Origin of the sequence: Catenovulum sp. 2E275, assembly GCF_025515275.1 — a bacterium.
In the GTDB taxonomy this organism is placed as follows: Bacteria; Pseudomonadota; Gammaproteobacteria; order Enterobacterales; family Alteromonadaceae; genus Catenovulum.
The window spans coordinates 173015-260344 of sequence record NZ_JAOPFU010000003.1 but is presented as its reverse complement, the minus strand read 5'-3'; the positions used below and the strand labels follow the sequence as shown (position 1 = coordinate 260344).

The window sequence follows — 87330 nt, the reverse complement described above, 5'->3', positions numbered from 1 at the left end:
GTTGAACTTGTTTTTCTGTATTTAAGTTTAGTCGGCTAACTGGCTTTAGCTGACGTAAATATCCTAGAGCTCAACTTCCGCTTCTGGCACAGAGCCGCTGGTCGGCTCTGACTCATTTCTGTCCAAAAATGTGTTTGAGCGAGTTTTCGCTTCTCGAACAATGGTTAAGTCTAATCCTGTCGAAAAAGGTAAGTATGTATCGCCAAATGCGTATTATATCGGGTATGTGTAGGTGACTTGTCCGGTTTCGAGTGGAATGCCTCGGTGCCAACCTAAGTGCTGATAAAAGTGTTCAGCTTTGCTATTAACTGCGGTTGATAAATATATTTTTTGAATGCCGTTTTCGTTCAGCCAGTTGGTGGCGGTTTTTAACAGTGCTTTACCAATCCCTTTGCCTTGATATTCAGGTGCTATAAATAAAGCCCAGATGGTGCTTTCTTTTTTTGAACCAATTACATAACCACATATTCCATTATTGTCGGTATAAACCCAGCCTTTGCCATATTTAGTTAAATACTGTTGATAGCACAATAGGGGAATGGGTTTGGATGGATTAAGTGGATTATCTGATGGTTGTTGCCGAATACGAATAAAATCTGGAATATCAGATAGCTGGGCTTCACGGATCATAGCTATAAATCAATATTTTGATATGGGCTTAGTTTAATCGGCTTTTAGTTTGTTAGACAAGTAAATTTAAATGAATATTTAATGATGATAGAAAAAAGGGCAGGAATCATAAAGAGCCAAGCTAGCTCGTCAAGAAGTAGCTTGGCTCTTTATGATTGTATTTTAATTTTTATTCTAAAATAACTTCGTCATCGTTAATCTCTGACGACTCTTCAATTGCATTGGCTTCTTCTGCATCTTCTTGTTGATCCTCACTGGTGCGGCTAGCACCCTTGGTATTATCATCGTCAGTGAGATCTGCGTTTTCAGAAGTGCTTTTTGATGCTGGATTTTCACTGGTATCCGCTTTTGCTGATTGCTCGGCTGACTCTATGGTTTCAGCCAGTTCGGTATCCAAGGCTGGGCTGTGGTTAGGCCCAAAAAACCAAACTAAAGAATCATAATAACGGCGGATATTTTCAACATAAGTCACGGCTTCGTTACCGCGCGCATATCCGTAGCGGGTATTTTTGTAGTATTTTTTCTTTTGTAATAAAGGTAAATAGACTTTTACCTGATGCCATTTATCCGGATTTGCGCCGTTACCTTGGGCAATTTTTCGGGCATCTTCTAAATGGCCTAAACCAATATTATAAGCTGCTAATGCAAACCAAGTTCTATCTGGTTCGGTTATTCTGTCAGGTATTCGGTTATGTAAAGAAGAAAAATACCGAGCGCCGCCTTTAATATTATCTTCTGCATGTAAACGGCTTTTTACCCCCATTTGTTTGGCGGTGGGTAATGTCAGCATCATTATCCCGCGCACACCCGTGGGCGATTTAGCTTTAGGATCCCAATGGCTTTCCTGATAACTTTGAGCAGCTAATAACCGCCAGTCCAGTTCATATTGTTTAGCATAGGTTTCAAACCAGTTTTGATATTTTGGCAGGGTATTTTCAATGGCTTCAATAAAGGTTCTGGTATCAACATAATCAAAGGTTTTAACATGGCCAAAATATTTATCTTCAATGCGTGCAAACTCGCCGCTTTGATGCAAGCTGCCAAAAAAGTCGATTAACAATGCGTACAAACTGTCGTCTTTCTGTTTGGCAAATGCCCAGCCTAGTTCAAGCTCGTCGGAAACCGTAAAACCAATACTCAAATTAGGATAAATCCGGCGGTTGACTGCCAGTACATTTGAGTCAACTATGGTGTAGTCTATTTCACCGTTTAAAACAGCTTGAATTAGCTCTTCTGCATCTTGTTCATTGGTTGTTTGCCATTCCAAATTTTCAAGGTTTAACTTTTCAAGCGTTTCTTGGTGGCTGCTTTTGGCTGTGATTCTGAGTTTGCCGGTAATATCCTGCCAATCTCTTGGTCGTTCGTTACCTTGTTTAAATACTAATTTTTCACTGATGTATTGATAGGTTGGGGCAAAGCGATATTTTTCTTTACGGGCTTGAGTGGCTGTTAAACTGGCAGCCAGTACATCAACTTGATTATTTTCTAATAAATTAAAAAGTTCGGCTAAGTCATAAACCGGAATAATCTCCAGCTCGACATTAAGATAATGAGCGAATTCCTGAGCCAGCTCATATTCAAAGCCTGCGGGGCCGTCTGAAGTTAAATAATAGCTAGTTGGGCCATAAATGGTGCCGACTCGAATTATATTCTTTTCGCCAATCATTTCAGCTTGTGTTTTATTTTGCTCGATCTGACAGGCAGATAATAAAGTGGCAAGAACTAAACTGCTGAATAATTTTAGAAAAATAGCATATTTTATAATTTTTTTGGCGAACATCAACAATAAATAAAAAGGAATATTAACCGCTAGATTAGCTGAATTTACCCTGACAGGTCAATTATTAGCAAGCGCTGAAACTGCATTTGGCGATATTCAGCTAATTTCAGTCTACGGATGGTAAATTTGTTAAAATTCTCTATAATATGCGGCTTTAATCCTATCTTCTTAGTTTTTCAGGTGAATCTGCTTATGGAAATCTTGCGTGGCGCTCCCGCACTTTCTGATTTTCGCGTAAATAAACTGCTTGCCAGTTGCGCAAAAATGAATCTAGCTGTTAGTGGTATATATGCTGAATATATGCATTTTGTTGATCTAACGGCTGAGTTATCAGACGATGAACACACTAAATTAGCTAAATTGCTAAAATATGGCCCAACAATTGAAGAACATGAGCCAGCAGGCAAACTGATTTTAGTGACGCCACGACCAGGTACGATTTCTCCTTGGTCTTCAAAAGCAACTGATATTGCCCGTAACTGTGGTTTAACTCAGGTTAAACGCATTGAACGTGGTATTGCTTATTATGTTGAAACCACTGCTGAATTATCTCAAGGTCAGTTAACTGATTTACAAGCGGTTTTACATGATCGCATGATGGAAACTATCTTCGCAGAATTTGAGCAAGCCAGTGCATTATTTGCCAAATCAGAACCTAAGCCATTCACAACCATTGACGTATTAGGTGGCGGTCGTGAAGCTTTAGCAACGGCTAACGTTAAATTAGGTTTGGCTCTGGCTGAAGATGAAATTGACTATTTAGTTGAAAACTTTATTAAGTTAGGTCGTAATCCTAACGATATTGAGCTTTATATGTTTGCTCAGGCCAACTCTGAACATTGTCGCCATAAAATCTTTAATGCCGATTGGGTCATTGATGGTGTTGCTCAGCCTAAATCATTGTTTAAAATGATTAAAAACACTTTTGAAATTACGCCTGATTATGTTCAGTCTGCTTATAAAGATAACGCCGCAGTAATGGACGGTAGCTTCGCAGGCCGTTATTTTGCCGATGCCGATACAGGTATTTATAACTATCATCAGGAAAATATCGAAATTCTGATGAAAGTGGAAACGCATAACCACCCAACAGCCATTTCTCCATTCCCGGGCGCAGCAACCGGGTCGGGCGGTGAAATCCGTGACGAAGGTGCAACAGGCCGTGGTTCTAAACCAAAAGCGGGTTTAGCAGGTTTTACTGTTTCTAACTTAAATATTCCTGATTTTACGCAACCTTGGGAAATTAATTACGGTAAACCTGAGCGTATTGTAAATGCTTTAGACATTATGATTGATGGCCCGTTAGGCGGCGCTGCATTTAACAACGAATTTGGTCGTCCGGCTTTATTAGGTTATTTCCGTACATTTGAAGCTGAAGTGACCAGCTTTAATGGTAAAGAAGTTCGTGGTTATCATAAACCGATTATGTTAGCGGGCGGTTTAGGTAATATCCGTACCGATCATGTTCAAAAAGGTGAGATTCCGGTTGGCGCTAAATTAGTGGTATTAGGCGGTCCAGCGATGAATATCGGTTTGGGCGGCGGCGCGGCATCGTCAATGGCGTCTGGTCAATCTAGTGCAGATTTAGATTTTGCGTCTGTTCAGCGTGAAAACCCTGAAATGGAACGTCGTTGTCAGGAAGTTATCGACAAATGCTGGCAAATGGGTGATGACAACCCAATCGCATTTATTCACGATGTGGGCGCGGGCGGTTTATCAAACGCAATGCCTGAGCTAGTTAATGACGGCGAGCGCGGTGGTATTTTCAACTTACGTGATGTGCCAAATGATGAACCGGGCATGTCGCCATTAGAGATTTGGTGTAACGAATCTCAGGAACGTTATGTACTCGCAATTCCAGCAGATAAAATTGATGTATTTGCAAAAATCTGTGAGCGTGAGCGCGCATTATATGCAGTGATTGGTGAGGCAACGGAAGAGCGTCATTTAAGATTAGATGATCCGCATTTTGGTAATCAACCAATTGATTTACCACTGAGTGTTTTATTAGGTAAAACGCCTAAAATTCAAAAAGATGTCGTTTCTGCTCAATTAAATCCAGTTGCGTTTGATACCAGCAAAATTGATTTAAATGATGCGGCAGAACGCGTTTTACGCTTACCAACTATTGCTGAAAAAACTTTCTTAATCACTATTGGTGATCGCTCGGTGACCGGTATGGTTGCGCGTGATCAAATGGTTGGACCTTGGCAGGTTCCGGTAGCTGACGTTGCAGTGACTACAGCATCATTAGATACTTATCATGGTGAAGCCATGGCAATGGGTGAGCGTACACCGCTTGCTTTATTAAACTTTGGCGCGTCTGCACGTATGGCGGTTGCTGAAAGTATTACTAACATTGCAGCTGCTGATATTGGCGATTTAAAACGCATTAAATTATCTGCAAACTGGATGAGTGCAGCGGGTCACCCGGGTGAAGATGCTGGCCTTTATGAAGCGGTTAAAGCAGTTGGTGAAGAATTATGTCCGGCATTAGGTATTACCATTCCAGTTGGTAAAGATTCCATGTCAATGAAAACAGCGTGGAATGAAAATGGCGAAGATAAAGCCGTTACTGCGCCTATGTCATTAATTATTACTTCGTTTGCGCGTGTTGAAGATGTTCGTAAAACATTAACGCCTCAACTTCGCACTGATAAAGGCGATACTCAGTTAGTTTTAATTGATTTAGGTAACAAACAAAACCGTTTAGGCGCATCTTGTTTGGCTCAGGTTTATAACGAACTTGGCGAGCAAGGTCCTGATTTAGATTCACCTGAATTATTAAAAGGCTTCTTTAACTCAGTACAGGCATTATTAGCTGAGCAAAAATTATTAGCTTATCACGACAGATCAGACGGTGGTTTATTCTCAACCGTGACCGAAATGGCATTTGCGGGTAAAACCGGTATCGATTTAGATATTTCTGGTTTAGGTCAAGATGCACTTTCAGTCTTATTTGCAGAAGAGTTAGGTGCGGTTATTCAGGTTAAAGCCGATGATTTAGCGGCTGTGCAAGCTGTATTAGCCGACAATGGATTAGCAGATAACAGCCATGTGATTGGTACGCTAAACCATTCTGATGCCATTAACATTGTATTTAACGGTGAAACCGTAATTGCTCAAAGCCGAGTTAAATATCGCCAGATCTGGGCTGAAACGACTCGTCACATGCAAGCATTACGTGATAATCCTGAGTGTGCAGAACAAGAATACAATGCAAAAGCGGATGCTAATGATCCGGGGATGCAACCTGTATTAACTTTTGACATTAATCAGGATGTTGCCGCGCCTTATATCAGTAAAGGTGCTGCGCCAAAAATGGCAATTTTACGTGAGCAGGGTGTTAACTCGCACGTTGAAATGGCCGCTGCATTCGACAGAGCCGGTTTTGAAGCACACGATGTACACATGAGCGACATTTTAGCGGGTCGTATTACCCTTGAGCAATTCCAAGGTTTAGTGGCTTGTGGTGGTTTCTCTTATGGTGACGTATTAGGTGCGGGTGAAGGCTGGGCTAAGTCAATTTTATTTAACGACAGAGCACGTGATCAATTCCAAAGCTTCTTTGAGCGCAATGCAACATTTGCACTTGGTGTGTGTAACGGTTGCCAGATGTTAAGTACCTTAAAAGAATTAATTCCGGGTTCAGAGCACTGGCCAAGATTTGTGCGTAATAACTCAGAGCGGTTTGAAGCGCGCTTCAGCATGGTTGAAGTTCAAAAGTCTAACTCAATCTTTTTTGCTGGAATGGAAGGTTCTCGCATGGGTATTGCGGTTTCTCACGGTGAAGGTCGTGCAGAATTTGCAAACTCAGCAGCATTACAAACGGCTGAAAACAGCGGTACAGTTGCCTTGCGTTTTGTAAATAACTACGGTGATGTGGCTAGCCAATATCCGGCTAACCCGAATGGTTCACCAAACGGTATTACCTCGTTAACAACAACCGATGGCCGTGTTACTGTGATGATGCCACACCCTGAACGTGTATTCAGAACGGTTGCTAACTCATGGCATCCAGATGACTGGAAAGAAGATAGCCCTTGGGTTCGTATGTTCCGTAACGCAAGAGTATTTGCTGGTTAATTGCTAAATTAATTAGGTAGATCAAAAATTTAAAAGGCGAACAGATTATTTGTTCGCCTTTTTTGTATATACTCATAACTATTATTACAAAAACGCCACGGAGAAAATTATGTTAGATATTTTAGTTCGTTACGCTCACTTTATCGGTATTATCGTGTTTAGCTCAGCTTTAGTTGCGCAGCATGTTTTACTGAAACCTGAAATATCAGTTGCTCAATTTAAGCAGCTTAAGATTATTGACAGAGTATATGGAATTAGTGCACTAGTGGTATTAATTGCAGGTTTAGCACTGTTATTATGGGTTGGAAAACCTGCTGAGTTTTATTCTAAAAATCCGGTCTTTCATATCAAGATGACCTTATTTGTGATTATGGCGGTGTTATCAATTGCACCTACCATCTTTTTTATAAAGCACAAAATCACAGGGCAGGAGAGTGTGATAAAAGTGCCTAAATACCTAATCCATATTGTTAGATTTGAATCTTTATTATTAATATTAATTCCTTTGGCTGCGGTATTTATGGCTGCCGGATATGGTTTAGCGTAAGTTAATTAATTTAAATAAACCATGGATTGTGGATAATTTAGGCATTTCATGGTTTGTTTTATTTAACACAATATAAAAAGTATAAAACTATCATAAGCCTTTTTAAAATTAAGCTGTTGATTTTATCAACACAACTAAAATCAAACCAAGATAATAAAAATAAAGTTTCTTGAACAATATTTAAGTATTATTCAATTTAAATCGTTTTTTATTATTCCTCCGTCCTGTGGATAAAATTCAACCATCCAATCAGTTTTAAAATAAACTGCATAATTATTCAATTTATCTGTTATAACCATTTTTATTGGTTGAGCCGTTATTGCGAATCAGTCTAAAAAATTATTAAAAAATATTAGTTTAGTGGGTAGTTTGAACTAATATTAAAGGTAAGAATAAACATCAGCGGAAACTGGAGAGCACTAATGAAATCATTACTCGTTGAAGATTTTATGACAAGAAGACCGATTACATTTTCTGTTGATATGTGTATCGCAGAAGCGGTTGAATTAATTTTAGAAGCGGATCAATCTGGTGGTCCGGTATTGGATTCAAATGGCAGATTAGTTGGTTTTTTATCTGAACAAGATTGCATGACACAAATGATTGAATCAACTTACTACCGCGAGCAAGTGGCAAAAGTCAGTGATATCATGAGCCGTGAAGTGTTAACCGTCAAACCAACAACCAGTGTGTTAGAAGTAGCACAGCAAATGGCACTTAAACGACCGCGGATTTACCCCGTGATTGATGACGAAAATAAACTGGTTGGGACAATTCATCGTCACCAAATATTAAAAGCGATAGATACCCATTTAAATCAGGAATATAACATGGCTGTTTAGCTAACAATTCGCTGTTTTACTCGCCATAAACTCTCTGTTTTGATAGCATTAGCCCCCGTTGTATATACGGGGGTTTTTATTTTTGTCTCAGCTAAATCGTCAATCGTTAGAATTACTAAAACAGGTTTATCAGGCCGATTATTTTCGTTTAAAAAAGCGTTTTTTCAATATTGAAAAACTAAACGATCCGCAAAAAAAACAAACACAGTTTGAACAATGGCTAAGTCAGGTTGAAACCTCTATTCAATTTAAACAGCAAAGAGCTGTTAATTTACCCCAGCCTGAATATCCTGATTTACCGGTTTCGGCTAAACGTGAAGACATTATTGCCGCAATTAAAAATAATCAGGTCGTTATTGTTGCTGGTGAAACTGGCTCAGGTAAAACCACTCAATTACCCAAAATGTGTTTAGAAGCCGGTTGTGGCTTAAATGGTTTTATTGGTCATACCCAACCAAGACGATTAGCTGCGCGCAGTGTTGCTAACCGAATCGCTGAAGAACTAAAAACCCCAATGGGCGAGCAGGTTGGTTATAAAGTTAGGTTTAACGACCATACCAAAGCACAAACCTATATTAAGTTGATGACGGACGGTATTTTACTGGCCGAAATTCAACAGGACAGATTTTTAAACCAATACGATACTATTATTATCGATGAAGCGCATGAGCGCAGCCTTAACATTGATTTTATTCTAGGTTATTTAAAACAGCTTTTACCCAAACGCCCTGACTTAAAAGTCATAATTACCTCAGCAACAATTGATGTTGAGCGTTTTTCTAAACATTTTAATAATGCGCCTGTTTTTGAAGTATCTGGACGGACTTATCCGGTTGAAATTCGTTATCAGCCGTTAACGAATGATAATTCGGATAATGACAACGAAGATGATCAAATGGACGCGATAGCTAAAGCGGTAAAATCGTTAACCAAAGAAGGTTTAGGCGATATTCTGATTTTTATGAATGGCGAGCGTGAAATCCGAGATACCGCAGACAGCTTAAACGCACTTAATTTGCGTGATACCGAAGTGTTACCGCTTTATGCCAGATTATCAAACGCAGAACAAAACCGGATTTTTCAGTCGCATACCGGACGGCGAATTGTATTAGCAACCAATGTAGCTGAAACATCATTAACCGTACCAGGCATTCGATATGTGATTGATCCGGGCACTGCCAGAATTTCTCGTTATAGTGCGCGAACTAAAGTTCAGCGGTTACCGATTGAAGCGATTTCTCAAGCGAGTGCGAATCAAAGAGCTGGGCGTTGCGGACGGGTTGCGGCAGGTATTTGTATCCGACTCTACAGCGAAGAAGATTATTTAGGTCGACCAGAATTTACTGATCCAGAAATTTTGCGGACTAACTTAGCATCCGTTATTTTACAAATGCATGCTTTAGGGTTAGGTGACATTGCCGCATTTCCATTTGTGCAGCCACCAGATAATCGAAATATTAATGATGGTATTTTATTACTCCAGGAAATAGGCGCACTAGAACAAACCAAGAAAAAATCACATGCGAAATTAACTCAGGTTGGACGTAGTGTATCACGTTTACCGGTTGATCCTCGCTTAGGTAAAATGGTGTTTACTGCTAATGAGTTATCATGTCTAGCAGAATTGATTGTGATTGTTGCCGGCTTAAGTATTCAAGATCCACGCGAGCGTCCTAATGATAAAAAACAAGCTGCTGATGAAAAACATAAAAGATTTGATGATGAGGCCTCAGACTTTTTAGGCTATTTAAAACTCTGGCAGTATATTGAAGAAATTCAGCAGAGCGAATCACAAAATCAGCTCAGAAAACGCTGCAAAAAAGAATTTTTAAATTATTTACGAATTCGAGAATGGCAGGATGTCGTTTATCAATTAACAGAATCGATTAAAGAATTAGGCTGGAAAATTAATCAGCAGCAAGCTGATTTTAAAACTATACATCAGGCATTAATTTCTGGTTTATTGAGTCATATTGGTAACAAAGATAATAAACAAGGTTATAACGGTGCGCGCAATACTAAGTTTGTGGTATTTCCGGGATCGGCACTGAGTAAAACTAAAGCTAAGTGGATTATGGCTGCCGAACTGGTTGAAACCAGTCGCTTATTTGCCCGCACGGTAGCCAAAATTGAAGCGGATTGGATTGAACCGTTTGCCACTCATTTGGTTAATAAAAATTATACCGAGCCGCATTGGGAAAAAAAGCGTGGCAGCGTAGTTGCGTACGAAAGTCAGGTTTTATATGGCTTAACCATAGTCCACAAACGTAAAGTTCAGTATGGCAAAATTGATCCGGTTATCAGCCGTGAAATTTTTATCCGTGAAGCTTTAGTGAATGGCGATGTTATACTTAATGAAAAGTTTTTAAAGCATAATCAATCGCTTATTGAAGAAATTGAAAAACTGGAAGCCAAAGCCAGACGCCGCGATATTCTAGCTGATGAAGAAGAGTTATTTGCGTTTTACGATAAGAAACTGCCGGCTAACATTATTGATTTAGCCAGTTTTAAATATTGGTGGAAACAACAAAAACAACAGCAAGGCGATTATTTAACGTTAAAACAAAGTGATTTAATGCAGCATGACGCTGAGCAAATTACTCAAATGCAATTTCCGGATACTTGGCGACAAGGTAATTTAACCTTACCGCTGGAATATGTATTTGAGCCGAGTCAGGCGGTTGATGGTATTAATGTGGTTGTGCCTTTAGCATTATTAAATCAGGTTGAAGCTACGGGGTTTGACTGGTCTGTCCCTGGTTACCGCCACGAACTAGCTGTTGCATTAATTAAATCTTTACCTAAAAACATTCGTAAAAACTTTGTACCTGCGCCGGATTATGCCAGCGCGGCATTACAGGCAATTGGTAATAATGACGGTGATTTTATTGCCCGTTTGAGTCATCAGCTAAAACGTATGTCTGGCGTGATTATTGATGATGATGCATGGGACTTAGCTCAAGTGCCATCACATTTAAAAATTAATTACAAAGTGGTTGATGTTAATGGCAAGGTGCTCGCCAATGGTAAAGATTTAGAGCAAATAAAACAAAAGCTACAAAATAAAGTCGCTGAAACATTAACCGAAGTTGCAGAAGATGGCATAGAAAGAGTAGGGTTAACCGACTGGGATTTTGACGAACTGGCTAAGGAGTATTCTACTCACCAGAGTCAATATGAAATTAAAGCCTATCCGGCTTTAGCGGATGATAAAGACTCAGTTTCAATTAAATTATTTGATACTCAGGCTCAGGCTGATTGGTCTATGCTGCGAGGATTAACCCGTTTAATTTATTTAAATGTGCCATCACCACGGAGTTATTTACAGGAAAAACTACCAAATAAAGCCAAATTAGGCTTATATTTTAATGCTTTTGGACAAGTTAAAGAGCTAATTGAAGATTGTATAGAAGCTGCAATTCAGGATTATTTATTAGCTTTAGATGAACTGCCCAGAAACAAATCCGGCTATCTAGCAGCTAAAGATGCTTTACGGGCTGATGTGGCGGAACGAGTGCTGGCAATAGCAAAACAAGTTGAAAGAATTTTAACTTTATCTAACCAGATTAATAAAAAACTTAAAGGCAAATCCAGTTTTGAGTTAATTCAGGCACAAAGCGATATTAAAAATCAAATGAATGAGTTGATTTTTAAAGGATTTGTTTCACGGTTTGGGGTTAAAAAACTCGCTGATATTGAGCGTTATATGCAAGGCATTGAACGCAGATTAGAGAAATTAGCGGTCGATCCTGTACGTGACAGATTAAACCGGGATCAAATTCAAAAATTAACTGAATCTGTGAGTGGTGAACTAGAAAAACTTAAACATGCCGGTCCGCATAATCCGATAGCCGAACAAATTCGCTGGATGATCGAAGAGCTAAGAATGAGTTTATTTGCCCAAAACTTAGGCACTGCTTATCCTATCTCTACCAAACGGATTAGCCAGTTTATTGAACAAAGTAAAAAAGAAGGCAGTATTAGCTAAAAACAACCAAATTAAGTTTAAAAAAGTGTTGAACTTAACTGATTTGGTTTACATAATGCAAACAATGTCTAATAGTAAAGGCATTATTCCGGCTTGCCTTACAAACTCAGGAGATATGTAGATGATTGGACGTGATGAGCAACGCTCGTACTACAGAATGATGATAAATGCAGATTGTTCAATACTAATTGATACTCTGGAAGCGCCACAAGAAATTAACGCAATCTGTCGTGATTTAAGCTCCAATGGCATGGCACTAGAAATCGATCAAGCTTTAGATATTGGCCAAAATATTAGCTTTGTTGTGCATTCTGCCAGCGAACAAATTCCATCATTAACCGGTAAAGGCAAAGTTTTACGTTGCCATCCAGAAGGTTCATCTGGCTTTTTATGCGGTGTCGAGATAATCGAACTTATCTGATTAAAATCAGCAAGCTAAAGCAATATTGAATCATTTCTGTTTTAGCTTATTGCTGATAAACAGCCCGAACATAGGAGTATGTTATGGGAGCGATTAGACTAAAATCCTGCCTTTTATTTGCGCTTTGGTTTAGCCATTCAACAGCATTTGCTGACAGCTTTAAATGTAAAACCGGCCAATATATAAAAACCGGAATGAGCACAAGCCAAGTTACAAAGCTTTGTGGTGCACCTGACAGCAAATTAAAAACATTACCAGATAATTTAATTCATCAACTGACCAACCAAAAATCAGCCAAAGTTTGGTTATATTTACCAGCCAGAAATAAATTTCAGCAGTATTTGATAATTCGACATAATCAAGTTGAACAAATTATTAGAGGCAACAGAATTAAATAATCCTATTTTGTGTGTATTATCAGTCTCAAATTGACACTGATAATAATCAGCGATGAATTATTTAATATAAAATTAATCCTATAGTTTTCAATTAATAAGTATAAATTAAAAGCCCATAATATTGATTATGTTAAATTAAAGGTGAGATTAATTATAAGTGATAAAAGCAAATAACCTCTGCTTTTTATAAAGCTTTGATTTTAACTATTAGCTATCATCTAGCACTTATCTTTTATTTAATTGTTTGCAGTTGGTTGAATTAAAATACGGATAATTTATTTACCCATATTTTAGTTTTAGAAGTCTTTGTATACTTTAGCTTATTTACTCCGTTGCTATTTGCATTAAGCTTTGAACAAAACTTTGTTTAGGCTGACCGCCGCTAATAGCATATTTTTGGTTGATGATAAAAGTTGGAACCGAGCTTATGCCCATTTGTTTTAGCTGGTTTTGTTCTTGTTTTACCCTGTCTGAAAACTGATCTGATTCCAGAATTTTCTGTGCATCTTGCCGGTTCAAACCAACATTCTGAGTAATATCTAACAGAGTTTCAGTTTGATTTAAATAGAGTCCGTCTTGGAAATGAGCTTTGAATAAAGCGAGTTTTAATTCAGTTTGTTTGCCAAATTGTTTGGCCCAGCTTAGTAGCCTGTGGCAATCAAAAGTATTTACCATAATGCGCTTGCCACTTAAGTTAAATTTAAAACCTGATTGTAATCCCATTTGTTCAATTCGGTCTCGGTTGGCAGCGCCCTGTTCTGGTGTTAATCCATATTTTTCCATTAAATGTTGTTCTAAATCTTGTCCTGCTAGTGGCATATTCGGGTTTAACTCAAAAGGTAGCCAGCTTATTTCGACTTCTAGCGGTGTTGTTGTAGATTCAGCCAGTTCATCTATAGCTGCTTTTAAGTTGTTATAACCAATAATGCACCATGGGCACATTACATCGGATACAATTTGAATTGACAGCTTTTTCATATTTTTATAAACCTCCGAAAGCCTTATTAAAATAAAATCGAAAAACAGGCTAAGTTAATTAAATATCCGCCGCTTAATAAGAATAGAAATAAGTATCCGGCTAAAATTAAGGGTTTTACCCCTGCTTGTTTAATCGCGCTTACTTGAGTTGTTAAACCCAGAGCAAACATAGCAGATGTTAATAAAATATCATCCAATAAAATTAAATTTTGCTTTATCGTATCCGGCAAGGTCATGCTTGAATTTAATACAATAACCAAGATAAACATTACGGCAAACCAAGGAATTTGAATGTTTTTAAAAGCAACCGCTTCGCCGGTTTGTTTTAGTTTTAAGTAACTAATAAACACCAAAAATGGTGCTAACATAATGACTCTTATCATTTTTTCGATAACTGCTATATCACTTACCTGCGCGCCAGCTAAATCTCCGGTCGCAACGACTTGTGCAACTTCATGAATTGTAGCACCTACAAAAATGCCATATTGGTATTCATCCAGATTTAAATAAGGATATAAGGCCGGATATAGCAGCATTGCTAAACTTCCAAATACGACAACAGTTGAAACAGCAACCGAGACTTTATGTGATTGTGCTTTTACAACCGGATTAGTCGCTAAAATGGCCGCCGCGCCACAAATAGAACTGCCTGCACCAATTAAAATCGTGGTTTGTTGGTCCAATTTAAAATAACGGGTACCTAATATATAAGCCAGTGTAAAAGTGCTTAGCAGCATAGTAGCTGCAATAACTACCCCGCTTAATCCGACTTGAGTTAATGAGATCAATGAAACTTTAACTCCATACAAAATAATGCCAGCTCGTAAAAAGCGAGTTTTCACAAATTCAATGCCGCTAGATAAGTGTTTTTGGCCAAACTTAAATAAGTTACCACAACAAAACCCCAAAAAAATAGCTAATGACAAAACGCTCACAGAATAAGTTTTTAACACTGTATATTCGATTAAAATCAGGCAAAATAGCGCAGATAAAATACATAATGCACTGCCTTTAATTAAATTTGTTATTTTATCTGCATTATCTTTCATTTTAGTGCTCACATTTGCTGTCAATAATTGCTAGTTTAGTGAGTTCAGTTCTATAATAAAAATGCATTTATTTTATTGTAGGATAACTTTAAGTTATGACTTTAAATCTACACTTACTTCGAATTTTTTATACCGTGGTTGAAAAACAAAGTTTTTCACTGGCGGCCAAAACTTTATTTATTAGCCAGCCTGCTGTTTCTAAAGCAGTTAAAGAGCTTGAACATTTATTAAGCTTTAATTTAATTGAGCGTGGCCAAAGCCGAAACCAAATTATTTTAACCCAACTTGGTCAGCGTTTATTTGAGCATGCGCGTGGTATTTTTGCGTTAGAAAAAGCCGCTCTTGAAGAAATAGATGCGATTTGTGCGGTTAATACCGGTAAATTAACCATAGGTGCTAGCACCACGGTGGCTGCTTATTGTTTGGCCGAATTAATTAAGCAATTTAACCAGATAAGCCCTAGCGTTCAGATTTGTTTAAAGGTGGGTAATACTCAACAAGTGACCAACTGGTTGATTGACTGCGAGCTAGATATTGCGTTTGTTGAAGGGGAAGTAAATGATCCGCGTTTAAAATTAGAGCCGTGGCAAACCGATGAATTAATTATTGTTGCCCCTATAAACTTTAACCAGCATGCAGAGCAATCCTTTGAGCAACTTAAACAAGCAAACTGGATTATGCGTGAAAAAGGCTCAGGTACTCGTGAATGGAATACGCAAATTTTGGCTCAGCTTAACCTATTGCCACAACACATTATTGAAATGGGGAGTAGTGAAAGTATTATTCAGGCCGTTCGTTCTGGTTTAGGCGTGGCTATATTACCAAAAGTAGTCGCTAAAGACGGCTTAACCTTAGGGGAAATTGTACAAATTGAATTATCGCCCAGCGAGCATTTTTATCGCCCTCTTTATCAATTAAAACACCTTGATCGCCCACTTTCTCCAGCCGCAACTGCATTTGAGGAACTCGCGCAAAAAACCACGCTTTAGCAAAAGACAAAAGAACAAAATCAATTTGAATTGCGTGTGTCAGAGCCATCACAGACCTAATTAACGCTATTTATGTTGATTGAGCTCTATGCTAATGTAAATTTAAACCTGAGTGCAAAAATAACAATTGGATAAAATGGATATATGACTTACCAAAAACTCATTGAAGAAGCTGAAAAAACGCTGATTAGCTGGATGGAATCTGCTGGCTCACTGCTGCCAAACTTGGTTTTATCTTTAACCGTCATGTTATTGTTTTTAATTACCTCAACATGGGTTATTAAAGGTTTTCGCCAAATTTTACGCCGCTCGCTTGACTCGGTTGAAATTATCAATTTATTGCTGGCTCTTATAAAAATATTTTATTTACTGCTCGGCGCATTTATCGCGCTGGATATTATTGGCTTAAAAGGAACGGTTACTTCGTTATTAGCTGGTGCTGGTATTGTTGGTTTGGCATTGGGTTTTGCATTTCAAGATATGGCGGAAAACCTGATTGCCGGTATTTTTATGGGGATTAGAAAACCGTTTAAAGTGGGTCATATTATTGAGTGCGATAGCATTTTTGGTACAGTTAAAGAGATTAATTTACGAAACACCTTGGTTGAAAATTTTTATGGTCAGGTTTTAATTGTGCCGAATAAAACTTTATTCAGAAACACAATTAAAAATTATTTTTTAACCGCCACCAGAAGAATAGAAGTTCAAGTTGGTATTTCGTATGCGGATGATCCGGAGCAAGCTGAACAATTATTAACTGACGCAATTAATGCATTAGATTTTGTGATTAATAAAGATGACACCATAGTATTTGCCGAATCTTTTGGTCCCAGCAGTGTTAATTTAAAAGTTTGGTTTTGGATAGAGTATCCGGGCACTAACTTTTTAGTGGCCAGACACAAAGCCGTTTGTGTGGTCAAAAAGACACTAGAAGAAAACGATATTCTTATCCCCTTCCCGATTACTACTTTGGATTTTAATGCCAAAGGCGGCACTAAATTGGCTGATGTAAATCAATTAAAACGAGATGCTGAAAATGATCAAAAAATCACTCAGGATGACACTATTGATAGCAGCGAAGGAGAAACGGCAGAGTCTTGATGCCGTATTTTGCTAATTACTTTTTTATATAACACTATCCGGTTTACGCCCCTACGGGGCTAAACCGGACTACCCGTTACACACTTGCCATTTAGTCTTCAATATCTGAGATTGGAAACCCAAAAATAGGGGTTGTAAATTTATCGGTTTTAACTCTGGCATTTACTTTACCGGTTTTTACAATTCGGTTGGTCGCTAAATCTTCTAAATAATACGTACATTCTGCAATGCCGTGGTACATATCAATTGCTAAAATACTAATCGAAGTGCTTCTTTCTGGTTCAGCTAAGTTAATGATTGGAAAAGAAAAACCGGCCTGATCTCTGTCTGTACCTAAAGAGGTAAAAAACAGTTTTAATTTATATTTAGGCTGGCTCATCGGTGGGCTTAATTGTGTTTGTGATTGAGGATTAGTTTCAGCCTCATCGCTTTGATTTAGGTTTGAGCTAATTTGTGTTTGCTGATTATCACTTTGATACTGTGATAAAAATGCTACATTAAATTTGTCCTGCAACACGGTTTTAATCTGCTCTTCGGCGTAATGTTGCACCTGATTATGGATCACAAAATGGCTTTCAAAAATAACAGTTTGGTCCTGCAATTCTGACAATGGTTGATTCGCCACATCCTGCGCCATTTTTTGAATACTATAAGTCACAAGGCGCTGTTCGGTCGAGCCAGTAAAACGCTCGCCTGCTTGTCGGGTTGAACAGGCATTTAATAATAAGCAGCCCGCAGCAACGGATAAAAAAAGAAATTTATTATTTTTCAACATAGTTAAGCTAGAAATAAGAAAGTGCATGAATATTTAAACATGCTAAAACAAAAAAGCCGGGATTGAAATATCCCGGCTTTTGATTTGCTAACTATTTAACTGTTAGACAGATTTTTACTGTTACTTTTTAAGAATAGCAGCAACTGCGTCAGCAATGTAATCCACGTTTGAATTTGAAATACCAGCAATGTTAATACGGCTGCTGCCAGCCATATAAATTGCATATTCATCACGAATAGCCTGTACTTGCTCTGGGGTAATACCTAAGAAAGTAAACATACCATTTTGACGGTTAATAAAGTCAAAGCTTTGATCAACACCGCGTGCATGTAACTTATCAACTAATAAGGCACGTAAAGTACGCATACGAGCACACATATCGGCTAACTCAGTTTTCCATTCAGTAGTTAATGCTTCGTCTGCTAATAAAATACCAACAGTCGCACCGCCGTATGAAGGTGGCATTGAATAAATTTCACGCGCAATATTTAATACATGAGATAAAGCTGCACCAGCTAATACTGGTGTTTCGCTAATCGTAGTTAATAAACCTGTACGCTCACGATATAAACCAAAGTTTTTAGAACATGAAGTAGCAATTAATGCCTCTGGTACACGGCTTAATAAATGACGAACGCCTTGCACGTCAGTTTCAAGATCAACCCCAAAACCTTGGTATGCAATATCAATAAATGGAGTAAAGCCTTTTTCTACAGCTAAATCAGCAATTTTTGGCCATAAATCAGCAGGAATATCTTCACCTGTTGGGTTATGACAACAACCGTGTAAAAGCACTACGTCGTCTTTGCCTAATTTGGCAAATGCTTCTAGCATTTCGTCTGCTTTTAATTGGTTATTCGCTTTATCATAATAAGGATATTCAGCGCTTTCTAAACCGGATGCTTTAATTAACGCTAAGTGGTTTGCCCAAGTAGGACCACTTACCCAAACTTTTGCATTTGGGTTACCACGTTTAATTAACTCAAAACCTAATCTTAACGAACCCGTACCGCCCGGTGCTTGAACAGACTCGACACGATTTGAGCTTAATAATGGATTATCAGCACCTAACACTAACTTTTCCATACCGTCTAAGAAAGCCTGATTACCACGAGCCTGAATATACGACTTAGAATCTTCGCTATCTAATAAAATTTGAAGTGATTTTTTAACGCTGGTTAAAATTGGCGTAGCGCCTTCTTCTGTTTTATAAACACCAACACCTAAATCTACTTTTTTTGGATTAGTGTCTTGACGATATGCTACGGCAATCCCTAATAAAGGATCCGCAGGTAAAGCAGTTAATTGCTGAAACATTGTATTGAGCTTCCTAGATTATGAAGGTAAAAAGAAACGCCAATATCATACACCAGCAAAAGCAAAGTTAACAGAATTTAACGAGACAAATTTACAGATTAAACTAAATAAATATTCACTTTTACATTATATTTATTCTTTAGGCGTAGGCTTTTTCTCGACATTGTTTTACTTGAAATTGATATTCAATTTGACCTGATAGCGCTTTTTGATTAAAGTTCGCGCCAATTGTTTATAGGTGCCAAAGTCTTATTTTGGTTAAACGGGAAGCTGGTTAAAGTCCAGCGCTGCCCCCGCAACGGTCATCAACGATAAAGTTTGCAAGCGGTATAGCTTAAGGTCCACTGTTTTTTACAAATGGGAAGGATGCAAATTTTGGATAAAACCACGTTGAAAGCCCGGATACCGGCCTATTACATCATACAACTAAATTGCGGTGGGCGGTTTAATGTTGGCTAAAATAATCCAGCTATATGGCTTGTTTTTGTCCGCCATTTTCTCCCCCCTTTTGTCTGTGTTTATATCTGTATAAAGTGTATTAAAGGGTTTTTCATGAATATCAACCAAGCATTATCGTGTCCGGCAAATTGTTTATTGCTAGCAGGCAGTTTGCTTATCTCAAGCAATTTTGTTTTTGCCGATAATCAAATTGATGATGTGATTGAAATTAAAGGGGAAAAAACCACATTTAAAACCAACTACACACTTTTACAGCGCCAAGATTTTTTAAACCAAGGTGTAAATTTATCCGATATTTTGCAAAAACAAGCTGGTATTCAAATTCGTCAGGTTGGTGGTTTAGGTAATCAGGTTTCGGTTTCTATTCGGGGTAGCACAGATAAACAAGTCCAGTTTTATATTGATGGTCAACTCATTAATTCTGGTCAATTTGGTAGTTTCGATTTAAACCAGTTGCCGTTGGATCAAATTCAAAGCATTGAGATCAGCAAAAATCAGGCGGTTGGAACCGGCTCAACGCCAATTGGCGGCGTAATTAAAATTAATACCTTTGATCCTAATAAACCACAAACCCGATTAAGCGGTGCAGTAGGTTCATTTGATTTAGCTGAATTTAGCGCGTTAAAAAGCATACAGTTAGGCAACCACCAGATGAGTATCAACTTATCTTATCTAACGACTGCTAATAATTATCCGTATAAAGTACCAGCGCCTTTATATAATCCACAAACGGCAGCGACTGAAAATTTACGCAACAATGACTATCAAAAATTGAATGCATATTTTAATGATAGCTTTGTGCTGGATGATCATAAAATAAAGGCTTCGTTTCAGTTTATTGAACAAAATAAAAATTTGCCAAGTTACCGAAATAACTCAGATAAAAACCAAGCTTCGTTGGATACTTATACCCGCAGAGTAAATGTATCAGACGATTGGCTAATTGGATTTGACCTGCTTGAACAAGTATCACTAGAAGCTTATTTAGAATCTAAAGGTGAAGTGTATCAGGATAAATTTATTTCGACTCGGCAAGAACGCCATGATTATCAAACTGATACACAAGCTATAAATTTAAGCGCTTTATTTAATTTAGATGAAGTAACGGCAGTCCCCTATTTTAAAGTTTTTTATAGCGAATATGAGTCTCAATCATTTTTGGGTAAACAAGGTTTGGGTTGCTCAGGGTTAGGTAGCTGTGACATTATTTCTGAGCAGACTCAATATCATTTAGGCAGCCGATTTGAGTATCAAAATAGTGATTGGTCTGCTCATTTACTACTAAACCAGTTATGGGATGAAAACAGTAACCGCATTAACCAACAAACCGATTATGCGTTTGAGCCAAAACTGAATAGCGAAAATTATTTTACTTTTGATTCAAGTTTAAATTATCAGATTCATCCTGCTCAACAGTTAAGCTTTAGCCTTGCTCGTGGTGTACGAATTCCTGCTTTATTTGAGCGCTATGGTGATCGTGGAATGTTAAAAGGCAATGATGATTTACAACCCGAAAAATCTAGCACCCTATCATTCAACTATTTATTTAAAGCGCAAAACTGGCAACTTAACTCAAGTATTTATCAAACTGATCAAGAAAATGCGATTGTTGCTATTTTTAATAGCAGCGGTGTTGGCTCATATCAAAATATTTCAGCATCAAAAATACTAGGATTTGAGCTAATGGCTCAGTATGCATTATCTAATAAATTAGATTTAGATTTTAATATGACATTGCTCGATTCTAACACCGAGTCAAACATCAGTAGTTTTAATAAAAAAATGTTACCCGGTATTTATCACCAGCAATACCAAACTAGGCTTAATTATCAATTAAACCAAAATATTAAACTCTCTTTAGATGTTTCTCATGACAAAGATTTATATTTTTCCAGAGCCAATATAGACAAGCAGCGAGCCAAACGCACTGTGGTGGATTTAAACGCGCATTACCAGCTCAGGCAGTGGAAAATCTCGCTGCAAGCTCTTAACTTATTTGATCAAAACTATCAGGATTTGGCTAATCGACCGGCGATGGGCCGAGCATTTAAACTTAGCTTTACATTAGAGGAAATAAACTTATGACACATATCACATTTAAAACTAGCCTGATTGCAGCGGCCATACTGTTAGCTGGTTGCTCATCTGATGATAACAATAGTAACTCGGAACAAACTATACAGCCTGTCTCTGCTGTTGCAATCCATACTGTTGCGTCGGATTATACCAGTGGTCAGCAAGTTCTTATTTTAGATTCTGATACTTATCAAATCACCAATACAAAGATTGCATTAACAGATATAAAAACTGACTATACTATCAAAACTTATCAAGATGATTTATATCACATTGGTCGCTATACCATAGATACAATAGAAAAGTTTACAGCCGAAGATATGGAAAATTCAGCATATAGTTTTTCTACTCAACAAGCGGGTGAAGAAGCATCTGGTAACCCTTATGATATTGTGTTTGTAAACGAAGAAAAAGCTTTTGTGATCCGTTATGGTTCAGATAAAGTTTTAATTATTAACCCAAGTGCAACAGACGAGTCCGACTTTATTACTGGTAGTATTGATATCTCTGCTTATAATGCTGGTACAGCTACAAATCCAACTGCTGCAGATGGCTTAATTAATGATGGCAAGCTTTATATTGTTATGCAGCGCATGGAAAATTGGGTACCTCAAACAGCTTATGTAGCTGTATTTGATGTACAAACAGGTGAAGAAATTGAAACTAATGCTAATTCAGAAGATAACTTAAAAGGGATTCCATTAAATGGCATCAACCCACAGCAAGATAGCTTAACGGCTTACGCTGATAATTTATATATAACAAGTAATGCTGCTTATTCAACAACTGATATTTCAACGAGTAAAATAGAAAAAATCAGTTTAGATAACTATGCATTAACAGAAGTATTAAATGCATCAGATATTGAAAATAATACTGCTAACGTGTTGAGTGAAACAATTATTGTTAATGATGAACAAGGTTATTTTTATGCATCTAGTGGTTGGCCTGCGGTTTCCAACTTATACCAATTTAATCCGTCAACCGGATTAATTACTCAAGCGGACGTAGCTGCAACGGTAATGAATGCCGAAGGCATTGCAGATATTGCATTAGATACAGAGAATCGGTTGTGGGTTTCCGTTTCATCAGATGCAGCACCAGGTGTTGATGTTTATTCGGTTGAAGATAACAGCTTACTTGAAAATCGTATTACAACAGAGTTACCACCAGTCAGAGTTGAGTTTTTCTACTAAGTTTGGCTACAAAATAATTCAATCTTAATTTTCCCATCAACTGAGTTGTTGGTGGGAAAACTTCAAAAATGCCTTAAACATCGAGCTACTAAATTAACTTTAAATAAGATAAGTATGTAGCTATTTACTAATAATAAAATGCCCTCGCCTGGTTCAATTTGTCACACATCACTTCCAACTCATCTAAACTACGTGGTGTCATGCGGTGTAGTTTGTCTGAATTAACCAGTTTAATTTGTTCGTTTTTAACCGCTGGAATTTGCGGATATTTTTGCCAAAATCCTTTCATTTCATTGGGTTCAGCTAGTGAGCTTGGAATAATAATAACCTGCGGTTGCTGAACTAAAACATGCTCAATGCTGATTTGTGGATAATCGCCCTGTAAGTCAACAAATGGGTTGGTTACATTGCAAACATTCAATAAATGTTGAGGCCATGCTTGATTTGCGATAGTGGTTAGCGGAGCCGCCCAAAGTTGATAAAACACAGTTAGGGTTTGCGTATTTTGGTATTTTTTACGCAATACAGCGAGTTTATCTAAATAAGCTTGAGCGGCTTGTTCTGCTTGCGCTGTTTTATGAGTGATTTTCCCCAACATTTTCAGCTCTTGTGCCACACTTTCAAGCCCGTTTGGTTCAGAATAGATAATCGGAATGCCCAGTTTTTCTAAACGGGCAAGATCCTGCGGAGGATTACCGGTTTTCCACGCCACAATATAATCCGGCTTTAACGCTAATATTTTTTCAATTTGCAAACCAGCATAATTACCAATTCTTGGGATTTTTTGTGCGGCCTGCGGATAATCAGAATGTTCTGTTGTTCCAACAATATTATCGCCCGCCTCTATTGCATATAACATTTCAACAATATGTGGCGCTGTCGCTATCACTCGAACGGTTTTGTTTTCTGCGCTATTTGTATCATCCGCGTTGGCGACAAAACTGATGGCGATACTGGCACTTAACCCGCAGCAAACTAACCAAAAACGGCAAAGTTGCTTAAATTTGAGATTAAAAGCCATTACCAGTCGATTCCTTTTTGTGCTTTAATTCCGGCTTCAAACGCATGTTTAACTGACTGCACCTCACTCACTGTATCGGCAATTTCAATTAAACTTTTGTGAGCGCCGCGACCGGTAATCACCACATGCTGATTAACCGGACGGTTTACAATTGCATCCAGCACTTCATCTAAATCAAGATAATCGTAACTGAGCATATAAGTAAGCTCATCAAATAATACTAAATCTACACTTTCATCGTTCAGTAATTTTTTGCCGGCTTGCCAAACTTTTTCGGCAGCGGCAATATCCGCCGCTTTATTTTGTGTTTCCCATGTAAAGCCAGTCGCCATAACATGAAATTCTGTCCCGTTTTTTTCTAACAGTTCTCGCTCGCCACAGGCCCAAGTTCCTTTAATAAACTGCACTACGGCTGTTTTTAAACCATGTCCAACGGCTCGTGCAACTGTGCCAAAACCCGAGGTACTTTTTCCTTTACCGTTACCGGTTATAACAATAATAATGCCGCGCTCTTCTGTCGCAGCATTAATTTTTGCATCTACTTTTTCTTTTAAACGTTGCATTCTTGCCTGATGACGTTCGGCTTTACGGTTTTCATCTACCATGAGTTTTCCCTGTTTAAAATTGTTTGATTGCCGCTTCTATTGCGGCAAAATCTAAATATTGTGCACAAGCGTCGGCTAGTTTGTCTAATGCATCTAATTGTTGTTTGCGGTAATCGAAAGCATCAGCTTGGTGCTGATTTAAATTAATTCCGCACCAGTTTGCCAGTTGGTTGATTACCTCTGGTGAATCCAACACCCCATGCAAATAACAACCAGCAATTTGATTAGTTTGTAAATCAATCAGCCCATCTTGGCTATCGCTTAATTCAAGTAACGGCCGATGTTCTGCGCTATTCGTCAATGGTGTCATAACTTGAGTTTGCCCGCAGTGAATTTCATAACCACTCACTTTGATGTTCTCGCCAGTTAAATTAAAAACGCCTGAATTTTGTTTAAGCTTTTTCTCTGTTTGTAATTCGGTAATCAGTGGTAAATAACCCAAACCTTGGCTGTTACCGGCTTTATCTTCAATTCCTAATGGATCGTTAATGCTTTGCCCTAACATTTGGTAACCGCCACAAATACCAAATAATTTGCCACCAAATCTTAAATGTTTGGCGATTTGCCGATCCCAACCTTGTTGTTTTATATAGGCTAAATCTGCACGGGTATTTTTACTTCCCGGTAAAATAATTAAATCACCGGCAGGCAAAGGTTTATTCGGTGGCGCATGAATCAGATTGATATTAGGATGCAATCTCAGCGCATCAAAATCTGTATGATTACTAATTCGTGGAACAACAGGAACAACTATCGTTAGCTCTGTTTTTTCAAGTTGCTGTTCGGTATGAATTGCATCTTCGGCGGCAATATCCAGCCCATGCAAATAAGGTAACACACCTAAAACCGGTTTATTGGTTTTTGCTTCTAACCAATCAAGGCCGGGTTTTAACAGAGCAATATCGCCTCTAAATTTATTGATCACAAAACCAATTACCCGATTTTGTTCTGACTCAGATAACAGGGCTAAAGTACCAACAATTTGCGCAAACACACCACCGCGGTCAATATCGGCCACTAAAATAACCGGACAATTCACTTTTTCGGCAAACCCCATATTGGCAATATCGCCTTCACGTAAATTAATTTCAGCCGGACTACCCGCGCCTTCTACCACGATCACATCAAAATTTTGTTCAAGCCTTTGATGTGATTCAATAACCGCATCCATCGCCACTTTTTTATAGTCATGGTAAGCTTTGGCCTGCATATTTGAGATAGCTTTGCCATGAATAATAACTTGAGCACCGGTGTCTGAACTGGGTTTTAATAATATCGGATTAAAATCGATTTGAGATTCAACCCCAGCAGCTAAAGCTTGTACCGCTTGTGCCCGACCAATCTCGCCGCCATCAGCTGTGACTGCACTATTTAATGCCATATTTTGAGGTTTAAACGGTGCAATTTTTAACTGTTTTTTTGCCAGCACCCGACAAATTCCAGCGACTAACATGCTTTTACCGGCGTCTGAGCTTGTGCCCTGCACCATAATTGTTTTATTTATCAAAACACATTCTAATCTGTTAACAAGCCAGCCGGTTTAGCGCCAATGCATTTAATAATTGGAGTAGACTTTTTATGTGAGCCAATTTCAATTTGGCTGATTGAGGCATAATCTACTTTTAACCGGCTAAACCAGTGTGCGTTTTTCCAGTCAATATCTAAAATACTGGCCAGAATAATTCGGATCACACCACCGTGGCAGACCAATAAATAGTGTTGCCCTTGGTTTTCTTGTTGAAGCTCATTCCAGATTGATTTTACCCGAATGCCAAACTGTTTTAAGCGCTCACCCTCTGGTGGCGTATTTTTGTATGGGTTGGCCCAAAATGCTTCGAGTTTATCCCAATGCTGGCGTAATCTGTCGTACGGAATTCCATCAAAACGGCCAAAATCCATTTCAGATAATCTGTGATCTAAATAAATGTCGTGATTATGCGATTCGCCATAAGCTTCGGCAAACATAGCGCAGCGCAATAAAGGCGAAGAATAAATTTTATCAATTGGCTCTGCTTTATCTAAAATTTCAACTGCGCTATACATATCTTTTAAGCCTTGATCGCTCAAAGCAACGTTAGTTTGACCATATAACGCAGGTCGTCCGGCTACTGAGCCGTGACGTAATAAGGTAAATCGAGACGGTTTTATTTGATTTGTCATTGTGGCTTTCCTTTTAATTGGAGTGGCAAGCCAGCTGCCATAAATACAACATCATGCGCAATTTGTGCCATGAGTTGGTTTAACCTGCCTGCTTCATCTACAAATTTTCGGCTAATTTCACCACTGGGAATAACCCCCAAGCCGACTTCGTTTGCGACTAATATTACATCACAGCTTAATGACAATAAAATGTGACTTAGCTGTTTAAAACAGGTTTCAAAATTCTGTGCTGGTTTTTCAAATAGCTGATTATTCAACCATAAAGTCAAACAGTCAATTAGTATTACTTTTTTATTTTGCGACACTTTTGTTAAATATTCAGTCAGTTCCAGCGGTACTTCGGCTAATTGCCAATGTGCTGGCCTGTCCTGCTGATGCTTTTTAATACGATCACTCATTTCATCATCAAATGCTTGCGCAGTCGCGATATTTAATACTTCGGCGGTTTGTTGTTTAGCCAAAGTAGCGGCTAATTTTGCCGCATAACCTGATTTTCCTGAACGCGCCCCGCCAATCACAAAATAAATCAAATTCAGATTTCCCTAAAACGAATCAATAGCAGGTTTATTGGCTAAGATTCAAACTCGCCAATAAAACCAAATAAATTAATAACTCAGCAATTTGCTGCGCAGCGCCTAAACAATCTCCGGTATAACCTTGTATTTGTCGCTGTAAATAGGCTTTAAAGCACCATCTAAACAGAATCATACAAATGATCACAGCAAATAATGGCTCAGTAGCCAACCAAAATATGGCCGGTAAAATGCTAACAATTAATATCATCAGCTCTGTTAAACTTTGTTGATTAGCAAGCGGCTTTGATTTGCTGGTTAAATCTTCACTTTGATATTGCATATCAAAAATCAAGCTGGCCGCAACTGTGCGTGAAAGTGCATAAGCAAAAGGTAAATAAAGCCAAATTGCATTGAGTTGGTAGTTTAATAATTCAGCCAACAATAAAAACTTTCCGGCTAATGCAAATATTAAAATGCTCGCACCGTAAGTCCCTAAACGGCTGTCTTTCATTATGTTAAGCTTTTTCTCTAGGGTATAACCGCCGCCAAACCCGTCAGCCATATCGGCTAAGCCATCCTCGTGAAAACAGCCGGTTAACAATAAGCTCGCAGCCATCGCCAACCAAAGACTAATTGCATCGCTAAAAACTAAATTTGCAATGCTAAAAACCAGCGCAACCAAACCACCTAAAATCCAGCCAACTAACGCAAAATATCGATTTGCCCGGCTTAAATTTTGTGCTGAAAAATCAATTGTAACAGGGCTTGGAATGCGGCTGAAAAAAGTGAGCGCAATCGCAAATAAGTTGATTTCCTGTTTAATTAATTTGAGCATAATGATTTTACTTAACTGAGTTTTGCTCAACCGGACTAATGCTGGCGCTGGCAAACGTGGCCATTTGGTTGTAAAACTCAGCCGCACTTTTTATTAAAGGCATAGCAAGCGCAGCGCCCGTACCTTCACCTAAACGTAAACCCAGTTGCAATAAAGGTTGTGCTGAAAAATAATCTAAAACTATCTGGTGCGCTTTTTCATCACTTTGATGCGCAAAAACAAAATATGCATTAATTGCCGGTTCGATTTGGCTGGCAATTAATGCCGCCACCGAGACAATAAAACCATCAACGACTATAGCTCGCCCACATTCAGCACTTTGCAACATAGCACCAACCATTTGCGCTATTTCAAATCCACCTAATTCAGCCAATATTTGTATTGGAGACAGTGATTGTTTGATTTGAGCTAATTCACTTAACTGATATTGATTTAAAACTCGGGTTAAAGCCTGTTCAATTAAAGCTTGTTTGTGCTTAAAGGTTAAATCACTAATACCTGTACCGCGCCCAACGGTTTGCTCAACCGGTAAAGCTAATATGGCCGATAATAAAGCGGATGCGGCGCTGGTATTGGCAATGCCCATTTCGCCAAATCCCAAAATATCAGCGCCTTCATTAATTTGTTGATTGGCTATTTCCGCGCCTTTTTTTAGCGCTTTCTGCACTTGAGTTTCACTCATTGCAGCTTGTTCCACAATATTTAGCGTACCAGCGGCAATCCATTGATTTATCAGTTGTTCTGATTGCAAATTAGGCGGAAATTTAACGCCGGCATCAATCACTTTTAAATCAATTTGATTGGCTCGACAAAAGCAATTAATGGCTGCGCCCCCATTGACAAAATTTGCAACCATTTGGCCGGTCACTTCTGCCGGAGCAATGCTTACGCCCTGCTCGGCAATGCCATGGTCAGCCGCAAAAATTAAAATCCGGCAATCCTGTGCTTTTATTGTATTTTGTTGGGCACAGGTATTGGTAATTAACGCCAGTTGCTTGGCGAGTATTTCCAATTGGCCTAATGAACCTAATGGTTTGGTTTTTTGATCAATGTGTTGCTGAATTGGTTCAGCATAAGTTTGATCGATTGGTTTTATTTGCCAATTCATAATCGACTCCGGTTTTTTATTATTCTTTTTAGTGCTTTTTAAGCATTAAAGTTAAAAAGAATATACTGCCCAAAATAGAAGTAATAATGCCTATTGGTAACTCTTGCCCGTTAACTAAAGTACGGGCAAGTACATCAACCCAAATTAAAAATATGCCACCCAATAAGCAACAGCCTATTATTAACCAAGCACTGGTTGATGAAAACCACTGTCGCACAATATGCGGGATCATTAAGCCAACAAAGCCAATGCCGCCACAATACGCCACTAAAGTTGCGGTTAACGCGGCACAAATTGCCAACATTAATAACCTTAATTTGTTAACTTGAATACCCATGCTTTGAGCGTTTTCATCGCCTAATAACAAAGCGTCTAAATGGCGGTGAAATAATAAAACCAAGCTAATACAAACAAAAATAACTGGGGTAATAATGGATAAATCTTGCATTTCAACACGAGCAAGTGATCCCATTAACCAAAACATCACTCGATTAGTTGCAAATGGATCGCCCATATAAAGTAAAAACTGGCTTAGCGCGCTGAGCATAAAAGACACAGCAACCCCAGCTAAAATTAACGACTCCACTCTGCGCGCTTTACTGCTAATACCAAATAACATCACAATAGAAATAGCCAATACCGCACCTAAAAATGCAGCCACGGGCAATGCAATAGCAATGTAATTAACAAACCAAATACTGGCGATACTTGCCCCCAAGCCAGCGCCCGCAACGACCCCAAATAAATAAGGTTCAGCCAATGGATTACGAGTTGTATTTTGTAAAATAGCCCCCGCAACGGCTAACCCTGCACCACATAAAATGGCGGCTAAAATTCTGGGTAAACGAATCTGCCAAACCAGAGTTTGCTCTAAATTATCGGTACATTGATTAAATATACAGGCAATAACCTGCTCAGCCGGTAACTGAGCTGCGCCAAATGTGAGTGAACTGAATAAGCTGACTACAAGCAGTACAAAACTAATCGCTAAAAACAGCCACTTTTGTTGATTTGACCAAATTTTCATTTAGCAGCCAGCCTTATTAATTTCAGCTTGTGTTACTGCCGCTGGCGTAAATTGCTTTGCTATATCAGACGCTGCAAAATAAACATGCTGCTTTTGATTTAACGGGTTTAGCCCTAACTCAACTGGTAGTTTAAAGACATCAGCAATTAATTTGGGCGTTAATACGGCTTGGGCTGTGCCACTTGCGATTAATTGGCCTTGATTCATCAATAAAATATGATCGGCATAATAACTGGCTAAATTTAAATCGTGCACTGTCATTAAAATGCAGACATTTAAACTACAAATAAAATTTAAAATTTGATGCTGGAAATGAATATCTAAATGATTGGTTGGTTCATCTAAAATCAATAATTTAGGTTTTTGCGCTAATGCTCTGGCAATTAATACCCTTTGCTGCTCACCACCAGATAACTGATTAAAGTGACGATCTCGTAAATGTTGAATTTCTAGCTGATTTAAAATTTGCTCTATAAATGTTTGCTGGCTGGGACTAATTTGACTAAATAAACTTAAATGCGGAATAAGCCCTAAACATACAATTTCATAGACACTTAACGCGAAATTAATCGGTAAATGCTGATTTACCACCGCAATTTGTTGGGCAAGCTGTTTGGCTGAATAACTTTTTATCGGCTTATTTAAAAACTCAACCTGACCAGAATATTGATTAATTTGCCCGTATAAACAACGTAACAAACTGGTTTTACCTGCTCCGTTAGGCCCAACAATTGCGTTAACTGATTGATCTTTTAATTCAAAACTAATTGAGTTTAAAATTGTTTTTTGCTCAGTTTGCCATGTTAGATTAGAAACAGATAACAAAGGGTTCATCCGGTATATTTAGTTGAGGTTAATAAAATTAAAGCCGGAAAATAAAAATAAACACACCGCCATTTATCATTCGATAAAACAGAATAGTAAATATAAAAGATGTATTCATTTTAAGTGTTTTCCCGCACTTAATGAATGTTTGGAATTAACGCCGGTATCTGACTTGCTAATTGTTAGCTTACAGTTGCGGGTACAGTTATGGATTTACACCATATTCCCGGAGATTTACCGGCGGCATTTTAACAGAATAGTGTTAAAAGCCAAGCAACACACCGGATTTATTAAAACCGTTGACTGACTTTTAAATAATGTTCGATAGGTTATTTAGGTACTTTGATACACTTTTGCTCTATGCGCTATTTTTACCACATTAATCACCAAAATTAAGCGTTTTAGCTTGCTGATGGCTTTGGTTAGCCAGTTCAATAATTTTAATAACATTAACGATATCTTGTGGGTTAACTGGTACTTCACCTTGCCCTTTAATTGCGCCAGCCATTAGATGGTAAAATGTTGGATATTGCCCGTCTAAAGTCACGACACTTTTTTGTGCATCGGCGCTAAATAATGAGCCAAAATCACCTTGAGCTTCTTTAGCATAAGCTTCATCTAGTGGTGACATACCTGCTTTTAATTGGTTTTCCTGCACATCCAAACCATATTTGATATAACTGGCTTTACTACCATCTAATCTGAATCTTTGATTTGGCGCAGCCGATAAAGCACTGGCGTGCAAAACAACTTCTAAATTGGGATAATGTAAAATAACGTGAGCAAAATCAGCAGTTTTAGCATTTTCACGCATCTCTAAAATACGCCCGGTCACCGCAGTTGGTAAACCAAATAAATGAAGCGCCTGATCAACTAAATGCGGTCCTAAGTCAAACCAAATGCCATTACCTAAGCCTCTTTCTTCACGCCAACGGGTTTCCACTACCGGACGAAAACGATCAAAATGAGATTCAAAATACGTTAAATCCCCCAGTTTTTTATCGGCTAGTAATTTTTTAACCGTTAAAAAATCACCATCCCAACGGCGGTTTTGGTAAATTGTTAATAACTTATTATGTTGATTAGCAATATCGACCAATTGCTGAGCTTCATCACTGGTATTCGCCATTGGTTTTTCAAGCACCACGTGCTTATTATGTTCAAGTGCCAGTTTGGTTAAACTAAAATGAACATGGTTAGGCGCGGTAATAATCACTAGCTCAATATTTGGGTCAAAAATTAAATCTTCGGCATTAGCATAACAAGTGACTCCGGCAAAAGCGGCTTGCACTTCATCCTGCTTTGAGCTGCTAATGGCAACTAACTGATAATCTGCCTGAGTGGTTATAAAAGGTAAATGAAACGCTTTTGCTGAATTACCAAAACCAATCACACCTACTTTAATTTTTGAGTTACTCATTGTTTTATCCTATTTAGGGTTAACTAATGTTGTTACTTAAATACTTTTAATACTTTAACTTAGATGCGTGTTTAAAACTGCCACGCTAAAATCCGGCTAACTTTTTGCCCTTGTCCCATTTCAATTACTTTGAGCTGACGAGCATTTAGCTGTTTCAATCTTTGCTTTAATTGAGGCAAACTATTTTTGTTTGAGACTAAAGTTGTAAACCACTTTACTTGAGAGGCAAATTCTACACTTTCGTTCACCATTTGAGTTAAAAACTGAGCTTCGCCACCGTCACACCATAGCTCAGCATCTTGCCCTGCAAAGTTACGTTTAGCCGTTAATTTGGTTGGCTGCTGGCCTTTTTTAAGTTTATTTTTATTCAGTTTTTGCTGTTTTAAACGGTTAACCGCACTAGCCTGCTGCGCCGAGGTATAAAAAGGTGGATTACACATGGTTGCAAAATAGGGTTTGCTGCCAATTACGCCATTGAATATAGACTGTTTATTCGGTTGTAAAATTAACTCTGTCTGTAAGTTATTTTGTTTGATATTTTGCTGAGCTTGCTCAAGTGCCGCGCGATTAATATCACTAGCGGTAAATTGCCAGCCATAAATGGCCTCTCCCAAAATTGGATATATACAATTAGCGCCAGTTCCTATATCCAGTATTTGCACATGCTTGCCGGTTGGCACTGTTTGCTCAGGTTCAGTTAAAGCCAATAAATCGGCCAGATAATGAATATAATCGGCACGCCCCGGAATCGGCGGACATAAATAGCCTTCATTGATTTGCCAAAAATGGATTTTATAAAAGTAGCTGAGCAAAGCTTTATTTAAATAAAACACCGCTTTGGCTCGCTGAAAATCAATGGTTAACTCCCCTTTGGGATTGGTTTTAACAAATTCAGCTAACGCAGGACAGCTTTCGATTAAAGCTTTAATCGGATACCTTGCATGATGGGCATTCCGAGGATGCAAAGTCTGTTTGTTTGCAGGTTTTACACTTGATAATTTTGATTTTTTCACAGATAACAGGACTTGATAAATTAAATTCAATCAGCTTAATTGACAAATATGGGTTATTGAAGCATTAGCTGCTTCAAATTAGTGTAACCTACTTGTAATTTGTTGTTTTTTCAATAAGAATGAAGACAAATCAGATATTAAAAAAACAAATTGGATTTTAGCTGATTTAATCAGCAACTCTAACATCTAAAGGGGCAGAAAATGTCAATTATTCGTAAAAGAAGCGCTCAGCACAAGCTTTATATTCCGGCTAATACCCGTGAAAACCAATACTTATTAGCTAAATTTGAATTAACCGACGAATTAGTCAAAGCATTTGCCGGTAGTGAAAATCCAGAAAACTACAAAGCCTGTTATGAAGGCATGGCAAAAGTATTTTTTGAAATTTGTGCCGAGTTTGGTTTAGAAAGCAGTCAATTTGTTGCTAACGATAAATTTATTCGCGTGCGTTATAGCCCTGAGCGATTAACCTCACAAACCGATCAACAAATTCTGTTTTTATACAGCCCTTGTTATCATTTTAATTCAAGCAGCTATTTTGACGAAACCAAACGTGCTAAAAAAATTAAATTGTTATTTTTAGCTAATGGTCGTGATATTCGTTCAAACTCCGCTCATTTCCACAAAAAGGTGGAAGATGCGATTTTAAAATTTGCGGCTCAAGCAAAAGTGAATGAAGGCTCAATCCGTATTTGTGATCATCAGCATTTAACATTTGACTTATTCGCTAAAGAAAAAGGCCATGATGGAACACAAGCACATAAGCTGCGCTCTATTCGTAACCGTTTTAAAGCAGATAATGTTGAAGTGCCAGAGATTATTGATGCACAAAACTATGCGGTTATTACTATGCCTATTACCCGCCGTATTAGAGAAATGGCTGATATTGACTCTACAGCCGAGGATTTATATAACCCATTATATACCATGATCTCTGAAGCCTTTATTAATAGCGCAAAAGAGCATAACCTAAGCAATGGATATATGTTAGCTAATGATTTAGTGCCTGTTGTTCGTAGCCAAGATGAAGAAAGTTTAAGTAAAGACGGAGAATTATTCCGTATAGGCTATAATCCCAAACAAGAAATTTGTGGTTATAACTGTAAATGGTCAGCTAAAAAATTAGTTGATAGTGTGCAGTTTGTTTTTGTTGCTGCAGAGGCAGATATGACTAATTACGGTTATGGTAAACATTTTAATCAAATTTTATCAGCCATGCGTGCAATGGCCGCTAAATTAGATTATGTCTATGATACTGAAGCAATGTCTGTGCGTTTACATCAACATATCGGTTTTTATAAATAATTACTTTCTTATTTATGATTATCCAGTTAAAAAAACCGCTTAAAAGCGGTTTTTTTAACTATAAATTTATTTAACTTGACGTATTTTATTTAAATAAAATTCAATATCTACTTTATCAATTTGGTTATCACTTAAATATTGTTTGGCATATTCTAGGTAAATACCGGAAGTTAAAAATAGTTCGAAAATATCCTTATCTACATGTTCGTCTAATACCATTTTATACAATATATCAATCGAGACACTTAAAGGCTTCGCTTTTTTATATGGGCGATCTGCGGCTGTTAATGCTTCAAATATGTCGGCTAAAACCAAAACCCGTTCAGGAATTGATAAATCATCTGCAGATAGCCTTCTAGGATACCCTGTACCTTTTAAAGTTTCATGATGGGTAGACGCATATCGCGGCACTTTTGCCAGCTCAGGAGGAAATGGCACTTGCTCTAACATTTTAATGGTACTGATAATATGCTCGTTTATTTTAAATCTGTCTTCGGCTGTTAATGTACCTCGTGTAATTGATAAATTATGTAGTTCACCTAAATTATATTTATATTCTGGCGGTAATAATTTAATACCAAGCTTTGGATCATACTCAATCTTTTTATCATGCTCGATTAAATGTTCTGGTTTATCCGCTAATAAAAACTCTATAACGGGTAATCTTTCAGTATCTTTCGCTGCCATCCTCAATTCTTCAACAGGTGAAATACCTATTTTGTCATCAAAGTGTCTTAGCCATGCTATTTGAGATAAAGTTTTTAAACGGCTAGTACTTTCTTGATCTAAAAATTCCCCACCTACATTGGTCTCAGCAATAAATGAAAAATCTTGGATAAGTTTAGTCTGCTGCTGTTTTAGTCTTTGTTGCAATTGGGATTGATTATTAGGGTGCTGCTGGAGAGCTTTATAATATTCAATTTCAGCATCTCGCCATAATACTTCAAATCTCATTCGAATTTCATGAATTCGATTATAAATAGTTTCAAGCTTAGTACCTTTATCTACTATATGTTCTGGTGTTGTGATTTTTCCGCAATCATGTAGCCATGCTGCGATACTAAACTCTCTAAGTTCATCTGGAGAATTAAACTTAAAATTTTTAAATGCAGTTAAATTTGAATCTGAAGCTGCTTTTGCCAACGAAATACCAAGTTTAGGCACTCTGTCGCAATGGCCTGCAGTATAGGGAGACTTATCATCAATAGCCTGTGCAATTAGTTGAATAAAAGATTCAATTAAAGCTTTTTGATCTTGTTCATGTTTCTCTACTGCTTTCCCCATTTTCCAAATAGATTTAGCTAAAGTTTCAATTTCTATAATACGGCTGCTTAGGGTAGTAATTTTATCAAAATGACGATTTTTAACTTTTTCTGTTTCTTCGGTGAGTCGTTTAATTGGCATTACGATTGGAGAAGCAAAATACCAAGAGACAGGTAAAAGGAAAAATAAGCAAAGAGCAGTTAATAAAATAGAATACAATATTTGTTGTCGACTTTGTTTGGTTACAGCATGTTTGGGTATCAAAAAAGCTAAATAGTCAGACTGTTGTTGATTTAAATCACCGTGAGTTAATTTAGCTAAATAAACATACGTAGCAACTTGATTTAATTCAACTAATATCATTTTTCCTAAGTTTTCCTCGTTTTTGGCTAATTCGAGTAGTTCAGGATGTGCAATTGTGCCAATTGTATTAGCTTGGGTCGATTCGGCTAACCATTTATCTATTAGCCATTGTTTGAATTCATCCGATAAACTCGCTAATCCTAAGTTTATAATATCAAGAACAGCTTGTTTTTCTGGTTGAACTAACAAGTGTAACGTTTGTGGAAATAAATCTTGAGGTAATTTATCTAATACATAATAATCAACCCCATTCAAATAATATTGTTTTGCTGTATAAATAAGAACTGCATAATTATCTAACCCTGCATCAACTTGGCGTAATGCAACGGCTTCTAGAACAGATTTAGTATCTTTAACTTCTACTATATTTATCCGTGGGTAGTGTTGTTTTATTAGAGGAATAACAGACCAACCTGCTGGGATAGCTAAAGTCTTATTGGTTAAATCTTTTAATTCCGTTGTATCTTTGCGACCTGCTGCTGTAACTATTGCAAATGGTAATTGCAATAAACTTTCGCTTAACCGGCCTTTTTGGTTATTTTGATAGGTCGGAAAAATAGGTTGAAGTATATCTAGCTCTTTATTGTCAAATTGAACTAAAAATTCACTCCAGTTATATCCATTAACAAATTTAAATTCTAGCCCAGTTATTAAAGCAATATGTTTTAATAAATCAACCGTATAACCTTTTGGTTCACCAGCGACACTAAAATCAATTGGAGCCCAATTAGTTTCATTTGAAATAGTTAATATCGGAAATTTTTTAATAGTCGCTTTTTGACTATCACTTAAGTTTATCATTGGGCTTTGAGGATAAGGCTGCGTTTTTTTTAACAAGGTTTTAGAGGCTATGAGTTCCCCACTTTCTTGAAACATAAAAAACTGAGTATCTGCACCTTGATGTATATTATTATTTTGAGCAACTAAAGCTTCTGAAATCGAAGATAAAACAATATCCAATCCAATGACCAAATTTGAGTTTTCTATTTTAAAAGAATATGTTTGCCCAGGTATTTGCTGGTTACTAAATAAATACGGGTTAGTTTTACTCACCCTGTCTGTTTGAGCATGTTTATACCAGCTTCTGGATTCCGGTTGATATTGACTTGGTTCAGATAAGCTCAACCTCAAATTAAAATATTTATCGTAATAATTACTCTGCTTAGTTCTGATACCATCTTTATCTGTAATTTTCACTATCAACCATTTATCCCTGTCGCTTAACTCTAATTCTGAATGTGCTGATAAGTTACTTTTTAAATTTACAATTTGATAAAAGTTACCTTGAGAATCTGCAAAGTATAAGGCGTAAAATAGTGATTCATTATCAAGAACCTGAGCGAATTGATGGCTTAAAATATAATCTATATCTAAATTTTGAGTTGTTTGTAAACTTTTATTCTGACTAACTAACTTAACAGAGTTTATTGCATTTTGATTTAATCTATTTAAATACTGGTTAGCATGGTAAGTCGTTAAATCATATTGATTTACTTGAGAGCTGACAGCCATCTTCTGACTGAAATAATATTGCAACCCAATTGCGATAAAAGCTGTTATCGAAGTTGCAATGATAAATACACTGACAAGAGTTAATCGAATGGAGAATTGGAGTTTAGATTTTACTTTCCTGAGCGAACTATTTAGCATTGCTTTCCTTGCTTCAAATATAGTTATTCTGTTTTCAAGTATAAATTAATTTATTTTTTATATCTAATAACTAATTATATTTTAAAACTTTTTCTCTTTCTTGTTGGTACTCTTCATAAGTCATATCGAACTGTGCAAAACATTTTTCTCGCTCAATATGATCGGTAATCAACTCACATTTGACCATACTTTTACCGGATTCTTGCATGCTTTGATAAGCCATTTTCTGAGAACAGGCACTTAATAAACTGGCTATAAATGCGATTAATATATTTGAATATAATTTCATTTGCTTTGCTTTGCTTTGCTTTCCATTCTTTTAAATTGATTTGATTTGGCGATGATTTTTCATGCTAAACTAATGCCCTGATTTTATATTTTAAGACAATTTTTATGCTTTGCCCTTGTCAATCTCAACTGACTTTTGAAACTTGCTGTGCGCCACTTATTCAACAACAGAAACATGCAGAAACTGCTGAGCAATTAATGCGCTCTCGTTATAGCGCTTACGCAACCCAAGCGGTTGATTATATTTATCAAACCCAGTTACCCGATAGCCGAAGCGATAATTTAAAAGCAGAAATTGCCGAATTCGCTAATAGTGTAAAATTTGTTGGTTTAACCGTATTAAACAGCCAACAAATGACAGAAAGTCAGGCGCAGGTAGAGTTTATTGCAAAATATATTGATACAGATAAATTAGTCTGTATGCAGGAAGTCTCAAATTTTTTAAAGCAGGATAACAGCTGGTTTTATGTTGATGGCAAGTTAAAAGTTGAACAACACAAAATCAATCGTAATCAGTTATGTGTATGCGGCTCTGGCAAAAAATTTAAGCGCTGCTGCGGATAAGTTTGAGAAGAGTGCGTGATTGAAGTTTTATTCAATCACGCATTTTTAAATATTAAGCGTTACGTAAAGCCTGAATGCGTTTGTCTAACGGTGGATGGCTGGCGAATAAACTAGCCAATTTACCGCCATTAATACCAAATGCCATCATAGAGCCTTCTAAACGGCTTTCTTGACTCATTTTTAAACGCTCAAGTGCTGCGATCATAGCTTGTTTATTTGTTAAATAAGCACCGCCGGCATCGGCTCTAAATTCACGTTTACGTGAGAACCAAGCTACGACCATGCTGGCTAAAATACCAAATAACATTTCAAGTACAAATACAATCGCAAAATAAGCAAAACCACCTAAGCCACTGCTTTGTTGATCATTACTGCGAGTTGCATTAGCAATAATGCCTGCCACGACACGCGCCAAGAAAATAACAAAAGTATTTACCACACCTTGAATTAAAGTTAGGGTGACCATGTCACCGTTGGCGATATGGCTAATCTCATGCCCAATAACCGCTTCGGCTTCATCTCGGGTCATATTATTTAATAAACCAGCACTCACCGCAACTAAGGCATTATTTTTATTGGCTCCGGTGGCAAATGCATTCATTTCTGGTGAATTGAAAATAGCAACTTCTGGCATACCAATATTAGCTTGTTTGGCATGACGGCGAACCGTTTCTACCAACCATTGCTCAGTGGAGTTGCTCGGCTGCTCTATTACAATTGCGCCAACCGATTTTTTAGCCATCCACTTTGACATCAGCAATGAGATAAATGAACCGCCAAAACCAAACACAGCAGCCATGATTAACAAACCGCCCATGCCACGCGTATTAATTCCAAATACAGAAAAGATAATACTAAGTGCTATGCTCAAAGTTAGCATAACGGCAATATTAGTAATTAAAAACAGTATAATTCTTTGCATATCCCACTCCAAATAATCAGCTGCAAACAAAGACATAATATGTCTAAATCAGTAAAAATCAATATCCTTAATCATAAATATTTTTACTGAAAGTTTTGTGTCAAAAGTTGAATAATTTTTCTCTCAACTCTGGTTCGCTGGTTGCCTGACTTAGCCAAATAGCAGCAAATGCATAAATCATTTTAGAGTCATTTAATTCGCCAATTAAACGATTATTATAATAAAATTGAGCAGTTAAATTTGGTGACGTTTCTGATGCATTTTTCACCATAAAAATCAGTTCATCCGCCTGTTTTAAATTAGGCCATATTTGAGTTAACTGATTTAGCCACGGGGTAAAGTCTATTTCAGTAAAGCTTAAGTGACGCCACTGTTTTTCTGTTTCCTTGACTAAGTCAACTTTATCTATATCCCTTAAATAATGAATCTTTAGTGCCAATTGTTGGCAGTGTTTAATGAGGGTTTGCATTTCAAGATAAACCTGCTGATCTGAAACCGACTTACCTTTTTGAGTGGCGTTTATATGCTGTTTTAATCCATTTCTTTGCTCGCAGTAAAATTCACTGTCGTAAACCTTCCACCATAAATAAGTAAGTCTGGCACTGCCAACTGGGGATTGTTGCTGCCACAATAATTCAGTGTGTTCGGCTTGTTGTGCTCTCGCAACTGGCAAGTTGATAACCAAACTCAAGTTTAAGATTAAGCCAAAACTGATACTCTGGAAAATACGACTTTGCAATATACGCATTGTTAATCACCCAGTTTAAAGATAGCGATACAACTAAACATCAAAACATTCAGGTTTAGTGACTAATACTTGAATGGTTGAAATACTGCGCTGTTTAAAACCAGCCTCACAATAACACAGGTAAAAGATCCACATATTAATAAATGCTTGATCGTAACCAAGTTGGCGAACGGCATTTAAATTATCTAAAAAGTTATCGCGCCAATCAGCCAATGTTTTAGCGTAATGAAAACCTATATCTTCAATATTGCGAATAACCATATCGGTGGATTGACTCACTTGTTTAGCGATTGCTTCAACAGAGGGTAAACATCCGCCGGGGAATATATATTTTTGAATGAAATCAACATGATTCATGTAATAATCATATCTTTGATCCGCAATTGTAATGGCTTGAATTAACATTGCACCATCAGGTTTTAATAAACTTGCGCATTTTTTAAAAAAGGCCGGATAATATTCAGCGCCAACAGCTTCTATCATTTCAACCGAAACTAACCTGTCATACTGACCTTCCAACTCACGATAATCGAGCATGATCACATTAACTTTATCTTCCAGCCCTGCTTTTATAACGGCCTGTTTTGCATAGTCAAACTGAGCTTTTGAAATAGTTGTAGTGGTGACTTTGCAGCCCGTATATTGCGCTGCAAAAATAGCCATACCGCCCCAGCCTGTGCCAATTTCTAATAAATGATGTGACTCATTTAAATCTAATCTGTCACAAATATGCTGGAGTTTATATTCAGCGGCTTGAGTTAAATCCGCTTCTGGTGTGGGATAAATCGCGCTCGAATACATCATTTTAGGGTCTAAAAACAACTTATACATTTCGTTGCCTAAATCATAATGCGCTGAAATATTGCGTTTTGAACCCGTTATATTATTTTTATTTAACCAATGTTTAAACTTTAGTGCGGGCTTAAACAAGCGATTAACGCCCTGCTCTATTTGGTCAGAAACCATTACATTGGCACAAAAGATTTGGATTGCTTGAGTTAAATCATCTGTGCTCCAGTAACCTTTTATATAAGCCTCTCCGGCACCAATACTGCCTCTGGCTAATACCATAGAGTAAAAATGCAAATGATGAACTTTAATATGGGCTGATAAACCACAAGCCTGAGCTGGATTCACATGAGTTGTACTTATTTCGTCTTGAATAACTAAATAACCCGTTTTAAGTTGAGTTAGCTTTTTTAATAAGACCTTACGGGCGAAACTGGCAAAAATTTGCTGATATTTGGCTAATTCTTGGTGCTTAGCACTTTGCTGAACCGGACTTAACTCGTTAGACGACATCACTAACTCCTTTATTTGAATTCTTGTTTATTGATGACATAACCATAAAACGGAGTACCTTTTAACCACAGTTTTAATGCCTGCCAATAAATTGAAGTTACTGTTTTTACGCACATTGCCGGAAAGTTGATCAATAATTGATTAAAATTTTTATTATTTAAATCCTGCCTTTTTAAATGAATACCAGCATGAAATATTTTTTCATTATCGCTATCTAATAAATTATCCAAATGTAAATCTAATTTATGATCAGGCAAACTGGTTCGCCAGCGGTACTTCATATCTAAATGATTAAATGGCGAAACGGTAAATTCTTTATGGCAAATATGGGATTGTTTAGGTTTAAAGGGCACTAAATAAAAATGACGTTCATTCCATGGGGTATTGCTCACCTGAGCTAAAATAGAAATTAATCTATCATCTTGAAATAAATAATAAAAATTGACCGGACTAAAATATAAACCTAAGGTTCGGATTTGCCCTAACATGCAAACTTTATTAATGTTTTCTGTTTCCCCTAATTCAATTGCTTTATTTATCACCTGCTGCTTGAGTGATGTATTGTCAGCTTGTTCCGGTAAATAATCAGCTTCAATAAAACTGGCAAAAGCCCATTTAGTGGTATTAAAGCGCTTTATTTGCTGGGTAATTTGAGTTATTTCATCTAAATCTAAATAGATAAAATAAATTGGATAGCTAAAACTATGCACTTTCGGTTTTAGCCGTTTGTGGTAAGTGGTACCTAAATATATTGCGCTGTTAAAGGGGTTAGCTATTGTCAAAATCAGTTACTCCTAACTGCCGGCAAATATCGAGCGCACTTTTAATCCCGTCTTCATGGAATCCGTTATACCAATACGCGCCACAAAAATAACTGTTATTTTTACCGTTAATTAAATCCCGCTGCTTTTGAGCTTTTATACTGGTTAAATCAAATACCGGGTGAGCATAAGTATATTGACCTAAAATTTTCGCCGGATCGATTTCATCGGTTTGGTTTAGTGTCACACAAAATGTTGTTTCACTCTGAATACCCTGCAAAATATTCATGTTATAAGTCAGAGTGGCGGCATCCGGTAAATTAGCTGACAGGTTGTAATTCCATGCAGCCCAAGCCGCTTTTCTTTTTGGTAATAATCGGGGATCGGTATGTAAAATTACCTGATTATCCGCATATCGAATATCACCTAATATTTGCGTTTCATCCTGACTTGGCGCAGCAAGCAAAGCAAGTGCTTGATCAGAGTGACATGCAAATACTACTTTATCAAACAGCTCTGGACCTTCATCCAAAATAATTTCTACCTGATTATTTTCTCTGACGACTTGTTTAATATTAGAATTTAACCGGATATCAACTTGTGTCATTTCAGCCATTAAAGCTTTAATGTATTGCTCTGAACCGCCGGATACAACAGACCACTGCGGCCGGTCTGCAATGTTTAATAAACCATGATTATTAAAAAACTGAAGGAAAAATCTCAGCGGAAAATCGCCCATTTTAGCCAATCCAGATGACCAAATGGCCGCCCCCATCGCTAAAATATAATTGGTGGCAAAATACTCAGAAAAATTAAACCGCTTTAAAAAAGCATCTAATGACGCATTTAAAATTTGTTCACTGTCGTTAATTTCTGCGGCTAATAATTGTTTACTGAGTTTATTAAACCGAACGATTTGATACAAAAAATGGTAAAACTTAGGATTGAATAAGTTAGATTTTTGCGCAAATAGCGTTGCTAATGTATGTCCGTTATATTCAAGTTTATCCTGCGAGTTAGTCACACTAAAACTCATAGTTGTTGGCTGATGAGCTACATTGAGTTTATCCAAAAATCGATTGAAATTAGGGTAAGTCCAGTCATTAAATACAATAAATCCGGTATCAATTGAATACTGTTTACCTTGATGCTCAATTTGTTTAGTTGCGGTATGACCACCTAGAGTTGGCGCTTTTTCAAATAAAGTCACCTGATAGTTTTTGGATAACTGCCATGCTGATACTAATCCTGAAATACCTGACCCGATAACGGCGATTTTCATTGAATTTACTCCATTTTTATAATTTTTGAGCCAGCTTATATTGCAGCTTTAATGGTATTGCCGCCAAAGAAGAGATAATAAAACTGAGCCGTTTAGGAAAACGAATTAATTTATCTTGATTATTAATGCCTTTTACAATTTGCAAAGCCGCTTGCTCTTGCGAAATTAAAAACGGCATATTGAATTTATTTTTATCTGTGAGTGGAGTTTTAACAAACCCCGGTTGAATCAACTGGACTAAAATATTGGGATAATCCACCTGTAAAGATTTAGCAAAATAAGCAACCGCTGCTTTTGAAGCGCCATAACCCTGTGCTTGCTGAAATGGAAAGTCAGACGCCATGCTGCCCATTAATGCCAATTGAGCATGCTCGCTTAAAAAAGGCATCACCAGTTCAACACTATAAAGCATACTGAAAAAATTGTGTTGCAGATTAAATTCAACCGTATCGGTTAAATTATCTTGCTGCTGGCGATCAAAGTAACGACAGGTTCCGGCATTTAAAATAACTAAATCCAGTTGCTGGGTATAAGATTTTAACTGTGTATTAAGCGCTAATACGGCTTGTCTGTCAGTTAAATCACAGCTTAATGTTTTACACCCTAATGCAGCTAACTCTGCCAGTTTTTGCTGGTTACGGCCAACCGCAATCACTTGATTATCGCTTTTTTGCGCTAAATAATACTGGCATAACGCCCAGCCAATCCCAGACGTTGCCCCTGTAATTAATATGCTTTGATAAGCCATTATAAACTCGCTGCTTTTTGCTTGATATAACGAGTTGTACTGCCAATAACGGGTAAATGATCAAAAATCATTTGAGTTAAATCAAAATAATCTCTGTGATAAATAATTAATCCCTGACGGGTTTTTAAATGCGAAATCCCCTGCACATTTATATGTTTACCCGATCCTATTTTTTTGTGCTGTAACTGCATTTGCCAGCTCAAATAAATAGTTTGGTTTACCTGATCAAACTCTAATAAGGTAAATTCGCAGCTAATGGTATTTTTATACATAGCAGCAAAATAAGCTTTCATATTTTCAATGCCATTGAGCCGGTGAATTGGATCAACAAACTCAATCTCTGGGTGATAAACTTGTTCTAACAAATCGACCGTATGGCTATTTAAACTTTGATAAACCTGCATAAAGTTTTCAATTAAAGGTGGTGGCGCAGCTTTTATTTGAGTCATCGTCTTAAACCTCCCTATACATTTGTAGTGTTATCTGGCGGGCAACTTTATGTTCAACTAAAGGTGCTGGATAATCTCCACCGGCTTTAATTTGTTTCAAAAATGCGTGCGGCTGGTGAATATATTTTTGTGGAACGGCTTCAAGTTCAGGACAATATTTTTTAATAAATAGTCCTTTAGGATCAAACCTTTCACTTTGAGTGGTAGGATTAAACACCCTAAAATAAGGTGCAGCATCATGCCCTGTTGAAGCGCTCCACTGCCAACCACCATTATTAGCGGCGTAGTCACCATCAATTAACTGGCGCATAAAATACTGCTCACCCCAACGCCAGTTAATTTGCAAATCTTTAACTAAAAAGCTGGCGGTGATCATCCGTAATCTATTATGCATCCATCCGGTTTGATTAAGCTGGCGCATCGCAGCATCCACAATCGGAAATCCAGTTTTGCCTTCACACCAAGCTTTAAATTGAGTTTTATCATTTTGCCAATTCAGGTTTTGATATTCAGATTTAACCGCAAACCCTTTGCTAATTTTTGGGTAAACGGCGGTTAAATGGCGATAAAACTCACGCCAAATTAATTCGCTCAGCCAAGTTGCACTACCGCTTTCAGCGCTAAAAACATCATCGCCCTGCTCGGCAATTAAGCGGTTAATCGCCTGTCGGGGGCTGATGCTGCCAACCGCTAAATAAGGCGATAAGCACGAAGTTGCGTCTAATAACGGAAAATCACGCTGTTTTTTATAATCCGCGACTTGTTCTTTACAAAAACGTCTTAAACGCTCCAGAATTTGAGATTCCTGACAAATAAAATAATCCTGCCAATTTGCAACTTGCTCTGACTGATAATCAAATACGGTTTTTATTTGTTCTAATTGACTGTCAATTTTGTCAGCTTGATGCAAAGCTAACTCAAGTTGCTGATATAACTTAGGGTACTTAGAAAAATCAGCTTGCTGCGGTTTGGGTTTAGCAAAACAAACTGGCATTTGCTGATGAAAAGCATTCAGCCATTGTTTTTTAAAAGCGGTAAATACCTTGTAATAATCACCATCGGCTTTGGTTATTTGGTTAGGGGCAAAAATTAAATTATCATGGTAGCCATATAATTTAATATTCAGTTTATCTAACTGTTGCTGACATAAGCTGTCTCTTTGCTGCTCATTTAACTCATAATCATGGCAAATATGTACCGCGTTCACTGGATACTGCTGACAACAATCAGTGATAACTTCGACTGATTGTTGATAATTATCAACCGTTTGTATGATTAACGGAATGTTTAACTTAGCCAGTTTTTTGGCTAAATCGACCACCCGCTGATAAATAAAATCCCGTTTAATACTGGCCATATCATGTTGCTGCCATTGTGATTCTGTCGCCACAAAAATGCCAACAACGGGTTCTGCTGTATTCAGCGCGTGGTGTAAACCTGCATGATCTAAACTGCGTAAATCGTTTCTAAACCAAATTAATTGCATTATCCATTTAACCTCATTATCCGTTTACCCATTTAATCCCATTTCTAAGGGATAAGGATTAAAATAGGTTTGTTGTGCCAAATATTCATTTGGATGAAGTTTTAAAAAGTGTTTGATTAAAGTTAAAGGCGCCAATAGAGGCACTAATCCTTGCCGGTAATGTAAAATTAAATGGTTCAGTTCTTGTTTATCCTGTGCGCTAATATCTCGCTTAAAATATCCCTGTAAATGCATTAAAACATTACAGTGCTTTTTACGACCAGCTATGTTTTTAAGTGATTGCATGAGCTGACTAAAATACATTTGCTTTAATGTGTCAAAATCCAACTTTTGCTGATTAGCAACCAACTTGCCCAAGTTTTTATAAGCCTGATAACTATGAGCCATAATTTGATATTTATGATTGCTGTGAAACGCGATTAAATCTTTAATTTGATCACTTTGTGCGACTGTTTGATGCCAGTTTGCATGAACAAAAATTCTTGATATAAAATTTTCTCTAAGCGCTGCATCATTTAATCTGCCATCTTCTTCAACCGGTAAGTTTGGATGCATCTGCATCAGTGTTTTAGCAAATAACCCAACCCCTTTGCGGTGTTGTAAGTTACCTTCCTCATCATATACTTTCATCCGCTCCATGCCACAGCTTGGTGATTTAGAGGTTAAAATAAATCCATTTAAATGAGTTAGTTGGCTACATTGGCGGGTTGAAAATTCGAGCATTTTGTCAGTGTAATCTAATTGATTATCGCGGCTATCTAATAATTTAACGTCACCTTGAGTTTCAACTAAACGAATAGGTTTTCTGGGTACCGACATGCCAATGCCAACTTCAGGGCAAACTGGCTTAAAATTCACATATTGAGATAAGGTCTGATTGGCAAAGGTTAACGCTTTATGTCCACCATCAAATCTAACTTTTTCACCTAACAGGCAAGCACTAATACCAATATTCAGTTTTTGTGTATTTGTCATGTTTAAACCTATCATTTTTAACGCATATTTTAGTAAACGAGAAAAAATCCTTAGTGGATCAATTTTAGATAGGATTTTGTAAGAAATGGAAATAAGAGAGGAAATAACAAAAGTATTAAAGGTTTATCCGAGTAAACCTTTAATACTTATAATTTAAAAATCACCAGTATTCTACATGCTCATTTAAATTTTTAGCTGGTTTTATCGGTACATCTTTACTGGGCGTACCTATATATAAATAACCAACAATTTGATCTTCGCCTTTTAATTTAAATTGCTTGCGTACGTGCTGATGATAAGCAAAATCACCGGTTCGCCAAATCCCTTGAAAACCTTGCGCAACGGCCGCCATTTGCATTGCATGCACCGCACAGCCAGCGGTAATTATTTGTTCAGAAACGGGGATTTTATGATCTTCCGTCACGTTGGCAATTACAGCAATAATTAATGGTGCTCTAAGCGGCATATTTTTCGCTTTTTCAATTTTTTCGCAAGGCGCATCATCTAACTCTGCGGCTTCGGCAAAAATTTCACCAAGATCATTTAATGCTTCATTCTGAAATACAATAAATCTAAATGGTGTTAATGAACCATGATCCGGTGCTCGCATGCCTGCTTTTAAAATATTATCCAAAGCATCTTGTGATGGTGCCGGTGCTGTTAACTGGTTAAATGAGCTACGATTTAATAAAAGTTCTAATGCTTGCATTAATCTTCCTTATTATTTTGTGTGGCTACACTAAAAAGCTGCCGTCTTGGTTGTCATCATCCTGACTCGGCGGGAGTTCAAATCTGGCTTTATGCTGAAAAATATCCTCATACATTGCAAATAAAGTACAGTGCATCACAGGTAATAAAATCAGTAAACCTAACCCCATAGGAATAACCGCAATCACCATAGCAAATAATAAAACCAGACTAAATACAGTTAATGATAACGCATTCTTAAAACAGCCATTAAATGACATTTTAAATGCTTCCAGCACTGACATTTTGTCAAATATAATCAGCGCTGGTGCAAATGCAATCCCCATCATAACAGGTAAATAAATCACCAAAGCGATACCTAAAAATGAAAAGACTTGATTAGGCTGAATCGTTTCGATTGAGCTGCCCCCAGTGACCGACATCGCAACCCATGACGCAATAGCCGCGCCAACAAAGTTAATCGCAAACAGCCTGAGTAAAGCAACAAAGTGTTTTTTTACTGGCTCAAAAAAAGCTGCTGGTTCAAACCTTTGAGTTAATTTTACAACGCTGGCTAATACAAAAAAACCCGGCATTAATAAACTAACCACTAACTCACCAAACACAGGAATAACCGCTAACGAAAAGGCAATAACATAAACAATCAGCGTTAAAATAACCCACTGAAATTTAAATTTTTCAAATATAGAAAAACCTTGGCTAAACCAATTAAAAGCGGCTTTAGCTGGTCTGGTAGTTGGAATAATTCTTGGTGTTTTGGATGGTTCAATATCTGACATTAACTTCTCTATAAATATTTAATTATCTTCATCACGAACAAATTGAATTTGTTCAAATCCCATTCGTTTAAACTCTGTTTCACGGTAATTTTTGGCAGCAGCCCCCTGCTTAGGAAAACTTTTTAATTGCTCTTCCATTTGTAAAAAACGGGTTAGATCAACCCCTTCCGCCGCTGCCACAGCTTCGTGTTTATCTCTGAATCTGTCATAAGAAAATTGAATTTCTTTAAATTGACCTTTAAAAATGTAACTGACTTTTCGTGCCATACTAAACCTCTTTAATAATTGACCTATTATCAAAAAATTAAGTTCAATAAGCCAGTTTTTTATCAATTAGCAATTGGGCTAAGCGGTTATTTTAGCTAAAATAGCCGCTTTATCAGATGAATAAGGGTTCAACATGCTTGATTATGCCCCACAAGCAAACTGTTTAGATAACAAAGTGATATTAGTCACTGGCGCTGGAGATGGTATTGGCAAAGCTGCGGCGATCAGTTATGCAACGCATGGTGCAGAAGTGATTTTGTTAGGAAAAACAACCGAAAAATTAGAAAAAGTATACGACGAAATTGTCGCGCTAGGCGCTAAAGAACCAGCAATAGTGCCATTAGATATGCAAGGGGCAACCAAACAGCATTATTTAGGCATGGCACAAACCATTGAAGATATGTTTGGCCGTTTAGACGGATTACTTCACAATGCCTCTCAGTTGGGCACTATTATGCCATTTGAGCAATGGCCACAAGAAAAATTTGAAAAGGTCATGCAAGTTAATGTTAATGCTCAATTTATGATGACACAGGCATTATTACCTTTATTAAAAAAATCGGCTTGCGGTTCAGTTATTTTTACGTCTTCATCGGTAGGACGCAAAGGCCGTGCATTTTGGGGCGGTTATGCCATCTCTAAATTTGCAACCGAAGGCATGATGCAAGTATTGGCAGATGAGTTTGACAATACCGCGATGCGTTTTAATTGTATTAACCCAGGCGCAACAGCAACAAAAATGCGGGCTGTTGCTTATCCGGCAGAAGATCCGTCTTCGATTGCTCAACCGGCAGATATTATGCCAGTTTATCTCTACCTAATGGATGATGTCAGTCAATCAGTTAGTGGGCAAAGTTTGAATGCTCAACAAAATTAAATAGCAGTTTACTAAGTACGGATATTGATAGCTAAAGATAAGAGTCTAAAAAAGCTCAATATCCGTATCTACAGATTGACTCAAGCCTATTTTATTTTGTTCTATCAATTTATGGTAAAGAGCAATTTGATTTCGACCATTTTCTTTACAGTAATATAAAGCTTTATCGGCTTGTTCAATTACTGTATTGGGATGCAGACTCGCATCTATTAAGGCGGCTCCAGCACAGGTAGTCACTTTACCAACTTGTGGGAAATTAAATTGAGCTACTGCTTTACGAAATCTTTCTAAAATCCGTTCAACTTGCTCTTCACTAGCAAAGCTAATCACGACAATAAATTCTTCTCCTCCATACCTGAACAATAAATCAGAAGACCTGAAATTTTGTTTCATAATATTAGAGAACAAAAGTAAGACTTCATCCCCATAAGTATGGCCATATTGGTCATTAATGGATTTGAATTTATCAATATCTAAAATAACTAACCAGTTATGAAATTGATCGTTTAATAAATTGTCATTTCTTGGTTTTAAATCGGAAAAAAAGTCAGCTAGATTATACTCAAGAGTACGACGATTTAACAATCCTGTTAAAGTATCAAGCTCACTATCATGTACAGTTGTCAGTAAATTTGCGCTAATTTTTATCAATAATTCAATAAGCGTAATTTGTTCTTGACTTAATGAGTGAATATAAATTGATAAAACAGCATAAATTTGTCCAGATAATATGAGAGGAAAGACACATTTGTGCATGTTAACAGATTGCTCAATCCGTATACGTTTTTCATCTATACAATGTTGGATTAGCGCGTCTTTAGATAAATCGGTTACTAAACAATTAAAATCTGAACTTTCACTTAATCGAACAGCGATTACTTCCAGTTGATTTTCATTATTATCTTCAACTTTTAGAAGTGCCATCACATCATAAGCTATCAATTTTTCAAGCTCATCTAATAAAGCCGTTATAATAGCTGGCTTATCCTTATTTTTAGTAATTTCAACTGCTGACTTTAAAAGCTCGACTTTGCTTGTAATCAAAAAAACATCCTAAAAATATTAGTCCAAATTAAAATTTTTCTTTTATCCAAGTTTCATCTAGCTTATTAAATGCTATTTTAAGAGCTGATGCTAAATCTAAATAAGTTGGTTTACGAGCAACGCCTTTAAATTCAATGCCTTGTTCAATAAATTTACTTTCAAGCTGATAATACCAAGCTGCTAAACTAACTGGTAACAGAGATTTTGCCCGCTTGCCTAACCAAATAAATCCTTGAATTGGTAAACTCAAAATTAAGCTGCACATGGCAATAGATTGTGCTAAAAATGACTCACCTAAATAAAAAAACTGTGTAAAGAAGCTGAAAACAGCAATAATTGGTGTCACGAAAAGTGCAAACTGAGTTGCTTTGATCACTCTGCATTCGGGAAATAAAGGATAAAGTTCTGGGCGTAAAGGCCAATTTTTACTGTAAGTATAACCTTTCTGAATGGTCGACAATAAGTTTGAACTCATAATCTGGTTACCTCTTTTCACTACGGCTCGTGCTTTATAACACAAAACAGTGCAAATAGAACGGACAAAAGCTAATTTGTTAACACTTATTATCTATATTATAAACGGGTTTTAATTAAATACCCAAAATCATACAAAACTATCTTGTTTAATTGGAATCTGGCAACATTTTTAGTCAATATTTATTTTAACCAAACAATTCTATCAATTAAGAGTACTTCTTATCCTTTCACTTATTAAGAGCTATAAAAATGGAAAATGAATAAATACCTTAATATTAGGCGATTTGCTTTAATGTAGCGATTTAGCTATATCAAAGTAAAAAAGCAACTATCAGATGAAATAGTTGCTTTTAAAATTAACTGCGATTTTAACATTTAGACTCTAATCAGAAATGACAGAGCTGTTATCTATTTTTATTACTGTTGCTGACGATGCAAAGTAAGTTGCAATCATTTGTTGCATTTCTTTTGTCACAGCTGCACTGCTTGAAGGAGATAACAACGACGAATGGCCCCCAGCATTAAATCTTACTAAACCCGAGACAGACATAGGATCTGTTGTTGTGGTATTTACTTTGGATAAGTTAAGTTGACTTGCAAGTGCTTCTGTACCTGATAAAGGAGCGCCTGAAACCATTGGAGGTATGGTTTGATCCCAAGTAGAAGCAGTACCATTTCCCCATATTTCAGTCATTAAAATAGGAGTATTAGTTTGATTTAACATTGATGTATATTGATTTGGATCTGCACTATCAATAACTGTTTGCATTGCAAATGCAAATTGATTAATTTGTGCACTAATTGAAGATTGCTGCGATAAATTTAGGCTTGAAAAATAAGGCACAAAATGAGCCAGATGATCACTTGCTGTTAATGATTGAACATTAGCGCCATTTTGAATTAGATATATAAAATACCCTTCTGCTAGGTTAAACAGTGTTAAATCACTCTCACCTAAGTTAGCTGAATTTAAAAAATTTGTTTTTGCTTCCGTATAGGCTGTTTGATCTGCTAATAAAAGAGCTATATTTTGTTGGTTTTGTGCTAAAAATACTAAAAATGGTTTAAAGCTAGCTAATAAAATATTGCCTTTAATAAAATTACCAAAAGAATTGGAAGCTAATAAGAAACTGGCAATGCCCCCCGATGAATTTGCAAAGACTGATGCATTAACTTTAAATAAAGGATCTATCGCTGGGTTTAGAGCTGTATTAGTTAACGCAATAAAGTCGGCTCCAACAATTCCGCCTAAGGAATGTCCGATAAAATAAACATTTGAATTATCAAGCTTTTGGCTATTAAAATTAGTTGTACTTAAATTAGATAAACCTATTCTTAATCCCAATAGATCAGCTACACTTTGTTTGATGTTATCACGAGTCGCACGGGCATTTTCTAAATTCATAAATGCCGTGACTGAGTCTGGATTAGACTGTATTTCATAGTTACCATCTTGATCTAAATCAAATCCTCGACTGCCATGCAAAGTCATGTCAATACTTACTGTAGCAAAGCCAGCGAAACCAAGGGCACCTGTCAATGCCAACATATTCTCTTTGTTACTGCCAATACCATGTTGCATAATAATTACTGGCCAACCACTTTCTGGCATTTGAGTTATTTGTGCACCAGTAGCAGTTAAATAAACTGGATCAGGTACAGTAATTTGTACGTCTATTTGGTTGTAAGTTTTCACTTTAGGTATTGGGTTATATTGAGTTATATGGCGCTCGGTATCTAAACCTAAATCTCTTAAACCAAAGTTCATACAAAACGCATCATTGTCGGATTGCGCTGCTGCAGGTAAAGTCATGCCGCCAGCAACAGCACCTTGTAAAGTTGCACCACTGTCACAATTGGCTTGCCACCACGCATTATTACCTGTGGCACCGGTTGGATTATCCACTGTAGCTACGCCGCTATAATAAGGCAAAGTAATATTGGCAGAATAAAGTTGGCTAATACAAAATGGCATTGCTTGGGCAATTCCGGCCATTTGTTCAGCGCTGGCTTGGCCTGATTGCGCTAATGCGAGCATATCTGGGCAGGATGCACTACCAATATTTAAAGCATCTCTGGCGGTAATACCCTGCCCCATAACTTCAACCTGATTTGGTGTTGAAACTACTGGCATTTGGGCTGGGTTTTGCACTAACAATTGTTTTAATACAGCTAATGCAGGTGCTGATTGTGTGGTCATCGCCGCAGTTAATATTAAGCTATTTTTATCAACCCCGGCTTGATTAAGGGTGGCTTCAAATGAATTAACAATAGCTTGTAAGCTGCGCTGAGCATCTGTTGCCAATGGCATTGACGCTAAATCCTGACGTACTGAACGATAAGTATCAGACATTTTCACGGCACGGCCTTCAGAGTCCGAAAGTTGGTTAGTCACTGCAATTAAATAATGGCTATCTGAATTTAACGGTTTAAGCGGCACAACTGCAATTTGGTTATTGGCTGCCAGCTTAGTGACAAAATCGACCCCAAAAGTTAACTCAGATAAGACTTTACAGGCTAAGCCTTGAGTCACCTCAGCACATTCAGGGTGAGCTGAATCAGTTGATGCCCCCATCACGGCTTCAAATAAACGGATACTTCCAGCCTGTTCAACTGATGCCATATTTAAAGATTCCACTCTGGATTCAAGTTCAAACTCAATTAAAAATGGTTGTTGATAAGACCAGCCATCTAAACCGCTCATCGCCACTGTCGGATCTGTATAATCACTAGCATCTACTACAGGTAAATTTAACGTACCATCAGTAGTGCCATTAAATAATAAATCATTTGGTACAGAAAGCTGCCCATCCGCTGGAGAATAAACTATTTTAGAGCTAGGGATCAGTTGCTCATTTTCAGATTCTTTATTTAAATCTGCCAGCGTATCACCTTCGCAGGCAGTTAATAGAGCAAAGCTAATCGAAACGGCACAAAGCTTGAGCTTAAACATACGACATCCTCGTGAATAAAAACTGATTAGACCAGATCAAAATAGCTTAAAAAGATAGATTTAACCACACATTATCTATATTTTTTTAACATTTAAATACTCGCTATCATTTTTGAACAAAAAACACTCTATAAACCTTAATATGTCGATTCATTTTTAAAAATAATTAACTCGTCTCCTGATATATGCTAATTTGTTTTTTCATTTGGCAAAAATGTCAAATTAGTAGGGACTATTGATGTTTGATATACAAATTTTGGTTCTAACTAAATACTCTTTAATCGAGGATCAGTATTGAAGAATCAAACCACTGCAAAATTGCCCTCGTAAGCTCAACAGACCCTGTGTTTCATTAGGATAGTGTTTAAAATGCAATTAAGGCAAATTAATCTGGTCGCTATTGGAGGCGGGCATGGACTCGGTAAAGTTTTAAATACATTTTCAGAGCTAGGCTCAAACTTAACCGGAATTGTCGCAACAACCGATAACGGTGGTTCAACCGGAAAACTCAGACAAAATCAGGATTCTATTGCATGGGGTGATTTACGAAACTGTATCGCCCATTTAAGTAAAAGTCAGCTTGGAACCGATTTACTCAACTACCGATTTTCTCAAGGTGAATTAGATCAACATTGCTTGGGCAATTTAATCTTTTTTGCAATGCAGCAATTAGATGTTAGCCCAGTTGGCGTAGTTGAGATTGTGCGTAGGCTATTAAAAATAGATAGCAAACTTTATCCAATGACAGAAGAGCCGACCGATTTAATTGCTCACTATGCTGAGCAGTTGATTCATGGTGAAATTACAATCGATCAGCAAAATTCCATGCCAGACAAACTGAGTTTGGCCAATAAAGTGGTTGCTCCAAATAAAGTATTGAGAGCGATTCAAAACGCCAATGTTATTTTGTTAGGTCCGGGGAGTTTTTTAACCAGTGTGATGCCTGCCCTTTTGGTTAAGGATATAGCACAAGCATTAGCGCAAACTCAGGCAAAAATCATTTTTATTGATAACTTAGCCGCAGAGCATGGGCCTTGCCACAATACCAGCTTACAAGACAGGTTAAATTGGCTGGCTAACAGCAACCCTCAAATTAAAATTTCGGGAGTTTTGTCTGGGTTGGATACGCCAAAAGTTAACTTGGATGGATGTATTCATTTACAAAAATCGCTTAATGCTAGCGATGTTTATTACCGCCATGACGAGCATAAACTCAAACATGCAATTACAGAGTTAATCTGCAAACTGTTTTAAATTGATATAGCCGGTTATGCATAACCGGCTATAACTCAAAACCAATTAGCTTTTATCATCTTCGCTGATTCGGCTGGCAATAGCTCCGTCTTGCCCTTTGTATTTAGCATCGACTCTTTTGTTGTATGGGCGAATGGCCGAGCCTGACATGGTTTCAAAATTAAGCGCACCAATCTTCATTTTAGGCCTGAGCGCTAATGGTAATTTACCACTGTTATAAAACTCTAAAACAATATTTCCAGACCAGCCGGGATCAATTCGGTGAGCGGTCACATGCACCATTAACCCAAGCCGGGCTAAAGATGAACGACCGTCTAACCAGCCAACAATATTATCCGGTAAAGTAACCGACTCATAAGTAACTGACAGCGCAAGTTCACCCGGATGTAAAAAGAAAGCTTCGCCCTCTTCAATATAAATCTCATCCGACATCACCACATTCAGCGCTTTGTTCACTTCTTCTTTAGGGCCGCTTAAATCAATATAAGGTGCTGAATGCTCCTGAAAAATTCGAAACTTATTACCTAACCTAATATCAACAGTTACGCCACTTATCATATCCTCGGTCGGCATCGGATTGATTTCTATGTGCTTGTCGTGCAACGCTTTTATAATATCTTTATCGCATAATCGCATGATTTATCTACTTATTAATTAGTCTAATTGCGTAATCTCAATGCTTTGGCTGGCCGGCCTTGCTTGTGCCAGAGTATATAGCTCATTGGCCAGCTTCAATGAAATTTTTTGATAGTCGCGGAAAAAACTTGCCTGTTTAAATCCGTTAGTGTCGCCATTATCCATAATTTCACGCAAATTAATATCTAAAGCTGTCATCCCTAAAACGTTAACGCCTTCTTTTGCGGCTAGACTTTTTCCACCATCACAACCAAAAATATGTTCAACATGACCACACTGGCTACAAACATGCAGGCTCATATTTTCAATTAATCCTAAAACCGCAACATTCACCTTGTTAAACATAGCAATGGCTTTTTTAGCATCGGCCAAGGCAATATTTTGTGGTGTGGTAACCACTATCGCGCCACTTAGCGGTAAACTTTGAGTTAAAGTTAGCTGGATATCGCCAGTTCCCGGCGGCAAGTCAATTAATAAATAATCTAATTCACCCCACTGGGTTTCATTAAATAACTGAGTTAAAGCTCGGCTTGCCATTGGTCCACGCCAAATAGCAGCATCATTAGGGTCAACCAAAAAACCGATTGAGTTACATTTTATCCCTTCGTCAGATACAAGCGGCTGCATAATTTTGCCGTCATGAGTATCCGGCTGTTGGCCTTGTAAACCAAACATCAGCGGTATAGATGGCCCATAAATATCGGCATCCAATACGCCAACTTTTGCGCCAAAGCTGGCCAAACTTCGGGCAATATTAACCGTGGTGGTTGATTTACCCACCCCACCTTTACCAGAAGCAACAGCCACTACATGCTTAATTTGTGCAAGTTTGTTGTGATGTAATTTGCTTAATGATGCCAACTGGAGCTGATATTCAATCGTTAATTTATCAAATGTCTGCTCTAATTCTGCTTTTAAGGCATCAAACTTAAACGGTAAAATTAACTTAGAGATTAACTCAGGATCTTTATCTGAAGCGGCAACAAATTCACACTGAGATAAAATAAATTCAGCATCAAATTCAAGCAAAAATGTTTTAATTTTCTCAATAATCTGGGCTTTTTTTTCCCCATTTGTTTTAAAAATGGACTTAAACACAATAATTTTATCCTTGATGACGATAAGCAGATGAAATTAAGCGCTAATTTCAGTAGTATTCGCACTTAATTGAATCTGCAAATTAACGAATAGAATTTAAATGACTGACACCAGAAAAATTTTAGTAACCTGCGCGTTACCTTATGCCAATGGTTCACTCCATTTAGGCCATATATTAGAACATATTCAAACCGATATTTGGGTTAGATTTCAAAAAACTCGTGGCCATCAAACTCATTTTGTTTGCGCTTCTGATGCACACGGCACCCCAATTATGCTTAAAGCCGAAGAATTAGGCTTAAAACCAGAAGCAATGGTAGATGCGATTCGTCAGGAGCATATTCGCGATTGTAGCGGATTTTTAGTTGAATTTGATAACTTTCATTCAACCCATTCTGATGAAAACAAAACATTAGCTCAACTGGTTTATACTCAACTTGAGCAAGCTGGTTGTATTAGTAAAAAAACCATTGAACAGCTTTATGATCCACAAAAACAAATGTTTTTACCGGACAGATACGTAAAAGGCGACTGCCCAAGCTGTGGTGCTCAAGACCAATACGGCGATAACTGTGAAGTTTGTAGTTCTACTTATTCGCCAGTTGAACTTAAAAATGCCCGTTCAACCGTATCAGACGCTACCCCAGTTTTAAAACAAAGTGAACATTACTTTTTTGAGCTAGGCCAGTTCCAAAGCATGTTAGAAAACTGGACTAAATCAGGTACTTTGCAAGAGCAAATGGCAAACAAATTAGGTGAATGGTTTGCCGATGGCCTGCAAGCTTGGGACATTAGCCGTGATTCGCCTTATTTTGGTTTTAATATTCCGGGAACAACCGATAAATTCTTTTATGTTTGGTTAGACGCACCAATTGGTTACATGAGTAGCTTTAAAAACTTATGTGATAAACAAGGTATCAACTTTGACGAATTTTGGTCGGTTGACTCAAATGCTGAACTTCACCACTTTATTGGCAAAGACATTATTAACTTCCACGGCTTGTTTTGGCCTGCAATGTTAGAAGGCGCAGGCTACCGTAAACCAACAGGTGTTCATGCACATGGTTTTTTAACGGTAAATGGTACAAAAATGAGCAAATCAAAAGGTACTTTTGTTAAAGCTCAAACTTATTTAGAACATTTAGAACCTGAGTTTTTACGCTATTATTTTGCTGCTAAGTTAACCAACCGTGTGGATGATTTAGATTTAAACCTTGAAGATTTTGCCCAACGCGTTAATTCAGACTTAGTCGGTAAATACGTTAATATCGCCAGTCGCTGTGCGGGTTTTATTACCAAATTATTTGACGGAAAATTAGCAGATGAAGTGCTCAACCCTGCACTATTAACTGAATTTGAAAATGCCTCTGATAAAATTGCTGGATTATATGAAAGCCGAGATTACAGCAAGGCGATTCGCGAAATTATGGCGTTGGCAGACAAAGCCAACCAATATATTGCAGATGAAGCGCCTTGGGTATTAGCTAAAGAGGAATCAAGCAAACAAAGAGCTCATCAAGTTTGTTCTGATGCCTTAAACTTATTCCGAATTTTAACCATTTATCTAAAACCTGTATTACCGGCATTAGCGGATAAAGTGTCTGAGTTTTTAAATGATGAGTTAATTTGGGCTAATATTAATCAACGTATGCTTGGTCATGCGATTGAAAAATTTAAACCTTTATTACAGCGTTTAGATATCAAACATATTGAAGCTATGGTAGAAGCCTCTAAGCAAAATTTAGCGCCTCAAGCCGCTCAAGAAGATAACAAAACCAAGAATAAAGCAACCGCGAAACCTGCTCAAAATGCAGAAATCGAGCCCATTGCAGCCGAAATTGAATTTGATGATTTTGCAAAATTAGATTTACGGATTGCCAAAATTATCAGTGCCGAGCATGTTGAAGGCGCAGACAAGCTATTAAAAATTCAGGTTGATCTAGGTTTAGAGCAAAGACAAATTTTTGCAGGGATAAAATCAGCTTATCAACCGCAGGATTTAGAAGGTAAACTGACAGTTGTTGTGGCTAACTTAAAACCACGAAAAATGCGTTTTGGTATGTCAGAAGGTATGATTTTAGCCGCAGGTCCGGGCGGTTCAGAGTTATGGATATTAAACCCGGAAGACGGTGCTAAGCCGGGCATGCGAGTAAAATAACCAAGATTTTATTTGTAATCACTCTAAAAACAGCCGCAGTTAGCGGCTGTTTTTAGTTAACCCAGCTTGGGTTTATTAGTTTCTTTTTTATCAAGTCAGGAATAACAATGTCACACATCACTCTGGTTAAAGGGCGTGAAAAATCATTATTACGTAAACATCCTTGGATTTTTTCGCGTGCTATTGCTGAATTAAACGGCAAGCCTAAAAGCGGTGAAACCATAGATGTCTATAGCGCCAAAGGTGAATGGTTGGCAAAAGCCGCCTACTCTCCGCAGTCTCAAATCAGAGCCAGAGTTTGGTCATTTGAGCAAACAGAAACAATAGATTTTGATTTTTTTGTCCGAAAAATAAAAGCGGCCAAAGCCATGCGCGAACAATTAATTTCGTCTGTTTCTAATGCCTATCGTTTAATTGCTGGTGAATCAGACGGTATTCCAGGATTAACGCTCGATTTATATAACAATGTGATCGTAGGTCAGTTTTTATCTGCGGGTGTTGAGTTTCACAAACAAACCATAGTTAAAGCGTTAAATCAGGTTTTTCCTGATATGGCAATTTATGAACGCTCTGATGTGGCGGTTCGTAAAAAAGAAGGTTTATCACAAACCACAGGCTGGTTGTCTGGTCAGGCTGACAGCAAAGTTTGGATAACCGAAAATGGTTTAAAAATATTGGTTGATATTGAACAAGGCCATAAAACCGGTTTTTATTTAGATCAACGCGATAACCGTCAAATTGCTGCACAGTATTGCCAGAACAAACAAGTATTAAATTGCTTTAGCTACACTGGCACATTCGGTTTATATGCGCTGCAAGCCGGAGCGGATAAAGTCACTAATGTGGATGTATCTGACACGGCATTAAATACTGCCAGCCTGCAATATGCAGAAAATGGTTTTAACGACAAATTTGAGCAAGTTAATGCCGACGTATTTAAATTGCTGCGCCAGTATAAAGAGCAAGATATTCAGTTTGATGTGATTGTACTTGATCCGCCTAAATTCGCAGAAAACAAAGGTCAGGTTATTCGCGCTTGCCGAGGTTACAAAGACATTAATATGCTAGCTTTGCAGTTATTAAAACCGGGCGGCACCTTATTAACGTTTTCGTGTTCTGGGTTAGTGGATGCTGATTTATTTCAAAAAGTAGTCGCGGATGCGGCTGTTGATGCAGGTGTAAATGCGCAGATAATTCAAAAGTTGACTCAAGCAAAAGATCATCCGATTTCGCTCAATTACCCAGAAGCTTTTTACTTAAAAGGTTTAGTGGTTAAAAAAGCAGTTTAGCTTCCGTTAACACTATCAACTAACTATTGCGCTGTTAAACTTTAAATTGCCATAAAACCTAAAGTAACAGCAGCGCAATATCCAACGTAAAATTAGCTGGCTAAATTTTCTTCAACCGGAGTCGGCTCTGAATTAGGTAAATGTTCAGTCATTTCATCTGTTCCAGCTTGCATCCCCTTCTTAGCTTCGTCCATCACATCTTGATTCGATCTCAACATAGCAATAATATCCTGCACATAATCAGCGCCGCGTTCAGAGTAACTCATTAAACCCGTTGCTAATACTTCTGCTGATGGCGTTTGACCTAATTTTCGGTAACTTGCCCGCATTTCTCTAAAAATACGATAAGCATTATTCGTGTTTACATTTACAAAGTAACTATCTAAAGCCTGATAAGCATGTTCAAATTTTTCAACTTCATGACTTAAACCTTCTACCCGATTAATTGGCACTAAACCACAACCCGGTTGGTAGCACCATTGACCAAAATAATTTTTACCTTCACGGGCAAAACGCGAAGTACCCCAGCCAGATTCATTAGCAGCCTGAATCAAAATTAGCTCAGGTGGAATAACATCCATCCGTTTAAGCAGTTTATTCATTTTTGCTAATAATTGATTTTTGGTATCGGTTTGTTCGTATTCAATGCTATAACGGCTAAAAAGCGCCGCTAAATAAGTGCGACTGCTTGAACTCACTTTTCGTGAGTCTTTTAATAAGTTACGGTATTGCTCAACAAAATTTCGGGCTTCGACAATCCATTCATTATGGGCGGTAATTAACGGATAAAAGTAACTAAAAAAGCTGAGCTTTTTCTGATACACATCTTCGATAGTTGCAAAGTCGGGGGCAACCGGATAATCCTGCAACCAAGTAGGCAGTTTAGGTTTATCCACTGAAATTAAATTATCTTGTGGCTGCTCTGCTACCACTTTTTCAATGTGTTGCTGGTTAATAAAAGGAAATAAAAATGCAGCAGAAAACAGGCCAATACTGGCCAGCCTAAATAATAGTTTTATCATAAAAATCTTAATGTTTTACCAAATAATTAGATTGAGACTCTACTTCGCCACAAAATTTGGCCACAGCTGTTACAGCTATGAACCCTTTTATCATCATCTCTGGAAAGCAAGCCCCAATCTTTAATATCCTGACTAGAACAAACCCGACAACTAATAACCTCATTATGATATATATGAGGGTACTTATTAAGATATTCTTGCCTTTCTAATATTTTATCATAAGCAATTTTTTTAAATTGTGTTTCGCTACTTGCTCTAGGTACTTTTTTATTTTTTAAATTCACTAAACTAATAAATTTGTTATTTATTGAACCAAAATAATTCATCATGCTGTTCACTTGTAGTTATCCATAAAACCTGTGTATGTTAGCATTGAGTTCTAGCGCACAAAATAAAATTCAAGCTATTACTTAACTTCGGTCACATTAATTGCTGGTATTTTGTACTTAATAAATTACAAATAAATGATAGGAAAAAGCTGTTTAAATATTAAAAGGTTTAGGGCAAAGCGCCTGCGTGTAATTACGGTCAACATAATTATAAGTGCGGATAAATAAACGATAACCTATTACTTTTCGCCAAAATTCTAGATTATCTAATTTAGGGCAGATAGTTTTTATTAAATAATCTTTATGCTGGTCATCCGAAATATCGAGCCTTTCCGGAATTTGAATATAAACCGCGATGCCTTCATCAACAGCTCTAGCACCACGGTAACGCCAGTTTCCTTTTACAAACTCGGGTGCCATTTGCCGATCAACTTCTTTTAGCATAGCGACCGGCGCATATTCATGAATATTGTCACCGCAAGCTGATAATACTAAACCAAGCGCTACAATTAGCCCCATAGCGGTTTTATCAGTATTAATAAATAAAGCGGTAAACATAAATTTAATTGTCCAAAGTGTTTAGATTTCAATCAATTAAAAGTATATCAAAGCTTTATAAAAAGTCGTAATTTTTAAACAACAGGATAAAATTAATCTAAACGTCTTAATAAACAGGTGATTTCTTCCCTGTCGTGATAAAGGTGTTTGGCTTTTAACTCGTATCGCACACCCGCTTCATATAAGCTAATTTGAGTTTCTTCGAGCACTTGCTGCACATTTTGAAACCTTTGTTTCATCGGCAGCTTTAAATTAAAAATCGCTTCTTTACACCAGTTATTTTCCACCCACTTGGTCATTAATCTGGCTACACGGCTCGGCTTTTCAACCATGTCGCATACCAACCAATGCACATTTTGTTTTTTCGGCTGATATTTAAAACCATCTTCTTTAAAGTGTTTTACTTGGCCGGTTTCCATTAAGCTATCTGCCATAGGTCCATTATCAATTGCGCTAACCATCATACCTTTTTTAACGAGCTGATATGTCCACCCACCCGGCGCAGCGCCTAAATCAACCGCATTTAAACCCGAACTTAACCGAGTTTCCCACTCTTTTTTAGGAATAAACTGATGAAATGCTTCTTCTAATTTGAGTGTTGAACGACTTGGGCCATCTGCCGGAAATTTCAGCCGTCTAATTCCCAGTAATAAGTCGCTGGCGTTATTTTGCAAACTCATCCCTAAAATTAAATGAGTTGAGCTAAACATAAATAAATGTAGGTTTTGCGGTGTATTGTCGGTCAGTATGGTTTGTTTTTTTAAAGCCTGACGCAGTGGCACAGTAAATTTTTTAGCAAAACCGGCAATTTCTTTACCCTGATTAGTCTCAGGATATTCCATTCTAATATCGCTGAACTGGTAACCAATTAACGATTTGATGATAGGGGAAATTCTATCGGTTTCGGCTAATCCCTCTAGTTTTTCAATCACCTTAAACCATTGGCGGGTAAAAATAAGATCGTCCAGTTTTAATACTGAAAACAATTCAGTGCCGGTTTCTTGCGTGAGTTCAAACTCAACATAGGCTTGATTCTCTTGTGTCCGGCAAAATCCATATAACCCCACTTCTGCGGCTTTAAATTGAATTTCAGCAGCACAATCACGCTCAAACCCAGCGCGACAATATAAAATATATTGATTCATCATAAACCTTAAAAATTATTTTTTAGCAATAAAGGCAAATGCGGTTAAACATAACCAGCCAATTACAAACAAAAGCCCACCCAATGGGGTTAATAAAGCGATACTTTTAATACTAAATAGTGTCAGCAAATAAATGCTGCCGCTAAAACAAATAATGCCAACGGTAAATAATATCACCGAGCTAGTTAATAACCGCGAATTAAAATGTAGCGCCAAAATAGCGGTTATTGCCAATGCTAAAGCATGTAAAAACTGATATAAAACCCCTGTTTTAAACGCATTTAACGCATTTTCATTTAATACCGATTGTAAGCCGTGAGCAGCAAAAGCGCCTAGTAATACCGCACTAGCGGCAAAAATACAGGCAATAGCTAAACTCACATTAAATAATTTATTCATCTTTAATTACCTTAGACTGGTCTGGATAAGATAAAATCAACCACCCAGTTTGCTGCTTGTGTTATGGTTTGTAGCTGAGTTAAGCCGCTCGATTTTAGCGGTTTTAATGAATGATCGCCGCTTAAAATCCACTTAAATTGGTAATTATGACGCACGTTATAACGCTCGACTTCTGATTTATTGCCAAAAGTATCGCGCTCACCTTGGATAATTAATCCTTTGGTTGATACTGAGTTTAATAAATCTAACCTGAGTTTGTCTGGTTTTCCAACCGGATGAAAAGGATAACCCAAAGCAAAATACCCTTTTATATCGGCTATATTCTGCTGCTCACAAGCTAAAATAGTCTCTAATGCGACTCTTGCCCCCATTGATTTCCCACCAACAAAAACGGGCAAATTTAAATCCAGTTGTTTAACTTGCTCAATAAATGCCTCAACTAACACTGGCATTTTATTTGGTGGGCGTTTTTTACCAGTTTGTTCAATTATTTGCATATAAGGGAAATCAAACATGATCACTTTGATCTCACCTTGTGATAAATCTGTAATTTTATTACAAATTTGTTGCATAAAGTCAGATTTTGATCCCGCTCCAGCGCCATGAGCAAGAACAAGCTGAGCTTTAGTCTTTGAATTCATTATAATTTCCTACTTAGTCTGATATTTATTAATCAAACTGTTCTTCTACTGCAATTAAACTGAGTACCCAATCGATAAAGGCTGAAATTTTAGAATCATCCACACCGGTTTCGCGGCAAACAATATAATAAGCATCTTTTGTGATGAGCTTTTCTTTAAATGGCTCAATTAAACGGCCTGCTTCAATTTCTGGGCGAGCCAATACACTATGCCCTAACGCGATCCCCTGCCCTAAAACAGCAGCTTGTAGCACCATTGAAGAGTGACTAAAGATAGGACCATGCCTAACATCTAAATCTTTAGGTCCTATTTTTTGTCCCCACAGTCGCCAGTATTTTCGACTTTTATCGTGCAACAACGTATGTTTTCTAAGATCTTCAAAAGTATCCAAAGGTTTGTTTTTATTAATAATATTAGGCGCACAAACAGGAGCTAAATATTCGGTATGTAATTTATAAGCCGATAACCCTTTCCAATTACCAGAGCCTAAATAAACCGCAACATCAACCCCTTCGGTTAATAAGCCTTCATCCATATCAACAGCTTTAATTCGCACATCAATATCTGGGTAGTCTTGGGCAAATAAATTTAATCTGGGCACCAGCCATTGAATTGCAAAACTAGGCGGCACACCAACAGTGATAGCTCCTGTACTTTGTTGGCTAATAATCGCTTCTGTCGCATCTAAAATTGTTTCAAAAACATCTTTAATATCAGCAAAGTAGTTAGCTCCAGCATCGGTTAATACCAGCTTACGGTTGCGTCTAATAAATAGTTTTAAGTTTAAAAAGCTTTCGAGCGATTTAATTTGTTGCGATACAGCCGCCTGAGTTACATACAGTTCATCAGCGGCTTCAGTTACGCTTAAATGTCTTGCTGCGGCTTCAAATGCCCTTAACGCATTAAGCGGTGGTAATCGTCTCATGTGATCAACCTGATATCCCCATTTAACACATTAGATTTTCTTATGCATTAATAGTAAAAATTCTATCTTGTAATTTTATTACAGGATGGATATTATTATAACCGTCAGATAAATAAAGGCTCTCAGCCAGACCTGACATAATGTGTTAAAAAACAAATGTCATTTTATTACAATTTTATATAATCTGTTTCAACAGGTTAAGGAGTTATAAATGTTAACTATCAAAAAAGTTCTACCAGCTTTTTTAGGCGTATCTGTTGCTTTATTTGTATCTTTTGCAAGTTTTGCTGGTACTGAAAATACAGTTGAAATCAAAAAAGCAGCTGAAAGCAATATTCAAGTAACAACTGAATCAGAAATTAAAAAGTTAGTTGCTGAGTTTAATGCTGAAACGGTAAAAACATTAGTTGCTAGTATTGATGTTTCAGATGCGGTTAAAGCAAATGAAAAACTACAACCAGCTAAAAAGCTAACCCTGATTGCAGAATAAGCTTAGCTTTTTTCTGCAACAGGGCGTAAGCCTTGTTGCTTATCTTTCAATATCAATTGTTTCAAAGCTTTTTACTAAATCATCTAACGCTTTAATTTGCGTTAAAAATGCTTCTAACTGAGTTAATGGAAATGCCGACGGGCCATCACATTTAGCTTGTGACGGATTTGGATGAGCTTCCATAAACAAACCTGCAATTTTAGTTGCCATACCAGCGCGGGCTAACTCAACGGTTTGATGTCTACGGCCGCTTGATGCTGATCCCATAGGATCACGACATTGCAGCGCATGAGTCACATCAAAAATAATCGGACTGCCGTTCGTGACTTCTTTCATTACCGGAAAACCCAGCATATCAACCACTAAATTGTCATAACCGTGACAACTGCCTCGCTCACATAAAATCACTTGGTCGTTACCGCTTTCTTCAAACTTTTCAACTAGGTTTTTAACCTGTGAAGGCGACATAAACTGAGGTTTTTTTACATTAATAATCGCTTTAGTTTCAGCCATAGCTTTAACTAAATCAGTCTGACGGGCTAAAAACGCAGGTAATTGAATAATATCAGCCACTTCTGCAACGGGTGCACATTGTTCAATTTCGTGAACATCAGTAATAACTGGCACATCAAACGTTTGTTTGATCTCTTCAAAAATCTTTAAACCCTCTTCCATTCCCGGACCACGATAAGAATGAATAGAAGAACGGTTAGCTTTATCAAAAGAGGCTTTAAATACGTAAGGAATACCTAATTTATCAGTGACCGTTTTATAACTTTCAGCAATTTGCATTGCTAAATCACGGGACTCAAGCACATTCATACCACCAAATAATACAAATGGTTTGTCGTTATTAATCTCGATGGCTTTTAAATGAATCGATTTTTGTGTCATTTATCTTATCTCTAATTTATTCAGAACAATTTAAATTTATACAGGTATATCATACCATTTAAATCTAAAAAATCAGGCAAATTAGTACGACATAATGTAAAATGGCTTGATGTACAATTTTTCGTTTATTTTATAACCCTATGAGCAATTTAGATAATATTTATTCAACACCACAACAAACAGTAAAAGATTTTGTTTTTGATGAAACGGTGGTTGATGTATTTCCAGATATGATCCAGCGCTCAGTTCCGGGTTATCAAACCATTATTTCAACTATCGGCCATTTGGCACAAAATTTTGCCCAAACCAATAGCCATATTTATGATTTAGGCTGTTCATTAGGCGCTGCTACTTTAGCAATGCGCCGTAGTATTCAAGCTCAAGGCTGCCAAATTTATGCAGTGGATACTTCAGCTGCTATGGTTGAACGCTGCCAAATGCATTTAAGTAACTTTAAAAGCCAAATAAAAACCGATGTAATTTGTGCTGATGCCGTTGATTTTGAAATAAAAAATGCCTCAGTTGTGGTGCTAAACTTTACCTTGCAGTTTATTTCACCGGATAAAAGAATTGAGCTAATCAATAAAATTTATCAAGGGTTAAACCCAGGTGGCATTTTAGTTTTATCGGAAAAGCTAAGATTCGACACGCCAGCCATTCAAAATACATTAGATGAACTTCATTTAGATTTTAAACGGGCGCATGGTTACAGTGAATTAGAAATTGCCCAAAAAAGAACCGCAATCGAAAACGTAATGCTAACCGATACCTTAGAGATTCATTTTGAACGCTTCAAACAAGCTGGATTTAGCCAATTTAGCCAATGGTATCAGTGCTTTAATTTCACCTCCATGTTAGCTATTAAATAATTTAGGTTACTATTTTTTCATGTCTAAAACGTCTTTATTCGCTCAGTTTTATCAAAGTTTGTTAGACCACCAAATGGATGATTGGCTGGAACAAATTCCGGCTTTATTAAACCAATGGCAAAAACAAACCCGTCACGGTGATTTTGCCAACTGGCAAAAAACTATAAAAAACTTACCTAAAGTTACACCAAGTCAAATTGAACTCAAACAAGCCGTTACCATAGGTTTGGCGGATGACCTTAATCAAGGTGAAAAAATTCGCTTAGAAAAATTATTACCTAACCTAATGCCGTGGCGAAAAGGTCCTTATCATTTATTTGATTTACATTTAGATACCGAATGGCGTAGCGACTGGAAATGGGATCGGGTATTACCTCATATTACTCCGCTTAAAGATAAAACCGTATTAGATGTTGGCTGCGGCAACGGTTACCACATGTGGCGTATGCTGGGTGAAGATGCAAAATTAGTGGTAGGCGCAGATCCCACCGAATTATTTGTTGCCCAATTCCAAGTATTCCAGCATTTTATTAATCGACCAAATATCCATTTATTGCCTTTAGGCGTTGAGCAACTGCCTGCTTGCAACGCTTTTGATACCGTGTTTTCAATGGGGGTGCTATACCACAGAAAATCCCCGATTGATTTTATCCAACAATTAAAAGCGCAATTAAAACCGGGCGGTGAATTAGTATTAGAAACCATAGTGATTCCGGGTGATGAGCATCAAGTTTTAGTACCGGGTGAAAGATACGCCAAAATGCGTAATGTCTGGTTTATTCCCAGCAGCAAAGCACTTTGTCACTGGTTAGAAAGGTGTGGCTTTAGCAATATTCGCGTTGTGGATGAAACCACAACCAGTTTAGATGAACAAAGAAAAACTCAGTGGATGCAAAATGAATCTTTAGCCGATTTTTTAGATCCAAACGATCAAACTAAAACCATTGAAGGCTACCCTGCACCCATCCGTGCTGTCATCATAGCGAATAAATAATTTTTATATTGTGAAAACATTCTGTTAGGCTACAGACTGATTCAACTCAATTAGGATAACAAAAATGAATCAAATCGAAATTACTAAATTAATGGAAGAATCATCAGTTGATGCCGTTAATTATGTCCGTGAAGAATACGATATTCATTTAGATTTTAGTTTAGAAAGCATATCGCAAATCGACAGAGTATTATTGTGGAGCGTTGCTAAATTAAAAGATCAAGCCAAAAAAGATGAATTTATTTTTGTGATTTGTAACATGCTTGGCTCTTACGTTGGCGAAACTTTTCGTAAACATATCGGCGGTGAATGGATATACGACGAAACCGATCCACAAGCTCCCACCGTATTATTAAGCTTTTCCAGCCATACTTTTGCTTTTCCGGGGATTTGTTACCAAAAACTGATTAATGACATTAATACCAGTGTTAAAAAATACTTTGAGCTAGCTATTAGCAACGTAACGCAATAAACAAAATAGAATAAAACAGGCCTAGCTCAAAGCAAATGTGTAGGCCTGTTTAATAGCTTAAGCTTAGCAGATTCCCTTCTTACTAAATTGGCAATATTAATAAAAAGAATTGAAGCTTTAAAATTTAGATTACCTAAATATCTCTAAGTAAAACCACTTAACTTTACAAAATATCCTAGTATATTCAACAACTAGCATGTAACACCATGCTAGTGCATGGTTATTTTTTGGTTATCTTTAATGAACCAGCCGAGCTATTTAAATGAAATTGGCCCGATACTTTTGTTAAATATTTATCAGTCGCTTTTTTGCAGCCACCCCAATCATGATAATCATCCAAAATAATACTTCCACCACTAACTAACCTAGGAAATATTCTTTCCAGGCATGTTGTTACGGGTTCATACCAATCAACATCCACATGTGCAAAAGCAACGTCATCTTGAAGAGATAAAGTATCCTGTACTAGCCCTTTAATAAGCCGTATATTATTTTGTTCACAATCTATATCAAAGCGCTCAAGGTTATTTTTAACAATGTCATATAAATTTTCTTCATACCCATAGTATTTATCGCCCTGAATGCCCATAGCTTGACCACCACTAATAATTTTATAACGTTCATGGACATCTTTAGTATCTTCTTGAGTTGGCGCAGGAATCATGCCAAAAACATCATAAATATTCATCGTTCGCGAGCATGACTTAACTGAAGAAATCAGAATGGAAGAACCACCTAAAGCACAGCCAGCTTCAATAAATTGACCTGGTAATCCCTTTGCTTCAATCTGTCTACATGTGGAAGCTATACTAAATAATTTACGTTCTGTAAGGTAAGTAAGTTTGTCCTCTCTAATTTTATGAATTAGTAATTTATCTGATTCATTTAAGTTTAGTTCTGAAAGTTGGTGTACTTTATGGAAAATCTTTTCAACAAACTCTAACATAATATTTCCTTATTGAAATAAAGATTAGTACCTCTCCAAACTAATCAGCTTAAGTCATTTAATTAGGTTAGTTGAAAATCATTAAAACTTACATGTTCAAAAAAGAAAATCAGAATAAAATAATATTTCATAACCTTGTAGCTTACTCCCAAATACACTCAACCAATCTGGCGACTTGTTGTTTACAACAGGCTGAGCCGTCAGTTGCGTAGGTTTGGCGTCTGACTTCTTCCACACTCATTGCGCCGCTGGCGATGGCTTCAATAATCTTAATTTTTAATACTTCGTTACAGGTGCATAAGTTTTGGTCTAAATCTCGGGTTAAAATTTCCGGCAATTTAGCTAATGCTTTTTGGGTAATTTCGTTCATTTTAAATAGATCAAATTAAGGTTTGTTAATTTTTAAGCTTTCCTGATTATCCCGATAATATTGGCTCATGCTTAATCCATCTACCAAGGTTTTTAATGAGCGCGAGCGAAATTCGCGTAAATATAAAATTCGCATCACAATAAAAGCAAATAAAACAAATAACGCAGGATGAATAAACCAACCAACTATCGATAAAGCAAAATAATACGAGCGCATTCCCATATTAAAATTATGCTGAGCCTGATCAATTAATTTACCGGCATTAACTGCAAAAGCTTTTTTCATTTCTTCTGTCGCATTTTGGTCCTCCGGATTTGGCGCAGCACCAATCATGACAGAGGCAAAACCGTATTGTCTTAACGCCCAGGTAAATTTAAAAAAAGCATAAACCAATACCATAATAATTGAGAAGATTTTACATTGAATTAAGGTCACAGTTTGTGGCCAAACCCAAGGAATATGTTGGATCATTTCATAAATTGTTGGCGCTGAGGTTAATGCAGTTAACGCACCGGCAATAATAAATAAGGTGGTGGAAGCAAAAAAGTTAATGTTTTTTTCGATATTGCCCATTAACGCTGCATCTAAAATCCGGTTTTCCCGTTGTAATAAATGGTTCATCCAGTCAATACGTAAAATAATCAAAACGCTGGATAAAGTCGCACGCTTTTTAGACATTCTTTTTGCAAATGCTGCATAGCCAAACCAAATAATTAAAAACAAAATAAAAGCTGAAATATCAATTAATTCAGCACTTAAAAAACTCATATTACTTCACTTTCCACACTATTAAATAAACGTTTAGCCAAACCTGAATATCGGTTAAGCTGGCTGTTAACGGCATTATGCCAAACCATTTTATCTGTCACTATAAATAGTTTTTGTTTCGCTCGGGTGATGCCGGTATAAATTAACTCGGGCGATAATAATTGACTCATATTCGTCGGTAAAATCAGTGCTACATCTGAAAATTCACTGCCTTGGGTTTTATGAATCGTCATCGCATACACAGTTTCAACCTTGGGCAAACGTGCCAAACTGATTTTTTTAAGCCCATTTTCGGTTTCAAAATAAGCATTCAGTTTTTTATTTTCATCAGCCCAAATCAGGCCAATATCACCATTAAATAAACCTGTGCTATAGGCATTTTCTGTCACCATAATCGGGCGACCATGATAATGCTGATTAAGCCTAATTTGACTACGAGACTGTGCCAGTATTTTTTCAATTTTTAAATTGAGTTGCTCAACACCAAACGGCCCTTGCCTATTTGCCACTAAAATTCTAAAACGAGCCAAAGCATTAAATGCATTATCTACCGACTTTGCCTGACTCACCGGCAAATAATAATGTAAACAGGCCGCTTCAAGCCAGTTATCTAACTTGCTATGCAGCAAATGATTTAACGCTGGGCTTTGGTTGATTGATTGAGTCGCTGGGTATGCAAAACGGGATAACCTTTGCCACGAGGCTTTAGCTTCGCCGTTGATAATTTCTTTCGCCAGCTCAGCAATTTCACCGCCAAATCGATGCGTTTTAGTTAAAAAGCAGATATGACTGGCACGTTTGGCTGGAAATAAATCTGAGTTGTCAGCGACTTCGACTTGCTGATGACAAATTTCACTAATCTGGCGCGCAGCCTCCGGCGGATAAACCGGTTTAAAACCCGCCACTAAATCAGCCAATACATTACCGGTTTCAACTGAGGGCAATTGCTGTGCATCCCCTAATAAAATTAACGCAGCACCTTGTGGTAACGCGGCTAACAATTTGGCCATCATAGCCAAATCAATCATAGACACTTCATCTACTAATAACAGATCACAATTAAGTGGGTTATCCGCATTATGCTTTGGTTGGAAATGATTTGGGGTAATGCCTAATAATCTATGTAGTGTGCTGGCCTGCTCCGGTATAGCCTGCAAAATATCATCGTTAATTTCGGCTTGCGCCAGTTGTTTTTTGGCGGCGGTTATCGACTCTTTTAAACGCTGCGCGGCTTTACCGGTTGGGGCAGCCATTAAAATATTTAAGCTATGAGCGTCATTTTCATCTGCCAGTTTAGCCGCCTGTAATACAGCTAATAAACGAGCCACAGTGTAAGTTTTCCCTGTACCCGGTCCACCACAAATAATGCTGAGTTCACGCCCTAATGCATTTGCCACCGCCACCTGCTGCCAATCGGTTTCACCTGAATGATTAGGATGATGGCCAAATAGTTTAGGATAAATCGCTTTTACTGCGGTAACTTGTCCAGCACTTAATGGCTTTTGCTGTGATTTTTTGCGAATTTTAGCCGCAACCAAAGTTTCGTATTGGTGATAACGGCGAAAATATAACAAGCCATCATCTAAAATAATGGGCAAGTTTTCAGCCGATAAATGCGTTTCAGCAAAACATAATTGAATCATGCTGATAAGCTGTTTTTGATCACTAAAAGTAAAACCGGATGCGGGTAAAACTGGTAACTCAGACTCTATATTAGCTTCTGGATTGCTGTCTGTATTTGCTTTTGGCTCTGCTTTGTTTTCTGGCACTTGTTGAAGTTGAGCAGTTTCATCCCTCCATAAAGTTTGCCCGCTAATTTGAGCCAAGGGTAAACAAGTGTGCCCTTGGCGTAAAAAATATTGCAGCGCTAACAATATATGAAAAACTTGCGTCTTATCACCCTGATTTAACTGAGGGTTGTCAGATAACTTTAATAACTGAGATAATTGTTTTGCCAGATAAAAATCAATTGCTTCAATGCCGGCTAAGTGCTGCTGACAACGGGTTAAATCCTGATAAATCTGGCTCTGATAAGTTACAGTCATAACAGCTCCAATTGTTCACCGGTACTTTGTGATGGCTCGGCTTTTTGCTGGCTAAAAAGTGCATCCAACTCAGTTAAAACTTGGGCTGTTATCTCTGTATAAAAAACCCCAAACGCTTCGCTATTGTGTTTATCCATACCGCGTAAATAAAAGTAGTAGACGCCGCCAAAATGTTGATTAACATCATAATCCGGTAAGCGAGTTTGCAAATATCTATGTAATGCCAATGAATAAATCAAATATTGCAGATCATAAAAATGCGCCTGATTATTCGCTTTTAATGCATCAAAATGATAATCCTCAACCCGATTACCTAAGTGAGTTGATTTATAATCTGCGACATAAAATTTGCCGTTATATTCAAAAATCAAATCAATAAAACCATGCATCATACCTTGTAACTCAGACTCAGCCGGTAAATAAATGTTGTGTTTAACGGCTCTGTGCTGCTTTAACAGTTTCATTAAAGCAGCTAAATAGGCTCGATTAAGCGGAAAATAAAACTCAGCTTCGCGTAGCGTTTGTTTAAAACTTAAATCGGCTAAACACAAGCTTTTATCCGGTTCGCTTATGACTGGGAAACGAGCATGAATTAACGAATCCAGCCAGTTAAATAATTCTGGCTTTTGAGTATCTTCAAGTAAGCCAAATCGAATAATTGGATCGCTTGTACTTTGCGCCCAGTTTGGCTGGCTAAAATCGGTATGTTCTAAAATATCGTGTAATAAATTACCGGCATGCGCCCCTTTCGGTAGAGTAAATTGAATACCGGCAGAACTAGGCTCAACCTGGTCGATTAATTCATCCGCAGCTAACTGAGATAAATCACGGCGTTCATCATTTTTATCACTTAAAGAAGTATGCGCATTACGGGTAATTTTAGAAAACGAATAGAGTGACCATTTATCATCTAACTCTGCATTGAATTGCGCAGGCTGAATAGAATTTTGGGCAGACTCATCGCCTTGATATTGCTCTGGCTGAATGGTTGGCGCTAACTGAATGAGCTGGCTGGAGCCTTGCGAAGTCTTAACCAAATTTTGAATTTTTTCATCCCACTGGTCATTATTTTCAACCCCCAAGGTTTTAGCTAAAGCCGAATATTCGGCTTGCTCAAATGGTGCAATGCCTAAATAACACCTATGCTCAGCTCGGGTTAACGCAACATATAATAAACGCACTGATTCGGCGATCCCTTGCTGTTTTACCTGTGCCAATACAGCATCATCCGCACCTATTTGCATTCTGCTTTGCTGAGCTTGTTGATCAAAATATTTAAAAAATTGTCGGGTTTGTTTACCGGCTTTAGTTGGGTCGGTATAAATATTAGCAAACGGAATAAATACCACTGGATATTCCAGCCCTTTTGAGCTGTGCTGAGTGACAATTTTAATTAAGTTTGCTTCGCTTTCTAGCCTTTGTTCAGCTTCACTTTTGCCTAATTCTCGCTGGCGCTTGTACCACTTTAATAATTGCTGCGGATGTTTAAACTGACGGGATGCCTGCTGCAAAATTTCAGCAAGGTGGATCATATTGGTTAAGCTGCGCTCATGAATATGCGCCTGCGGTTTAAACTGGTGGTGAATCAAATGCATTAGCAGCGCCATCACCCCATTATATTGCCATAATTGTTTTAATTCGGTTGCCAAATTAACCGCAGCTTCCCACTCTTCCTGATATTCGGTTTGTTGAAAACGCGCCAGTTGCGCTAAATCATAACCAAATAAAGGAGTTGAAAAAGCGCGGATTAATAAACTTTCGTTTTCAACTTCCAATAAAGCCATTAAGACCTGTTCAATGTGCAATGCTTGTTCGGATAATAAAATATTGGAACGATCACTTAAATAAACCGAAGCCAAGCCGGATGCTGCCAGCGCAGTTTGCATGATTTGGGCTTCGCCACCGGTTTTGACCAAAATGGCAATATCTTGTTGTTTAAGTGGTAGCTCACCTAATTTTGCCTGAGTTAACAAACGGATGATTTCGTTACTGCACCAAGTGGCTAAATGGCTGGTGTAATCCGCCTTAACTGCACCTTTAGCACCAGTTGGCTGCTCCACTTCGCCAAGAAAAGCATAATTGACCGCAGCAAACTGATTATTTGGATCAAATAACGGCGCTTTATTTGCCGCCGCATTAGCCGTTGATTTTATTTGCTCATAAGCAATGTTATAACCAAATACATCGGCTGAATTTTCAGTTAATGCATTTCCCCAAAACAGGCGGTTATAACCGCTCACCATAGTAGCAACAGAGCGCCAGTTGGTATCCATAATCCAATGAAAATCTGCCTGCTCACGAGCGGCTAAATAAGTAAAAATATCACCGCCCCTAAAACCATAAATGGCTTGTTTGGGATCGCCAATCATAATTAAACACGTATTTTGACTGTGCGCTGCGTTAGGATATAAACAGTCTAAAATTGCATATTGTGCTGCGTCTGTATCCTGAAACTCATCAACCAGCGCAACCGGATAATCCTGCTTTAGTGATTCGGTTAATGATGCTTGCATGTTTTGTGTTTGTTTTTTTTCTTTCTCGGCTAAAAGCGTGCGGCTGAGCTTGATAATTAAATCATCAAAATCCATCACACTTTGCTGTTGTTTCATCCGGTTAAATTTTTGCTGAATATGCAAAATACCGGATAAAACTAATTCACAAACCGGCGCATTATTGAGTTGTTGTTCAGCACGCTGATTAATCGCATCAAGTGATTTTTTAAATTCATCTTTTAACTGCTTTAACGGCTCAAATAAGGTTTTTAAGCTTTCATTTTTACGGTAACGATTGCCATTAATAAAATCCCCTGCACTTTTAGGAAAAGGCATATCGCTTTCATTTTCCAGCCAGCCGATTAGCTCAGCCCATTCTTCTTCGCGTTTAGTTTTATCTTTATGTTGGTTGACTAACGCATCAAAAATTTCAGTTTTAGCTAAATTAAGCTCACTCAATACGCTTTGTTTAACCCCCCAAAAAGTTTGAGCGGCTTGCTGCAAACTGGCTGCCTGAGCAGTTTTTATAGCATCTTCGGTTGCTGCGGTTAGTTGCTGTTTAGCTGGGTTTTGCTCGCTGAGAGAGTTTGATTCAGATGCCGCCTGCGTATCATCCGCCTGACTAATTGCAACCGCAAACTGACTTAAAAAATGTTCGGGAATATGCCAATTATTTTGCGCAAGCAATTGGAAATCATCTTTATTCTGATTAACTTTTCTTATCCAGTCTTGCGTTGCGGCTAATAAATATTCGCTGGTATCCGTTTCCATTTGGGTTTCAAAATCAATCCCACTGGCAAAAGCCTGAGCCGATAATACCCGATTACAAAATCCATGAATGGTAAAAATAGCCGCTTCATCTAAATCCAATAACGCCAGTTTTAATATTGGTGTTATTTGCTCACGCGAAAACTGCTTTTCCATAGCAGCAAAAAAAGTGTCTTTTTCGCCTAATTTACCCCAGTTATTCAGCGCGTTTCTTAGCTCTTTATCAATTCTTGCGCGTAACTCTTCGGTTGCCGCTTTGGTAAATGTCATGACCAGTATTTGCTGAACTGTGAGTTCTTTTTCCAATAAACACCGTAAATATAAACGGGTGATATTAAATGTTTTGCCCGTTCCTGCGCTGGCTTCAATTAAATGACGGCCATAAAGTGGCAACTCGGCTGGCTGTAAGTTTTGTGCTGGCTTGCTTAACTGATTCATGATTTTACCTCAGTCAAACTTTGATATAAGGGCTGAAATAAACTTAATAAGTTTTGATGTAGTTCGGTTTGATAATCCAGACCAGCCGGATAAAACCATTTAAAATACGCATCGTTTTCAAGCATATCAGTTTGAAATTTTTGCCATATTTTAATTTGCGCTGGTGTATTTATCAGCTCATTAACAGGGCTAGCTTCCTGCTTTTTAAGCAAAGCTTTAGCCAGTTCAATAAAATAAACCGGCTGCCCAATTTTACCGAAATGCATGGTTTGCAAATAAATTTTAACTAGTTCGATTAATTGTGCTGGCGCTTGTTTTGGTTCTGTTTGAGTTAAATTATCTTTTGCTTGTGTTAAGTTACCTTGTGCTTGAGTTAAATTAACTAAGGCAAGCTTTTCTTTTTTAGCGTCTAAATACACCCCTAATCCACTGGTAATATTTAATGTCGGATCTCGCATTGCGGTTAAATAATTCAGCCATAATCTCAACTCATCTTTGCCTTTTCGGCTGGCCGCTCGCCAATTAATCATCAGCTCTTGTGCCTGCTCAAGTTGAGCCGATAGTTTTACTTTAACTTGGATTTGATTTTCAGCATTGGTTTTAAGCAGCTCATTATCAGTGCCAATCCAGTCGCCATTTTTTGTAAAATACAATAATAGCTCTGTGTTGGCATGAGTCGGTTTGATAGTATATTTTGAAAGCTGCTCTGCAATTAAATCGGCGGGCTGCGCCAGTGTTTCAATCACCTCATCCTGCATGGGTGTTTCCGGTAATTGGCCGGATAATTGAAACTGGCGGATAAAATCAGCTTTATCAGCACCGGTTAAAATTTGTTTGGTTAATCCCTGCCGGAATAAATATTCATCCAAACTATTTAAGCTAAATGGCTCCACATCATCCAGTTCGATTGAAAAGTCATTTAGGTATAAATGCAATGTTTGTTTAGCAAAACAAGCTAACGGATTTGTAAAAAAATCAACCAGTTGTTCTACCTTTAACTCAATTGTTAGTTGAGCTGGCAGCTGTTCATCTTGTTTAATTTCAGCTAAATTAGCCTCAGCTAAGCTAACTTTTTCAGTCTGCTCTGGTTTAATTAACCGCCACCAGTTTGGATCAAAACTTGGATATTTGCCCTGATAGGCTTTTTCGCTAAATGGGTGCAGCGGATTAACCAACAATTGAGAATGAGCCGATTCAATATCGAACTGCCAACCATAACCAGAACTTAAATAATCCATTAATTCTTTTAAAATTAAACTTGGCTGACGCGGTTCATTATTACGAATATCGCGCCCCTGATAACTTAAATATAAATGGTTACGAGCAGAAATAAGCGCTTCTAAAAATAAATATCTGTCGTCTCCACGGCGCGATCTATCGCCTGCTTGTGTTGGAGTTGCCGCCATTAAATCAAAACTAATTGGATTTTGCTGACGCGGATATTGACCATCGTTTAATCCTAACACCGCAATAATTTTAAACGGGATGCTACGCATCGGCACCATTGAACAAAAAGTGATTTGCCCGGTTAAAAAATGATTTTTTTGATCTGGCTGGCTAAACTCACGGGTTAAAAAATATCTTAACGTAGTTAAATCAAGCGTTTGATCAAAATTCGCTTTTTTGCTGCCACACCGTTCAGTTAATGCATTAATGGCAGCATCAATAATAAAAAATGCGTCTTGTTCTTTGTCGTCTTCAGCAAAAAATGTATTTTTTAACTCGTGTAAATAAGCATGCCACTGACTTGGCAAACGCGGCGTTAACAAACTTTTGCTATGAAACTGTAAGCGCTCAAGTAAATGGCACAAACGGCCTAATAAAACAGTATCCTGACCTTCAACATGCGGCAACCAAAGTTGATTATTGGCGATATGTAATTCATTACCCCAAGCAAAACCGTATAACAAACGCTCTAAACCCCATTGCCAGCTATAAGTGGGCGTTGAGCTAGTGAGTTCACTGACCACAGCTTTATGACCGGCATCTAGCCCCCAATGAATTTGCGCCTGTAGTAACCAATTTTCAATGGTGGTGAGTTCATGCTCGCTAAAACCAAATTTATTTTGCAACGCAGGCAGCCTTAAATAATCCAGTATTTTGCTGATTTCAAAGCGGCTGTCCGGTAAATTTAATAACTCAATAAAGCTGTTAACTAATGGCTCGGCATCCATTGATTTTCTATCGGCAATGGAGCAAGGCAGACGAATACTATGTTCATCTAAGGTGATTCCGGGGCGTTTAAAGACCGCCTGAATATAAGGTGCATAATCTTCAATCGCCGGGCACATCACTACAATGTCCTGCGGTTTTAAATTTGGATCGCAATTAAACTGATGCAATAAATAATCGTGCAGGGTTTGAATTTCTCGCAGCGCACTGTGGCTTGAGCTAATCACAATTGAATCATCAATTTCAGCAGCTTGCTGAGTCGGATCAAACTGCTCGGCAGCATCGGTTAAATTTAAAATATCTTGCTGTAATCTAACCAAAACACTTGGTTTTTCTGCATTTTTATAATCAATTTCTAAATCACTGTAACCACTGATTTCATAGGTATTAAGCTGTTGCAAACTATTAAAAAAGGCTTTGCCCTGCCCGCCTAAATTCGCTAATAACGGATTGCGAATATTGTCTTGTGCGGTCCAGTCTGCCACTTTTTTTGCGCGCTGCGCTCTGGCTAAGTGTTTATCGGTTTGTAGATCGCCCCAAAATTCTACCGATGGATTTAAATGAAATAAATGTACCGGAATATGCTCGGAAATAGCCTCAAAAAAAGCCAGACTTTTTGGCGGTAATGCATTTATCCCAAAAATATAAATTTGTTCGGGCAATTTATCTAAATGCTGATCCAGTTTAGCAATGGCTAAATCCTGTAAATTAGCCTGATGATAAGGCTGTTCAGCCACCAATAACTGCCATATTTTTTGCTGCCACTGTGCAGTGGCCGTCAAACTTTCAGTTTGCAATGCAGCTGGCATTTGGTTTTGCTGCCATAACTCAAGCCACTCTGGGCGATACAGCATATATTGTTCAAATACGTCGGCCAGTTTGGTGGCTAATTGAAAGCGCCGGTATTGTTGTGACTGATTGGCAGTTTGCCAATATTGATTGAGCGGTTTGGCAAACGTTTGCTCTATAAAACGGTTATCTGAGAGAATTTTTTCGATTCTGAAACTTAATATTTCGCGGCTATAAGGTGATTGTTCGGGGATCATCTCGCCTAAAATAGCGCGCGCTAAATTCCAGATAAAACGCGATGGCATAGGAAACTCAATATTCATCGCTATGCCTTGAGTTTTAGCCAGTTGCATGTTTATCCAATGCTGCATGCCCTGACTTTCAACCAGAATCTGATCTGCCTCAAAAATACTGCCCTGACGGGTTTCAAGCACTTTATCCAACAGAATCATTAAATCTTCAAGCCGGTTCGACGGGTAAACAATAAACATACTTTTCCTAAAAAATCCGGTTAAGCTAAGCTATATAGTTAAATTTATAGCCAAGCTAGTTGAGCATTAATTAACACACCAGGGATTATGTTTGGTTCCTCCCTGATAACCGACCGCTAATTTATGTTCAATTAATAAATCAGCTAAATTAATGCCATCGACCATAACAGTTGCTAAAATTCTGAAATATTTATCACGCTGAATTTCAGTTAATTCTATTTTTTTAGCGCCCGATAACGTATTGGCTGTAAACGTTCGGGCTAATTTGGCGAGCGCTTTTTCCTGACTGCACTTACCGCGAATTTCGGGTGTATCAACCCCATTCACCCTAACATTAATCTCGTGACCAATAATCGACGGCCAGTCTGATAAATTAACGGTAAAAGTATCGCCGTCATAAACCCGAACCACTTCACTGACAACAGCATTACCAAAATGAGCCGGATTAGCGTTTAAATTAAAGCTCGCGGCAATGGTTAAGCCGCATCCAATTAAATAATGAGTTACGCGCATTTAGAATTATTTTTATATATTTTTGATTTAACTCAGTATAATTTAAATGAACACAGTTCAATAGCGTATTTATGTGAATTAAGCTTGAATTTGAGCTGTCTGCTCAGCTTCTGAACAATACAGATTCGCGTTTAAAACAAAATATACAAAACAACAGCATGATTGCCGCCATAATAAACTGAACCAGCCAAATTAAACTGAGCATCCCCAGTTCACCATGCCCTTTCAAAATTTCTTTTACCGCTAAAGCCACATTGCTAACCGGCACAAAAGCCCAATTCCAGTTAAGTGAAATACCGGGTAACATAGCCACAATTAACGGTACAAAAATAAAAATGGTTAACGGCCCCATAAAGTTTTGCGCTTCTTTAAAGTTTTTGGCGTAAATAGAAATGGTTAATACCATAGCGGCAACAAATAAAATAAGCGGGATCATCATAAATAACGCCAATAATAAATCACCAATTCCTAAAGTGCTGACCATATCAACAATAAATTTAACCGCTAAGCCTTGTGCAAAAATAAATCCCCATAAAATAAAACTAAAAATGGCAATCAGTGCCGCCACACAAGAGGCTGTACAAATGGTTAAATATTTACCTAGCACAATATTCATCGCACTAACCGGCGCAATTAATAACGCTTCTAATGTGCCACGTTCTTTTTCGCCTGCGCCCATATCAATGGCCGGATACATAGCGCCCAATAAACACAGTGGCAATAAAATATAAGTTAATGCACCGCCTAAATGTGCACCTATATTCTCTTTTTTATCTGCGATATTGATTTGTGCTAATTTAACCGGCTCGGTAACGCCGCTAATTTGCTCTGCGCCCAGCCCCAAATCAGTTAACTTTTGCTCGGTTAAATTTTGATTATATTGATTTAGCTTTGCTTTAACCCGGCTAATGACAGCATTGATGCCTTCTACATCATAAACGTGCAGTTGCCAGTTATTTTGGTGGTTTTGAGCATTTTGAATATTAAAATCATCATTAATTACAATGACAAAATCTAATTGTTTAGTTTGTAATGCTTGCTGCCACTGGGCTTGCGCTGGATATAAACTAGCATCAGCTGATTTAAACGAATTATCTTGCTCAAGTAACTCGCTAAACTGAGCTGGAGCTTGATTGACAATTAAATATTCTAATACTCTGGATTGCTCGGTTTTAATGGTTTTAGCCGCAAAAATAGCCAAACCACCAAATAAAGCAGGAAAAATAAGCATCGGCAATAAAATCATAAACATCAGCGTTTTTTTATCGCGGCTTAATTCAAGTAATTCTTTTTTAAATATGGTGATCATCTAACTTCCTTATTATTTTTATTGGCTTTGCATTAATGATAACAAGGCTTGCTGTAAATAAGCCGCATTGGTTTGTTGTTTAAGCTCATCAATTCCGCCAATAAATTTTTGTTGGCCTTTATCGATAATACAAACCCGCTGACATAAACGCTCAACCTCAGCCATATCGTGAGTTGAAAAAATAATGCAAATCCCCTGCGCTTGCATGGTTTCAATAAAAGTTAAAATCACTTCTTTAGCCGCAATATCTAATCCGGTAGTTGGTTCATCTAAAATTAATAATTTAGGCGAGTGTAATACGCTGCGGGCAATCGCAACTCTTTGTTTCATTCCGGTTGAATAATCCGCTAAACGACGATTGATAAATTCATTAAGTGCTAACAACTCTGCCAGAGTTGCAATCCGGTTTTCAGCCTCAATCTGGCTTAATCCATATAAACGGGCAAAATACAGCAAGTTTTCATACCCTGTCAGCCTTTCATATAACCCTGTCGTGCCAGATAAAAAACCGACCTGTTTGCGATATTGATTAAGTGCCGTTTTTACCGAAACGCCATTAAATTCAAACTCGCCCTGATTAGCGGTTAATGCGGTTGATAACACCCGTAATAAAGTGGTTTTACCGGCACCATTTGCCCCTAATAACCCCAATACTTCACCGGGTTCACAGTTTAGTGAAATATCGTTTAAACTATAAAAAAAACGGCCTTTAATTCGGCTATCCTGCGCGGAATTTTGTTTCAGTTTTGCGGCTTGTTTTAAATTAAAGCGCTTCGTGATTTGGGTAAGCTTGAGCATAGTATTCCTTTTTTCCTTTTTGCTGGCGCTTTGTTAGACTTAACATTTATATTACTTTATAAATTTTTTACTCATTTAATCATGCAATTACAAATAATTAAAGCTTTAATCAAACGCCCTAAATTTGCATTTTTGCAAATACAACAAAACCAGCTATCTGGCTGGTTTCCATTTATTTTAATTTTATTAAGCTTACAGTTATTCTGGCTGTGTTATTTTGCTTTTACCGATATTAACTGGTTAATCAATGAGAATTTAAAGCAGCTTCCGGCTGATTTATCTACCTCTGACAGGCAAATATTAGCAGAGCAATTTACCCCTCAAATGCTCAGGTATACCAGCCATATCGGCAGTAGCTTAACAATGATTGTTATGGGTTTATTGATCGCCGTATATTTAAATATAGTGACTAAATTAGATGAAAATAATACCGATTCACTCACAAACTGGTTTGGCTTTTATTGGTGGGTGCAAGTACCAACTGTATTTCAATTGTTGTTGTCTTGCTTGGTTTTAATGGTAAGTGGCGATAACCAACTGAGTTTATATCAGCTGCAAATTACATCTTTTAATCAGGTTATTGGTTTGCAGCCCGGCGATAAATTATATTCATTTTTTGCAGCTTTTGATTTATTTAGCATTTGGTCTTTTGTTTTATTATTTTATGGTTTGTCGGTTAAAACTGAGCTAAAAGCGATGGCAATTATTAATATTTGCCTAATCCCGCTTATTGCCATGTTTTGTTTTAGTCTGATATTTTAGAAAGTCTGATTGATACCAGTGATACTTCAAGGTAGATGATTTGGCAGCTCAGGTTTTGTAAGCAAATTGGCTACATAACTGTAGCCAATTAAAAAGTAAGAATTGGGTTATTTATTTTCCTTTTATTTCCTCTTTACTTCCTTTTCAGCTTGATTCCTTTCTATTCGTCTATTCGCCCTCTTGCTGAGCATGTTCTGTACATAAAAAAGTTTCTGACGGATCAACTAAAATTTTATCCTGCATACCTTCGCGTCCAAGTAACATCATATAAGTCATGTCAGAGCGGTCAGTTAAGGTAATTAAAATTGGCCAGTTTTGTCCACCCACTTCAAATACGGTTTCAATTACATATCTTTGCTGACGGGTACCATTGGAGCTTTTTACCCAGCGAATATCTTTAATGGGCGATTCGCAGTGAATCACTTCATCAACATTATAAATATTCGGATGAATATCAAACTCAACCCAAGGTTTTCCTTTGCGGGTAACTTTGCGCAAATTATCAACATGAATTGATGAGGTTTGCGCGCCGGTATCTACGCGTACCGTTAAATCTTTAATGCCTAATTTAGGTAAATGGCAAACCTCTAATGCACCAACTAAGAGTTTGTTTTTCATTTATTTTGCTCCTTAGTTTGTATGTCTTTTTGCCCAGCTTGCGCATTTGATTGCTCCGCTGGTGGTTGATTTTCTGGCGTTTGAGTAACGGGTAACGTGTTTTCACCTGCGGGTTTTGGATTAATAATAACCGCTTTTTGAAAAACCAGACTATTAGGATAAGTCATAATTTCATGGTTTTCGTTTTTAAGTAGGACATGAAACAAACTGATTTCATAAATTCGGCCACTAATGCTGTTTTCCCCATCGACAATTTTAACTTTATCGCCAACCCGATAAGGAAAAAAGAAAAAGACAATAATACTGGCTGTTACATTGCTTAATATTGACCACTGAGCAAAAAAAGCAACGCCGATTAACGCAAACGCAGAAGAAAAGAAAATCGCAATATGGCTATAATCTATCCCCAACAGCACGCTGCCAACCACCAGAAAAACCATAAATACACCAAAGTTAATCACAGCATTCACATATAAAATACGCTTTTTATCTATATGTTTTTCTCGGCCGATTTTATTGATAACTTGTTTAACCCCTTGCCGGATTAACCAATAACCAACTGCCAAAATCAGGATTAAAAGAATAAGATTCATGCTCATTGGATAATACTCGTATAATCTTCTGGTAAAAAGGTTTCGGGCATTTGCTCAACTTCTTCAGCCACTTCATCTCCCGACTGAAAATAGGCAATATGAAACATAGCTTCCCCTTCGTGAACTAATGGAATATTGGTTTTGCCAATAATAATCCCACTGATCTTTGAATATAAAGGCTCACAGTTAAAACCGAGCGGATCGCCAATTTCAGCTAATAACTCGCCTTTTTCAACAAAGTCACCCAGTTGTTTATTTTCGCGCACAATACCGCTTGAGCTGGCTCTGACCCAATTGCTTGAACGGGCAACAAAAGGTTCTAAGTTTTTATGTTTTACCGACTTTCGGATCATCTTTAAATGTGCCAGTACATTTAATACACCGGACACACCAGCCCGAATAGATAATTCGTTAAATCTAAGCGCTTCGCCTGCTTCATACAGCAGCACTTTAACACCTTGCTCGGTTGCTGCGCCACGCAGTGAACCATCCCGAATATTGGAATTTAACAGGACAGGCACACCAAATGCTTTGGCTAATTCAAGTGTTTCTTCATCGTCTAAATTTGCTCTAACCTGAGGCAAATTAGAGCGATGGATCGCGCCGGTATGCAAATCAATGCCATAGTCGCATTTATTAACGATTTCATTTAAAAATAAATGGGCAATTCGCCCAGCCAAGGTACCTTTAGCTGAACCGGGAAAAGAGCGGTTTAAATCGCGTCTGTCCGGTAAATAACGGCTTTGATTTAAAACGCCATATACATTCACTATCGGCACAGCAATTAAAATACCTCTTAATGTATTGAGCGTTTTTTTGGTTAATAAACGGCGGATTATTTCGATTCCGTTTAATTCATCACCATGAATTGCAGCACTAATAAATACCGTTGGACCGGGGCGCTTACCGCGGATCACATGAATTGGCATTGCAATATCTATATCTGTATACAGTTTGGCAGCAGGCAAATTGATGGTTTTAAATTCGCCCGGTTTAACCTCAACACCTGCAATGCTGAATACTTGCTTTGAACTTTGAATTTTATGCACGCAATTGTCCTTAGCTACAAACGTTCAGTTAACCTTGCCCTTTGGTTCGGGTTGCATAAGGTTTTGCGTTTTTTTCAATAAAATCAATTACCATTGAGGCAACATCTTTTCCTGTCGCTTTTTCAATGCCTTCTAAACCTGGTGATGAGTTAACTTCCATTACAACAGGGCCGCGGTTTGAGCGTAATAAATCAACACCACAGACATTTAGCCCCATCACTTTGGCGGCATTAATGGCAGTTGCTCTTTCATCTTTACTTAAACGGACTAATTCGGCGGTACCACCTCGATGCAGGTTCGATCTAAACTCGCCTTCTCCGGCTTGACGTTTCATCGCGGCTACCACTTTACCACCCACAACTAAACAGCGAATATCTGCACCGCCGGCTTCTTTAATAAACTCTTGTACTAAAATATTCGCCTGCAAGCCCATAAAAGCTTCAATAATACTGGTTGCAGCCTTTTCAGTATCGGCTAAAACCACACCAATCCCTTGAGTGCCTTCTAATAATTTAATCACAACTGGTGCACCGCCAACCCCTTGAATTAAATCGCTAATGCTGTCTGGATGGTGCGCAAAACCAGTTTTTGGCAAACCAACCCCTTTACGAGATAATAACTGGAGCGATCTTAATTTATCACGAGAACGGCTAATCGCGACCGATTCATTCACACTAAACGTGCCCGCAACTTCAAATTGTCTGACAACCGCTGTGCCATAAAAAGTAACAGATGCACCAATGCGAGGAATAACCGCATCATATTTAGGTAATGGCTGGCCTTTGTAACGCACCACAGGTTTATTACTGGTGATGTCCATATAACAATGTAAAGTATCTATCACATCAACTTCATGTCCGCGGG

78 protein-coding genes and 2 riboswitches (1 of these 80 running past the window's edge) are annotated in these 87330 nt (G+C 37.6%); of the genes, 21 read left to right on the top strand and 57 right to left on the bottom strand.

From position 1 onward, the window contains the following. Positions 1-213 precede the first annotated feature (213 nt). Positions 214-630, bottom strand: coding sequence for a GNAT family N-acetyltransferase (locus N7931_RS03390; RefSeq protein ID WP_262791928.1), 417 nt, complete (start codon positions 628-630; stop codon positions 214-216). Between the two features lie 169 nt (positions 631-799). After that, a complete protein-coding gene (gene mltF / locus N7931_RS03385; protein WP_262791927.1) occupies positions 800-2410 on the bottom strand; it encodes a membrane-bound lytic murein transglycosylase MltF in 1611 nt (536 codons plus the stop codon). 192 nt (positions 2411-2602) lie between these two features. Between mltF and purL the strand changes: the two genes are divergently transcribed. The 6 genes from purL (at position 2603) to N7931_RS03355 (ending at position 12692) form a co-directional block, all read left to right on the top strand. Next, positions 2603-6496, top strand: coding sequence for a phosphoribosylformylglycinamidine synthase (gene purL / locus N7931_RS03380; protein WP_262791926.1), 3894 nt, complete (start codon positions 2603-2605; stop codon positions 6494-6496). Between the two features lie 109 nt (positions 6497-6605). Beyond that, positions 6606-7043, top strand: coding sequence for a DUF2214 family protein (locus N7931_RS03375; protein WP_262791925.1), 438 nt, complete (start codon positions 6606-6608; stop codon positions 7041-7043). Positions 7044-7465: 422 nt separating this feature from the next. Then, positions 7466-7885, top strand: coding sequence for a CBS domain-containing protein (locus tag N7931_RS03370; protein ID WP_262791924.1), 420 nt, complete (start codon positions 7466-7468; stop codon positions 7883-7885). An 82-nt stretch (positions 7886-7967) separates the two neighbouring features. Beyond that, a complete protein-coding gene (hrpA, locus tag N7931_RS03365; protein WP_262791923.1) occupies positions 7968-11873 on the top strand; it encodes an ATP-dependent RNA helicase HrpA in 3906 nt (1301 codons plus the stop codon). 121 nt (positions 11874-11994) lie between these two features. Continuing rightward, positions 11995-12294 carry a PilZ domain-containing protein gene (locus N7931_RS03360; RefSeq protein WP_262791922.1) on the top strand — a complete coding sequence of 100 codons (300 nt, stop codon included), beginning with the start codon at positions 11995-11997 and terminating at the stop codon, positions 12292-12294. A gap of 83 nt (positions 12295-12377) precedes the next feature. Further along, a complete protein-coding gene (locus N7931_RS03355; protein WP_262791921.1) occupies positions 12378-12692 on the top strand; it encodes a DUF2845 domain-containing protein in 315 nt (104 codons plus the stop codon). Positions 12693-13016: 324 nt separating this feature from the next. On the opposite strand, the gene N7931_RS03350 is transcribed toward N7931_RS03355, so the two are convergent. Both N7931_RS03350 and N7931_RS03345 read right to left on the bottom strand, forming a co-directional pair. Continuing rightward, positions 13017-13670, bottom strand: a complete 654-nt coding sequence (locus N7931_RS03350) for a DsbA family oxidoreductase (protein WP_262791919.1) — start codon at positions 13668-13670, stop codon at positions 13017-13019. Between the two features lie 26 nt (positions 13671-13696). Then, a complete protein-coding gene (locus N7931_RS03345; RefSeq protein WP_262791918.1) occupies positions 13697-14719 on the bottom strand; it encodes a YeiH family protein in 1023 nt (340 codons plus the stop codon). A 95-nt stretch (positions 14720-14814) separates the two neighbouring features. On the opposite strand from N7931_RS03345, the gene N7931_RS03340 reads away from it, so the two are divergent. Together N7931_RS03340 and N7931_RS03335 are read left to right on the top strand one after the other, a co-directional pair. Next, positions 14815-15708: a LysR family transcriptional regulator gene (locus tag N7931_RS03340; protein WP_262791917.1), complete on the top strand. Its 894-nt coding sequence runs from the start codon at positions 14815-14817 to the stop codon at positions 15706-15708. A 144-nt stretch (positions 15709-15852) separates the two neighbouring features. Next, on the top strand, positions 15853-16809 hold the full coding sequence (locus tag N7931_RS03335) for a mechanosensitive ion channel family protein (RefSeq protein ID WP_262791915.1): 957 nt from the start codon (positions 15853-15855) through the stop codon (positions 16807-16809). 91 nt (positions 16810-16900) lie between these two features. On the opposite strand, the gene N7931_RS03330 is transcribed toward N7931_RS03335, so the two are convergent. Together N7931_RS03330 and N7931_RS03325 are read right to left on the bottom strand one after the other, a co-directional pair. Then, complete coding sequence (locus tag N7931_RS03330; RefSeq protein ID WP_262791914.1) at positions 16901-17584, bottom strand: hypothetical protein; 684 nt, start codon at positions 17582-17584, stop codon at positions 16901-16903. 120 nt (positions 17585-17704) lie between these two features. Continuing rightward, on the bottom strand, positions 17705-18901 hold the full coding sequence (locus N7931_RS03325) for an aromatic amino acid transaminase (protein ID WP_262791913.1): 1197 nt from the start codon (positions 18899-18901) through the stop codon (positions 17705-17707). Positions 18902-19120: 219 nt separating this feature from the next. After that, positions 19121-19330: riboswitch (cobalamin riboswitch) on the top strand. Positions 19331-19453: 123 nt separating this feature from the next. Here N7931_RS03325 and N7931_RS03320 point away from each other — a divergent pair. Further along, entirely contained in the window at positions 19454-21445 is a 1992-nt protein-coding gene (locus N7931_RS03320; RefSeq protein ID WP_262791912.1) for a TonB-dependent receptor, read from the top strand. Continuing rightward, positions 21442-22632, top strand: a complete 1191-nt coding sequence (locus N7931_RS03315; protein WP_262791911.1) for a cadherin repeat domain-containing protein — start codon at positions 21442-21444, stop codon at positions 22630-22632. Before N7931_RS03320 ends, N7931_RS03315 begins: the two co-directional genes overlap by 4 nt. Positions 22633-22759: 127 nt before the next feature. Here N7931_RS03315 and N7931_RS03310 read toward each other — a convergent pair whose 3' ends face one another. From N7931_RS03310 to rlmF, 11 genes are all read right to left on the bottom strand, one after another. Further along, on the bottom strand, positions 22760-23653 hold the full coding sequence (locus tag N7931_RS03310; RefSeq protein WP_262791909.1) for a cobalamin-binding protein: 894 nt from the start codon (positions 23651-23653) through the stop codon (positions 22760-22762). Next, positions 23653-24258 carry a cob(I)yrinic acid a,c-diamide adenosyltransferase gene (gene cobO, locus N7931_RS03305; RefSeq protein WP_262791907.1) on the bottom strand — a complete coding sequence of 202 codons (606 nt, stop codon included), beginning with the start codon at positions 24256-24258 and terminating at the stop codon, positions 23653-23655. Before cobO ends, N7931_RS03310 begins: the two co-directional genes overlap by 1 nt. A gap of 13 nt (positions 24259-24271) precedes the next feature. Beyond that, the gene (locus N7931_RS03300) at positions 24272-25747 is read right to left on the bottom strand and encodes a cobyric acid synthase (RefSeq protein WP_262791934.1); all 1476 of its coding nucleotides are present in this window, start codon (positions 25745-25747) and stop codon (positions 24272-24274) included. 26 nt (positions 25748-25773) lie between these two features. After that, positions 25774-26418, bottom strand: a complete 645-nt coding sequence (locus tag N7931_RS03295; protein WP_262791906.1) for a histidine phosphatase family protein — start codon at positions 26416-26418, stop codon at positions 25774-25776. Beyond that, on the bottom strand, positions 26415-26948 hold the full coding sequence (gene cobU, locus N7931_RS03290; RefSeq protein ID WP_262791904.1) for a bifunctional adenosylcobinamide kinase/adenosylcobinamide-phosphate guanylyltransferase: 534 nt from the start codon (positions 26946-26948) through the stop codon (positions 26415-26417). Before cobU ends, N7931_RS03295 begins: the two co-directional genes overlap by 4 nt. Before the next feature lie 34 nt (positions 26949-26982). After that, positions 26983-27768: an adenosylcobinamide-GDP ribazoletransferase gene (locus tag N7931_RS03285; protein WP_262791903.1), complete on the bottom strand. Its 786-nt coding sequence runs from the start codon at positions 27766-27768 to the stop codon at positions 26983-26985. Between the two features lie 7 nt (positions 27769-27775). Beyond that, positions 27776-28876 (bottom strand): nicotinate-nucleotide--dimethylbenzimidazole phosphoribosyltransferase, encoded by a 1101-nt coding sequence (gene cobT / locus N7931_RS03280; protein WP_262791902.1) that lies wholly within the window; start codon positions 28874-28876, stop codon positions 27776-27778. 28 nt (positions 28877-28904) lie between these two features. Beyond that, positions 28905-29903 carry a FecCD family ABC transporter permease gene (locus N7931_RS03275; RefSeq protein ID WP_262791901.1) on the bottom strand — a complete coding sequence of 333 codons (999 nt, stop codon included), beginning with the start codon at positions 29901-29903 and terminating at the stop codon, positions 28905-28907. Continuing rightward, positions 29904-30728, bottom strand: a complete 825-nt coding sequence (locus N7931_RS03270; protein WP_262791900.1) for an ABC transporter ATP-binding protein — start codon at positions 30726-30728, stop codon at positions 29904-29906. A 140-nt stretch (positions 30729-30868) separates the two neighbouring features. Continuing rightward, positions 30869-31002: riboswitch (cobalamin riboswitch) on the bottom strand. 105 nt (positions 31003-31107) lie between these two features. Continuing rightward, positions 31108-32148 carry an oxidoreductase gene (locus tag N7931_RS03265; protein WP_262791899.1) on the bottom strand — a complete coding sequence of 347 codons (1041 nt, stop codon included), beginning with the start codon at positions 32146-32148 and terminating at the stop codon, positions 31108-31110. 71 nt (positions 32149-32219) lie between these two features. Next, positions 32220-33161, bottom strand: coding sequence for a 23S rRNA (adenine(1618)-N(6))-methyltransferase RlmF (gene rlmF / locus N7931_RS03260; protein ID WP_262791898.1), 942 nt, complete (start codon positions 33159-33161; stop codon positions 32220-32222). A gap of 201 nt (positions 33162-33362) precedes the next feature. On the opposite strand from rlmF, the gene N7931_RS03255 reads away from it, so the two are divergent. Next, entirely contained in the window at positions 33363-34466 is a 1104-nt protein-coding gene (locus tag N7931_RS03255; RefSeq protein ID WP_262791897.1) for a DUF3083 family protein, read from the top strand. A 66-nt stretch (positions 34467-34532) separates the two neighbouring features. On the opposite strand, the gene N7931_RS03250 is transcribed toward N7931_RS03255, so the two are convergent. Both N7931_RS03250 and N7931_RS03245 read right to left on the bottom strand, forming a co-directional pair. Beyond that, positions 34533-37604 carry an HD domain-containing phosphohydrolase gene (locus N7931_RS03250; protein ID WP_262791896.1) on the bottom strand — a complete coding sequence of 1024 codons (3072 nt, stop codon included), beginning with the start codon at positions 37602-37604 and terminating at the stop codon, positions 34533-34535. Between the two features lie 208 nt (positions 37605-37812). Beyond that, positions 37813-38031: a hypothetical protein gene (locus N7931_RS03245; protein ID WP_262791894.1), complete on the bottom strand. Its 219-nt coding sequence runs from the start codon at positions 38029-38031 to the stop codon at positions 37813-37815. Between the two features lie 104 nt (positions 38032-38135). Here N7931_RS03245 and N7931_RS03240 point away from each other — a divergent pair, with 104 nt between their 5' ends. Further along, positions 38136-38594: a YchJ family protein gene (locus N7931_RS03240; protein WP_262791893.1), complete on the top strand. Its 459-nt coding sequence runs from the start codon at positions 38136-38138 to the stop codon at positions 38592-38594. Positions 38595-38646: 52 nt separating this feature from the next. On the opposite strand, the gene htpX is transcribed toward N7931_RS03240, so the two are convergent. The 12 genes from htpX to N7931_RS03180 all read right to left on the bottom strand — a co-directional run bounded on the left by htpX (position 38647) and on the right by N7931_RS03180 (position 49021). Continuing rightward, the gene (gene htpX / locus N7931_RS03235; RefSeq protein ID WP_262791891.1) at positions 38647-39516 is read right to left on the bottom strand and encodes a protease HtpX; all 870 of its coding nucleotides are present in this window, start codon (positions 39514-39516) and stop codon (positions 38647-38649) included. A gap of 100 nt (positions 39517-39616) precedes the next feature. Further along, complete coding sequence (locus N7931_RS03230) at positions 39617-40264, bottom strand: hypothetical protein (RefSeq protein ID WP_262791890.1); 648 nt, start codon at positions 40262-40264, stop codon at positions 39617-39619. Positions 40265-40297: 33 nt separating this feature from the next. Next, positions 40298-41566: an SAM-dependent methyltransferase gene (locus N7931_RS03225; RefSeq protein WP_262791889.1), complete on the bottom strand. Its 1269-nt coding sequence runs from the start codon at positions 41564-41566 to the stop codon at positions 40298-40300. 11 nt (positions 41567-41577) lie between these two features. Further along, the gene (locus N7931_RS03220) at positions 41578-42348 is read right to left on the bottom strand and encodes a DUF1365 domain-containing protein (protein ID WP_262791887.1); all 771 of its coding nucleotides are present in this window, start codon (positions 42346-42348) and stop codon (positions 41578-41580) included. After that, positions 42335-43609 (bottom strand): NAD(P)/FAD-dependent oxidoreductase, encoded by a 1275-nt coding sequence (locus N7931_RS03215; protein ID WP_262791885.1) that lies wholly within the window; start codon positions 43607-43609, stop codon positions 42335-42337. The genes N7931_RS03220 and N7931_RS03215 overlap by 14 nt, the downstream gene beginning before the upstream one ends. Before the next feature lie 16 nt (positions 43610-43625). Then, positions 43626-44357 carry an SDR family NAD(P)-dependent oxidoreductase gene (locus tag N7931_RS03210; protein WP_262791883.1) on the bottom strand — a complete coding sequence of 244 codons (732 nt, stop codon included), beginning with the start codon at positions 44355-44357 and terminating at the stop codon, positions 43626-43628. Then, positions 44357-44806 (bottom strand): nuclear transport factor 2 family protein, encoded by a 450-nt coding sequence (locus N7931_RS03205; RefSeq protein WP_262791882.1) that lies wholly within the window; start codon positions 44804-44806, stop codon positions 44357-44359. The genes N7931_RS03210 and N7931_RS03205 overlap by 1 nt, the downstream gene beginning before the upstream one ends. A gap of 4 nt (positions 44807-44810) precedes the next feature. After that, entirely contained in the window at positions 44811-46292 is a 1482-nt protein-coding gene (locus N7931_RS03200) for a cryptochrome/photolyase family protein (RefSeq protein ID WP_262791880.1), read from the bottom strand. A gap of 24 nt (positions 46293-46316) precedes the next feature. After that, on the bottom strand, positions 46317-47267 hold the full coding sequence (locus N7931_RS03195) for a YbgA family protein (protein ID WP_262791878.1): 951 nt from the start codon (positions 47265-47267) through the stop codon (positions 46317-46319). A 160-nt stretch (positions 47268-47427) separates the two neighbouring features. Next, positions 47428-47976: an NAD(P)H nitroreductase gene (locus N7931_RS03190; protein ID WP_262791876.1), complete on the bottom strand. Its 549-nt coding sequence runs from the start codon at positions 47974-47976 to the stop codon at positions 47428-47430. A gap of 25 nt (positions 47977-48001) precedes the next feature. Further along, on the bottom strand, positions 48002-48754 hold the full coding sequence (locus N7931_RS03185) for a BPSS1780 family membrane protein (RefSeq protein WP_262791875.1): 753 nt from the start codon (positions 48752-48754) through the stop codon (positions 48002-48004). Between the two features lie 18 nt (positions 48755-48772). After that, positions 48773-49021, bottom strand: coding sequence for a DUF2960 domain-containing protein (locus N7931_RS03180; protein WP_262791873.1), 249 nt, complete (start codon positions 49019-49021; stop codon positions 48773-48775). 133 nt (positions 49022-49154) lie between these two features. Here N7931_RS03180 and N7931_RS03175 point away from each other — a divergent pair, with 133 nt between their 5' ends. Further along, on the top strand, positions 49155-49898 hold the full coding sequence (locus tag N7931_RS03175; protein WP_262791872.1) for a YciK family oxidoreductase: 744 nt from the start codon (positions 49155-49157) through the stop codon (positions 49896-49898). A 45-nt stretch (positions 49899-49943) separates the two neighbouring features. Here N7931_RS03175 and N7931_RS03170 read toward each other — a convergent pair whose 3' ends face one another. The 3 genes from N7931_RS03170 to N7931_RS03160 all read right to left on the bottom strand — a co-directional run bounded on the left by N7931_RS03170 (position 49944) and on the right by N7931_RS03160 (position 54372). Next, entirely contained in the window at positions 49944-50942 is a 999-nt protein-coding gene (locus N7931_RS03170; protein ID WP_262791871.1) for a GGDEF domain-containing protein, read from the bottom strand. A 28-nt stretch (positions 50943-50970) separates the two neighbouring features. After that, positions 50971-51417, bottom strand: coding sequence for a terminus macrodomain insulation protein YfbV (gene yfbV / locus N7931_RS03165; RefSeq protein ID WP_262791870.1), 447 nt, complete (start codon positions 51415-51417; stop codon positions 50971-50973). Between the two features lie 384 nt (positions 51418-51801). After that, entirely contained in the window at positions 51802-54372 is a 2571-nt protein-coding gene (locus tag N7931_RS03160) for a VolA/Pla-1 family phospholipase (RefSeq protein WP_262791869.1), read from the bottom strand. Positions 54373-54741: 369 nt separating this feature from the next. On the opposite strand from N7931_RS03160, the gene yvcK reads away from it, so the two are divergent. Next, positions 54742-55626, top strand: a complete 885-nt coding sequence (yvcK, locus tag N7931_RS03155; protein ID WP_262791867.1) for a uridine diphosphate-N-acetylglucosamine-binding protein YvcK — start codon at positions 54742-54744, stop codon at positions 55624-55626. 45 nt (positions 55627-55671) lie between these two features. Here yvcK and dcd read toward each other — a convergent pair whose 3' ends face one another. Both dcd and apbC read right to left on the bottom strand, forming a co-directional pair. Next, entirely contained in the window at positions 55672-56262 is a 591-nt protein-coding gene (dcd, locus tag N7931_RS03150; RefSeq protein ID WP_262791866.1) for a dCTP deaminase, read from the bottom strand. An 18-nt stretch (positions 56263-56280) separates the two neighbouring features. After that, positions 56281-57366: an iron-sulfur cluster carrier protein ApbC gene (gene apbC, locus N7931_RS03145; RefSeq protein WP_410369330.1), complete on the bottom strand. Its 1086-nt coding sequence runs from the start codon at positions 57364-57366 to the stop codon at positions 56281-56283. Between the two features lie 94 nt (positions 57367-57460). Between apbC and metG the strand changes: the two genes are divergently transcribed. Together metG and N7931_RS03135 are read left to right on the top strand one after the other, a co-directional pair. After that, the gene (gene metG, locus N7931_RS03140) at positions 57461-59518 is read left to right on the top strand and encodes a methionine--tRNA ligase (RefSeq protein ID WP_262791864.1); all 2058 of its coding nucleotides are present in this window, start codon (positions 57461-57463) and stop codon (positions 59516-59518) included. 107 nt (positions 59519-59625) lie between these two features. Then, positions 59626-60807, top strand: coding sequence for a class I SAM-dependent rRNA methyltransferase (locus tag N7931_RS03135; RefSeq protein WP_262791862.1), 1182 nt, complete (start codon positions 59626-59628; stop codon positions 60805-60807). A 92-nt stretch (positions 60808-60899) separates the two neighbouring features. On the opposite strand, the gene N7931_RS03130 is transcribed toward N7931_RS03135, so the two are convergent. The 7 genes from N7931_RS03130 to N7931_RS03100 form a co-directional block, all read right to left on the bottom strand. After that, the gene (locus tag N7931_RS03130; protein WP_262791860.1) at positions 60900-61829 is read right to left on the bottom strand and encodes a glucosaminidase domain-containing protein; all 930 of its coding nucleotides are present in this window, start codon (positions 61827-61829) and stop codon (positions 60900-60902) included. Between the two features lie 26 nt (positions 61830-61855). Then, complete coding sequence (locus N7931_RS03125; protein ID WP_262791857.1) at positions 61856-62158, bottom strand: hypothetical protein; 303 nt, start codon at positions 62156-62158, stop codon at positions 61856-61858. 153 nt (positions 62159-62311) lie between these two features. Continuing rightward, on the bottom strand, positions 62312-62716 hold the full coding sequence (locus tag N7931_RS03120) for a hypothetical protein (RefSeq protein ID WP_262791856.1): 405 nt from the start codon (positions 62714-62716) through the stop codon (positions 62312-62314). Positions 62717-62808: 92 nt separating this feature from the next. Beyond that, a complete protein-coding gene (gene rlmM, locus N7931_RS03115) occupies positions 62809-63861 on the bottom strand; it encodes a 23S rRNA (cytidine(2498)-2'-O)-methyltransferase RlmM (protein WP_410369329.1) in 1053 nt (350 codons plus the stop codon). A gap of 15 nt (positions 63862-63876) precedes the next feature. Then, positions 63877-64260 (bottom strand): DUF423 domain-containing protein, encoded by a 384-nt coding sequence (locus N7931_RS03110; protein WP_262791852.1) that lies wholly within the window; start codon positions 64258-64260, stop codon positions 63877-63879. 11 nt (positions 64261-64271) lie between these two features. Beyond that, positions 64272-64901: an alpha/beta family hydrolase gene (locus tag N7931_RS03105; protein WP_262791851.1), complete on the bottom strand. Its 630-nt coding sequence runs from the start codon at positions 64899-64901 to the stop codon at positions 64272-64274. A gap of 28 nt (positions 64902-64929) precedes the next feature. Next, the gene (locus tag N7931_RS03100; RefSeq protein WP_262791850.1) at positions 64930-65826 is read right to left on the bottom strand and encodes a transcriptional regulator GcvA; all 897 of its coding nucleotides are present in this window, start codon (positions 65824-65826) and stop codon (positions 64930-64932) included. Between the two features lie 211 nt (positions 65827-66037). Here N7931_RS03100 and N7931_RS03095 point away from each other — a divergent pair, with 211 nt between their 5' ends. Further along, a complete protein-coding gene (locus N7931_RS03095) occupies positions 66038-66316 on the top strand; it encodes a hypothetical protein (RefSeq protein WP_262791849.1) in 279 nt (92 codons plus the stop codon). Positions 66317-66355: 39 nt separating this feature from the next. Here N7931_RS03095 and kdsA read toward each other — a convergent pair whose 3' ends face one another. Then, positions 66356-67210, bottom strand: a complete 855-nt coding sequence (gene kdsA / locus N7931_RS03090; RefSeq protein WP_262791847.1) for a 3-deoxy-8-phosphooctulonate synthase — start codon at positions 67208-67210, stop codon at positions 66356-66358. 140 nt (positions 67211-67350) lie between these two features. On the opposite strand from kdsA, the gene cmoA reads away from it, so the two are divergent. The 3 genes from cmoA to N7931_RS03075 all read left to right on the top strand — a co-directional run bounded on the left by cmoA (position 67351) and on the right by N7931_RS03075 (position 69545). After that, positions 67351-68079: a carboxy-S-adenosyl-L-methionine synthase CmoA gene (cmoA, locus tag N7931_RS03085; RefSeq protein WP_262791846.1), complete on the top strand. Its 729-nt coding sequence runs from the start codon at positions 67351-67353 to the stop codon at positions 68077-68079. A gap of 19 nt (positions 68080-68098) precedes the next feature. Next, a complete protein-coding gene (gene cmoB / locus N7931_RS03080; RefSeq protein WP_262791845.1) occupies positions 68099-69073 on the top strand; it encodes a tRNA 5-methoxyuridine(34)/uridine 5-oxyacetic acid(34) synthase CmoB in 975 nt (324 codons plus the stop codon). Between the two features lie 64 nt (positions 69074-69137). After that, positions 69138-69545 (top strand): hypothetical protein, encoded by a 408-nt coding sequence (locus N7931_RS03075; protein WP_262791844.1) that lies wholly within the window; start codon positions 69138-69140, stop codon positions 69543-69545. A gap of 220 nt (positions 69546-69765) precedes the next feature. Here N7931_RS03075 and N7931_RS03070 read toward each other — a convergent pair whose 3' ends face one another. From N7931_RS03070 to N7931_RS03030, 9 genes are all read right to left on the bottom strand, one after another. Further along, positions 69766-70491, bottom strand: a complete 726-nt coding sequence (locus tag N7931_RS03070) for a TylF/MycF family methyltransferase (RefSeq protein ID WP_262791843.1) — start codon at positions 70489-70491, stop codon at positions 69766-69768. A 142-nt stretch (positions 70492-70633) separates the two neighbouring features. Beyond that, entirely contained in the window at positions 70634-70861 is a 228-nt protein-coding gene (locus N7931_RS03065; protein WP_262791841.1) for a (2Fe-2S)-binding protein, read from the bottom strand. A 15-nt stretch (positions 70862-70876) separates the two neighbouring features. Next, positions 70877-71629, bottom strand: a complete 753-nt coding sequence (locus tag N7931_RS03060) for a DUF599 domain-containing protein (RefSeq protein ID WP_262791839.1) — start codon at positions 71627-71629, stop codon at positions 70877-70879. After that, positions 71626-73674, bottom strand: coding sequence for an exodeoxyribonuclease V subunit alpha (gene recD / locus N7931_RS03055; RefSeq protein ID WP_262791838.1), 2049 nt, complete (start codon positions 73672-73674; stop codon positions 71626-71628). The genes N7931_RS03060 and recD overlap by 4 nt, the downstream gene beginning before the upstream one ends. Next, positions 73671-77372: an exodeoxyribonuclease V subunit beta gene (recB, locus tag N7931_RS03050; RefSeq protein ID WP_262791837.1), complete on the bottom strand. Its 3702-nt coding sequence runs from the start codon at positions 77370-77372 to the stop codon at positions 73671-73673. The genes recD and recB overlap by 4 nt, the downstream gene beginning before the upstream one ends. Beyond that, positions 77369-80824, bottom strand: coding sequence for an exodeoxyribonuclease V subunit gamma (recC, locus tag N7931_RS03045; protein ID WP_262791836.1), 3456 nt, complete (start codon positions 80822-80824; stop codon positions 77369-77371). The genes recB and recC overlap by 4 nt, the downstream gene beginning before the upstream one ends. 66 nt (positions 80825-80890) lie before the next feature. Continuing rightward, the gene (locus tag N7931_RS03040) at positions 80891-81337 is read right to left on the bottom strand and encodes a thermonuclease family protein (RefSeq protein WP_262791835.1); all 447 of its coding nucleotides are present in this window, start codon (positions 81335-81337) and stop codon (positions 80891-80893) included. 103 nt (positions 81338-81440) lie between these two features. After that, on the bottom strand, positions 81441-82646 hold the full coding sequence (locus N7931_RS03035; protein WP_262791833.1) for an ABC transporter permease: 1206 nt from the start codon (positions 82644-82646) through the stop codon (positions 81441-81443). Positions 82647-82664: 18 nt separating this feature from the next. Beyond that, positions 82665-83444, bottom strand: coding sequence for an ABC transporter ATP-binding protein (locus N7931_RS03030; protein WP_262791832.1), 780 nt, complete (start codon positions 83442-83444; stop codon positions 82665-82667). Between the two features lie 81 nt (positions 83445-83525). On the opposite strand from N7931_RS03030, the gene N7931_RS03025 reads away from it, so the two are divergent. Further along, positions 83526-84206 (top strand): YIP1 family protein, encoded by a 681-nt coding sequence (locus N7931_RS03025; RefSeq protein WP_262791830.1) that lies wholly within the window; start codon positions 83526-83528, stop codon positions 84204-84206. Positions 84207-84374: 168 nt separating this feature from the next. Here N7931_RS03025 and N7931_RS03020 read toward each other — a convergent pair whose 3' ends face one another. The 4 genes in view from N7931_RS03020 to rimK are tightly spaced (at most 28 nt apart) and all read right to left on the bottom strand, a layout consistent with a single transcriptional unit that may run on beyond the window. Next, entirely contained in the window at positions 84375-84824 is a 450-nt protein-coding gene (locus N7931_RS03020; protein WP_262791828.1) for an ATP-dependent zinc protease, read from the bottom strand. Continuing rightward, positions 84821-85423 carry a mechanosensitive ion channel domain-containing protein gene (locus N7931_RS03015; RefSeq protein WP_262791827.1) on the bottom strand — a complete coding sequence of 201 codons (603 nt, stop codon included), beginning with the start codon at positions 85421-85423 and terminating at the stop codon, positions 84821-84823. Before N7931_RS03015 ends, N7931_RS03020 begins: the two co-directional genes overlap by 4 nt. Continuing rightward, positions 85420-86466, bottom strand: coding sequence for a succinylglutamate desuccinylase/aspartoacylase family protein (locus N7931_RS03010; protein WP_262791826.1), 1047 nt, complete (start codon positions 86464-86466; stop codon positions 85420-85422). The genes N7931_RS03015 and N7931_RS03010 overlap by 4 nt, the downstream gene beginning before the upstream one ends. Before the next feature lie 28 nt (positions 86467-86494). Continuing rightward, positions 86495-87330, bottom strand: the 3' portion of a protein-coding gene (gene rimK / locus N7931_RS03005; protein ID WP_262791825.1) for a 30S ribosomal protein S6--L-glutamate ligase. The gene runs 70 nt beyond the window's last position; 836 of the gene's 906 nt are visible here — the last part of the coding sequence; its start codon lies beyond the right edge, outside the window — the gene reads right to left on this strand; the stop codon is at positions 86495-86497.

Coding starts and splice junctions, on each gene's coding strand:
- N7931_RS03390 (WP_262791928.1), bottom strand. CDS start 630: ATGATCCGTGAAGCCCAGCTATCTGATATTCCAGATTTTATTCGTATT.
- mltF (WP_262791927.1), bottom strand. CDS start 2,410: ATGTTCGCCAAAAAAATTATAAAATATGCTATTTTTCTAAAATTATTC.
- purL (WP_262791926.1), top strand. CDS start 2,603: ATGGAAATCTTGCGTGGCGCTCCCGCACTTTCTGATTTTCGCGTAAAT.
- N7931_RS03375 (WP_262791925.1), top strand. CDS start 6,606: ATGTTAGATATTTTAGTTCGTTACGCTCACTTTATCGGTATTATCGTG.
- N7931_RS03370 (WP_262791924.1), top strand. CDS start 7,466: ATGAAATCATTACTCGTTGAAGATTTTATGACAAGAAGACCGATTACA.
- N7931_RS03360 (WP_262791922.1), top strand. CDS start 11,995: ATGATTGGACGTGATGAGCAACGCTCGTACTACAGAATGATGATAAAT.
- N7931_RS03355 (WP_262791921.1), top strand. CDS start 12,378: ATGGGAGCGATTAGACTAAAATCCTGCCTTTTATTTGCGCTTTGGTTT.
- N7931_RS03350 (WP_262791919.1), bottom strand. CDS start 13,670: ATGAAAAAGCTGTCAATTCAAATTGTATCCGATGTAATGTGCCCATGG.
- N7931_RS03345 (WP_262791918.1), bottom strand. CDS start 14,719: ATGAAAGATAATGCAGATAAAATAACAAATTTAATTAAAGGCAGTGCA.
- N7931_RS03340 (WP_262791917.1), top strand. CDS start 14,815: ATGACTTTAAATCTACACTTACTTCGAATTTTTTATACCGTGGTTGAA.
- N7931_RS03335 (WP_262791915.1), top strand. CDS start 15,853: ATGACTTACCAAAAACTCATTGAAGAAGCTGAAAAAACGCTGATTAGC.
- N7931_RS03330 (WP_262791914.1), bottom strand. CDS start 17,584: ATGTTGAAAAATAATAAATTTCTTTTTTTATCCGTTGCTGCGGGCTGC.
- N7931_RS03325 (WP_262791913.1), bottom strand. CDS start 18,901: ATGTTTCAGCAATTAACTGCTTTACCTGCGGATCCTTTATTAGGGATT.
- N7931_RS03320 (WP_262791912.1), top strand. CDS start 19,454: ATGAATATCAACCAAGCATTATCGTGTCCGGCAAATTGTTTATTGCTA.
- N7931_RS03315 (WP_262791911.1), top strand. CDS start 21,442: ATGACACATATCACATTTAAAACTAGCCTGATTGCAGCGGCCATACTG.
- N7931_RS03310 (WP_262791909.1), bottom strand. CDS start 23,653: ATGGCTTTTAATCTCAAATTTAAGCAACTTTGCCGTTTTTGGTTAGTT.
- cobO (WP_262791907.1), bottom strand. CDS start 24,258: ATGGTAGATGAAAACCGTAAAGCCGAACGTCATCAGGCAAGAATGCAA.
- N7931_RS03300 (WP_262791934.1), bottom strand. CDS start 25,747: ATGGTGCAGGGCACAAGCTCAGACGCCGGTAAAAGCATGTTAGTCGCT.
- N7931_RS03295 (WP_262791906.1), bottom strand. CDS start 26,418: ATGACAAATCAAATAAAACCGTCTCGATTTACCTTATTACGTCACGGC.
- N7931_RS03285 (WP_262791903.1), bottom strand. CDS start 27,768: ATGCTCAAATTAATTAAACAGGAAATCAACTTATTTGCGATTGCGCTC.
- cobT (WP_262791902.1), bottom strand. CDS start 28,876: ATGAATTGGCAAATAAAACCAATCGATCAAACTTATGCTGAACCAATT.
- N7931_RS03275 (WP_262791901.1), bottom strand. CDS start 29,903: ATGAAAATTTGGTCAAATCAACAAAAGTGGCTGTTTTTAGCGATTAGT.
- N7931_RS03265 (WP_262791899.1), bottom strand. CDS start 32,148: ATGAGTAACTCAAAAATTAAAGTAGGTGTGATTGGTTTTGGTAATTCA.
- N7931_RS03255 (WP_262791897.1), top strand. CDS start 33,363: ATGTCAATTATTCGTAAAAGAAGCGCTCAGCACAAGCTTTATATTCCG.
- N7931_RS03250 (WP_262791896.1), bottom strand. CDS start 37,604: ATGGCTGTCAGCTCTCAAGTAAATCAATATGATTTAACGACTTACCAT.
- N7931_RS03245 (WP_262791894.1), bottom strand. CDS start 38,031: ATGAAATTATATTCAAATATATTAATCGCATTTATAGCCAGTTTATTA.
- N7931_RS03240 (WP_262791893.1), top strand. CDS start 38,136: ATGCTTTGCCCTTGTCAATCTCAACTGACTTTTGAAACTTGCTGTGCG.
- htpX (WP_262791891.1), bottom strand. CDS start 39,516: ATGCAAAGAATTATACTGTTTTTAATTACTAATATTGCCGTTATGCTA.
- N7931_RS03230 (WP_262791890.1), bottom strand. CDS start 40,264: ATGCGTATATTGCAAAGTCGTATTTTCCAGAGTATCAGTTTTGGCTTA.
- N7931_RS03225 (WP_262791889.1), bottom strand. CDS start 41,566: ATGTCGTCTAACGAGTTAAGTCCGGTTCAGCAAAGTGCTAAGCACCAA.
- N7931_RS03215 (WP_262791885.1), bottom strand. CDS start 43,609: ATGAAAATCGCCGTTATCGGGTCAGGTATTTCAGGATTAGTATCAGCA.
- N7931_RS03210 (WP_262791883.1), bottom strand. CDS start 44,357: ATGGCTTATCAAAGCATATTAATTACAGGGGCAACGTCTGGGATTGGC.
- N7931_RS03205 (WP_262791882.1), bottom strand. CDS start 44,806: ATGACTCAAATAAAAGCTGCGCCACCACCTTTAATTGAAAACTTTATG.
- N7931_RS03200 (WP_262791880.1), bottom strand. CDS start 46,292: ATGCAATTAATTTGGTTTAGAAACGATTTACGCAGTTTAGATCATGCA.
- N7931_RS03195 (WP_262791878.1), bottom strand. CDS start 47,267: ATGACAAATACACAAAAACTGAATATTGGTATTAGTGCTTGCCTGTTA.
- N7931_RS03190 (WP_262791876.1), bottom strand. CDS start 47,976: ATGCAAGCATTAGAACTTTTATTAAATCGTAGCTCATTTAACCAGTTA.
- N7931_RS03185 (WP_262791875.1), bottom strand. CDS start 48,754: ATGTCAGATATTGAACCATCCAAAACACCAAGAATTATTCCAACTACC.
- N7931_RS03180 (WP_262791873.1), bottom strand. CDS start 49,021: ATGGCACGAAAAGTCAGTTACATTTTTAAAGGTCAATTTAAAGAAATT.
- N7931_RS03175 (WP_262791872.1), top strand. CDS start 49,155: ATGCTTGATTATGCCCCACAAGCAAACTGTTTAGATAACAAAGTGATA.
- yfbV (WP_262791870.1), bottom strand. CDS start 51,417: ATGAGTTCAAACTTATTGTCGACCATTCAGAAAGGTTATACTTACAGT.
- N7931_RS03160 (WP_262791869.1), bottom strand. CDS start 54,372: ATGTTTAAGCTCAAGCTTTGTGCCGTTTCGATTAGCTTTGCTCTATTA.
- yvcK (WP_262791867.1), top strand. CDS start 54,742: ATGCAATTAAGGCAAATTAATCTGGTCGCTATTGGAGGCGGGCATGGA.
- dcd (WP_262791866.1), bottom strand. CDS start 56,262: ATGCGATTATGCGATAAAGATATTATAAAAGCGTTGCACGACAAGCAC.
- metG (WP_262791864.1), top strand. CDS start 57,461: ATGACTGACACCAGAAAAATTTTAGTAACCTGCGCGTTACCTTATGCC.
- N7931_RS03135 (WP_262791862.1), top strand. CDS start 59,626: ATGTCACACATCACTCTGGTTAAAGGGCGTGAAAAATCATTATTACGT.
- N7931_RS03130 (WP_262791860.1), bottom strand. CDS start 61,829: ATGATAAAACTATTATTTAGGCTGGCCAGTATTGGCCTGTTTTCTGCT.
- N7931_RS03125 (WP_262791857.1), bottom strand. CDS start 62,158: ATGATGAATTATTTTGGTTCAATAAATAACAAATTTATTAGTTTAGTG.
- N7931_RS03120 (WP_262791856.1), bottom strand. CDS start 62,716: ATGTTTACCGCTTTATTTATTAATACTGATAAAACCGCTATGGGGCTA.
- rlmM (WP_410369329.1), bottom strand. CDS start 63,861: ATGAATCAATATATTTTATATTGTCGCGCTGGGTTTGAGCGTGATTGT.
- N7931_RS03110 (WP_262791852.1), bottom strand. CDS start 64,260: ATGAATAAATTATTTAATGTGAGTTTAGCTATTGCCTGTATTTTTGCC.
- N7931_RS03105 (WP_262791851.1), bottom strand. CDS start 64,901: ATGAATTCAAAGACTAAAGCTCAGCTTGTTCTTGCTCATGGCGCTGGA.
- N7931_RS03100 (WP_262791850.1), bottom strand. CDS start 65,826: ATGAGACGATTACCACCGCTTAATGCGTTAAGGGCATTTGAAGCCGCA.
- N7931_RS03095 (WP_262791849.1), top strand. CDS start 66,038: ATGTTAACTATCAAAAAAGTTCTACCAGCTTTTTTAGGCGTATCTGTT.
- kdsA (WP_262791847.1), bottom strand. CDS start 67,210: ATGACACAAAAATCGATTCATTTAAAAGCCATCGAGATTAATAACGAC.
- cmoA (WP_262791846.1), top strand. CDS start 67,351: ATGAGCAATTTAGATAATATTTATTCAACACCACAACAAACAGTAAAA.
- cmoB (WP_262791845.1), top strand. CDS start 68,099: ATGTCTAAAACGTCTTTATTCGCTCAGTTTTATCAAAGTTTGTTAGAC.
- N7931_RS03075 (WP_262791844.1), top strand. CDS start 69,138: ATGAATCAAATCGAAATTACTAAATTAATGGAAGAATCATCAGTTGAT.
- N7931_RS03070 (WP_262791843.1), bottom strand. CDS start 70,491: ATGTTAGAGTTTGTTGAAAAGATTTTCCATAAAGTACACCAACTTTCA.
- N7931_RS03065 (WP_262791841.1), bottom strand. CDS start 70,861: ATGAACGAAATTACCCAAAAAGCATTAGCTAAATTGCCGGAAATTTTA.
- N7931_RS03060 (WP_262791839.1), bottom strand. CDS start 71,629: ATGAGTTTTTTAAGTGCTGAATTAATTGATATTTCAGCTTTTATTTTG.
- recD (WP_262791838.1), bottom strand. CDS start 73,674: ATGACTGTAACTTATCAGAGCCAGATTTATCAGGATTTAACCCGTTGT.
- recB (WP_262791837.1), bottom strand. CDS start 77,372: ATGAATCAGTTAAGCAAGCCAGCACAAAACTTACAGCCAGCCGAGTTG.
- recC (WP_262791836.1), bottom strand. CDS start 80,824: ATGTTTATTGTTTACCCGTCGAACCGGCTTGAAGATTTAATGATTCTG.
- N7931_RS03040 (WP_262791835.1), bottom strand. CDS start 81,337: ATGCGCGTAACTCATTATTTAATTGGATGCGGCTTAACCATTGCCGCG.
- N7931_RS03035 (WP_262791833.1), bottom strand. CDS start 82,646: ATGATCACCATATTTAAAAAAGAATTACTTGAATTAAGCCGCGATAAA.
- N7931_RS03030 (WP_262791832.1), bottom strand. CDS start 83,444: ATGCTCAAGCTTACCCAAATCACGAAGCGCTTTAATTTAAAACAAGCC.
- N7931_RS03025 (WP_262791830.1), top strand. CDS start 83,526: ATGCAATTACAAATAATTAAAGCTTTAATCAAACGCCCTAAATTTGCA.
- N7931_RS03020 (WP_262791828.1), bottom strand. CDS start 84,824: ATGAAAAACAAACTCTTAGTTGGTGCATTAGAGGTTTGCCATTTACCT.
- N7931_RS03015 (WP_262791827.1), bottom strand. CDS start 85,423: ATGAGCATGAATCTTATTCTTTTAATCCTGATTTTGGCAGTTGGTTAT.